Genomic DNA, 105,986 nt, shown 5'->3' with positions numbered 1-105,986 from the left:
TCGCAATCCACACCGAACCCGGAAGGCCCTCACTCGTTCAAGATCCCTCAGCCGAGACCTGCATCACCCGTCCACAACCTCCCTGGACAGAACACCTAGGCTGCTGCCGTGAACGTCATCCTCTTCGGCGCGACCGGCATGATCGGCCGGGGCGTCCTGCGCGAGTGCCTGCGCGACGACTCCGTCGTGAGCGTCCTGGCCGTCGGACGCACCCCGCTCGGCGTGAGCCACCCCAAACTGCGCGAGCGCGTCCAGGCGGACCCGTCCGACCTGGCCGCCGCGGGGGTCGACCCGGCCGCGTACGACGCCTGCTTCTTCTGCCTCGGGGTCTCCTCCGTCGGCATGAAGGAGGACGACTACCGGCGCGTCACCCACGACCTGACGCTCGCCGTGGCCCGGCCGCTGGCCGCCGCCAACCCGGGCATGACCTTCGTCTACGTCTCCGGCGAGGGCACGGACAGCACCGAGCGGGGCCGTTCCATGTGGGCCCGGGTCAAGGGGAAGACCGAGAACGACCTCCTGGAACTGCCCTTCCGTGCCTACATGTTCCGCCCCGGCATCGTCCAGCCGGTGCGCGGCGTGCCCTCCAAGACCAGGCTCTACCGCGTGCTCTACGCGGTCACCGCACCGCTGGTCCCGCTGCTGCGGCGGGTCGCGCCGAACCTCGTCATCACCTCCGACACCCTCGGCCGTGCCATGATCGCCGTCGCGACGCCCGGCACGGCGGTGCCCGGCCACGTCCTGCGCCCCGCCGACATCAACCGCCTGGGGGCTACCCCGACCAGGCAAAACTGAGTACCGGGCAGCCCCTCCCGCAGGTGAGAATGGGCCATCTCAATCCGGGAGGAACCCATGAGCCAGGAGACCCTGACTCTGCATGACCTGCTGCCCGCCCAGGCGCTGGCGGCCTCGATCGACGCCGGGTACGTGACCCGCAAGTCGCACCCCGAGCTGCCGCTGTCCATCTACACGTACACGAGGACGGCCCAGTACGAGCGCGTCTGGGACGAGGTCACCACGCGCTGCCGCGGACTCGTCGCCGACGACACCACCGGCGCGATCGTCGCCCTGCCGCTGCCGAAGTTCTTCAACGTCGGCGAGCACGAGGCGGGCATGCCGTACGCGCCCGCGCTCCCCGACGAGCCGTTCGAGGTGTACGACAAGGTCGACGGAAGCCTCGCGGTCGTCTTCCACTACGCGGGCCGCTGGCGGGTCGCCTCCAAGGGTTCCTTCATCAGCGCGCAGGCCACTTGGGCCCAGCGCCGGCTCGACGCCAAGGACACCGCGGCCCTGCGCCCGGGCACCACGTACCTCGCGGAGATCCTGTACCCGCAGAACCGCATCGTCGTCGACTACGGCGACCGCCGGGACCTCGTCCTCCTCGCCGCCTTCGGGCCGGACGGCACGGAGGTCCCGCTCGCCGAGGCCGCGCCGCACTGGGAGGGCATCGGCTCCGTCGTCACGGTGTGGCCCGCCATGCCGCTCGACGAGCTGATCGCGCTGACCGAGTCCAACACCCTGCCCGGGGGCGCCACCGCGACCGGCATGGACGCCGAGGGCTTCGTCCTGCGCTTCGCCTCCGGCGTGCGCGCCAAGGCCAAGCTGGCGGAGTACGTACGGCTGCACAAGGTGCTCACCGGCGTCACCGAGCGGGACGTCTGGCGCGGCCACGGCATCCAGCGCTTCGCCGGCCTGCCCGCCAAGCAGCTCGCCCAGGGCCTGAACTGCACGGTCGCCGAGATCGAGGCGTCGGGCGGAAAGCCGCTCGACGCGCTGCTGGAGCAGGTGCCCGACGAGTTCGACCACTGGGTGCGCGAGGTCATCGCACGCCTGGAGGAGCGGGCCGCGCGGCACGAGCGCGCGATCGACGAGGCCTTCGCGGGCCTGGCGCACCTGGCCGCCGACCGGGGCGCCTTCGCCCGCGCGGTGAAGGAGCTGGACGACCGCGCGGTCCGCCCGGCCATGTTCATGCGGCTGGACGGCCGGACGACCGAGCTCACGACCTGGCGCCAGGTGCGGCCGGAGACCGCCGATCCCTACATCAGCGACGAGGAGAACCGGACCGTGTCCGAGGAGGAGCGCGCACCCGCACCCGCACCCGCGTCGGCACCCGCGCCCGTGCCGACCGCGCCCGCGCCCACCGCACCCGCGCCCCCCGCACCCGCGTCCGCGCCGAAGGCGGCGCCGCGCGTCCCGGCGCCCGCCGTGGAGGAGGCCGCCGCGGACCCCGCGGCGCAGGAGCCCCCGCTGCCCGTCGTGCACCTCATGACCGGCCTGCCCGCCTCCGGCAAGACCACCGCGGCCCGTGCCCTCCAAGCGCGGTCCGGCGGCCGGATGCGGCGCGTCAACCTGGACGATCTGCGCGCCATGCTCGACCTGCCGGACCCCGGGCGGGGCCGGTCCTGGGCGCACGAGCAGACCGTGCTGGAGGTCCAGGACGCGGCCGTCCGCGCGGCCGTGGACGGCGGCTTCGACGTGGTCGTCGACAACACGCACCTGACGAAGCACATCCCGAAGCGACTCAAGGCGGCCGTCGGCGGTCTCGCGACCTTCGTCGTGCACGACTTCACCGACGTCCCGCTGGAGGAGTGCCTGCGCCGCGACGCGGCCCGCGAACGGCAGGTGGGCGAGGAGATCATCCGGATCCTGGCCGAGAAGCACGAGAAGGCCCGCAAGGGCGGCTGGCGGCTCACGGCCGAGTGGCTGAACGGGACGTCCGGCGCGATGGCCGTGCCGCCCGTGACCGCGTACGTCCCCGACCCTGCGCTGCCGTCGGCGGTGATGTGCGACATCGACGGCACGCTCGCGCTGACCGGCGACCGCGGACCGTACGACTTCTCGCGCTGCGAACTCGACCTGCTCAACGAATCGGTCCGGCACGCGCTGGACGCCTTCAAGCGGGCCGACGGCGACGTGATCGTGCTGCTGTCGGGGCGCGGCGAGGAGCACCGTCCGCAGACCGAGTCCTGGCTGCGGCGCCACCGGGTGCCGTACGACGAGCTGTGGATGCGGGCGGCGGGCGACCCGCGCCGCGACGACGTGGTGAAGGCGGAGCTGTTCGACGCCCACGTCCGTCACCGGTACGCGGTACGGGTCTCGCTCGACGACCGGGACCGGGTGGTCGCGGTCTGGCGCCGGATGGGCCTGCCCACCTGGCAGGTCAACTACGGGGACTTCTAGTCGTCATGGCGGGCGTGCTGATCGTGGACGGCGCGAACGTCGTCGGCTCGGTCCCGGACGGCTGGTGGCGGGACCGGCGGGGCGCGGCCGAGCGTCTGCGCGACCAGCTGGCCCGGCGCGGCGGGGACGAGGAGATCATCCTCGTCGTCGAAGGCGCCGCCCGCGGCGTCGAGTCCGTTCCCGGGGTACGCGTGGACGCGGCCCCCGGGAGCGGCGACGACCGGATCGTGGAACTGGCCGCGGCCCATGCGGACCGCGGCTGCGTCGTGGTCACGGCGGACCGGGAACTGCGCGAACGGGTCCGGGCGTACGGGGCGGAGTGCGTGGGACCCCGTACCGTACGCCCGGTGGACTGACCCGGGGTCAGTGGCAGTACCTCACCTCGGAGAGGTTCTTGACGTAGCGGGCGGAGACCCAGCGCTGCTTCCCGTATGCGGCGCGGTTCGGGGCTTCCATCCCGTCGTCCAGGTTCTCCTCGTCGTTCTCGTCGTACAGCCGGTACCAGATGCGGTTGCCGTCGACCTTCTCGCCGTACTTCTTGCACTCGATCTCGAGCTTGTTGTGCGGGTATACGTGGCCGAGGGCCCGCGACTGGGTGGTCGGCTTGCTGCGGACCTTCAGCGGGCCCTTGGAGACGACCTTGCCGATGGCGTGCTTGTAGTCCGGGTACGTGCCGGGCTGGCCGTCGCCGACGACGATCTCACGCGGCACGTTGTCACCGTCGTCCGCCACGGCGGCGCCCGCTCCGACCAGACCGAGAACCAGGCTTCCGGTGGCGAGAGCGAGGATGGTTCTGGTGGGCTTCAGCATGAGCCGGCTCCTCTATGAAGACGTCCGCCCGCCGCGCCGCGCGGCGCGGTGGCGGCAACCAGGCGGTTGCCAGGGACGACTATGACGAGAGTGGAGGCCGTAGCCCCGGTGGCTCACCGGCTTTTAGCCCGATATGACCAATCTGTCCTACCGGAGCGCGGCGGCCGTGCCCGCCCCCGAACGGGCACGGCCGCGCAGCGGGGCCCCGGGGGGACAGGGCCGGCACCGGCCGGTGGACCGGTGCACGCAAAAACTTACGGGCGGACCACTCCCGGCCGCGCCCATCCACGGGGTGAGACCGGCCTACCCCCTTGGGTGTCGACGCTGTACAACCAGGGGTGTACACAAGGGGGATTGACGTGCGCTTCGTCCAAGACACCGCCGGCGACGGAACCGCCGGCCAGGGGTTGATCGCCATGTCTGAACGGGCGACGATCCACCACGGCACGGTGACCGCCGGGCCCGCCCCCGAGGGCGGCTTCGAGACCGGCCTCCGGGTCCCCGCGCCGCGACCGGGAGGGGGTGAGGCGGATGCCGTCCGTACTCGTCGTCGATGACCAGTTCCTGATCCGATCCGGACTGACCGCGCTGCTGACCGCCGCCCCGGGCTACGAGGTCGTCGGCGAGGCCTGCGACGGCGAGGAGGCGGTCCGGCTCGCCGCCCAGACCCGGCCCGACGTCGTCCTCATGGACATCCGGATGCCCGGCACCGACGGGATCGCCGCCACCGAGCGGATCCTGGCCGGCCGCCAGGACCCCGCCGACGGCGGGCCCGAGGTGCTCGTGCTGACCACCTTCGACTCCGACGAGCACGTCTTCCGCGCGCTCCGCGTCGGCGCCAGCGGCTTCCTCGTCAAGGACACCCCGCCCGAGCGGCTGCTCGCCGCCATCGCCACCGTGCACGCCGGCGAGATGCTCTTCAGCCCCCGTGCCCTGCGCGGGCTGATCGAGGCCTACGCCGCCCCGGCCGCCCGCGCCCCGCACCCCGGCCTGGACACGCTGACCCCGCGCGAGCGCGAGGTGCTCGCCCTGGTCGGCGCCGGTCTGCCCAACGCCGAGATCGCCGTACGGCTCGTCCTCAGCCCGGCCACCGTCAAGACGCACGTCCACCGCTGCATGAGCAAGCTGGCCCTGTCCAGCCGCGCCCAGGCCGTGGTCGTGGCCCACGAGTTCGGCCTCGCCGCCCGAATGCGCTGACCGCGCGGCTCCCCGGATGCGGGCGGCGGCGGCCCGGGCGAGAGTGGGGCCATGGGTATCGAAGACTACGGCGGCGGGGCCGGCGCACATGAGACCGGCGTCCTCGTCGTCACGACCAACGACGTCCCCGGCTACCGGGTCGAGCAGGTCATCGGCGAGGTCTTCGGCCTCACCGTGCGCTCCCGCCACCTGGGCAGCCAGATCGGCGCGGGCCTGAAGTCGATGATCGGCGGCGAGCTGAAGGGCCTCACCAAGACCCTGGTGCAGACCCGCAACCAGGCCATGGAGCGGCTCATCGAGCAGGCGAAGGCGCGTGGCGCGAACGCCGTGCTCATGATGCGCTTCGACGTCACCGACGCCGCCGACGTCGGGACCGAGGTGTGCGCGTACGGGACGGCCGTGGTCCTGGCCCCCGCCTCCACCTGACTCCCGGGACACCCCTCCGGACACTCCACGCGCAGTTAAGTCCAGGACGGCGCTCCGCTTTGTCCATGGGCCTGCCCGGCCCCGGTCCGCAAGCTGTCAGGTCAGTGAGCGGACCGCCCGGGGCTGCGTGCCGAGCGGTCTTCCGCCAAGGAAGCGCCGACTCCCGGAGGTCCGATGCGCATCCCCCTGTGGCCGGCGGCCGCGGCGGCGGCCGGTCTGGTCGCCACCCTGCTCGTGGCCGCCCCCGCGCCCGCCGCCCCCGCCGTGGCCGCCGCACCCGTGACGATCACCTCGCCCGAGCTGGCCGTGAGCGTGGACCGCGGCTTCCCCCGGGTCATCGGCTACACCCGGCGCGCCACCGGGGACGTACTGCACGGCAACGAGGACCCGCTCAGCGCGATCGTGGTCAACGGGACCACCTACACCCCGGCCGTGACCTCGGTCCCCTCCGCCTCCGCCGTGGACTACGCGCTCGCCTTCTCCGGCGTGACCATCAGGGCCCGCATCCAGGTGGCCGGTTCGACCGTGGAGTTCAGGGTCACCGCGATCGAGGACACCGCCGCCCTGCGCGTACGCAGCCTCGCGATCCCCGACCACCACCTCGTCAGCGTCCGCAGCGACCAGCCGGGCGCCGCGCTCTCCACGGCCACCATGCACACCGCCACCACCGGCACCGGGGACACCTTCACCCCCGTCACCGCGAGCACCCCCGTCGACGCCGCCGCGACCACCGTGATGTACGGACTGGTCAACACCGGCAGGCTGGCCGCCGCCATCGACTCCAACTCCCTCTACGACACGCCCTCCGGCCCCACCGCCCGCGAGAACGGCCGGATCAGCAAGCGGATCACCGACAAGGGCGTCTACCGCCGCGCCGGACTGTGGAGCGGCGCCTGGCTCCACCGCCCGGCGGGTGCGGCCGACACCGACACCGAGCCGCTCCCGTACGCCCGTATCGCCGTCACCGCCGACCGCAACGCGGACTCCGTCGTGGACTGGCAGGACGCCGCCGTCGCCTACCGGGACATCTGGACCCCGCCCACCGGCTGGCAGGACACCGCCGACCGGGTCGTGCAGCGGATCCCCTTCAACTTCGCCTCCCAGGCCACCCATCCGTTCGCGCAGACCCTCGACGAGACCAAGCGGGTCGGCCTGGCCACCGACGGTCTCGGACAATTCGTCCTCCTCAAGGGCTACGCCTCCGAGGGGCACGACTCCGCGCACATGGACTACAAGGACATCGGCTCCGAACTGGGCGGCGCCGCCGGCCTGAACGCCCTGACCACCGCCGGTCACGCCTACAACGCCGACTTCGGCGTGCACGTCAACGCCACCGAGGAGTACCCGGTGTCGGCCACCTTCGACCCGGCCCACCAGAGCGGCGGACTCGGCTGGGACTGGCTCGACCAGTCCTACTACGTGGACACGAGGAAGGACGGCCAGTCCGGCGGGCGGCTGGGGCGCCTGCAGGACCTCAAAGCCGCCGCCCCCGGGCTCGACTTCCTCTACGTGGACGTCTGGTACGGCGACGGCTACGTCTCCCGCCGACTCCAGCGCGACATCGCCGGGCTCGGCCTCCAGCTGGCGACGGAGTTCCCCAACACCCTCACCGAGCAGTCCCTCTGGCACCACTGGGCGGCCGACGTCGACTACGGCGGCAGCGACCTGAAGGGCGTCAACTCCACCATCGCCCGCTTCATCGCCAACCACGCCAAGGACGACTGGATCGCCCGCGACCCGCTGCTCGGCGGCGCCGAGGTGACCGCGTACGAGGGCTGGCAGGGCAAGAAGGACTTCACCGCCTTCCTGAACACCACCTTCGCCGTCAACCTGCCGACCAAGTACCTCCAGGAGTCCCCGGTCGTGAAGCGGACCGCCGACACGGTCACCCTCGCGAACGGCACCACCGTCACCACCACCGGCAACAAGCGCCGGATCACCACGGCCGGCCGCACCGTCCTGTCCGGGGACGCCTACCTGCTGCCGCGCGACGGCAAGCTGTACCACTGGAACGACAAGGCGGGCTCCACCACCTGGACCCTGCCCGCAGGCTGGACCGCCCCCAAGCTCTACCGGCTCACCGACACCGGACGCCGACTGGTCGGCGACCTCGCCGTGAGCCAGGGCCAGGTCACCATCGACGCCGCCGCCCGCACCGCCTACGTGGTCACCGACGGCGCGGCGCCCGCACAGGCCGACCCGAAGTGGGGCGAGGGCACCCCGGTCAAGGACCCCTCCTTCTACGCGGGCGATCTGAGAGCCTGGACCGTCACCGGGACCGGCGCCGCCGTCGCCCGCAACGCCCAGGGCCAGAGCGAGCTCACCTTCGCCCCCGGCACCACCCCGGCTGTCTCCCAGCACCTCACCGGCCTTGCTCCCGGCACCTACGCCGCCTCCGTCTGGGTCTCCACCCCCGCGGGCCGGGCCACCACCCTCACCGTCACCCCGGCCGGCGGAGCCGCGGCCTCCGTGTACGCCGACTCCTCGCCGCTGACGAACAGCCTCGGCGGCAGCGAGAAGAACGGCACGAAGGCGCAGCGCATGAAGGTGCTGTTCGACGTTCCCGCCGGACAGTCCACCGCCACCCTCAAGCTGTCCGCGGGCGCCGGATCCGGCACCGGCACCGTCTACCTGGACGACGTCCGGGTGGTCCGCTCCGCCCGCGCCCCGCTCGGCGGCCACTTCTTCGCCGAGGACTTCGAGAACACCGACGCCGGCTGGGGCCCCTTCGCCTTCGGCGGCGCGGGCGGCTCCGCCACCGACCCGCGCACCCACATCGCCCAGCGCAACGCCCCGTACACACAGGCCGGCTGGAACGGCAAGCTCGTCGACGACGTGATCGGCGGCCGGAACTCCCTCAAGTCGCACGAGGAGCGGACCGGGCTCGTCTACCGCACCCTCCCGCAGACCCTGCGGCTCACCCAGGGCCGCTCGTACAAGGTGACCTTCTCCTACGAGAGCGGCTTCAGCGGCGACTACCGGTTCGTCACCGGGTCCGGGACCACCGAGACCGCCACCGCCCTGGACCAGGCCCGTACCCCCACCGTCTTCACCCGGACCTTCACCGCGGGCGCCGATGCCTGGATCGGCGTACGGAAGGTCACCCCGGAGAACTCCCACAACGAAGCCGACCTGACCCTCGACGACCTGACCGTGGACGACCTCGGAGCGCCCGGCGGCGGCGAACTCCTCGTCCCACAGGGGCAGATGAGCGTCAAGGCGGTCGACAGTCAGGAGACCGCCGGCGAGAACGGCGCCGCCGCCAACGTCCTCGACGGCGACTCCGCCACCCTCTGGCACACCAGGTGGTACGCCGCCACCGCACCGATGCCGCACGAGATCGCCCTCGACCTCGGCGCCGCCTACGACGTCGCCGCCCTCCACTACCTGCCCCGGCAGTCGCAGAGCAACGGACGCATCGCCGCCTACCAGGTGTTCACCTCCACCGACGGCACCACTCGGGGCACGGCCGCCGCCACCGGCACCTTCCCGGACACGACGGCGCAGCAGGACGTCACCTTCCCCCCGCGCACCGCCCGCTACGTCAGACTCAGGGCCACGAACGAGGTGGCCGGCCATCCGTGGACCTCGGTCGCGGAACTCAACATCGGCTACCGGCCATGACGAAGCGGCCCTGCCCCGGCCCCGCACTCAGTACGGTGGTTTCCCCGAGACGAAGGGCGGACCGATGAGTCAACGCAAGTCGGCGGCAGAGGTGTTCGACGCGCTGGGGGAGCGCTACGAGGACGTGTTCGGGCGGGTGCCCGGCCAGCTCGCTGCGCTCGACTGGCTCACCGCCCGGCTGCCCGGCGGGGCCCGTGTGCTGGACGTGGGAAGCGGTACCGGGCGGCCCACCGCCGAGGCGCTGGTCCGGGCCGGCTGCGAGGTGACCGGCATCGACGTCTCGGCGGCCATGGTCGCCCTGGCCCGCACCCGGGTCCCGGGAGCGCGCTTCGAACAGGCCGACGTGCGGACGTACACGCCCGAGCCGGGCGGGTTCGACGCCGTGTGCTCCTTCTTCCCCCTCCTGGTGATGGACCAGCCGGAGGTGGCCGGGGCACTGGACCGCATGGCCTCCTGGGTCGCGCCGGGCGGGTACTTCGTGATGGCCACCGTGCCCGGGGACATCCGGGGCCTGGACATCGAATGGATGGGCCACGAGGTGACGGTCAGCAGCCTGTCCACGGCGGACCACCTGGCCCGGCTCGCCGACCGTGGCCTGGAGGTCCTGTACCACCACACCGCGCCCTTCCAGCCCGCCGCCCCGCTGGCGGGCCCCGAGGAACACCTCTTCTGCTACGCGCGGCGGAGCCCGTGACGGGTCAGCGGACCGGCCCCCGGACCGACTGCTGGGCGCGGAAGCGTACGGGTGCCATGCCCACGCGGCGGCTGAACAGCCGGCTGAAGTAGGCCGGGTCCTGGTAACCGACCCGCCGGGCGATCCCGGCGACCGGCAGGTCGGTGCGGGCCAGCAGCTCCTTCGCCCGGCTCAGCCTGATGCCTAGGAGGTACTCCTTGACCCCCTCCCCGGTACTGCGCCGCACCGCCCGGCGCAGCTGCGGCAGCGGCATCCCGAGCCGGGCGGCGTGCTCGCTCACGGATATCGGCAACAGGGCGTCCCGCGCCAGCGCGTCCATCACGGCGTCCCCGTGCCGGGAGGTCTCGGCACGGGCGTAGCGCAGGGCCACGAGCAGCCCGTGCACGGCGGCCGCGGCCTCGACCTCCAGCAGCGGTCCGCCGCGCCGGGCGGCCCGGACGATCCCGTCGACCACGTGCTGCACCCCGGCCGTGCCGCCGAGCGGCACCAGCGGCCGGTCCGGGGTGACGTAGCCCAGGTCGGTGTACGCCGCCACGGCAGGCCCGGCGAAGTCCACGAAGCACTCGTCCCAGCCGGTCCGCGGATCGGGCCCGTAGTGGTGTTCCACTCCCGGCACCAGCCACAGCAGCGCGGGCGCGGCCACCGGCTGCGGCGGCCGGCCGCCGTGGCTGAACCAGCCACGGCCGCGGGTGACGACCACGGCGACGTGGTGGCCGAGGGCGCGCGGGCCGACCACCGGCAGCACGCCCTGCTGCACCCCCACCCCGAGGCAGACCAGGCCGAGTCTGCGGTGGTTGGCGGTGGGGGAGAAGTACCGCATCCAGCTGCTGTACGGGGGCGCGTGGCGAACGGGCGTCGGCATCTGCGGATTGTGATCCACGAGCCCGGGCGCCCTCAAGGGGACGCCGCCCCCCGGTCACCGCGGGGCGTGCGCACGGCCGGCCCGGGGACGCGGCCCGGGCGCAGACCCACGGCCAGCCCCACGACCACCACCAACAGGCCCAGCCACACCGCCGGTCCCGGGACCCCGCTGCCGGCGAGGACCCCGGCGCCGGCTGCGGCCACCGGCGCGACGCCGGTCAGCAGCCCGGCGCGGCCCGCGCCCACGGCCACGACGGTGCGGTACCAGAGCAGGAACGCCACCGCCGTCACCATGACGGCGAGGTACCCCGCCGCCGCCCACTGGGCCGTCCCGAGCGTCCCCAGGTCGGCGGGGCGCTCGAAGAGCACCGCGAGCCCCGCCAGCATCAGTGCCCCCAGCCACACCGCGTGCACGGACACCCCCCACGCGCCGTGCCGGCGCAGCACCGGGACGGCGAGGAGGGTGAACCCGGCCTCGCAGCCCAGCGCGAGCGCCGCCCAGCCCACCCCGGCGGCGTCCGTCCGGCCCGTTCCCTCGACCAGCACCGCCCCGGCCACCACCACCGGAGCCGCCACCAGCACCTGATGGCTGGGCCGCCGCCCCTCCAGGAACGGCCCGATCAGCCCCAGCAGGATCGGTACGGAGGCCACCGCGACGGCGATGACGGCCGGTTCGGCATGCGCCACCCCGCGCACGACGGCCACGTTGAACAGCACCAGCCCGGTCGCCGCGATCCCGGCCAGCCACAGCCACTCCCGGCCGCGCGGCCGCAGGACCGGCACCCGCGCCGCCCGGGCCAGCGCGACCAGCAACAGCGCGGCGGCGGCGTACCGGACGGCCTGCGTGGCGAACAGCGGGGCGTCGACGAGCGAGCGGGAGACGGTGACGCTGCTGCCGACGAGCGCCATGCCCGTGATGCCGGGGGCCAGATCCCGGAAGGAGGTGGAGGCCGCGGCGGAGGTCGGGGCGGAGGTGGAGGCGATCGAGGCGGAAGTTCTCTGCATGAGATCCAGCGTGGCCCCACAATGGACCCGTGAGCAGGTCCAATGAAGGCGTGATCCAGGGGTCCAAAACCAGGTCCACAACCGAGAGCTCCGAAACCGACGGGTCCGCGAGCCCGAGCGGCTCGGACTTCCTCCAGCTCGACCTCGGCCAGGCCCCGCCGGGCGGCCGCACCGACTGGCTGGCGGGCCGGCTCCGCGCCGCCATCGCCGACGGCACGCTGCCCGTCGGCAGCAGGCTCCCGGCCAGCCGCGTCCTCGCCGCCGAACTGCGCGTCTCCCGCGGTCTCGTCACCGAGGCCTACCAGCGCCTCGCGGAGACCGGCCAGGTCCGCGGCCGGGGCCGCGGCGGCACCGTGGTCGTCGCCGCCCCGCCCCCGGCGGCGGGGGCGACGCCCGCCCCGGACCGCGGCGGGCTGGTGGACGCGCTGCGCGCCGTGCCCTGCCGGATCGACCTCTCGCCCGGGGTCCCCGACCTCACGGCCTTCCCCCGTACGGCCTGGCTGCAGGCCGAGCGCCGGGTGCTCGCCGGCCTGACCCCGGCTGACTTCGGCTACGGCAACCCCCAGGGCGCGCCCGCCCTGCGCGCGGCGGTCGCCGGCTGGCTGGCCCGCAACCGCGGCTTCCGCGCCGACCCCGACGAGGTGGTGATCGTCGCGGGCGTGGCCCAGGCCCTGGCGCTTTTGGCGCAGGTCCTGCGCGAGGAGGGCGTGCACCGCGTCGCGGTGGAGGACCCCGGCTCGCTCGGGGCCCGGCAGCAGCTGGAGTACGGGCGGCTGGAGACCGTTCCCGTACGGGTGGACGAGGCCGGGCTCGACGTCGCCGGGCTCCGCGCGAGCGGGGCACGGGCCGTGCTGCTCACTCCGGCGCACCAGTTCCCGACCGGGGTGGTCCTCGACGGCGGGCGGCGCGGGGACCTGCTCGGCTGGGCGGCCGCCGGGGGCCTGGTCATCGAGGACGACTACGACGCCGAGCACCGCTACGACCGCGCACCCGTCCCCGCGCTGCGCGCCCTGCTGCCCGAGGCCGTCTGCTACGCCGGGAGCGTCTCCAAACTCCTCGCCCCCGCCCTGCGCCTGGGCTGGCTCCTGGTGCCACCGCGGCTGCGCGACGCGGTGACCGCCGCCAAGCGCTACGCCGACCTCGGCAACCCGGTCCTCGCCCAGCTGGTCCTCGCCCGGCTGATGGACTCGGGCGAGCTGGAGCGGCACCTGCGCCACGTCCGGCGCCGCCACCGCCGGCGCCGCGACGTCATGCTCCGGGCGCTCGCCGAGCACCTGCCGGGGGCCCGGGTGCACGGCGCGGCGGCCGGCCTGCACCTGATGGTCACCTTCGACGGCGCCGGCTTCGAGGACACGGCCCTGGCCTCGGCGGCGCTGACCCTGGGCGTCAAGGCCCATCCGCTGTCCTGGCACCGCGTCCGGCCGGGCCCGCCGGGCCTGATCCTCGGCTACGCGGCGGGCTCGGCCGGGGAGATCGAGGAGGGCGTCGCCACCCTGGGAGCCGCCCTGCGGGGCGGTTTGGGCGGCGGCCCGGGCGCGCTGCCGGAAACCGGCCGGAAAGTTTTTCCGGATCGGCGGCAACCTCCCGGGGGGTCGCGCGTCGTGCGGGGGTGAAGGGCGCAGTTCCGTGCCCTCGACCCGACCGTGGAGAACCACCTTGAAGAACCTGAAGCGTGTCCAGCGCGTCCCCCTGGCCGTCCGCCGGGCGGCCGTCACCGCTGCCGCGGCCGCAGTGGCCGTCTCCCTCGCCGGGCCGGCCTCCGCCGCGAGCGGGAGCTCGCCGGCGCCGGCTCCCTCGGTCAGCGTTCCGGCCGCCGCCTCTCCCAGCGAGGGCGGGGCCAAGCCGTCTCCCTCGGTCAGCACCCCGCCGAGCGCGGGTGCGGGCGCGAAGAGCGCGGCCCCCAGCGCCGCGCCCAGCGCCGCGCCCAGCGTCTCCGCGTCGAGCCCGGGGACGGCCGGTCCCCAGCCCAGCGCCTCCCCGTCCGAGCCCGGCCCCGCCGCCGCCGAGGGGGCGGCCGAGCTCGCGCATACTGGCTCCTCCGCGACCACCACGGCCCTGGGAGCGGGGGCCGCCGGTCTGGTCCTCGCCGGTGCGGCAGCCCTGTACGCCGTGCGGCGCCGCGCGAACTGAGGAATTCCGTGCTCCACCTCGCACCACCCGTCGGCCCCCTCACGCCCGGCTTCGGCCGGGCGTGGCGGGGCCTGTGGTCGTTGCTGCGCGGCGAGCGTGCCGCCCCGCCGGCCTCCCCGCGCCCGTACGGGCCCTCGTACGGCTCCTCGCACACGTACCGGCCCGCGGGCCACGGCGAGCCGCAGCCGCCCACCGTGACGGAGCTCTACTACGCGCACCGGCTGCGCATGGTCCGGCTGGCGGTGCTGCTCGTCGACGACCTGGCCACGGCCGAGGACGTGGTCCAGGACGCCTTCACGGCCCTGTACCGGCGTCACGGGGAGCAGATAGCCGAGGTCGACAACGCCCTCGGCTACCTGCGCACCGCGGTCGTCAACACCTCGCGCTCCGTCCTGCGCCGCCGGCGCACCGTACGGGCCTGGACCCCGCCACCGCCCGCCGACGTACCGTCCGCCGAGGACCACGTGGTCCTGGACGAGGCGCACCGCGAGGTCCTCGCCGCGCTCGGCCGGCTGACACCGCGCCGCCGGCAGGTCCTGGTGCTGCGGTACTGGGCGGACCTCAGCGAGGCGGAGATCGCTGCCACCCTCGGGATCAGCCGGGGAGCGGTCAAGTCCAATGCGAGCCGCGGCCTGGACGCGCTGGAACGGATTCTGGAGGGACGGATATGACGCGTGACGGCGAACGCTTCGCCGAACGGCCCGTCGAGCGGCGGCTGCGGCAGGCCCTCGACGCGCGCGCGGACAGCATCGACGTCCGCCGGCTGCGCCCCGCGGACCCGCCGGGACCGCAGGTGAGGCGGCTGCCCGTGGAGAGGCTGCGGCGGTTCGCGCTGCCCTTGGCGGGCCTGGCCGCGGCCGCTGCCGCCGGGATCGGCTACCTGCTGCTCCCCCCGGATCCCACCCCCGGCCCGACACCTCCCGCCACCCCGCCGAAGGTCACGGGCCCCGGCCCGTCCCGCCCGTCGCCGGAGCCCTCGCCGTCGCCCTCTCGGCGGTCCGCCGGGCCGGCCGCGCCGAGCCCGGACGTGGACGCGTCGGGGAGCCCGGGGACGTCGTCGCCCCCGGCCGTGTCCGTGAGCCCCAGCCCGTCGTCGCCCCCCGTGCCGAAGGACTCGGGGTCGGTGTGGCCGTCGGCGGTCCCCTCCATCACGCCGGGCCGGGCGGTGAGCTTCTCACCGCCGGCCACGGGAGGTCCGCGCTAGGAGAGTCGGTACGCGCCGGGTGTCAGCGGCGGAGGTTCTCCACGGCCGACACCAGCGGCGCGAGCTCCGGGTTGCGCGCGGCCTCGTCCAGGGCCTCGCGCAGCGCGGTGTCGTTCGTGGGCCGGGCCGCGGCCAGCAGGGCCAGGCCGGCCTGGCTCACGTCGGTGTAGATGCCCCGGCGGTCGGTGTCGCAGAGGTAGCGGTTCAGCAGGCCGCGGTCCTCCAGCCTGCTGACCAGGCGGGTCGTCGCGCTCTGGCTGAGCACCACCGAGTCGGCGACCTGGTGCATCCGCAGGTGCCCGCCCGGCCCGTTGTGCTGGCGGCTGAGGACGTCGAGCAGCGAGTACTCGCGCACGCTCAGGCCGTGCCCGGCCTGCAGGGCCCGTTCGATGTGCGACTCGATCCGCCCGTGCAGGAGGGAGAGGGCGCACCAGCCCTGGGAGAGGGCGGTGAGCCCGCTGTCCGTGGCCGTCATGGGCTTCCTCCGTCGAAGCGTGCGGTGCGAGCGGTGTGATCCCCAGGATAGGCCACGCCTGCAATAGCCCGCGCTTGCAAATATCCCGCGTCTGCAATTAATGTGGACGCACGTAAGCGGCGACCGCATCTGTCCTCGCGGACGGACCGCACCCCGCACCAGCGCTTCCCCCTCTCCCCTGAAGGGCACCTCCCCCATGCCTCTCGCACTCCTCGCCCTCGCCGTCGGGGCCTTCGGGATCGGCACCACCGAATTCGTGATCATGGGCCTGCTCCCCGAGGTCGCCGGCGAATACGGCGTCTCGATCCCCACCGCGGGCTTCCTGGTCACCGGCTACGCCCTCGGCGTCGTCCTCGGCGCCCCGCTCATGACCGTGCTCGGCACCCGCATCCCCCGCAAGCGCATGCTGATGCTCCTCATGGGCCTCTTCATCGCCGGCAACGTGCTCTCCGCACTCGCCCCCTCCTTCGGCGTCATGCTCACCGGCCGCGTCGTCGCCTCCCTCGCCCACGGCGCCTTCTTCGGCATCGGCGCGGTCGTGGCCGCCGAGCTCGTGGCCCCGGAGAAGAAGGCCGGAGCCATCGCCATGATGTTCACCGGCCTGACCGTGGCCAACGTGGTCGGCGTCCCGCTCGGCACCCTCGTCGGGCAGACCCTGGGCTGGCGCGTCACCTTCCTGATCGTCGCCGCGCTCGGCGTCGCAGGTCTGCTCGGCATCGCCCGCCTCGTGCCCGAACTTCCCCGGCCCGAGGGCGGGGTACGGATCCGCCGCGAGCTCGCCGCCTTCCGCAACGTCCAGGTGCTGCTCGCGATGGCGATGACCGTCCTCGGCTTCGGCGGCGTCTTCGCCGCGATCACCTACATCACCCCGATGATGACCAACGTCGCCGGCTTCGCCGACTCCTCCGTCACCTGGCTCCTCGTCCTCTTCGGCCTGGGCATGGTCGCCGGCAACCTCATCGGCGGCCGCTACGCCGACCGCGCGCTCATGCCGATGCTGTACGTGTCCCTCGGCGCGCTCGCCGTCACCCTGGCCGTCTTCACGCTCACCGCCCACACCAAGGCCGGCGCCGCCGTCACCGTGGTGCTGATCGGCGCCCTCGGCTTCGCGACCGTGCCGCCGCTCCAGAAGCGGGTCCTGGACCAGGCCGCCGGGGCGCCCACCCTCGCCTCCGCCGTCAACATCGGCGCCTTCAACCTCGGCAACGCCCTCGCCGCCTGGCTCGGCGGGCTCGTGATCGCCGCCGGCCTCGGCTGGACCGCCCCGAACTGGGTCGGCGCGGCGCTGGCCGCCTCCGCCCTGGCGCTGGCCCTCGCCTCCGGCGCACTGGAACGCCGTACGGCCGGACGCGCTGCGGCCGCCAGCGTCGGCGCCGGCCGGGTGGTCGCGTCCGCCGCGGCCCGCGAGGCGACCGCCGTCGCAGCCGCCCGCCACTGATCCGCCCCTGTTCCCCGCACCCACCCCCCGCAAGGAGAAACCGGCATGTCCACCACCACCCGCACCGCCGTCGCCGCCCTGACCACCGAGGACGCCGAGCTGCTCGTCGGCGTCGCCCAGTCCGCCGCCGAAGCGGCCGGGGCCACGGTCAGCGTCACCGTCCTCGACGCCGGCGGCCACCTGCTCGCCTTCCGCCGCGACGACCGGGCCGTGCTGATCTCCGGCGAGACCAGCACCCGCAAGGCCTACACCGCCCTCCAGCTGAACGCGCCCACCGCCGACCTCGTCGAAGCGGTCCGCCCCGGAGGCCCCTTCCACACGCTGCCCACGGCCCTGGACCGCCCCCTGCTGTTCATCGCGGGCGGCCTGCCCGTCCACCGCGACGGCCGGCTCGTCGGTGCGATAGGCGTCGGCGGCGGATCCCCCGAAGAGGACCACGCCTTCGCCGCCGCGGCGCTCGACGCCCTGGTCTGAGACGACGGGTCCGAGACCTCCGGGTCGCGCGCCCGTGTCCCCCGTGCCAGGTTGGGTACGGGGACACGGGTGCATGATGCGGAAACCAAGGCTTCACAGGAGGGTCCGGACCATCGCGACGGCAACGGCCGCCGCGCTGGTCACCCTCGCCGTGCCCGGCTGCTCGGCCGCCTCGGACGAGGCGCGCGCCCCCGCCTCCCCGGGCTCCTCCACGACGGCGGCCACCCCGACGGATGCCGCCCCGGTGCCGCCCGCCCCCACCCCGACGCCGTCCTACCCCCTGTCCACGGCCCCGCGCACCATCCCCGCCGTCCGCGAGCACGTGCCCGCCCGCGGCCCCGGCTGGAAGCCCGCCCCCGACGCCCGCGTGGTCGTCGCGCAGGGCGACGCCGCCGCCCTGTCGGACGAGGCCGAGCTGCTCGCCGGGGAACTGGGCCTCAAGTACGGCGACTCGGCGGCGCCGCGCGCCGGCGACGTGGAGCTCTCCCTGGAGGGCACGGGAAAGGCCGAGTCGTACACCCTCACCGTCAAGGACGGCACGGTCCGGATCAAGGGCCCCGACGAGGCCGGGGTCTTCTACGGGACCCGCACCCTCAAGCAGGCGGTGAAGAGCGCCGGTTCGGCCCCCGAGGGCACCGTGAACGACGCCCCGGCCAAGCCCCAGCGCGGCCTCAACCTCGACATAGCGCGCAAGCACTTCACCCCCGACTGGATAGAGGACCGGCTGCGCGAGATGGCCGACCTCAAACTCAACCAGCTCGGCCTGCACTTCTCCGACGACCAGGCCTTCCGCATCCAGTCCGACACCCACCCCGAGATCGTCTCGAATCCGCACCTCACCAAGGCGCAGGTTCGCGAGATAACGGCGCTCGCCGCCCGGCTGCACATCACGGTGGTCCCCGAGATTGACTCGCCCGGACACCTCGGCGCGGTGCTGCGCGCCCACCCCGACCTGCAACTGCGCGACGTACAGGGCAAGGCGGTCAAGGGTGCGGTGGACATATCCAACCCGGCGGCCGCGAAGCTCGTCGACGAACTGCTGCGCGAGTACCAGCCGCTGTTCCCCGGCGGAGCCTGGCACCTGGGGGCCGACGAGTACCAGGCGCTGGTCTACCGGGATCCGCAGGCCTCCTTCCCGCAGCTCGCCCGGGCGGCCCAGCAGCGGTACGGCCCCTCGGCGCGCGTGCAGGACCTGGCCACGGGCTGGCTGGGCGACCGCGCCGACACGGTCCGCCCGTCCGGCAAGGCGCTCAAGGCGTGGAACGACGGCTTCTTCGCGGGCGGGGTGACGAGCGCGGCCAAGGACATCCAGGTCGAGTACTGGACCGGCAAGGAGATCGGCGCCCGGCCGCCGCTGGAGTACCTGCGCGAGGGCCGCAAGCTGGTGAACCTCAACGACGAGTTCCTGTACTACGTGCTCGGCGAGCCGAACGAGTTCACCTACCCCACCGGCCGGCGGATCTACGAGGAGTGGACCCCGCTGGTCCTGCGCGGCACCACCCCCGTCCCGGCCTCGTACGGGAACCAGATCCTGGGCGGGCGCCTCGCCGTCTGGGCAGATCTGTCCGGCGCCCAGACCCAGGCCCAGGTGGCGGACGGCATCCGGCTGCCGCTGGCCGCGCTCTCGCAGAAGGTCTGGGACTCGCGCGCACCTCAGCTGCCGTGGTCCGGCTTCCAGGCCCTCGCCGACCGGCTCTGAGCGGGCACTCGGGTCCGCGCTCTGCAACAGTCCGACACCGGGCCGGTGACGAACGATTTTCGGCCATCGTTGCGGCCTGATCCCGGCACTACGTTGACGCTCCGCTTCGACGTGGCAGAGGGAGACGACATGAGAGCGGTGCGCAGCCGGAGACGGGCTCGCGGGCGGGCCGGACTGGTGGCCCTGACGGTGTGCGGGACGCCGGCGCTCACGGCCTGCCAGGGCGGTGCCGACGCGGCCCCGCAGGGCGCCGGCCCGGCCGGCGCGTCGGCCACGGCCACGCCCTCCGCCACGTCCTCCGCATCCGCCACCGCCCCGCGTCCACCCGACGCCGGACGGTGCGGCCGCCGTGACGGCGGCCGCGCCGGGGCTACCAGATGGAGTTGACCCACTCCGGGTGGTCGATGAACGGGTTGCGGTTGTGCTGGTAGGTGTCGAATATGACCTGGTTGCGGCGCTGCTCGAAGGCGTCCGGCGGGTCCATCTGGTTCCACTGCTTCAGCAGGCTGAGCCGGCCGAAGAGCGGCGCGGAGCCGTTGTTGACCTTGTCGTTCAGCTCCAGGTCGGCGAAGCCGTCGCCGCCGTCGTAGCGGACGGCCATGTAGAGCAGCATCCGGGCCACGTCGCCCTTGACCGCGTCGCGCGGCTCGAAGGAGTCGGCGTCGGTCAGGCTGCCGGGGGCCTCGCTGACGGGGCTGCCGCCCTTGTCGAAGTCCTTGTTGCCCCGGGTGCTGTTGACGGTCACGTCCTCCGGGCGCAGGTGGTGCAGGTCGGTGCCCGGGCCGGTGGCGGTGCCGAAGTCGCCGTGGCTCTTGGCCCAGACGTGCTCGCGGTTCCAGTCGTTGACCCCGCCGCCGTTCGACGACTTGGACTGGGAGCGGCCCGAGTAGACGAGGATGACGTTGTCGGGGTTCGCCGGATCCTGGTCGGTGACCTTCAGGGCGTTCCACACCCCGTCGTAGCTCACCTTGGACTGGCTCTTGATGATGTCGTGCAGGGCGGTCTTCAGCGCGGCCCCGGTCTTGCCCTGGGCGCTCGCGTAGTAGTCCGCGTACGGGTCCGAGGCGGCGGCCGCCGGGTTCGCGGGAGCGGTCGTGCGCTGCTGGCCGGCGGACGCGGCCGCCGGTACGGCGAACAGGGCGGCGGCGGCGAGGGCGGCCGCCCAGGGGGTCAGGCGCGAGATTCTCATCGGGTGGGGGGTACCTCTCCATACGCACCGTCCCCGCCTGGGGAATTGGCGGAGTGTCAGTGGCAGAGCGAGGGTCACATTGTCATGTGCCGAACAGGTGAAAACCATGTGTCGACAATGGGTGATCTTCGTGTGTGCCGGCTGTCCGCGGGGGGCAGGGTAGCGGTGGCCCCGGCCGGGGCCGGACCGACCACGACCAGCCCCATCGGGAGCAGCCCATGGCAGTGAAGATCCTCATCGTGACCGGCGACGCGGCCGAATCGCTGGAGGTCCTGTATCCGTACCAGCGCCTGCGCGAGGAGGGCTACGAGGTCCACATCGCGGCGCCGCAGGTGAAGAAACTGCGGTTCGTGGTCCACGACTTCGAGGAGGGCTTCGACACCTACACCGAGAAGCCCGGCTACACCTGGCCGGCCGATCTGGCCTTCAGGGACGTGGTCACGGAGGAATACGCGGCCCTGGTGGTCCCGGGCGGACGGGCGCCGGAGTACCTGCGCAACGATCCCGAGGTGAGGCGCATCCTGGCGGCCTTCGCCGAGTTCGACAAGCCGATCGCCCAGATCTGCCACGGGCCGCTCATCACGGCCGCGGCCGGGGGCCTGACCGGCCGCCGCGTGACCGCGTATCCGGCGCTGGAGCCGGACATGAAGGCGGCCGGGGCCGAGTTCGAGGACTCCGAGACCGTGGTCGACGGCACCCTGGTCTCGGCCCGGGCCTGGCCCGATCACTCGCGCTGGATGAGGGAGTTCCTGACCGTACTGCGCGGCAAGGCCCCGGTGGTCTGAGCACCGGGGCCGGGTCGGGGGCGGGGGAACGGCCCCGCCCCGGCCGTCGTCAGTTGACCGGGGTGATCGCCGGCGCCGGCTCGTACTTGTAGTTCGGGCCGAAGTTCTTCTTCACGGCCGTCTCCCAGGAGCCGTCCTGGACCATCTTCTTCAGCGCGTCGTTGATCTTGCGCTGGAGCTCCTTGTTGCCCTTCTTGACGCCGATGCCGTAGTTCTCGGTGCTGAGGCTCTGGCCCGTCAGCTTGAACTTGCCCTGGTTCTCCTTGCGGGCGGCGTAGCCGGCCAGGATGGCGTTGTCCGTGGTCATGGCGTCGACACGGCTCTCCTGGAGGGCGACGACGCAGTCCGAGTAGCCGCCGAGCTCCAGCAGGGCCGCCTTGGGGGCGAGGTTCTTCTTGAGGTTCTCGGCCGAGGTGGAGCCGGTCACCGAGCACATCGTCTTGCTGTTGAGGTCCTCGGCCTTGTTGATGGACGTGTCGTCGGCGCGGGTCATCAGGTCCTGGTGCGCGACGAAGTACGGGCCGGCGAAGTCGACCTTCTCCTTGCGCTTCTCGTTGATCGAGTAGCTCGCGACGACGAACTTCACCTCGTTGTACTGGAGGAGCAGCTCACGGTCGTTGCTGAGGACCTGCTTGAACTCGATCCGGTCCGCCTTGTAGCCGAGCTCCTTGGCCACGTAGGTCGCGACGTCCACGTCGAAGCCGGAGAAGGCGCCGCCGGTCTCCCGCATGCCGATGCCCGGCTGGTCGAACTTGATGCCGATGGAGAGGGTCCCCTGGTCCTCGTCCTCGCCGAAGACGCACCCGGAGGCGGTCAGCGCGATGGCGATCACTGCGGCGACCGCACCGGCCTGGGGAACCTTCATGCTGCACTCTTTCCTGGTGTAACGCGGAATGCGCCACCGGGATCGCCGGGGCATGTGGAACCGCGGAAACGTCGGTGACGTCGAGACGTGTGTACGAGGAAGCTAGGAAGCCCGCAGGCACAGCGTCACTAGATTTGAGCGAAACTTGAGGATAACGATCCGGTTCAGCCGCAGATCCTGCGGTTGAACCGGGCCGGTGCGGGAGAAAGGCACGGGCGTGGGAACAGGGTCCGTACGCGTGGACGGGAACACGCTGCTCCTGGGCGAAGGGGTACAGATCCGGTTCATCCGGACCCTGCGGGCGGCGTGATGCTGCCCGTGTACCTGCGCGAGGCGATGTGGCTCAGCTTCGGCGGGACCCGTGAGCCCGCCGCGCTCCACGGTCGGGGGACAGGTCACCGGCGAGGAGACCACCGGCGGCGTCCAGCTCCAGGCCTTCCCGCTCGGGGAGGCGGCGCCGGCCCGGTGGCGCCGGGGGCCGAGCGGGCGCGCCTCGCGCCGCCGCGGCCGGTCGGCGGGAGGGGCCACGGGGCTCCGCCCGCTCCCGGCTCCACCGGTTCGGCCGGTTCCTTCGCCGGCTGCGGCGGCCCGGTGCCCGCGCCGATGGCGGCGCAGCCGGGCGGCGCTCCCGGCGCGCCCCGTCCTGTGGGCAGGACGGGGCCGCCCGTGGCCCCGGGCCGGGCTGCCCTGGTTTGACGACGAGCCGGCAGCCGACCTGGCGCCGGGCGACGCCCTGAGCGGGGTCAAGCCGGCGGGGGAGTGGCTCGGCGACGACCACACCCGTGGGAGGACCGTCGCCGGGGCAGGCCAAGCCGCTCGGGAGCGCGCCGAGGCCGGGCAAACCCGTACAGGACGGCGATTGGTGACCGGCCGGGAACGTACGGTCCTTCGGGCCGCAGCGGGGGCCCGTGGGATCATGCGGGGGCAAGTCCTGGTGAACAAAGGGGGAGTTCGGTGACTGGTGTACGCAAGGGCCTGGCCAAGGTGGAGTTCGCGCTGCGGTGGGACCCCAGCCCCGCGGGCACGCCCGCGAGTGATCTCGACGTTGTCGCCGCGGTCTACGGCGCCGCGGACCTCCACGGCACGCCGGTCCAGCTGGTCCATTTCGGCAGCCGCTCGCCCGACGGCACCATCACCCTGAACCGGGACAGCCACACCGGCCAGGGCTTCGGCTTCGACGAGGTGATGACCTTCGAGCTGGACCGGATGGGGCCCGATCTGCGCCGGGTGGTGGTCGGCGTGGTCATCCAGAGCGGGAGCGCGGACGCGGGCGCCGGGGGCCGCGCGAAGACCTTCGCCGACATCGCCGGTACGGGGTTCCGGATCCGCGAGGGCCACACCGATCTCGCCCAGGGCGATTTCGCGTCCGTGCCCTCCGCCACCGCGGCCACCGTCGTCGAGTTCACCCGTGACGCCTCGGACGCCTGGTCGTTCGAGGTGCGGCCGCGCGGTTTCGACGCCGATCCGGAAGAGTTCGCCCGGCTCATGGGCGGCGCCCGCTGAACACGGCCGCCGGGGCGGTCGCGGTGCCGCGCAGACCGGGCGGCGGCCACTCCTCGAGTGAGTGGCCGCCGCCCGGTCCGGGTGGCGCGCTGCCGCCGTCCCCACGAGGCAGCGCGGGCGGGTCGCCGTCAGGTCATCGGGACGGCGGCCCGCCGGTTCAGGGGGTCCGTCCGGCCGGGGGCCGGGCGGGGTGGGAGGGTGCGAGGCCCAGGGACGGGAGCATGACCGCGTCGACGAACCGGACCAGGTAGTCGGCGTCCGCGTACCGCCCTTCCAGTACCGGCCGGATCCGGAGCACGCCCATCAGCTGGGCCGGCAGGAACTCCACGGCCGGGTGGTCGGCGGCGATCTCGCCGCGTGCGACGGCCCGCCGCACCATCACGTCGAACGCGGCGAGTTCGGGCTCGACCAGCGCCTCGCGCAGGGCGGCCTGGAGCTCCTCGTCATTGAGCACGGCGTGCCCGAGTGCCTGCGTCAGCCGGGTGTCCCGCCCGGAGGTGCCGGCCGCGATCCTGGCCGCCTCGCGCAGGTCGCCCGCCAGCGTGCCGGTGTCCACCGCGACCAGGGTGCCGTGACGGCCCGCGCGCAGGGCGGCGGCGACGAGCTGGGGCTTGGTCTTCCACTGCCGGTAGAGCGTGGACTTGCCGCAGCTGGCCCGGGCGGCGATGCCCTCCATGGTCAGCGCCTCGTAGCCGTGTTCGCGCAGCTGCTCCAGGACGGCGTCGTAGAACTCCTGCTCCCGCTCCGGGGTGATCTTGGAGCGGCGCGCGGGGGGCGGCGTCGACGTCATGGGGTGCGGCTCTCCTCGGGGGCTCCTCGGCGGCGGTTCCACTACGGAAGTGTACGGGAACGCGACCGTATCGGTACACCAGCGTATCGATACGCCAATGTATCGATACACTGGCGTGTCGCAGTGCGCGTAAACAGGAAGAGAGACCGGGGGATGACCTCCCACACCACACCTGCCGGGCCGGAGGCCGGGCCAGCCGGACCGAGAGCCGCGCGCCGTCGCCTCATACGCGAGCTGCTGCTCGTCGCGGGCTTCTTCACCGTCTACAAGGCCGGCCGGCTGCTCTCGACCGACCGCACCGGGGAAGCCTTCCGCAACGCGGAGCGAATATGGGACGCCGAGCGCGCGCTGCGCCTGCCCGGTGAAGGCGCGGTGCAGCGGCTGCTGCTCCACGGGGACGCCCTCGTGCACACCGCGAACACCTACTACGCGGTCGTCCACTTCCCCGCGACCGCGCTCTTCCTGATCTGGCTCTACGTCCGCCGCCCCGCGCACTACCTGTGGACCCGCCGGGTCCTGGCCGTGCTCACCGGAGCCGCCCTCGTCCTGCACCTCGCCTTCCCGCTCGCGCCCCCGCGGATGCTCGAAGCCGCACGGCTCATCGACACCGGGCAGGTCTACGGGCCCACCGTCTACCGGGCCGCGCCGGACGCCGACACCCTCGCCAACCAGTTCGCCGCGATGCCCTCGCTGCACTTCGGCTGGGCGCTGATGCTCGCGCTCGGCGTGATCGCCGCCACCCGCCCCCCGTCCCCGGCCGGGAGGGCCCCCTCGCGGTGGCGCCTGCTGTGGCTGCTGCACCCCCTGCTGACCCTGCTGGTGATCGTCGGCACGGCCAACCACTACTGGCTCGACGCGGTCGTGGCCGCCGCCCTGCTCGGGGTGGCCCTGCTGCTGGTCCCCCGGCCGCGCGCGGCCGGCCCCGGCACGTACCCGGGTACGGACTCGGACACCGACACGGACTCGGGTACGGATTCCGCTGCGGACGCCGCCGCGGGAGAGCTGCCGGACCGGCAGAGCGCCGCGGCCGCCGTAGGGGCAGGGCAATGAACGACACCGTCCTCGCCCTCGCGCTCTGCCTCGCCTCGGCCGTGGCCTACGCGGCCGGCGCCGTCGCCCAGGAGCGCCTCGCCCGCGCCGCCGTCGCGCGCAGCGCCAAGGCGCTGATGGGCTCCGGCGCCTGGTGGTGGTCGGCCGGGCTGAACGCGGCCGCCGCGCTCCTGCACGCGGCGGCCCTGCGGTACGGCCCCCTCACCCTGGTGCAGCCGCTCGGCGCGCTCACCCTGGTCGCCGCCGTCCCGCTGGGGGCGCGGCGGTCGGGACGCCGGGTGGCGGCCACCGAATGGCGGGGCACTCTGGCCACCGTCGCCGGGCTCGGCCTGCTCCTCCTCCCGGCCTCCGGGCCCGCCCCCGACGACACCCTCACCCTGGCCGAGGCGCTGGCCGTCTCCGGTGCGACGGCCGCCGTGATCCTCGCGCTGACCGCGTCCAAGGACCCGCGCTCGGGGCTGCGGCACGCGACGGCGTCCGGGCTGGCCTCCGCGGCGGCCTCCGCCCTGACCCAGACCGTGGCCGTGGCGGGCGGCCGCGGCGGGGCCCTGCTCAGCTTCCGGGTCGTCGCGGTGGCCCTGCTCGTCGTGTTCTTCGCCGTCGGCGGCATGCTCCTCTCGCAGCGGGCCTACCGCGGCGGCCTCGGCGCCCCGCTCGCCGTGGTGAACCTCGCCAACCCGCTCGCCGCGGCCGCCATCGGCATGGTCCTGCTCGGCGAGCGCCTCCAGGGCGGAGCGCCGGGCATGCTGCTGGCCGCGGCCGGAGCCCTGCTGGCGGCCCGCGGAGTGGTCCTGCTGACCCGGGCGCCCGCCGCCGGGGCGGCGCCCCCGCAGGCGGTTCCCACCGCCGCTCCGGCCGCCGCCGAGCCCGCCGTGCCGGCCGGCCGCGTGGCGGCCTGAGCCGGAGAGAACCGTTTCGGCCACGGCCGCGTCCTCCCTGGTGAACGTCCGGACCCGAGGAACGACCGGACGCGAGGGCACGACCACCGAACGACCGAACGACCGAACCACCGAAGCGGAGTGACTGGGCATGGGGATCGTCAGCTGGATCATCCTGGGACTGCTGGCCGGCGGCATCGCCAAGGTCCTGCTGCCCGGCCGGGACCCCGGCGGTCTGATCGGCACCACCCTCATCGGCGTCGCCGGCGCCTTCATCGGCGGCTGGCTCTCGGCGAAGGTCCTGGACAAGCCGATCCAGACGGAGTTCTTCGACCTGGCCACCTGGGGCTCCGCCATCGCGGGCTCGCTGGTCCTGCTCATCGGCTACCGGATCCTGTTCGGCAACTCCCGGGACTGACCCGGCTCCGCGCGCCGGCAGCCGCACCACGACCCGTCAGGTTCCGGCCGATGTCCGGCCCCGAGCCGGCCCCGGGCCGGACACGGCACCGCTCGCCGGGCCGGACGAAGGCCCCACTACCCTGGCCGGACCACGCGGTGTACGAGAACGAGCAGCGAGGAAACGGTACCGACATGAACGTCACCCCCGTCCCCACGGCCGACCTGTACGACGAGTACGGCGAATCCCTCGGCATCTGCACCACCGCGTTCCGCCAGTTCGGCGGCCGCCGCCTGTTCGCCGGTCCCGTACGGACCGTCCGTTGCCACGAGGACAACGCCCTGCTGCGCGCCCTCGTACACACGCCGGGAGAGGGCGCCGTGCTCGTCGTGGACGGCGGCGGCTCGCCCCGGACCGCCCTGGTCGGCGACCTCCTCGCCGGCGCGGCCGAGAGCAACGGCTGGGCGGGCCTGATCATCAACGGCTCGGTCCGCGACAGCGTAGCCCTCGGCGGCCTCGACCTCGGCATCAAGGCGCTGGGCACGGTCCCGCGCAAGAGCGGCAAGACCGGCGAGGGCGCGGTGGACGAGCCCGTCACCATCGGCGAGATCACCTTCAACCCCGGGGACACGGTCCACGCCGACGACGACGGCGTGGTCGTCCTGCGCGGCTGACGGCGAGATCAGGCCAGGGTCCGCGCACCGGCCCTGGCAGGGCCGGGCCGGCCCGCGTTTCACTCCGGGCCCATGAGACGACACAGGATCACCGGCCTGCTCGGCGCGATCGCGCTGCGGCGTGACCGCGGCCGACCCGCCGCCCGCGCACGGCGTGACCGCGGCCGACCCGCCGCCCGCGCACGGCGTGACCGCGGCCGACCCGCCGCCCGCCGAGTTCGGCACGGACTGGCACGACCCCCTCACCCCCGCCCCGCCCGTCACCCGGCCCGCGACCCGGTCCTGCGAGGTGACCCTCGCCGAGGCGCAGTTCCGCGACTTCACCCCGTACCAGGGCAGCTACGCGCCGCCCGCGGCCTGCGGCACCGGCCCCTGGGCGAAGGTGGTCCTGCGCCTCGACGGCAAGGTCAAGGGCCGCCAGTACGACCGGCTCGGCCACCTCTCCCTCGGCGGCGTCGAGATCCTGCGGACCTCCACCCCCCAGCCCTCGCCCGACGGGATCTCCTGGTCCGTGGAGAAGGACGTCACCCGCTACCGCGACACCCTCGCCCGCCCGCAGCCCGTCGAGATGCTCATCGGCAACGTCGTCGACGACACCTACACCGGCGTCATCGACGTCAAGGTGACCCTGACCTTCTACGCCGCGGAGGCCGGCGCCGCGGCCCCTGACACCCCCGACCGCGTCCTGCCCCTCACCTCCCCGTCGGTCACCACCCCGCGCAACACCGAGCGCCTCGTCGCCGAGGTGTACGCCACCGGCTCCGGCGGCGGCTGCGAGGAGTACTGGTACATGACCGCCCCGGACGCGGCCCCGTACTCCTGCAAGGCCGCCGACGGCCCCCACCGCGAGGTCCGCGTCTCCGTCGACGGGCAACTCGCCGGCATCGCCGCGCCCTTCCCCACCGTCTGGACCGGCGGCTGGTCCAACCCCTTCCTCTGGTACGTGACTCCGGGCCCGCGCGCCTTCGACGTCCAGCCGATCCGCTACGACCTCACCCCCTACGCCGCCCTGCTCAACGACGGCCGCCCGCACCGGATCGAGGTGTCCGTCGCCGGGGTGCCGGCCGGTCAGAGCGGCTGGAGCACCCCCACCAACCTGCTGCTGTGGCAGGACGAGGCCCGGCAGGTCGTCACCGGCGCCCTGACCCGGCACGAGCAGAGCGATCCGGCGGGCCACTCCCGCTGGACGCCCGCCGCGCCCGGCGGACAGCACCGCCTGGACACCGAGGGCCGCCACCGGCTGACCGTCGCCGGGCACCTGAACACCTCCCACGGCCGGGTGGCCACCACCGTCACCCGCACCGTGCACAGCACTTCCGTCCACCGCTGGACCGAGGGCGAGAACCTCGACGCCCTCGACGCCACCTGGACCGACGAGGAGAGCGTGACGCACGGGCCGACCACCACCCGGACCGCCCGCACCTACACGATGAACGGCGAGACCACTCTCGGCGCCGGTGACCGGCTGCGCACCGTCCTCTCGCTCGGCGACCGCGCGGACACGGTCACCCTGCGCGGCGGCCGGCCCGTCGACTCCTCCCGGCTCGACGACCAGTACACGGGTGACGCCACCTACACGGCGAACGTCCCTCGCGACCAGCGGCACGCGGTCGCGACCACCTCCGCCCGCTACCGGCTGTACGGGTCACAAGCGCCCGGCGGGTGCTACGACCGCACGGTGGACACCGTCCAGGGAACGCTCACGGTGGACCGCCGACGCTGCTGACGGTGGCGGCGCCTACGATGATCCGCCATGGACACGAGTGAGGCCGACAGACGGCTGATCGACGGGCGCTTCGAACTGGTCGCGCCCCTGGGCAGCGGCGGCATGGGTACCGTTTGGCGGGCGCGCGACATAGCCCTGCACCGAGAGGTCGCGCTCAAGGAAGTGCGCCCGCCCGACCCGGCGACCGCCGCCGCCCAGCCCGGCCTCGCGGACCAGCTGCGCGAACGCGCCGTCCGCGAGGCGCGCGCCCTCGCCCGCCTCGCCCACCCCCACGTCGTGACGATCCACCACATCGTCGAACCGGCGCCCGGCGCCGACGGGCACCCGTGGATCGTCATGGAGATGGTCAAGGGCGGCTCCTTGTACGACCGCCTGGAGTCCGGACCGATGCCGCCCGCGGAAGCGGTGCGGCTCGGCCTCGACGTCCTGTCCGCGCTGCGCGCCGCGCACGCGGAGGGCATCCTCCACCGTGACGTGAAGCCCGCCAACGTACTGCTGCGCCCCGACGGGTCGGCCGTCCTGACCGACTTCGGCATCGCCGCGCTGCACGACTCCACCGGGCTCACCGCGACCGGAGTGCTGATCGGCTCACCTGAGTACATCGCGCCCGAGCGTGTTCGCGGGGAGGAGGGGCTGGCCGCCTCGGACCTGTGGTCGCTCGGCATGCTCCTGTACGTGGCCGCCGAGGGAGCCAATCCGCTGCGCCGGGCCACCAGCCTGGCCACGGTCGTCGCCGTGCTCGACGAGCCGATCCCGGCGCCGGTGCGCTCCGGCCCGCTGGGGCCCGTACTGGAACGGCTGCTCGTAAGGGACCCGGCCGCGCGGCCCGACGGAGCGCAGCTGGAACAACTGCTCCGCGACGCGAGCGCCGCTCTCGGTTCCGGTACCGGCCCCGGGCCCGCCCTCCTGCCGCCGGTCGCCGCCCCGGTCGTGCCGAACCCGTACGGGCAGTTCGGTCCGTACGCGCCGGCCGGCGCACCGCACACCCCGCCGCCGTACACCTCCGGTGGATCGCCGTACGCCGCGGCCACGACGCCCGTTCCGGTGGCGTCCGCCCAGCGCAGGCGCCCGGCCCTGATCGGCGCCGCGATCACCGCGATCCTGGCGGCCGGCGTCGTCGGCTTCGTGCAGCTGCTGCCCGACGGGAACTCCGGCGGCGACGACGCGAAGGGCGGCGCCGCGACCCACCCGGCCGTCGCCATCTCCGCCACCCCGCCCGGGCGGGACGCGTCCTCGGCCCCGGCCCCCAAGGCGAGCGCGCAGAAGGCGGACGCCCCCCGGGGCAGCATGATGACGCCGGAGAACATCCGCACCGCCCTGGAGGCGTTCAAGAAGGAGACGGGGACGACCACCTTCGTCGACATGACGCTCTACGACGGCTACATCCTCGCTTCCATCCCCACCGCCGCCGGTGCCGAGACCGTCGACTCCTGGCAGTACCGGGACGGCGCGGCCTCGCGTACGGGCCCGGACGGCACGGTCGAGGAGGGGGAGCCGCTGATCGACATGGCCACGGTCAACTGGGATGCGCTGCCCGGCATGCTGGAGCAGTCCAAGAAGGACCTGAAGGTCGAGAAGCCGACCTCGCGCCACGTCATCGTCGACCCGTGGATGATGGACCAGGTCCCCTCCATCCGCACGTACCTCAGCGACGAGTACGGGCGCGGCGGCTACATCCTGTGGAAGACCGACGGCAGCCTCAGGAAGGTCACCGTCACCTGATCCCGCGTGCCCGTACAGGGCCGCACGGCGCCGAGCGAGGGCGCGCACGCACGCGCCCTTCCCTTCGTCCACGTGTACACCGAGGAGTTCGACCACCATGCCCAGCTGGCGCACCACCCTCACCGCGGCCGGGATCTCCGGGCCCCGGCTGCGGGACGACTACACGCACGCCGCCCGCCGGGTGCTCCGCCGAGAACCGGCCCCGTACCTCACGCTGCGGCTGCTCGCCGCGCCGCCGCTGGTGCCGTACCTGGCCGCGGGACTCGCCTTCATGAACCTGGTCGACGACGTGGCCGAGACCGGCACCCCGCAGCAGCGGGCCGAAGGACTCGCCGCGCTGGCCGGGCGGACCGAGGCGGCCCTGTCATCGGGAGACAGCACGGACCCCGTGCTGCGCGCCTACGCCCACGCGGTGGACTCCCGCGCCCTCCCCGCGCACTGGGTCTCCCGCTTCCTGGAGGGCGCCGCCACCGCCGAGGCCGCCTTCGACGGCTTCGCCGCCGAGGAGGACTTCCAGGACTATCTCGACGCCTACGCGTGGCCCGGTGTGCTGGTCTTCACCGGACTCCAGTACCGGGGCGGCCCCGACCCCGAACAGGCCGCCGGCTGGCGGCGGTTCGTCGACGCCGCCCAGCGCGTGGACTTCCTCACCGACCTCTGCGGGGACCTCGCGGACGGCCGGCTGTGCATCCCGCGCGAGCGGCTCGCGGAACACTCCGTGACCCGCGCCGACCTCGAACAGGCCCGTGACACCCCGGGCGTGCGCGCCCTCCTCGCCGGCGAGGGCCGGCGTGCGCGCACGGCCCTCGACGCCACCCACGGCATCCTCGACCTCGCCGAACCCGGACTGCGGCCCGTGATCGCGACGATGAGGGAGCTCATGGAGCACCAGCTGACCCGCGTGGAGCGGGCGGGCGTGGGCGCCCTGCGCCGGGACGTCGGCTACGGCCTGGCGGCGCCCCTGCGGATCCTCGTCCGCGCCGCCCGTCGGTCCGCGCCGTCCGTCACCGAGGCGGGGTCTAGTAGGGCCCGTTGACGTTGTCGATCGAGCCGTAGCGGGCTGCCGCGTAGTTGCAGGCGGCGGTGATGTTGGCGACCGGGTCGTAGGAGTTCAGCGAGGTGCCGGGCACGTGGTAGGCCTGGAAGGTCGGGTCGATGACCTGGAGCAGACCCTTGGACGGGATCCCGTTCTGGGCGTTGATGTCCCAGTTGTTGATCGCCATCGGATTGCCAGAGGACTCTCGCATCACATTGCGGTGAATTCCGTTGTAGCTGCCGGGAATTCCGTGCTTGGCCATGACGTCGAGGGACTCGCGGATCCACCCGTCGAGGTTGTTCGGGTACGCGCTGGCGGGCTTGGCGGCGGGCTTGGCGGCGGCCGCGAGGGTGGGCCGGGCGGCGGACCGGCTCGCACGGGCGGGCTCCGCCTCGGTGCCGAGCTTCAGTTTGATGCCGGGCCGGATGATCGACGGATTGTCGCCGATGACGATCCGGTTCGCCGCGTAGAGCTGCTGCCAGCCGCCGCTCACGGAATGGTCCGCGGCGATCTCCGAAAGGGTGTCGCCCGCGACCACGGAATACGTCGTGGCAGTGGCCGTGCCGGCTGCGGGGGCGGCGGTCTGAGCCGCGGGAGCCGTGGCCGTCGGCACCGCACCTGCGGTGGTCGCGCTGATCAGCGGCAGAGTGAGGGCCGCGCCACCGGTGCCGGCCAGGGCCAGCCTGCGGGTGATCGGGTGGTGCTTCGGCCGGCGGTGCTTACCCTTTGCAGGCATGGCGGAATTCCTCACGTGGGGGGACGGAAGAGCCCGGGCGGCGGCCTATTCGGCGAGCGGACCACCTGGAGTGAGGTGAAGGTAAGTGAGCCCTGAGGGCGGGAACAAGCCCCGAATTCCACCCATAGATCGACATCCCGCTATCGGCCCGTTAAATGACCATGAAGGCCCCTCGGTGAAATAGCCGATTCCCTTTCCAGAGAAAGGGAATCGGCCGTTCTGTGGAAATGATGTTGGCCTCTGCCGCGTGACTCACATCACGGGTCGGAACCCCTGTGCGCAATACGGTCAAGTACGGCCTGGATGCGCCTTATTCGGGCGGCAGGCGCCTAAGGTGTCGAATCGCCTATTGCGGACTCTTTCCGGCATCCGTCGCCTGCTGCGGCGGGCCGGCCGGAAGCTCGCCCAGCCGCTCCAGGGTGGCCGCCACCGCCGCCTCCGAGGCCGGCAGCAGCGGGAGCCGTACACCGGGGCTCGGAATGCGGCCCTGCGCGTGCAGCACGGCCTTGACGACCGCGGGATTGGGCTCCGCGAAGGCCGCCGCCGACATCCGGGCCAGCGCGTGCCCCAGCGGCCGCGCCCGGGCCACGTCGCCGGCCCGCCAGGCCGCCGCGAGCTCCACGAACCGCTCCGTCGCCAGGTGCGCCGAGGCGAGGATCCCGCCGGCCGCGCCCAGCGCCAGCAGCGGCGACAGGTACGCGTCGTCGCCCGCCAGCACCTCGAACCCGGCCGGCAGGTCCCCGAGCAGCGCCACCGCGTCCTGGTCGATGCCGCCGCCCGCGTACTTCATCCCGGCGACCCCGGAGAGGGACCCGAGGGCCCGCAGCGCGGCCGCTTCCAGCGGCTGCCCGGTGCGGTACGGGATGTGATAGACGATCAGCGGTACGGGGCTCACCTCCGCCAGCCGCGCGAAGTGCGCCAGCACCCCCGGCGCCGAAGGCCGTACGAACGCCGGCACGGTCACCAGCGCCGCCCGCGCCTGCGGCCACCGCCCCAGGCGGGCCAGCGAGGCCTCGGCGGCCCGGGTGCCGCTCGCCCCGGCGCCGACGGTCAGCATCGCCCCGCGCTCCCGGCAGACCTCGGCGCACACGCCGGTGACCAGATCGCGCTCCGCCTCGTCGAGGCAGGCCGCCTCCGCGGTCGTGCCGAGGGCGACGATCCCGGTGGCGCCCGCGTCGAGCACCTCGTGCGCGAGCGCCTCCAGGGCCCCGGCGGCCACGTCCCCGCCGGGGGTGAAGGGAGTGACCAGCGGTACGTGGATCCCGTGGAGCGAAAGGTCGCCGGAGGTCTGCGGTGCGATGCCCCGCGCCGTGTCCTGCGTCATGTGCTGTGCCGTGTCCTGTGCCATGCCGAAGAGCCTCACCCGCCCGGAGCGTCAAATCCAGTTCGCGTTCCTTATCGGAACCGTAAGCTGAGCCGATGCTCGATGTACGACGCCTGCGCCTGCTGCGCGAACTCGCCCGCCGCGGCACCATCGCCGCCGTGGCCGAGGCCCTCGCGTTCAGCCCTTCGGCGGTCTCCCAGCAGCTCAGCGTGCTGGAACGGGAGGCCGGCCTGCCCCTGCTGGAACGCACCGGCCGCCGGGTGCGGCTCACCCCGGCCGGGGAGAACCTGGTCCGGCACGCCGAGGCCGTCCTCGAACGGCTGGAGCAGGCCGAAGCCGACCTCGCCGAGGCGCGCGGCGGCCTGGCCGGAGCCCTGCGGATCGGCGCCTTCCCCACCGCCACCCGGGCCATCGTCCCGGCCGCGCTGGCCGCCCTCGCCCGGCGCCACCCCGCCCTGGAGCCGATGGTCTCCGAGACCGACCCGGCGGCGGTGGCGCACGCCTTGCGGGCGGGCGACCTGGACGTGGCCCTGGTCCACGAGTACGACTTCGTCCCCGCCTCGCAGGAGCCGGGCCTGGCCACCGAGCCGCTCTTCGTCGAGGCGATGTACCTGGCCGCGCCCGCCGGGGAGACCCCCGGGCCGGCCGAGGGGCCCGATCCGGGCGCGGCCCTGCGCGCACACGCGCGGGCGCCCTGGATCACCGCCACGCCCGGCACCCTCTGCCACGCCATGACCGTACGGGCCTGCGAGGCCGCGGGTTTCACGCCGCGGGTCCGCCACCAGGTCGACGAGTTCGCCACCGTGCTCGCGCTGGTCGCGGCCGGCCAGGGCGTGGCCCTCGTACCGCAGCTCGGGGTCACCGGCCCCGCGGATCCGGCCGTGCGCCTCACCCGGCTGCCCGTGCGGCGCCGTACCGCCCTCGCCTTCCGCAGCGGGGCCGGCGCCCATCCCGCCGTGGCCGCCTTCGGCGCGGCGCTCCGGGCCGCCGTACCGCCGGATCTGGTCGCGTCGCGCGCCGAAACGTGACACAACTCCCTTACCGCGTGCCGCCCGTGTACGTTCGTTGATCCATACCGATTCGATCAGAGCGGGGTACGACGTGACGCATCGCGTACGAGGGGTCATCGCCCGGAGCAAGGGCGCACCGGTGGAGACGACGACGATCCTCGTGCCCGACCCGGGACCCGGCGAGGCGCTCGTCAGGGTCCAGGCCTGCGGGGTCTGCCACACCGACCTGCACTACCGCGAGGGCGGGATCAACGACGAGTTCCCCTTCCTGCTCGGCCACGAGGCCGCCGGCATCGTCGAATCCGTCGGCCCGGACGTCACCTCCGTGGCCCCCGGCGACTTCGTGATCCTCAACTGGCGCGCGGTGTGCGGCACCTGTCGCGCCTGCAAGCGCGGGCGGCCCTGGTACTGCTTCGCCACGCACAACGCCACCCAGCGCATGACCCTGGAGGACGGCACCCCGCTCTCCCCGGCCCTCGGGATCGGTGCCTTCGCCGAGAAGACCCTGGTCGCGGCCGGCCAGTGCACCAAGGTGGACCCCGCCGCGGCCCCCGCCGCCGCCGGACTCCTCGGCTGCGGGGTGATGGCCGGCCTCGGCGCCGCCCTGAACACCGGCAATGTGGGCCGGGGCGACTCCGTCGCCGTCATCGGCTGCGGGGGAGTGGGCAACGCGGCGGTGGCCGGAGCCCGACTGGCGGGCGCCTCGAAGATCATCGCGGTGGACCTGGACGACCGGAAGCTGGAGTGGGCGCGCGGCCTGGGCGCCACCCACACCGTCAACGGCCGCACGGAGGACGTGGTCAAGGCCGTCCAGGGCCTCACCGAAGGCAATGGCGCGGACGTGGTCATCGACGCGGTGGGTCGCCCCGAGACCTACCGGCAGGCCTTCTACGCGCGCGACCTCGCCGGCACGGTGGTCCTGGTGGGCGTGCCGACGCCGGAGATGAAGCTCGAACTCCCGCTCCTCGACGTCTTCGGCCGCGGCGGCGCCCTCAAGTCCTCCTGGTACGGCGACTGTCTGCCGGAGCGCGACTTCCCGTTGCTCATCGACCTCTACCTGCAGGGCCGGCTCGACCTGGACGCCTTCGTCTCCGAGATGATCCCGCTCGACGGGGTCGAGGACGCCTTCGCCCGGATGGAACGCGGCGAGGTGCTGCGCTCGGTCGTCGAGTTCTGACACCGCCCACCGGCCCGGCCGGATGTGCCGGCCGGGCCGGGCCCGGCCGGGCCGGCAGGGCACCCCATAGACTCGGCTGACCGCCACCACCGCGCCCCGCCGCCACCCGGCCGGGGCGCGTGATTCCGCACCTCGCACCCCAGGGGGCCGCCCGTGACCATCGCCCACAGCTACCGCCAGCCCGGCACGGTCCTCACCGACCACCGGTTCACCGTCCCCCTGGACCATGCCCGCCCGGACGGGGAACGGATCGAGCTGTACGCCCGTGAGGTCGTCGCCACCGGCAAGGATCCCGAGACGCTGCCGTGGCTGCTGTACCTGGAGGGCGGTCCGGGCTTCGGCGCCCGCCGTTTCGTCGGCCGGCAGGCCTGGCTGGCGCGGGCCCTCAGCGAGTACCGGGTACTCCTGCTCGACCAGCGCGGAACCGGCCGCTCCACCCCGCTGAACCGGCAGACCCTGCCCCTGCGCGGCACCCCCGCCGAGCAGGCGGAGTACCTCGCCCACTTCCGCTCCGACTCCATCGTGCGCGACGCCGAGGCCATCCGCCCCGGCCTGACCGGCGGCGCGCCCTGGACGGTGCTGGGCCAGAGCTTCGGCGGCTTCTGCGCGACCCACTACCTCTCCACCGCGCCCGAGGGCCTCAGCGCCGCCCTGATCACCGGCGGCCTGCCCTCCCTCACGGCCACCGCCGACGAGGTGTACGAGGCCGCGTTCCCCCGGATCGAGCGCAAGAACCTGGCCCACTACGCCCGTTACCCGATGGACGTCGAGCGCGCCCGCCGGATCGCCGCCCACCTGACGGACCGGCCGGCCGAACTCCCCGGCGGCCACCGCCTCACCGTCGAGGCCTTCCAGTCCCTCGGCATCCTCCTCGGCGGCGGCGACGGCAGCCACCAGCTCCACTACCTGCTGGAGGACGCCTTCGTGCCGACCCCGGCCGGCCCGGCCCTCTCCGACGCCTTCCTGGAGGGCGCCCGCGCCCTGCTCTCCTTCGCCGGTCACCCCCTCTACGCGCTGGTCCACGAGGCGATCTACGCCCAGGACCCGGCGACGCCCACCGCCTGGGCCGCCGAACGGGTCCGCGCCGGACACCCCCGATTCGACGCGGCGAAGGCCCTCGCGGGCGACGAGCCGCTGCTGTTCACCGGCGAGACCATCCACCCCTGGCACTTCACCACGGACCCCTCCCTCGTCCCGCTGCGCGAGACCGCCGAACTGCTGGCCGCCCGTACCGGCTGGCAGCCGCTCTACGACCCGGCGCGCCTGGCGGCCAACGAGGTGCCGGTGGCGGCCGCCGTCTACCACGACGACATGTACGTGGACACCGCCGACTCCCTGGCCACGGCCCGCGCCGTACGCGGCCTGCGGACCTGGGTGACGGACGAGTTCGAGCACGACGGCGTCCGCGCGAGCGGCACCCGCGTCCTGGACCGCCTCCTCACCCTCGTACGCGACGACGCCTGAGTCAGCCGGGCTCCACGAAGGTGCGGGTCAAGTGCGCGGTGGCCAGCAGGGCGCCGCGCTCCCGGGCCCGCGCCAGCAGGGCCTCGCGCGAGGTCCGGGCGGTCTCCCTGTCGCGCTCGTGGGAGTACGGCACCGCCGGGTCGCCCGGCTGCACCGCGTGCACCAGCACGTCCCCGGTCACCACCACGGCCCGGGCCCCGGCGCCCGGTCCACCAGCACGGACTGGTGCCCAGGGGTGTGCCCGGGCGCCGGGAGCAGGGTGCTGCCGGGGGACATCCGGTGCCACGGCCTCCACGTCGGCCCGGTCGATCCCGGCCGACGCGAGCGCGTCCGGCAGCCGCCCCGGCACCGGCGCCCACGCGGCCCCGTCCGCCCCGGGAAAGGCGGGGGGGCGGGCTCGAAGAAGATCCCCGTGGCGTCGAGCAGTGCCACCACCTGCCCATGACGGTCCGTTCGCCTATTGTGCGAGACATGACCGAACAACCTGATCAGCAGCCCCCCTTGCAGCCCATGCCCACCGACTGGCAGCGCGCTCTCGCGGTGGTGGCCCACCCCGACGACCTGGAGTACGGGTGCGCGGCCGCCATCGCGGACTGGACGGACGGCGGACGGGAGGTCGCGTACCTGCTCGCCACGCGCGGCGAGGCGGGCATCGACAGCATCGCCCCCGCCGACTGCGGGCCGCTGCGGGAGGCGGAGCAGCGGGCCAGCGCCGCGGTCGTCGGCGTGTCCGAGGTGGAGTTCCTGGACTACCGCGACGGCGTCGTCGAGTACGGCCTCGATCTGCGCCGGGACATCGCCGCCGCCATCCGGCGGCACCGGCCCGAGCTGGTCGTCACCCTCAACCACCGTGACACGTGGGGCGGTGCGCAGGGCGGCGGCTTCTGGAACACCCCCGACCACAAGGCCGTCGGCCGGGCCGTCCTGGACGCGGCCGGGGACGCCGGCAACCGCTGGATCTTCCCCGAGCTCATCGAGCAGGGCCTGGAGCCGTGGAACGGCGTGCGGTGGGTCGCGGTGGCCGGATCCGCCACCCCGACGCACGCGGCGGACGCCGGTCCCGGGCTGGAGCGATCGGTGAAGTCCCTGCTGGAGCACAAGGCGTACATCGAGGTGCTCACCGACCAGGACCCGGAGGAGTACGTCCGCACCTTCCTCACCGGGAACGCCCAGCAGGCGGCGGCCCGCTTCGGCGGCCGTCCGGCCGTGCCCTTCGAGGTCTTCCCCCGCTGACCCGCCACCCCTAGTCTGACGGCTCGTCAGTTCGTCTGTTCGTCTGTTCGTCAGCCATCGGGCCGGGGGTGCGGGACACGGTGATCGACACCATCTCCACGGAGATCGCGGAGGGTGAGGAGCGGCTCCGGCTGGAGGTCGCCGACGGCCTCGCGGTCCTCACCCTGTGCCGGCCGGACAAGCTCAACGGCTGGAGCTGGGAGTCCACCCGCCAGCTCGGCCTGCTCGCGGACCGGATCCGCTTCGACGCGTCCGTCCGGGCGGTGCTCCTGCGGGCCGAGGGCCGGGCCTTCTGCGCGGGCATCGACGTGACCGCCCCCGGCGGTGGCATCACGGGCGGATCCGCCGCCGAGCGCACCCGGAACTACTACGAGGGCATCCGCTGGGTGCACGAGCGCTTCGCGGTCCTCGCCCGGCTTCCGCAGCCCGTGGTGGCCGCCGTCCAGGGCTACTGCCTCGGCTTCGGCTTCGAACTGGCCCTGATGGCCGACGTCCGGGTGGCGGCCGAGGACGCCGTCTTCGCCCTGCCCGAAGCCGGGTTGGGTGTGGCGGTGGACGCGGGCGGCGACCTCCGCATCGCCCGCGAGGCGGGCGCGGGCTGGGCCAAGTACCTGGCCCTGACCGGCCGCCGGATCGACGCGGCGACGGCGCAGCGCCTGAACCTGGTCCAACTGCTCGTCCCCGGCGAGGAACTGGAGCCGGCCTCCCGCGCCCTGGCCGGGGAGATCGCCGCGAACGCGCCCCTCGCCGTCCAGGGCATCAAGCGCGCGGTCGACGCGTACGCCGACGCGGCCCTGCCCGCGGCCCTCGACCGGGTGGCGATGACCGCGGCCCTCACCCTCACCTCGGACGACTGCCGCGAGGGTTACGGGGCCAAGGCGGGCCGCCGCCCCCCGCGCTTCAGTGGAGGCTGAGCACCGGCCGGGTCGAGAACTCCTCGTACATGCCCTCGCCCTCCGGCCCGTACACGAACTCCGCCATGTACGGGTTGCGGTTGGCGGTGGCCAGCGGCAGCCAGGCGAGCAGTTCGCCGTATCCACCACAGACGGCCTCGCCGCCGTCGCCGCCGTGGACCGCGGCCGGGTCCCCGCTCAGCTCCGTGCCGTAGCTGTCGTAGGCGATGTGCAGCCCGAAGGCGTTCGGTTCGTGGCGCACGCCGCCGCTGCCCCCGTAAGAGGGCTCGTCCAGGGGGCACTCGTTCCCCCAGCGGAACAGGGTCCCCGCCCCGGCCCCGCACGCGTGCTCCCACTCGTCGGCGCCGGGCATCCGCAGGCCGCGCGCCGCGAGGGCGCCCGGTATGCCGGCCGGGTGGTCGCTCAGGGCCTCGTCCTCCACGGCCATGAGCACGGTGGCCAGCGTCGCGGTGCGCGGCGGGCTGAGCACCTCGGCGAGATAGGACTTCAGGTCGGGGTGGCCGTACCCGTACCCCTCGTCCATGCTCTCCGCGTAGTCGGCGCTCTGTGCGGGCGTCGCCGTGAAGGCGTCCGCGTCGAAGCCCATCCGCACCGTCCCGCCGGGTATGAGGGCGAACTCCTGCCCCTCGCGCTCGATGCGGACGCGGTGCAGCGGCCCGCCCAGGTGCTCCACGGCGTCGAGCAGCACCACCCGGCCGCCCACCTGCGCGGCGGCCTCGTGCGCGAGGCGGCCGGCGGCGGCCGGGTCGAGCGAACGCCAGCGGTCAAGGGTCAGATCGGCGAGAGACATGATCCGATCCTCGCACCGGCCACTGACAATCGGCGTCGCTCAGGGGATGAACGGGCCGCGCCCCAGTTGCTCCCGCACCGGGACGACCGCCGGATTGACCACCGACCGGCGCTGCCAGTTCGCGCCGTCGACCACCAGCGTGTGGCCGGTGACGAAGCGGGCGTACGGCGAGGCCAGGAACGTGGCGGCCCAGCCTAGTTCGCGCGGGGCGCCGACGCGCAGCGCGGGCTGCCGGGCGTCCGTGGAGTCGGGCGCGGCCCGCTCCAGGCCGCCGCGGATGTCCTCGGTCATGTCGGCGTGCGGGAACAGCCCCGGCACCAGCCCGTTGATCCGGATGCCGTACGGGCCCCACTCGACGGCGAGCGTCTCCACCAGGTTCTTCACCCCGGCCTTGGCGGCGGCGCTGTGGGCGAAGCCGGGCCCGCCCGTCCAGGCGTACGAGGCACCGATGTTCACGATCGAACCGTGGGTGCCCGCGGCGAGGTGGCGGCGGCCGAACTCGCGGGTCACGAACCAGGTCCCGGTCAGGGTGATGTCGACCACCGCCCGCCAGGCGTTCGGCGACAGGTCCTCCGCGGGGGAGGGGAAGTTCGCGGCCGCGTTGTTGACCAGGACGTCCGGTGGCCCGAGGGCCGCCTCGGCCGCGTCGAACACCTCCGCGATCCGCTCGGGGTCCCGGATGTCGCAGACCGCGGCCGTCACCCGGCCCGCGCCGGGTACGGCCGCCAGCTCCTCCTGCGCCGCCTTGAGCTGCTCGGAGCGCCGGCCGGCGATCACCAGATCGGCTCCGAGCCGCGCGAACTCCGTGGCGATGGCCTTGCCCAGCCCGGTGCCGCCGCCGGTCACGAGGACCAGCTGCCCCGCGTACGTACCGGGGGGCAGGGCGGCGGCGCCGAGTGGCGGGGGCGCGGGCAGGCCGCGCGGGATCTCGTCCGTCATGGGGCATCGATAGCGCGCGGGCGCCGAGATCACCATGCCCCCGACAGGATCAGCTCCGCGGCGCGTACGCTTGCTTGCTCGCGCAGGTCCAGATCACGGCGCTGCTCGCCCCGGTCTCCCGGTCGCTGACGGTGCCGCCGACGCGGTCGTCGTCGGTGGCGGCGAAGGCGCGGGTGCGCGGCACGGCGCCCGGGGCGCCGGCCGGGAAGGGGAGCGCCAGCGGAGCACCCTTCCCGGGCCAGTAGACGGCCTGGAAGTAGTTGGGCCAGCTCTCCTCGAAGTTGGTGGCGGTGCCGACGGCCACGTTCGTGGTGGGACTGCTGCCCGAGAGCTCCAGGTCGTGGTAGCCGTTCAGCCGGCCCGGGTCGGCGGGCAGCGCGTCGTACGGCTTCTTCCAGACGGCCGGGGTCAGCTTCGGGTCGTTGCGGTAGTAGTAGTCCTCCAGGCCGACGACGCGGCCGCGGTCGTCGATGTCCCTGCCGATCGTGGAGTACGAGTAGTGGTAGCCGTTCCACACCTGGAGGCTGTAGGGCGGGTAGCCGCCGCCGGCCGGCCAGACGACCGGGAAGGTCTTGGTGACCATGATGTCGTTCTCGGCGTCGAAGTAGGAGCCGGTGGCCGTGCCGACGACGTCGCCCCGCTTGTTGATGCCGTTCAGCGAGGTGATCTTGGTGCCGGGGATCTCGCCCGCGGGAACCGGCAGTTCGCGCACGACCTCGCCGTTCACCCACTCCTTGGCGACGCCGTTGTCCACGGCGACGACCCGGCCCGACTCGTTGACGTCGACGCCGACGTCCTGCCACTCGGGCAGGGCCGTGGTCAGGGCCTCGGAGGTCGCGGCGCCCAGCTGGTGGGTGAAGGCGATGCTCGCCCTGTCCGCGTCGCGGGTGGCCGTGCCCACCATCAGCCCCTTGGCGCTGACGGCCTTGACGCTGCCCCGGTCGAAGCCGGCGGGCAGCGGAACGGCGTGGACCGTGTGCTCGGCGCCGGTCCAGTAGGCGGGCCGGGCGCCGCTCTCGCCGACCACGAGCCCGCCGGTGCCGAAGCCCGCCACCGTGCCCCCGCTCACCCCCGGGAGGGAGGGCAGCAGCTCGATGGCGGGGCTGCACGCGGCGGCGCCGGAGGCCGCGGAGGCCGGTCCGGCGGCGGTGATCAGCCCTGCGAGGACGGCGGCGGCCCCCGCCGCGGCCGTCACGCTTCTCATCCCGATTCTGTTCACGGTGCGAGTCCCCCCGATGGTGCGGGTCATATGCCCTGCGACAGCTGCCTGTTGACGATGTCGATCAATGTTGATCTACGGGACACATGCTGCACGACGAACGGGCCCCATGCACACGCCTTCGGAGGCGATGGGTTCACAGATGGGCAAGCGACCGCTTAGTATGCGCGCGGAGCGTGATTCCTCGACGGCGGCTGGAGGCCCCGGATGCAGGCATGGCGAGTACATACCCCCGGTGAGCCCCGCGAGGCCATGCGCCTCGAAGAGGTTCCCGAGCCGGTACCCGGCGAGGGCGAGGTGAGGCTCAGAGTGCTCGCGGCGAACGTCAACTTCCCCGACGCGCTGCTCGTCCGCGGCCAGTACCAGATCCGGCCCCCGCTGCCCTTCACCCCGGGCGTCGAGATCTGCGGCGAGACCGAGGACGGCCGCCGCGTCATCGCCAACCCGAGCCTGCCGCACGGCGGTTTCGCCGAGTACGTCACCGCGCCCGCGACCGCCCTGCTCCCGGCCCCGGACAGCCTCGACGACGCCGAGGCGGCCGCCCTGCACATCGGCTACCAGACCGGCTGGTTCGGCCTGCACCGCCGCGCCCGCCTGCAGAGCGGCGAGACCCTCCTCGTGCACGCGGCCGCCGGCGGGGTCGGCAGCGCCGCCGTCCAGCTCGGCAAGGCCGCCGGGGCCACCGTCATCGGGGTGGTCGGGGGCAAGGCCAAGGCGCGCACCGCCGAGGAGCTCGGCTGTGACCTGGTGATCGACCGCACGGCGGAGGACCTCGTCGCCCGCGTCAAGGAGTTCACCGGCGGGCGCGGCGCCGACGTCGTCTACGACCCGGTCGGCGGCGACTCCTACACCGCCTCCGCCAAATGCGTGGCCTTCGAGGGCCGCATCCTCGTCGTCGGCTTCGCCAGTGGCACCATCCCGGCCCCCGCCCTCAACCACGCACTGGTGAAGAACTACGCCATCCTCGGCCTGCACTGGGGGCTCTACGCCACCAAGGAGCCCGCCGCCATCCTCGCCTGCCACACCGAGCTCACCCGGCTCGCCGCCGAGGGCGCCGTGAAACCGCTGGTCAGCGAACGGGTCCCGCTCGCCGCGGCCGCCGACGCCGTGCAGCGCCTCGCCGACGGGACCACCACCGGCCGGCTGGTCGTCGTACCGGCGCAGGACGGAGACCCGCGATGACCGCCGCGGCCACCACCGCCGAGGGCCTGCGCGCCCGGGTACGGGACCTGCTCGCCGCCCACCCGCCCGCCGACACCGACCGCGCCGACTTCCTGCGCGCCCGCTTCGACGCCGGACTCGCCTGGGTCCACTACCCCGTGGGCCTCGGCGGCCTCGGCGCACCCCGTACCCTCCAGGCCGTCGTCGACGCCGAGCTGGAGGCCGCCGGCGCCCCCGACAACGACCCGCGCCGGATCGGCATCGGGCTCGGCATGGCCGCGCCGACGATCCTCGCGTACGGCACGGAGGAGCAGAAGAACCGCTTCCTGCGTCCCCTGTGGGTCGGCGAGGAGGTCTGGTGCCAGCTCTTCAGCGAGCCCGGCGCCGGATCCGACCTCGCCGCGCTCGGCACCCGCGCGGTCCGCGAGCAGGGCTCCGGCGACTGGATCGTGGACGGACAGAAGGTGTGGACCTCCAGTGCCCACACCGCCCGCTGGGCCATCCTGATCGCCCGCACCGACCCAGGACTCCCCAAGCACCAGGGCATCACCTACTTCCTCTGCGACATGCACGCCCCCGGCGTCGAGGTCCGGCCGCTGCGCCAGATCACCGGCGAGGCCGAGTTCAACGAGGTCTTCCTCACCGGCGTCCGCATCCCCGACACCCACCGCCTGGGCGCGGTGGGCGAGGGCTGGGCGGTCGCCCGCACCACCCTGATGAACGAACGCGTCTCCATCGGCGGCATGCGCATCCCGCGCGAGGGCGGCATGATCGCACCGGTCGTCACCGCCTGGCGCGAGCGTCCCGCACTGCGCACCCACGCCCTCCACCAGCGGCTGCTGGAACTGTGGGTCGAGGCCGAGGTCGCCCGCCTCACCGGGGAACGGCTGCGCCAGCAGCTCGCCGCCGGACAGCCAGGCCCCGAGGGATCGGGCATGAAGCTCACCTTCGCCCGGCTCAACCAGGAGATCAGCGGACTGGAGGTCGAACTCCTCGGCGAGGAGGGCCTGCTGTACGAGGACTGGACCATGCGCCGACCCGAACTGGTCGACTTCACCGGCCGCGACGCCGGCTACCGCTACCTGCGCGCCAAGGGCAACAGCATCGAGGGCGGCACCAGCGAGATCCTCCTCAACATCGTCGCCGAACGCGTCCTCGGCCTGCCCCCCGAGCCGCGCGACGACAAGGACATCGCGTGGAAGGACCTCTCCCGATGACAACGCAGCCGACGCCGACAACGCAGCCCACGCCGACCACGCCGACCGATCTGCTCTACTCCGGGACCGAGGAGGAGCTCCGCTCCGCCGTACGCGCCCTCCTCACCGACCGCTGCGACGCGAAGAGCGTCCTCGCCCGGGCCGAGACCGGCCGGCCGCACGACCCGGCGCTGTGGAACACGCTCGCCGTCGGGATCGGCGCCGCCGGGCTCCTCGTACCCGAGAAGCTCGGGGGACAGGGCGCGAGCCACCGCGAGGCGGCCGTGGTCCTGGAGGAGCTGGGCCGGGCCGTGGCGCCCGTCCCGTACCTGACGAGCGCCGTGCTCGCCACGGAGATCCTGCTCGGCTGCGACACCGCGGAGGCCACCCCGCTGCTGCGGGAGCTGGCCTCCGGACACAGGGTGTGCGTACCGGCCGTGCCGCTGACCCTCGCGCCCGGGGCGCCCCTGCCGCCCGCGGTCCGGGACTCCGGCGGCGGGGCGCTGACCGGCACCGTCACCTCCGTCGCGGACGCGGTGGCCGCCGACGTCCTGCTGGTCCTCGCCGACACGGGGCTGTACGCCGTCCCGGCGGCCTCCGCCGAGCTGACCCCGCAGGTCCCGCTGGACCTGACCCGCCCGCTCGCCACCGTCACCCTGCGGGCGGCCGCCGGCACCCGGCTCGCCGATCCCGCCACAGCCCGGGCGGCGGTGGCCGGAGCGCTGCTTTCCGGAGCCGGACTGCTCGCCTCCGAGCAGCTCGGGCTGGCCGAATGGTGCCTGACGGAGACCGTCGGGCACGTCCGTACCCGCCACCAGTTCAACCGGCCCGTCGGATCCTTCCAGGCCCTCAAGCACCGCCTCGCCCGGCTCTGGCTCGACGTGGCCTCCGCGCGCGCGGCGGCCAGGGCCGCGGCCGACGCCCTCGCCACCGAGGCCCCCGACGCGCCGCTCACGGTCGCCGTGGCCCAGGCCTACTGCTCGGGCGTGGCCGTCCGCGCCGCCGAGGAGTGCGTACAGCTGCACGGCGGCATCGGCATGACCTGGGAGCATCCGGCACACCTCTACCTCAAGCGGGCCAAGGCCGACTCCCTGGCCCTCGGCACGGCGGGCCACCACCGCGGCCTGGTCGCGGACTTCGCCGAACTCCCGGCGCCGTAGAAAGGTTCCCTGTTGGGGTCTTTGTCGTTTTTTGGACAGTCCCATGGGAATTCAGGTCATCGTCTTCCAAGGGCCTCCGTGACCGGGGCGGCGTTGCGCAGGCTGGAGCGTGTCCGCGTCCCGTCCGGGGCGCGGACACCGGGACACTCAGGGGGGAACAGATGGGGGTACGTGCGGTGAGGCGCGGATCGGCCGCCGTGGCGGCGGTCGCGGTGCTGGCCGTGGTGATGTCGGGAACAGCGGTGGGCGCCGAGCCGTGGCGGCCGAGGCCGGGGACCCTGTACATCTCCGACATCCGCCTCGGGGACGGCGTCGGGTGGTCGGCCCCGCCGGTCCAGCGGGGCTGGGGCTCGCGGTACAACTGCCTGCAGGACTGGTCCTGGCAGCCTCCCGAGGTCAACGTCTGGCACCGGGAGTTCTCCACCGCGGAGACCGCCTCCGCCCAGCAGAAGGTGGTGGTCTTCGCGACGGAGGCCGAGGCCGTCGAATTCGCGGACGCGGCCCGGCGCAACTTCGCCGACTGCCCGCGCCGCGAGAACGAGCGGCCCGGCATCACCGCGACGGGATCCGACCACGGCGTGGTGAACGTGGAGGAGGGTGCCACGCTCCAGGGCATGCACACCGTCGACGCCGCCGCCCAGGAGCGCCCCTACTTCAACTACCTGTGGGGCGTGGGCCGCGACGGGGACACCGTCACCCTCGTCGAGTGGTCGAGCTACTGGGGCGCCCCGCCGGTGGACGCATGGAAGAACGTCCTGCGCACCGCGGTGAACAAGCTGTACTGACCGGGGGAGGAGAGGGCGGCCGACCAGGTGCGGAACGGGACGCGCAACCAGTCGCGCCGACCCCGCCGCGGGAGGGTGCGAGGCCGAAGTGCGGGGGGACCGTACCTTCGGCCGAGGGCCGGTCCCGGCCGGACGGCCGATGCGGTGCCGGCGCCGGGTGCGGCACCCTCGACGGGTCGCCCGCGCAGAACCCGCCCGCCCGGTGAAGGAGGCGCCATGCTGCACGCTCTCCACCTCCTCGGCACAGCCGCCTTCGCCGTCTCCGGCGTGCTCGCCGCGCACCGCGCCCGGATGGACCCCTTCGGCGGGATGGTCCTGGCCTTCGCGGCCCCCATCTCCGGCGGCACCCTGCGCGACCTCGTCCTCGACCGGCACCCGCTCTACTGGACGCACGACCGGGTGCTGCTCGTCCTCATCGCCTCCGTGGCCGTCCTGACCATGGTCTCCCTGCGCCGCCGGAAGCTCCCGCACCGGGCCCTCATGGTCGTCGACGCCGTAGGGCTCGCCGTCGTCACCGTCATCGGTGCCCGCGCCGCCCTCGACGCCCAGGTCACCCCCGTCGCCGTGCTCATCCTCGCCGCCCTCACCGGCGTCACCGGTGAGGTCATCCGCGACGTGCTCGCGCGCGGGGAGTTCCCGCCCCTGCTGCTGCGCGAGGAGGTGTAGGCGACCGCCGCGCTCGTCGGCGCCGCCGCCTACCTCGGTCTGCACGGGCCGGGGTCCCGGACACGGTCAACACCGCCTTCTCCGCCGGCCTCGTGTTCACCCTGCGCAGGGCCGCGGTCTTCCGCGACCTCCACCTGCCCCGCCTGCAGCGCGTCCCCGGGTGATCCCTACGCTCACCGCATGACGAAGACCATCACCTCGCTCGACGCGGCCGGACTCCGCGCCCACCGCGACGAACTCGCCGCCCTCCTGCTCGCGGTGGTCGAGGGCGGCTCCTCCCTCGGCTTCCTCGCCGGCCTCGACCACGAGGGCGCCGCCGCCTGGTGGGACTCCCTACTGCCCGCCGTCGAGGACGGATCCCTCGCCCTGTGGGTCTCCCGCACCGGCGCCGACGGCCGCGTCGACGGCACCGTCAGCTGGTACCGGGAGTCCAAGCCCAACGGCCGCCACCGCGCCGAGCTGCGCAAGCTCATGGTCCACCCGGCCGCCCGCGGCCGGGGCACCGCCCGCGCGCTGCTCGCGGAGGCCGAGAGCGCGGCCGCCCGCGCCGGGGTGGTGCTGCTGTTCCTGGACACCGAGACCGGCAGCGGCGCCGAGCGCGTCTACCGCTCCGCGGGCTGGACGGAGGTCGGCACCATCCCCGACTACGCCACCGATCCGGCCGGCCGTCTGCACCCCACCACCCTCTTCTACAAGCGGCCCCGTAACGCTCACGGGTGACCTCGCCCGCCGCGCGGCGTTAGACCCGTAGTCGCCGGCCACCGAGCGAGGGAGAACCGTATGTCCGCTGCATCCGACGCCGTACCACCGACCCGCCGCACGGTCCTGCGTACGGCCTTCACCGCGGCCGTGCTCGCGGGTACGGCCGCGGCCCTGGCGCCCGTCCTGCGCGCCCGGCGCCCCCGGCAGACCCTCACCCCGGCGCCGCTCGCCGAGGAGGAGACGTACCGCGGCCGGCACATCGCCGTCGACGTGGCGGGGGTCCGCATCGACGGCCGCCCGCTGCACGTCATGCGGCGGGCGGACGGCAGCTACCTCAGCGGGATCAACCACTTCCAGTCCTATGAGACGCCGATGGAACTGGCCCGGGCCGCGGTCGACGAACTCGGCACGGCGCAGCTGGCGTTCGCGGCCGCCCCGCACCACGGCTGACACACCCACGGGAACGGGAGGAGCCCCGCATTGCACACCCGACAGAACCAGAAGAACCTGACCAGTGCCCAGAAGAAGCGGTTCACGGCGGCGGTGCTGGAGTTGAAACGCAACGGCACGTACGACGCGTTCGTGCGCACCCACGACAAGTACTTCGTGCCCGACCGCGACCGCAAGCTGCGCGTCGGGCACATGTCGCCCTCCTTCTTCCCCTGGCACCGGCTCTACCTGCTGGAGTTCGAGCGGAAGCTGCAGGAGATCGACGCGGGAGTGTCCATCCCGTACTGGGACTGGACGACCGACACCAGCCCGGTCTCCTCCCTCTGGGCCGACGACTTCCTCGGCGGCACAGGCCGGGCGAGCGACCGCAAGGTGATGACCGGCCCGTTCGCCTACGACAAGGGCAACTGGACGGTGACCGTGGGCATCACGGAGTCCGCCTTCCTCACCCGCAACCTCGGCCGGCCGCAGAACCCGATCAAACTGCCCACCGCGGCCGAACTGCAGTGGGCGATCGACGACCCGGTCTACGACACCGCTCCGTGGGACTCCACCGCCCGCGGGGGCGGCTTCCGCAACAAGCTGGAGGGCTGGGCCGCCCCCAAGAGCGAGCGCTGGCGCAACCACAACAAGGTCCACCAGTGGATCGGCGGCCACATGACGGGCGGCACGGCGCCCAACGACCCGGCCTTCTGGCTGCACCACGCCTTCGTGGACCTGATCTGGGACCGCTGGCAGCAGAAGCACCCCACGGCCGGCTACCTGCCCGCCACCCCCCTCGCCCGCGGCGACCTCCAGCAGGGCCGGGTGATCTCCCTCGACGAGCCGATGCCGCCGTGGAACATCCCCCCACGCGAGATCCTCGGCCACCAGAACCTCTACCGCTACGAGTGATACCCCAGGGGGCGGAACAAACCACGAAACAAACCACGGAACAACCGCGGAACGAACCGGGGGACGAAACAAGGGGGGCGACGCACGCACGGGAAGGGCCCCCGCCGATCCGGCGGGGGCCCTTCCGTCGATCAGGCGATCAGTGGCCGTAGCCCTCGCCCTCGCCCTCGGTGTGGTGGTCGTCGCCGTGGCCCGACGCGTTGACGCAGGTGTTGCCGAACGCGGGGTTCAGCAGGCCGATCACGTTCACGGTGTTGCCGCAGACGTTGATCGGGACGTGCACCGGAACCTGGAGCAGGTTGCCCGACAGGACACCGGGGGAGCCGACCGCCGCACCGTGCGCTCCGGCATCGGCGACGGCCAGACCGGCACCGGCGACCACGGCGCTACCGGTGACAGCGGTGATGGCGAATGCCTTCGCGATACGCGACATCAAGATCTCCTCGTGAGATGTGGGGCGCCGCAGAATCTGCGGCATTTGACATGGCATACAACGCAGGGGCGGCCGAGGGGTCACGGCCGTTGGGCCTACCCGGTGACGGGAAAACGCACCGAGGCGAAATAGGGCCGCACCTGGCTGACGTCGCCGGGCCGCAGCACTCCGATCACCCGGCCCGAGCAGCCCGGGTCCCGGTAGAGGGTCGCCGTGCCCCTGGTCCCGTTCGTGACCGCCCGGGCGCCACCGCCCTCCGCCTCGACGCAGCCCTTCGGCGCGGTGAGCCCGTGGACCTGGTCGTCCTGGCCGAGGTACTGGAAATCCGGCCCCGCCGCGGCCAGGGCCGGGCCGCCGAGGAGCATGGCGCCCGCGAGCAGCAGGGCGGGCACCGTGGTGTGGTGGATACGCAGGAATCGCATGCCCGTCCAACCTGGGCGGGCCCGGGCACGGTCACGCCTTGTCACCCGTTGGACGGCTGTGCGACCGTGCGCCCGGCACCAGGATTCAGGAGGACGGGATGAGCGCAGTGGGCGACGCCGGAGCCGCAGTCGGCGGCCGGCCGAGGGTCAGGACCGCGGCCGGCGTGGTCGAGGGCCGGACCGGGGCCGACGGGACCGCCGTCTTCCGCGGCATCCCGTACGCCGCCCCGCCCGTCGGTCCCCTCCGCTTCGCGGCGCCCCGGCCCCCGGCCGCCTGGGACGGCGTGCGCGACGCCTCCGCCTTCGGCCCCACCGCGCCCAAGGTGCCCTACCCGGACACGTTCGCGGCCCTGCTGCCCGACCCCGAGATCCCCGGGGACGACTGCCTCAGCGTGAACGTGTGGGCCCCCGATCCGGCGCCCGGGGCCCGGCTGCCCGTCATGGTGTGGATCCACGGCGGCGCGCACACCCGCGGCTCCTCGGCCGTCCCCGTGTACGACGGCTCGGCCTTCGCCCGCGACGGGGTCGTGCTCGTCTCGTGCAACTTCCGCCTCGGCGTCCTCGGCTACGGCCTCTTCCCCGACGCCCCCGCCAACCGCGGCCTGCTCGACCAGATCGCCGCCCTGGAATGGGTCCGCGACAACATCGAGGCCTTCGGCGGTGACCCCGCCCGCGTCACCCTCTTCGGCGAATCCGCCGGAGCCATCAGCATCGGCGCCCTCCTGGCCGCGCCGCGCGCCGCCGGGCTCTTCGCCCGGGCCGTTCTGCAGAGCGGAGCCCCCGAGGTCCTGCCGCGCGACAAGGTGCGCACCATGGTCCGGCGCATGGCCTCACTGCTCAAGGTGGACGCCACCGCCGAGGCCTTCACGGCCACCGCCCTGCCCACCCTGCTCGCCGCCCAGGCGGCCGTGCTGCGCCGCTCCGGCCCGCTCCTCGGCGGGCCCGCCTTCGGCCTGGTCGCCGATGCCGCCACGGTCCCCGGCGACCCCCTCGACGCCCTGGCCGGGTCCGCCGTCTCCGGCGACGTGCCCCTGCTCCTCGGATGGACCAGCGACGAGTACCGGCTCTGGCTCGCCCCCACCGGCGGGATGCGGCTGCTCGACCGGATGGGCCCGCTCGCCGTGGCGCTGGCCCGGGCCCGCGCCGGCAAGGAGCGGGCCGACGTACGGGCGCTGCGCACCGCCCGGCCCGGGGTGGGTCCGGCCGAGCTCGTCGGCCAGCTGCTCACCGACCGGCTGCTGCGCGACCCGCTGCGCAGGCTCGCCGGGGCGCGGCGGGCGGCCCCGAGCTATCTGTACGAGTTCGGCTGGCCCTCCGGCGTCCCGGGGCTCGGCGCCTGCCACGCCCTGGAGATCGGCTTCGTGTTCGACACGCTCGCGGCGCCGGAGGCCTCCTGGCTGGCCGGGCCGGACGCCCCGCAGGCGCTGGCCGACGAGATGCACGCGGCCTGGGTGCGGTTCGCGGTGACGGGCGACCCGGGCTGGGCGGCCTGGGACGGCAACGGCCCGCCGAAGCTGTTCGGCGGGCCGGAACTCGATCGTGCGGGGGCGCCGGTGGTTATTCGACGGGTCCTTCCATGACCTTGCTGATGTACTGGACCGGCCCCTCACCCATGTTGGGGACGTAGGTCTTGGCGTTGTGCTGGCCGCCCTTGATGACCCTCAACTCGGCGTGTACGGGCCCCTTGTTGCCGTAGGTGGCGATGAACTTCTGCACGTCCGGCAGGGTCTTCTTGTTGTTCTCGCTGTCGCCGACCTGGAAGGCCAGGTAGACGTCCGGACCCTTGCTGTCGATGAGCTGCTTCGCCAGCACCTCCGGGTTGTTCTCGGTCTTCTCCTTGTCGTGGCCCTTCCACAGGGAGGAGTCCGGGACGATGTCCGGGCCGGAGGCGATCACGGCCTTGAACTTGTCCGGGTGCTTCAGCACGGCCTTCAGACCCGCGAACCCGCCGGTCGAGGAACCCATGAACGCCCAGCCGTCTCGGGATTTGACGGTGCGGAAGTTCGCCTTCATCAGGTCCGGGACGTCCTCGGTCAGCCAGGTGCCCATCTTGGGCTGGCCGGGTATGTCGGAGCCGTCCCAGTAGATGCCCTTGTCGTCCGGCGCCGGGTTGAGGACCGGCATGGCCAGGATGAAGGGCTTGCTCTTCCCCTCGGCGTACCACTTGCTGATGCTGGTCTGCAGACCGAGGTCGGTGCCCATCCAGTAGTTGCTGGGGTAACCGGCACCGCCCGGCAGGGCGATCATGACCGGGAAGCCGCTCTTGGCGAACTTCGGGTCGTTGTACTCCTTGGGCGCCCAGACCCAGACCTTGCCCTTGAAGCCGGACTTCTTGCCGTCCAGCGTGGTGACGGCCACGTGGGTCCCGTCGGGCAGGGTCATCGAGTTCTTGAAGTCGGCGGCCGGACCCGTCGGCATCAGCATCTTGGAGTTCGCCGCCTGCTGCGGCGCCTCGGTCTTCTTGCCCCCGCCCGCGGACGGCTGCCCGAAGGACACGGCCGAGCCCTTGTCGGTGAAGGGGGGTATCTCGTAGTGGTTCATCACGAGCGCGGATATGCCCGCGAGCGCGAGGACGCTGGCGCCCGCGATCAGCCAGCGCCGGCCCCGGGACTTACGGCGCGGGGGCTCCGGCTGCTCCTGGTAGTCGTGGTGGTCCTGCGGCTCGTACTCGTACTGCGGCTGCTGCCCGTACGGAGGCTGCGGCCGGCCGGGGGGCTGCTGCTGCCCGCCCCCGGACCCGTACGACTGCTGTCCGTACGGCTGGCCGTACTGGTCGCCGTAGGGCGGCTGCGGGCCTTGCCCTTGCGGCCGGTACGGCTGGTACTGCTGCCCGTCGGGTGCGTACGACATGTGCGGTGGCTCTCCGGCTGGTGCTGCCCCAGAGGGGCGGGATGGTCTGGAAGCTGGATCCTTCCGTTCGAAGGATGAACGAAAGCATGTCAGGGTTCCGCATTTTTCCTTCTCTTGGGGTGCCCTGGGGGAGGTCATTGCCTGCTGTCCGTACGACACATGGAGTTCTCCCACCCGCCGCCGTACGTCCCTGGCTCATGCAGGGGCCGCTGGGTATGGTGCCCCCGCCCAAGCCCCCGGACCCCACCCCGCCCGGAGCCGCTCCATGACCTTCCAGCGTCGGATCCTGCTGTTCGCGACCGCGGTGCTCCTGCTCGCCGCCGTCGGCGTGCTCGCCGTCCTGCGGGCATCCTCCCGGGCCGAGGAGAATGACCACGCCCGGGCGGGCGGCCCGCGGATCTCGGCGGGCGCGGTCTCGCTGGCCCCGGGCGAGGGCGGCCGGCGGATCGTGTTCCGGAACATGGCCTGGGGCCCGCACCGCGACGAGCTCGCCACCGTCCCGGCCGGCGCGCCCGGTGGAGACCGCACCGCGTCCGGGGTGAGCTGCCTGCGCTTCCACGCGGCCGGCGGCACCGGGGTCTGCCTCCAGGCGGACCGGAGCGGGGTCCAGGACGGCTACAAGGCCGTGGTCCTCGACGCCCGCCTGAAAGTGGTGTCGGCGCATCCGCTGAACGGCGTCCCCACCCGTGCCCGGGTGTCGCCGGGCGGGCACCTCGCCGCCTGGACCGTCTTCGTCGGCGGGGACTCGTACGCCGGTACGAACTTCTCGACGCGGACCTCGGTGCTCGACCTGCGCACGGGCAGGCTCGACGCCACGCTGGAGGACTTCACGATCCTCAAGGACGGCAAGCCGTACCGCAGCGCCGACGTGAATCTCTGGGGAGTGACCTTCGCGGCCGACGAGCGGACCTTCTACGCGACGCTGGGGACGGGCGGCCGGACCCACCTGGTCCGCGGGGACGTGGGCGCGCGCACGGTGACCACCCTGCGCGAGAACGTCGAGTGCCCGTCGCTGTCACCCGACGGGACCCGGGTGGTGTTCAAGAAGCGGGTGCCGGGCCTGCCGGCCGAGGCGCCGTGGCGGCTGTACGCGCTGGAGCTGGCCTCGGGCGCGGAGACCGCGCTCGGTGAGGAGCGCAGCGTGGACGACCAGGTGGTGTGGACCGACGACCGGACCGTCGTCTACGCCCTGCCGGGGGACTTCGGCGCCGACCTGTACTCCGTACCGGCCGACGGGAGCGGGGCCCCCGCCCGGCTCATGGACTCGGCCCTCGCCCCGGCCTTCCTCGGATGAGGAGGCCGCGGCGAGGCCCGGGAACGCCCGCCCCCACGACCGGCCGGTGGCAGGCCGGGGCCGGGGCAGGACCGTTTTTCCGTTTGTCTGTTTCCGGCTAGGCCGGGACGAGCGTCTTGCGGCGCCGCTTGCGCTGCGCGCCGGCCGACAGCCTCAGCTCGATGATCGACCGCACGGCCGGCCACTCCTCGTCGAGGATCGAGTAGAAGGCGGTACTGCGGACGGCGCCGTCCAGTCCCCGCGAATGGGCCCGGCGGACCCCCTCGCAGGTGAAGCCGAGACGTTCCATCGCGGCTCGCGACCGGCCGTTGCGCGCATCGGCGCGCAGCGAGATGCGCCGCACACCCCAGGTCTCGAAGGCATGGCGGAGCATGAGCAGCTTCGCCTCGGTGTTGATGCCGGTTCCCTGGGCGGCGGGGGACAGCCAGGTATTGCCGATCTCGGCGGCATCGGGGATCGCCGTCGCCGGATCGCCGAACGGGACGCCCGGCACGGCGGGCCACACCAGTGGCCCCTGCCAGTAGTCGAGTTCCAGGAACCTGGTCGAACCGACGACACGCCCGTCAGTGGCTCTGACGATGGCGAAGGGGAGCGATCGACCCGCCGCCTGATCGGCGAGGGCACGGTCGATGTACTCGTGGGACGCCTGCACCCCATGGGGTACGGGGGTGAAGGCGTAAGTCGTACGATCCTCGGCCCCGGCCACGGCCAGAGCCTCGGTGTGGCGGGGGGCGAGGGGCTCGAGCCGCACGGTGCGGCCCGCGAGGTGTACGGGTACGGGCACGGAGCCTTCGGTCCTTCTGGGCGGTGGGGTGGTTGCACAGTCTGCGTCCATGACGTCGCCCCCCGTGCAAAACACGAGTGAAAGGCAACCGGCTGTCAGGTGAACGCGAGTGGCTCAATGTAGCCCCTTAATGTCCTCTCATGAACCCCCAATTTGGCAATGGCGTGACGCTGGTTTTCGAGGACTTGGGTCCCCGCGCCGGAGCGCCCGTAATCCTGATCCACGGACATCCCTTCAACCGCACGATGTGGGCCCCCCAGACGGCCGCGCTCACGGCCGCCGGATACCGTGTCATCACCCCTGACCTGCGGGGATACGGGGAAAGCCCGGTCGTGCCGGGCAAGGCCCTGCTCGCCGATCTCGCCGATGATCTCGCCTCCCTCCTCGCCCGCCTGGGCATCGAACAGGTGGTCGTCGGTGGTGTGTCCATGGGCGGTCAGATCGCGATGGAGCTCCGGCTGCGCCACCCGGGTCTGGTACGGGCCCTGGTGCTCTCCGACACCTCGCCGGTCCCGGAGACGGACGAGGGCGCGAAGCTGCGCCGGGAGACGGCCGAACGGCTGATCGCCGAGGGCATGCGACCGTACGCCGAGGAGGTCATGGACAAGATGCTGGCGCCCTACAACGTGACCGGCATGCCCGAGGCAGCCGCAGGGGTGAGCGCCATGATGTGCACGACCGACCCGCAGGGCGCGGCCGCCGCCCTGCGCGGCCGCGCCGAGCGCCCCGACTACCGGCCCGTGCTCGCCGAGACCGCCGAGCCCTGCCTGGTGGTGGTCGGCGCGGACGACGTCTACACCCCGGTCGCCGAGGCCGAGGCGCTGCACGCGCTGCTGCCGAACGCGGTGCTCACCGTCATCGAGGGAGCCGGTCACCTGCCCGGTGTGGAGCAGCCGGAGGCCTTCAACCGGGCGCTGCTGGAGTTCCTCGCCGGGCTCTGAGCCGGCCCCGCCCGGCCGCCCCGTACGCGGCCGGGCGGGGCCCCGCGCGGCCCCGCCCGGCCGTGGGACCCGCGGGCCGCGCCTGAGATCATTGCGGGCATGGACGACGTACTGGGGCGACTGGCCGCCGTGGGGCCCTTCTTCACCGTCCCGTACGGCGCGGAACCGCCCGGGCCCGGCTTCCGGCCGCTGACGGCGCTGTACGGGGAGCGGCTGGGGCCGTACGTGGCCGAGGTGGGCCGGCGGATCGGCAGCGGCCCCGGGCGGGTGGCCGCCTCGACCGCCCAGCTCGGGATCGCCTCCCGGCTGTGGTCGCTCGGGCTGGGCTGCGCGGCACTGGCCGGGCGGGTGCCCGACCTGGCCGCAGACCGGGTGTGGTGGCGGCTGCCGGACGCGGGCTCGCTGGAGCTGTGGCTGCCCGAGCCCGCGGACCTGCCGACCGAGACGCTCGGCGAGAGCGTCCTGGGGAACCTGGCCGTGCTCGACGCGGGCCTGCGGGAGCGGTTCGGGGTCTCGCAGAAGGTCCTGCGGGGGAACGCGGCGTCCGGGCTGGTCGGGGCGCTGCGGGTGCTGATCGACCGGGTGCCGGGCGCCGCGGCCGTGGAACTGGCGAGCGCCCTGCTGACCGAGGGCGGCGCCCTGGCGGGGACCGGCACCTTCATCCACGAGGAGGGCCTCGGAGTGGCCTTCGTACGGCGTAGCTGCTGCCTGTACTACCGGGTGCCCGGCGGCGGGCTCTGCGGGGACTGCGTGCTGCGGACCAGGTGAAACGGCGAAGGGCCGGCGGGGAGCACGTGCTCCCCGCCGGCCCGGTGCGCTGGCTGGCTACGGACTGACCGCCGGCTGACTAGAAGGTCAGGTTCCAGGAGTCGATCTTGCCGGTGTCGCCGCCGGCGTTGTCGTTCACACGGAGCTTCCAGGTGCCGTTCGCGACCTCGGAGGAGGCGTTGACGCTGAAGACCTGGCTGATGTTGTCCGTGCTGCCGCCGGCCCGGTTGTGGACCGTGTAGACGGTGCCGTCCGGAGCCACCAGGTCGACCTTGAGGTCACCGATGTAGGTGTGCACGATGTTCACGCCCACCTTGAGGGTGGCCGGCGCGTTGCCGGTCACCCCGCTGACGGTGATCGGGCTCTCCACGGTGGTGTTGTCGCCGATGGCGAAGTCACCGAGGTTCTCGAAGTACTTGCCGGGCGGCGGGGTGGAGCCGACCGCCTTGAGAGCGTCGACCTGGCCCTCGCCGAAGAAGCCGTTCTTCGCCGTGGTCCCCTTGCAGCGGCTGTCCGACGGGCAGGCGACGTCGTTGGCCTGGGTGGCCAGCTTGTCGCGCAGCTGCGCCGGGGTGATGCCCGGGTTGGTGCTGGCCAGCAGGGCCGCCACGCCGGTGACGTGCGGGGACGCCATCGACGTGCCGCTCATGCTGCCGTACTTGCCGCCCGGCAGGGTGCTGTAGATGCCGGTGACGTCGCCGCCGGGGGCCGTGACGTCGACGACGTTCAGGCCGTAGTTGGAGTACGAGGCCTTCGCGGTGGTGCCCATCGCCGAGACCGTGACCACGCCCGGGAGTTCGGTCGGGATGTCCAGGCAGGCGTTGGTGATGGTGCGGGTGACCGGCGTCGAGTCGTTCGGGGACTCGGTGTCGGTCGTCTTGTTGGCCAGGTCGATGTTGGAGTTGCCGGCCGCCGCGACCTGCAGCGAGCCCTTGCCCTCGGCGTACTCCTGGGCGCGCTTGACGCCCTCGATGATCGCGGCCTGGTCGGCGTTGTCCGGGCAGTTGAACTGCCACGGGTCCGTGTAGTAGCTGTTGTTGGTGACCTTGAAGCCGTGGTCACCGGCCCACATGAAGCCGCAGACCGTGTTCTCGGCGAAGAAGAGCGAGGAGCCGGGCTCGGCGATGCGCACCGAGGAGATCTTCACGCCCGGGGCCACGCCGATGACGCCCTTGCCGTTCTTGGCGGCAGCGACCGTACCGGCCACGTGCGTGCCGTGGGTGCCGACGTCCCGCCAGGCGCCCGAACGGGTGTCCGGCTTGCCGTAGGCGCAGGACGCGGAGTCCGCCGCGTTGAAGTTCGGCGCCAGGTCCTGGTGCTGGTCGTCCACACCGGTGTCCAGGATGCCGACCTTGACGGAGGCGGAGCCGGTGGTGACGGCCCAGGCCTGGTCGGCCTTGATCTGCGTCATGTCGGCGCGGACCGGCTCGCCCGAAGGCGTCGTGGACTGCGCCGGGTTGGCGGGCAGTGCCGGGTTGTAGGCGTCCGCGGGGACGTCCGAGGTGCGGGTGGCGCCGACCTGCTGGACGCCGCTGACACCGCGCATGGTGGTGGCGAAGGTGCCGGACGCGGAGTGGGCGACGATCACGCCGATCGCGTCGTAGTACTGGAACACCGTGCCGCCGTTGGCGGTGACGGCGGCACGCACCGCCGTGGTGTCACCGGGGGCGGTGATCACGAGGTAGGCACGGGTGCCGGCAACCCAGGTCGCACTCTGGGAAGTCGGGGCCGCGGCCTTGGGTGCCGCCGCCGCGGGGGCGGAGGCGGGGGAGCCGGAGGGAGAGACGGGGGCGGTGCCGGCGAGCGCGGCGGGTGCCCCGAACGCGAGTGCCGCGCCGAGCGTGGCGGCCAGCACGAGGGTACGTCGAGGTCGGCTGGATATGTGGGGTATCAATGCGTCCTCCGAAGACCCGGTGGTCAGGCCGGGTCGAACGAAACAAGTGGTGGACGCAAGATGTCATGCACGCGGCCGGTTACGGAAGTACCTTTTACAGCCGGGGGGTTCGGTTATCGGTGGCCGAATACCGACTATGGGTGCAAGTGCGGAGAATCCGGCGGGCCGGCCGGGCTGGGCACCGTGGGGGCGAGCCCTGCCCGGCCGGCCCGTGCGGGCGGACCGGCTAGACCGGTACGCCGTCCTTGGGGCCGTGCGACGGAGCCGGCATGGCGGTCGGCGCCGTGTCCGGCCCGGCCGGTTCCGTCCCGGGGTGCTGCGTCCCGGCCGGCTCCGCCGCGTGTACGTCGTCGACCAGCGTGGTCTCGTCGAACGGCAGCCGGCCCGCGAGGACTTCGGCGGCCCGCGCGTGGTCGAACTCCTTCGTCCACGTCCCGATGAGCACCGTCGCGACCGCGTTGCCCGCGAAGTTGGTCAGGGCCCGGGCCTCGCTCATGAACCGGTCGATGCCCACGATCAGGCCGACCCCGTCCACCAGTTCCGGCCGGTGCGACTGGAGTCCGCCGGCGAGGGTGGCCAGGCCCGCGCCGGTCACCCCGGCCGCGCCCTTCGAGGCGATGATCATGAACAGCAGCAGCGAGATCTGCTCGCCCAGGGCGAGCGGTTTGCCCATCGCCTCGGCGACGAACAGCGAGGACATCGTCAGATAGATCGCGGTCCCGTCCAGGTTGAAGGAGTACCCGGTCGGCACGGTGATCCCGGTGACCGGCCGCGACACCCCCAGGTGCTCCATCTTCGCGATCAGCCGCGGCAGCGCCGACTCCGACGAGGAGGTCGAGAGGATCAGCAGGAACTCCCGGCCCAGATAGCGCAGCAGCGCGAAGACGCTGACCCCCGTGCACACCCGCAGCAGGGTGCCCAGGACCACGAACACGAAGAGCAGACAGGTCGTGTAGAAGCCGATCATGATGACGGCGAGGGACTTCAGCGCGTCGATGCCGGTGGCCCCGACCACCGCCGCGATCGCCCCGAAGGCGCCCACCGGGGCCGCCCACATGATCATCGCGAGGATCCGGAACACCAGCTTCTGGATGTGTCCGATGCCCCGCAGCACCGGCTCTCCCGCCGCGCCCATCGCCTGCAGCGCGAACCCGCAGAGCAGCGCCACCAGCAGTGTCTGGAGCACCTCGCCCCCGGTGAAGGCGGACACCAGCGTGGTCGGGATGATCCCGAGCAGGAACTCCGGCGTGCTCTCGGCCCCGCCCGCCTTGGCCTGCGCCTCGCCCGCGCTGCGCGCCGCCTCGGTCAGGTGCAGCCCGCTGCCGGGCTCCAGCAGGTTGCCCACCAGCAGGCCGATGGCGAGCGCCACCGTGGACATGACCATGAAGTAGCCGAGGGCGAGACCGCCCACGGCGCCCACCTTGGCGGCCTTGCGGACGGACCCGATGCCCAGCACGATCGTGCAGAAGATCACCGGCGAGATCATCATCTTGATGAGGTTGACGAAGCCGGTGCCCAGTGGCTTGAGCTCCACGGCGACGCCGGGCGCGGCGAAGCCGACGGCGATGCCGAGCAGCACCGCGCCGATCACCGCGATGTAGAGATAGTGCGTTCTGTCGCGTCTGGCGGCCACGATGCCTCCCGGTGGTGATTGCGTTCGGGGAGACCATCGCCCAGGGCTGTGACCCCGGTCACCCTTGCGTTCATTGAGTTCACGACCCGGTGCACACTGAGCGCCATGTTCCGCTTCCCCCGACCCCCGCGCAGCCTCGCCGGCCAGCTCTTCGCCATGCAGGTCCTGCTGGTCGCGCTGGTCGTCGCGGGCTGCGCCGTCTACGCGTACGCCACCGCCCGGGGCCAGGCCGAGGAGGCCGCCCGGCGGCAGGCCGGCGCCGTGGCCCACGCGGTCGCCGACTCACCCTCCGTACGCGAGGCCGTACGGGGAGCGGCCCGCGGGAGCGATCCGTCGGTCGAGCTGCAGCCCTACGCCCAGAAGGTCCGCGCGGACTCCGGGGTGGACTTCGTGACGATCATGGCCCCCGACGGGCGGCGCTGGACCCACCCCGACCCGCGCCGGATCGGCGAGCCCTTCATGGGCAACACCGCTCCCGCGCTGCGCGGCGAGACCTTCAGCGAGACCTACACGGGCACCCTCGGCCCCTCCATCCGCGTCGTCACCCCGCTGGAGGACGACGGCCGGATCGTCGGCATGGTCAGCGCCGGGATCACCGTCCGCGCGATCAGCGACCGGCTCGGGGCGCAGCTCTCCGCGCTCGCCTGGGTCGCGGCCGCCGCCCTCGCCCTCGGCGGGGTCGGCACGTACGTCGTCAACGCGCGGCTGCGCCGCCACACTCATGGCATGAACGCGGCCGAGCTCAGCCGGATGTACGACTACCACCAGGCGGCCCTGCACGGGGTCCGCGAGGGGCTGCTCATGCTCGACGGGCAGCGCAGGATCACCCTGATCAACGACGCCGGGCGGGAACTGCTGGGCCTGCCCGGCGGCGAGATCACCGGCACCGGGGTCGCCGACCTCGGCCTGCCGGCCCCCCTCACCGGAGCCCTGCTCGCCGACCGGCCCCGGGTGGACGAGGTGCACCTGACCGCGGACCGGGTACTGGTCGTCAACAGCTCTCCGGTGGCGGGCGGCGGCCGCCGGGGCACCGTGGTCACCTTGCGGGACCACACGGAACTGCAGGTGCTGACCGGCGAGCTGGACCACGAGCGGGGTTTCACGCAGGCCCTGCGCTCCCAGGCCCACGAGGCGGCCAACCGGCTGCACACCGTGGTCTCCCTCATCGAACTCGGCCGCGCGGACGAGGCGGTCGACTTCGCGACCGCCGAACTGGAACTGGCCCAGGCCCTCACCGACGAGGTGGTCACCGCGGTCGGCGAGCCGGTGCTGGTGGCGCTGCTGCTGGGCAAGGCCGCGCAGGCGCACGAGCGGGGCGTGGAGCTGGTCGTCACCGCGGACAGCCGCAGCCTCGCGGACGGGGGTGGGCTGCCGCCGGCCCGTGACCTGGTCACGGTGCTGGGCAACCTCATCGACAACGCGGTCGACGCCGTGACCGCCGTACCGGGCGCACGGATCGCGGTGACGCTGCGGCCGGAACGGGACGAGCTGCTGCTGCGGGTCGCGGACAACGGACCCGGGCTGCCCGAGGGGGTGGACGTCTTCCGCCGGGGCTGGTCCGGCAAGGGCGAGGGGCGCGGCCTCGGTCTCGCCCTGGTCCAGCAGGTGGCCCAGCGCTACGGCGGCACGGTGACCGCCGCGCAGGGCCCGGGCGGCGGGGCGGAGTTCACGGTCCGGCTGCCGGTCCCGCAGGGGGCCGAGCCCGATCAGGCCGTGTCCCCGCGGGGCGCCGCGGCGGATCCGGCCGCGGGGGGCCCGCGGTGAGCGCGGGCGACGTACGCGTCCTGGTGGTCGAGGACGACCCGGTCGCCGCCGACGCGCACGCGCTCTACGTGGGCCGGGTGCCCGGCTTCAGCGCCGTGGGAGCCGTCCACTCCCTCGCCGAGGCCACCCGGGTCCTGGAGCGGACCCGCGTCGACCTGCTGCTGCTCGACCTCGGTCTGCCCGACGGGCACGGCCTGCGCTACGCACGCGGGCTGCGCGCCGCCGGACATCCCGTCGACGTGATCGTGGTGACCTCCGCACGGGACCTGGCCGTGGTGCGCGAGAGCGTCTCCCTCGGCGTGGTCCAGTACGTGCTGAAGCCGTTCGCCTTCCCCACGCTGCGCGAACGGCTCCTGCGCTACGCCGAGTTCCGCGCGACCGCGGGCGAGGCCGCCGGCCAGGACGACGTGGACCGGGCGATGGCCGCCCTGCGCGCACCCCGCCCGGCCGAGCTGCCCAAGGGGCTGAGCGCGCCGACCCTGGACCGGGTCGCCGCGCTGCTGCGGTCGGCGCCCGAGGGGCTGACCGCGGCGGGGGCGGCCGAGGCGGCCGGGATCTCCCGGATCACCGCACGCCGCTACCTGGAGCACCTGGTGGACACCGGCCGCGCGGACCGCACCCCCCGGTACGGCCAGGTCGGCCGCCCCGAACTGCACTACCGCTGGCTGGCGGCGGCCGGTTCGGTGTCGAAGGTGTAGAACTTCCGGTGGTCCAGCATGTCGGCCGGGGTCACGTCGTTCCACGGCCGCATCGTGTCGTTCAGGTCCACGACGTTCGCCGTGCCGGCGGCCGGCAGGTAGGTGGACTGCGGGTGGCGCGCCTGCCAGTCGGCCCACAGCTTGTCGATGAAGGCGTGGTGCATCCAGAACACCGGGTCGTTCGGGGAGACCCCGGTGGACATCTGGCCCCCGACCCACACGTGCACCCGGTTGTGCAGGTTGGCGCCGCGCCAACCTTCGAGGTGGTTGCGGAAGCCGCTGGACGAGCTGTTCCAGGGGGCCGCGTCGTACACCGGCATGGCGAGCACTGCGTCCACCTCGGCCTTGGTCGGCAGCTGGGCGACGCCTTCGCCGAGCGTGCGGCGCAGGTAGGCGCGGCCGTCCACCCGTACGTTCACGTTCCACTTGCCCGTGGAGTAGGCGAAGGGGCCGTCGAGGACCTGTCCGTCGCGGGCCCGTCCGGTGCCGCCGAGGAAGTCGGGGGCCCAGAGCGAGGAGCGGGAGGTGCGGTCCACGGTCCAGTCCCAGTAGGGAAGCGAGACGTTCGCGTCCACTTTCTGCAGCGCCGCCTCGAATTCCAGCAGGAACCGGCGGTGCCAGGGCAGGAACGAGGGGGAGCGGTGGCCGACCCGGTCTCCCGAGTCGGTGTCGCTCATGATGAAGCCGTTGTGGGTGGTGACGAAGCGGTCGTAGGTGCCGGTGCGCTTGAGCTCCAGCAGGGCCGAGGTGAAGGCGCGCTTCTCGTCGGCGGTCAGCGTGGCCTGGTTCTTGCGGACGGTCATGCCGCACCACCGAAGGGGGCGAGGGCGGAGCCCTGGAGGTCGCGCACGGCGGCGCGGGCGAGCAGGGTCGGGTCGGCGAACGTCTCGTAGTGGTTGATCACGCTGATCCAGGTTCCGTCGGCGTTGCGCATCACGTGCAGTTCGCGGCCGTCTATTCGTACGGTGGGCTGGCCGGGGGAGTGGTGGCCGCCGTGGTGGCCGCCCTCGCCCGGGGTGATCTGGATGCGGCGGCCCTTGTAGACCTCGTCGACCGTGCCCGGGGGTGTGGACGCGGTGGGGGTCGCGGAGGCGCTTGTGGCGACGCTCGCGGCTGCGGCGGTCAGGCCAAGCACGGTGAGTGCACCGGCAGTTGTACCCAAGGCCTGACGGCGGGTGATCTTGTTCATGGCAAGAGAGGTATCAGGGCCGGACGAACGGCGGACCGCTATCCGGACATGGGTGGATATGTTGCGCATAGAACAAGTTGGATGATCTTCCCGTCCGGACCGGCTCCTGGGGTCCGGACGGGAAGATCTGCGGAAGTGAGTCTACTGGACAGTAATTTCTTCGGACTGCCGGTGCTCGTATGTGGAGGGTCACACCGCAGAGTCGGCCGGAAGCGGAGCGTCATCCACCCTCCGCGTCGCTTCGGTCTCATCCCGGATTGAGAGATTTTGTCGCCTATAGTCCCGATATGGCTCTTCATGAGACGAAGGACGCACGCTCCTCTGACGCCGAGACGGACGTGTTCGCGTCCGCGCTGAGCGGCGAGGTCCTCCCCAAGTACCGGATGCCCGAGGAACACTCGCCCACCGAGGTCGTCTACGAACTGCTCCGCAACGAACTCCTCCTGGACGGCAACGCCGCCCAGAACCTGGCCACCTTCTGCACCACCTGGTCGGACGAGGGCGTCCACCGCCTGATGAACGACTGCCTCGACAAGAACATGATCGACAAGGACGAGTACCCGCAGACCGCCGAGATCGAGTCCCGCTGCGTCAACATCCTGGCCGACCTGTGGAACGCCCCCGCCGGCGCCACCGCCACCGGCTGCTCCACCACCGGCTCCAGCGAGGCCGCCATGCTCGGCGGCCTCGCCCTCAAATGGCGCTGGCGCGAACGCCGCCGCGCCGCGGGCCTCCCCACGGACCGCCCGAACCTCGTGTGCGGCCCCGTCCAGGTCTGCTGGGAGAAGTTCGCCCGCTACTTCGACGTCGAGCTGCGCCAGGTCCCCCTGGAGCCCGGCGCCAACGGCCTGGTGCCCCATCAGCTCGCCGCGTACGTCGACGAGAACACCATCGGCGTCGTCGCCATCCTGGGCGTCACCTACACCTGCGTCTACGAGCCCGTCGCCGAGATCGCCGCCGAACTCGACCGGATCCAGGCCGAGAGCGGCTGGGACGTCCCCATCCACGTGGATGGCGCCAGCGGCGGCTTCGTCGCGCCCTTCCTCCACCCCGACGTGGTCTGGGACTTCCGGCTGCCGCGCGTCGCCTCCGTGAACACCTCCGGCCACAAGTACGGGCTCACGCCCCTCGGAGTCGGCTGGATCGTCTGGCGCACCGCCGACCTGCTGCCCGCGGACCTCGTCTTCGACGTGGACTACCTCGGCGGCGACATGCCGACCTTCGCCCTGAACTTCTCCCGCCCCGGCGGCGAGATCATCGCCCAGTACTACCTCTTCCTGCGCCTGGGCCGGGGCGGCTACCGACGCGTCCAGCAGGCCTGCGCCCAGACCGCCCAGTACCTGGCCGGGGAGATCGCCGCGATGGGCCCCTTCACCCTCCTCTACAACGGCGAGGGCGGCCTGCCGGCCGTCTCGTACAAGCTCACCGACCCGGAGACGGCCGGCTTCACCCTCTACGACCTCTCCGACCGGCTGCGCATGAGGGGCTGGCAGGTGCCCTCGTACCCGCTGCCCGCCGACCGGGAGGACACGGTCATCCAGCGCGTCCTCGTCCGCCACGGCGTGACCCGGGACCAGATCGCCCTGCTCGTCGCCGACCTGCGCCGGTCCGTGGAGCACCTGACGGCCTCACCCCCGCCCGTACCCGGCAAGGCGCCCCGTTCCGGGTTCCACCACTAGCCGCCCCATGGCGGAGAGGCCGTCCGACGTATGGGCGGAGGGGCACGCCTACGAGCGGTACATGGGCCGGTGGAGCCGTCGGGTCGCCGAGGTGTTCGTGGCACGCCTCGGCGGCCGGAACGGTCTGCGGTGGCTGGACGTCGGCTGCGGCACCGGAGCGCTGACCCGGGCGGTGGCGGCCCGGTGCCGGCCGCGCGCCGTGGTGGGACTGGACCGGTCCCCCGGATTCCTGAGCGCGGCCCGGGCCGACGCGCCCGCGACGGCCCGCTTCGCCGTGGCCGACGCGTCGGCGCTGCCATTTCGCGACGCGGTGTTCGACGCGGCCGTCAGCGGGCTCGCCCTCAACTTCCTGGAACCACCCGGGCCCGCGGTCGCCGAAGCCGCCCGGGTCGTCCGCCCGGGCGGACTGGTCGCGGCGTACGTGTGGGACTACGCCGAGGGCATGGGCCTCCTGCGCCACTTCTGGGACGCCGCCGCCTCGGTCGATCCGGCGGCCTCCGCATGGGACGAGGGCCGACGGTTCCCGCTGTGCCGCCCGGGTCCGCTGCGCGCGCTCTGGAGCGGGGCGGGGCTGGTCGACGTGAGCGTCGCCTCCATCGAGGTGCCGACCGTCTTCAACGGTTTCGCGGACCTGTGGGAGCCCTTCCTGTCCGGCCAGGGACCGGCTCCCGGCTACGTCGCCACCCTCGCCCCCGCCGCCCGGGACCGGCTGCGCACCCGGCTCGCCGCGACCCTCCCCACCGGCCCGGACGGCTCGGTCCCCCTCGCCGCCCGCGCCTGGGCGGTCCGGGGCCGCCGCCCGTGAGACGCGGGTCACCCCGCACGGATGTCACATCAGGCGCCGGCCGCTTGTCCCCCGGGCATGGACGAGACGAAGAACGTGCTGCCGGCCGGTGCGGGGGCGGGTGTCCAACGCCAGGGCGAAGGCCGAGCCGGGATGGGCCCCGAGCCGCCCGGGCTGCGCCGAAGCCCTGCGCGCGCTCGCCGGCAGGTGAACCCCTCTTGATCGGGCAGGAGGCTGATGCCACGGTGTCGATCATGAATGATCACTTCGAGGAGCACCGGCGGCTGCTGTTCGCCGCCGCCTACCGCATGCTGGGCAGCGTCGCCGACGCCGAGGACATCGTGCAGGACGCCTGGCTCGCCTGGAACCGCACCGACCGGACGGCCGTCGAGCACCCACGGGCCTACCTGGTGCGCACCGTGACCAACCTGAGCCTGAACCGGCTGAAGTCGGCCCAGGCCGTCCGCGAGGCGTACGTCGGGCCGTGGCTCCCCGAACCCCTCCTCACCTCGCCCGACATCGCCGAGGAGGCCGAATTGACCGACACCGTCTCCATGGCGGTCCTGGTCGTACTGGAGACCCTGACCCCGACCGAGCGCGCGGTGTTCATGCTCCGCGAGGTGTTCGGGTACCCCTACGCCGAGATCGCGGAGGTCGTCGGCAAGTCCGAGGCGAACGTCCGCCAGTGCGCGCACCGCGCCCGCGAACACGTCCAGGCCCGGCGGCCCCGCTTCACCGCCGGCGCGGCCGAACAGCGGGAGATCGCCGAGAAGTTCCGCGCGGCCTGCGCGGGCGGCGACCTGGGCGAGGTGCTCGAACTCCTCGCCCCCGACGTCGTCAGCTGGGCGGACGGCGGCGGCGTCGTCACCGCCGCGCGCCGCCCGGTGCACGGCGCCGACCACGTCGCCCGCTGGTGGCTCGGCGTCCTGGCCAAACCCCAGGCCGCCGAGGGGGAGTTGTGCGTCGCCGAGATCAACGGCGAGCCCGGTCTCCTGCTCATCCTCGACGGCGTGAACATCGGCGCGATGACCTTCGAGGTCGTCGACGGCCGGATCACGGCGCTGCGCACCATCGTCAACCCGGAGAAGCTGCGCGGCCTCCAGCCGCGCCCCTGAACGGAGGCGGCGCCCCGCGGGGCGCCGCGCCCGAAGGCCTCGGGGCCGGAAAGGCTCGGCGCCCCAATGCCTCGGCGCCCCAAGGCCTCGGGCGCGAGAGCCGTGGCGTCGGTGGCCCGCGGGGTTACCGGGCTCCGAAGTTCTGCGTCCACCAAGGGCCGCCGGCACCCTGGTGGACGCCCACGCCGAGGTCCTTGAACGAGCAGTTGAGGATGTTCGCGCGGTGGCCCGGGCTCTTCATCCAGGAGTCCATGACCGACTGCGCGGTCTGCTGGCCCTTGGCGATGTTCTCGCCGTAGGTCGACCACCGGTAGCCGGCCGAGGTGGTCCGCTGCCCCGGGTCCGCGCCGTCAGGGTTGGTGTGCGAGAAGAAGTCCCGCGCCGCCATGTCGTCGGAGTGCCCCTGAGCCGCCGCACGCAGCTGCGGGTCCTCCTTGAGGGGGCCGCAGCCCGCGGCCGCCCGCTCGGTGTTCACCAGGGCGAGGACCTGCCCGGCCATCCCCGGCGGGGCCGGCGCCGGCTCGGGCGCCGAGGGGCGCGGGCTCGGCGAGGTGCTGCGGCTCTGTGTCGGACTCGGGCTCGCGGACGGGCTGGGCGAGGCGGAGGCCGACGGGGAGGGCGAAGGGGAAGCAGAGGGCGACGGAGAGGCCGGCTCCGAGGGGAGCGCGGACTCGGTCGCCGAGAGCGCCAGCGGGGCGGCCGGCGTGGCGCCGCCGTCCTTCGGCTGACCGGAACCGTGGAACCCCCCGAGGTACACCAGACCGCCGCCCGCGACACAGGCGGCGAGCACCGCACCGCCGATCACCCGGCGGCGGCCGCTGCGCCGGCGCTTGCGCAGCGCGCCCCGGCCACCGCCCGCACTGTCGACCGCAGTGAGCTGCGTCGCCGTGTCCGCGAAGCCCCCCTCGCCGCCGTCGGCGAAGGCAGCGGCCTCGGGGGCGAAGCCTGCCGCCCCGGCCGTCCGTATCCCTGCCAGCAGGGCCGCCGAGACCGGTACGAGGGCCAGCCCCGCCAGCAGTCCCTCGGCCGGAACCAGTCCGCTCCACAGACCGGAGCACCGTACGCACTCACGCGCGTGCCGGGCTATTCGCTTGCGCCACAGCGCCGAGGGCCGGCCGTCCCAGCCCGTCATCACGGCCCGCAGTTCCTCGCACGGCGGATTGGCCTCCAGCGCACGCACCACCACCCGTGCCGACTCCAGCTGGGCCTTCATCCGCTGGACGCGGACCGCCGTGTGCTGCGGGGACAGCTCCAGCGCGGAAGCCACCTCGGCCCGCGTCAGCTCGCCGGCGCACTCCAGCCACCACAGCGACAGCAGCGCGCGGTCCTCGGGCTCCAGCCAGCGCGTCGCCCGCGCCGCCTCGCGCCGCTGGCCCGCCAGGTTGAGGCGTACGACGGTCAGGTCGACGAAGTCGGCCCCCGGGTCGGCGATGTCGTAGGCCGCCTCCAGGGTGCTTTCGCCGAAGCCGCTCTGGCCGGCCTGCCAGTGCGCCCGCACCCGGTTCATCGCGATCGCCACCAGCCAGGACCGGAAGCTCTCGTCCGCGCGCAGGGCGCCCAGCCCGTCGAGCGCCCGCAGCATCGTGTCCTGCACCACGTCGTCCACGTCGCATGAGCCGTTGAGGGCCCGACCGACGATGTTGTAGACGAGCGGGAGGTGGGCGCTGACGAGCTCGTCCTGCGCGCGGGCGTCGCCCGCGCGGGCCGCTGCCACCAGCGCTGCCGTGTGCTGAGTACTCATGTGTTGTTCCCTGTCCGTACCGGCGGTCGATGATGCCCGATACATGGGAGACCGTCGACGGGGGCCCCGATAACACTTATCCCGAAAGTTTTCCGGGAAGCCGTTTCCCCGGCCTCCCGAGCGGGCCGTGCGGGCGAACGAGCGCGGAACCACATGGAAGCACGGACCCCGGCGGGAGGCGGCGCCGGGGCCGGGCGTGACGCGGCGCCGCCCTCGGGCCGGTCGGCCGAGGGCGGCGCTCGGTTCGGGTACGGCTCCGCTAGTTGAGGGCCACCTTGCAGGCGCTCACCGCGGTCCCGTTGGTCACGCTGCTCTTGGTCAGGCCGGTCACACACTTCTCGTGGTTGCCGGACTGTGCGTCGTAGCACGCCGTCCGGATGGCGGCCGAGGCTTCACCGCCCTGCAGTTCGCGTTCGACCTGGTTGATGCAGGCCGAGACGTCCGCGTGGGCGACGGGGGCCACGAGGGCCGCGCCACCGAGGGCGAAGGTCAGGCCGGTGAGGACACCTGCGATACGGGTCGACGTGCGCATGAAATGCACCTGCTCTCCGGCGATCGTCGCGCGCCCCGGGACCTGGTGCGTCGGGATCCGCGCGGGAACGGCGCCGAGCGCACGCGGTCGGTGTACGGCCACTGTGCCCGGGCCCCCGCACCGGACCGGCTCGGCAGAGCCTCCCCTTCCACCTTCGACGCTAGAGCAGCCCCCCGCGGCACGCACCCGCTGGGCCCGGGCCCGTCACAGCAGTGGAGACAGCGCCTCCGCGGCCGCGCGCAGGGCCGGCGCGTACGTCTCGATCTCCTCGCGGGAGACCAGGAACGTGACCGTGGTGACGCTGATCCCGCCGACAGGCCGTCCCGTCGGGCCCGGGATCGCGGCGCCGATGCAGCGGATGGTCGGCTCGTTCTCCTCGTCGTCCAGCGCGTGGCCCCGGGCGCGGACCGCCGCCAACTCCGCCTCCAGGGCACGCGCGGTGGTGAGCGTGTGCGGCGTCCGGCGCGGCAGTCCGGTGGCGGCGATCAGGTCCCGCACCTCCGCGGCGGGCAGGCGGGCCAGGATGCTCTTGCCGATCGCGGTCGAGTGCAGCGGCATGCGCATGCCGATCCGCGAGGCCGTCCGGAACGGCTGGTCGCCCTCCAGCTTGCGGATGTAGGTGATGGTCTCCCCGCTGTGCAGGGCGAGATGGACCGTCTGGCCGGTGGTGCGCTGGAGTTCGCCCAGGATGCGTCCGATGCTCGGCGGCTCCCCGCCGCCGACCAGGGCGGACAGTTCGCGCAGCCGCGGCCCGACCCCGTACCGGCTCTCGGCCTCCTGGCGTACGAAGCCCTGCTCGACCAGCGAGGCCAGGATGCGGAAGGTGCTCGACTTGGGCACCGCGGCCGCGCTCGCCACGTCGGTGAGCCGGTGCGGTCCGCCGGGGGCCGCGACCGCCTCCAGGACGCGCAGGGACTTCTCCAGCGCGGAACCGGCAGCGGAGGTCCGCCCGGCGCGCGGGCCGTCCGGGACTTCGTCCACATCCGTTGACACGGCAACTCCGGGGGTGGGTAGGGTCTAGACCAAAGGGTTCCGCTACACGATACGACGTTCCGCTACGTGGAACAACGGAGGTCATTTCCGTGTTCAGCCACCCGTACGAGGTGCTGGCGGGCCAGCGGCTGCTGCCGGTGCTGCGCGACGCCGACGCCGACGAGGCCGTCCGCCGCACCACCGCCCTGCTCGCCGCCGGCTGCCGCGCCGTCGAACTGACCACCTCCACCCCCGGCTGGGCCGAGGCCCTCACCCGCACCGCCCCCCTCGACGACGCGCACGGCCGACCCGCCCTCATCGGCGTGGGCACCGTCACTACCGCCTCCCAGGCCGGGACCGCCCTGGACGCGGGCGCCGCCTTCCTGATCTCCCCGTACCCGGCCCCCGAGGTCCGCGAGGTCGCCCGGCGCCGCCAAGCCGTCTTCATCGAGGGCGGGTTCACCCCCGGCGAGATCGCCGCCGCCGTCCGCGTCTCGGGCGCCGCCAAGATCTTCCCGGCCCACGTGGGCGGTCCGGGGTTCCTCCGCTCCCTCAAGGCGGTCCTGCCCGGGGCGGTGCTCATCCCGACCGGCGGGATCCGGCCCGCCCAGGTCCCCGACTGGCTGGCCGCGGGCGCGACGGCCGTCGGCATCGGCAACGGCCTGCCGGACGACCCGGGTGAACTGGCCGCCGTGTTCGCGGTCGTGGGTGCGGGAGCGGACGTGGCAGGGGAGCGCTGACCGTGCCCCGACGACCCGCCCCGGCCTACGACGTCCTCGTCCTCGGCGAGGTCCTCGTCGAGATCCACGCGGGCACCACCCTGCGCGAGGCCGCCGACGGCACCCCGGCCCGCATCTCCTACTCCGGTGACGCACTCAACGCGGCGGCCGCCGCCGCGGCGGCCGGGGCCCGGACCGCCCTGCTCGCGGTGGTCGGCGACGACGAGCTCAGCACCCCGCTGCTGCGCCGGGCCGCCGAACTCGGCGTGGACGTCGCCCACGTGCACCGCGCCCCGCACCCCAACGGCGCCTACCTGCTCTCCGCCGACACCGACGGCGACCGCGAGTTCGTCTACTGGCGCACCCGCAGCGCCGGTTCCACCCTCGCGCCCGCGCACGTCCACTCCTGGCGCGAACTGCTGACCCGCTGCGGGGCACTCATCACCAGCGGTATCACCGGCGCCCTGTCACCGAGCAGCCGGGGCGCCGTACTGGCCGCCGCACACCTCGTGCACGGGGCGGGCGGGTACCTCTCGTACGACCCCAACTTCCGCTCCCGGCTGACCGGCCGGGCCGAGGCCCGGGAGCTGCTCGCCCGGATCGCCCCGCTGACCGGGCTGCTCAAGACCTCCTGCCCGGCCGACGCGCAGGCCCTCGTCGACACCGCCGATCCGCGCACCGCCGCGGCCCGCTTCCGCGCGCTCGGGGCCCGTACGGTCGCGGTCACCGCCGGAGCGGACCGCCTGCTGCTGGACGACGGCACGCGGGCGGTTTACCACCCCGTGCCGGTGAACCCCGCGCCGGTGGACGCGACGGGCGCGGGCGACTGCTTCACCGGCACCGCCACCGCCCGGCTCGTCCTCGGCGACACCCTCGCGGACGCCGTGGCGTACGGCACGGCCGCGGCCTCCCTCTCGGTCTCCGGCCGTGGCGGCACCGGCCACGTCCCCGCCTTCACGGACACGGCAGCCCTGGCCGCCGCCCACCGCGCGGGCACATAGAGGAAGTCGGGCTCGGCGATCCAGCCGGCCGCCAGGACCAGCCGCGAGGCCCGGTGGACGGCCAGGAACCCGAACGGACGGTGGACGCGCACACGGCCCGGCGCACCCGCTACCTGGGCCGCGACGGCGGCGCGGAGCCGGTCCCGCGACGGCGGCAGTGACGGCCGCGGCCTCGAAGCCCTCGGCGTGCAACCTGGCCAGCGCGGACTGCCGGGCCGAACGATTCCCCGCGCGCCCGCTGGGAGCCTCGCCGTCCACCGTTCCTCCACCGGGAGTCCGGCCGCAGCCCACGGCCCGGTCGCCGTCCGCAGGCCTCGTACGTCGGCCAGTGCGGCCAGCAGCTCCCGGGCGGCCCCGCCTGCGGCCTCGCCGGGTATGCCCAGGGCGTGGGCCAGTTCGGGTGCGGGCCGGGCCGGCCGAGCCGTCCCGCCTGCGCGGCCCATCGCGTCGTCAGCCGGTTTCCGCCCGTACCGGCGGGTTCCTCATGCGGGGGAGCGTACGTGGAGGGGCGCCGCAGGGCCGGATCGATTTCCGCGGCCCGGCGGCGCCGGTCGGTGGCGCCGGCCCGTGGCGCCGGCCCGTGGGGTCGGCGGCAACCCGGGTTCAGTGCTCGCGCAGCCCTCTGTCCACGGCCGTCATCAGCTCGCCGTCGGCGGTGTCCGCGTCGAGCGACCAGAACATCGCGCCGCCCAGGCCGTGTTCGCGTACGTAGCCGGTCTTGGCGCGCAGCACCTGCGGGTCGTCGTACGTCCACAGGGTGGTGCCGTCGAACAGCCAGGCATGGCCACCGAGCCGGTCCCGGTGGACCTGGTAGGTGCCGGAGCCGGCCAGCGTCTTCAGCGCCTTGTAGTCCTCGTAACCGGCGGACCAGGTGGCCGGCGCCGGGCCCGTGGCGGGCTGCCCCATGCCGTCCCCTCCGCCGCTGACGCCGGTCCAGCCCTGCCCGTAGAACGGCATGCCCATCACCAGCTTGTGCGCGGGCGCGCCGCGCAGGCGCCAGGCGTCCACCGTGCCGTCGACGCTGAAGTCGCCCCGGGCGTAGAGCGCGGACTGCTGGGCGGTCTTCGGCTCGCCGGAGACGTGGAAGTCGTAGCCCTGCAGGGTCACGAAGTCGAGGTCGCGCATGATCCGGCGGACGTCGAAGCCCGCGTCGATCTTGGCGGGGGCGGTCGGGACGAAGGCGGTCAGCTCGTACTTCGTCTTCTTGCGCCGGCTCTTCGCGTACGCGTCGAGCTGGGTGCGGAACTCCTTGACGAGCTCGGTGAAGTTGCGCTTGTCCTCCGGCCGGAACGTGGTGTCGGCGTCGCCCGCGGAACCGGGCCACTCCCAGTCGAGGTCGATCCCGTCGAACACGCCGGCGGCCGCACCCGCACCGCCGCGGCTGCCGTCCTGCGGGAGGTTGCCCTTGATGTAGAGGTCGATGCAGGAGGCCACGAAGGCCTTGCGCGAGGCGGGGGTGAGGGCGGCGTCCGAGAAGTGGGTGGACCAGCTCCAACCGCCCAGCGAGATCAGCACCTTGAGGCCGGGGTGCTTGGCCTTGAGCTCGCGCAGCTGGTTGAAGTTGCCGGCGAGCGGCTGCTCCGGAGTGTCGGCGACCCCGTCGACGGAGTTCGCGGCGTCCAGCGGCCGGACGTAGTCGGCCCAGGCGTCGGCCTCGCCCGGCACGTTCCCCGTGAAGCACGTGCCTTGCGGGCTGACGTTGCCGAAGGCGTAGTTGATGTGGGTGAGCTTGCCGGCGGAGCCGTTCGCCTCGAGGTCCTGGACCTGGAAGTCCCGCCCGTAGACGCCCCACTGGGTGAAGTAGCCGACCTTCTTGTACGAGCGGGCGGGTCCGCTCGCCCCGCCGCCGCCGTCCGCACCGGCGGCGGGCGCGAAGGCGGTGAGCAGGGAGAGGGAACAGGCGGCGACGGCCAGTCTGCCGAGCATGCTGCGGCGCATGGGCTTCCTTTGCGGAGGCGGGGAACGGGCGTGAGCGCGTGCGCGGTGCATGCCGGAAACTATTGGTCTGGACCAGAGCGGTCAAGGGGGGCGGCCGAAACTCGCCCGCCGCCAGGCGGCGCAAGCCCTACGGGAGGCTCCACTGGCCGACGTCGTCGCCGAGGCCGGCGTTGAGGGCGAACTGGACCGCGACCGCGCCGGCGTCCTCGGGGAGCCGGAAGGTGATGAAGCCCTCCGTCGTGCCGCCGGGTTCGAGCGTGACGGTGTCGGGGAAGCTCGGGCCCGCCGTCGTGGGGACGTCGAGCCCGGTGAACCGCTGCCCGGTGGTGTCGAGGAGGTGCGCGGCCGGCGCGGGGGAATCCCGGTAGACGGCGGTACCGGTGTTCTCCAGCCGGAAGCGGACGGCGAGGAGCCGATCGGATCCGTCGGGGTCGGCCCCAGTCCCGCGCTCGGCCTCGGCCGTGGGGCCGACTGCCGGGCTCGCGGGGTCGACCACCTGCGTCAGCGTGACGTCGAGCCGCTGGCCGGGCTCGTTCCCCGCGAGGGAGATCGTCTCGCCGGAGCCGCCGGGGGCCGCGCCGAGCAGGGCGTTGGCGAGGAGGGCGAGCGCCACCAGGGCGCCGCGGAGGCGGCCGCGACGGCGCGTCGCAGGGCCCGGGCGGCGCGGGCGGCCCGTCTCCCGGCTCCGGGGCACGGACGAACCCCCCGTCGCACGGTTCACCCTGCTCACGATCCTCGCCGGCCGCGGCCCCCGCCACCCGCGCCGTCCCACTGCCCCGCCGCCCCGGGCCCGTAGGCTGGCCGCCACGCTCGGGAACGGCCGACGGACGGCCCGCGGACGGGCTGCGGAAGGCCTGCGGAAGTCCGGGAAATGGTGGCCCAGGGATGGCTCCGGAAGACCCCGGGGAAGGACGGTCCATGCAGTCCCTCGAATCCGGCGACCTGCTCGCCGTCGCCGTCACCGCCGCGATCCGGGGCGGCGACCTGCCGGACCTGCGGGACCTCCTGCACGCGCACCCGGGACTCGCCGCCACGCAGCTCGTCAAGCGCGGTGCCGCGGCCGGCGGGCACAGCCTGCTGCACATCGCCACCGACTGGCCCGGCCACTACCCCGACACGGCCGCGGTGATCCGTACGCTCGTCGAGGCCGGAGCCGACCCGGGGGCCCGCTTCGTCGGGGCGCACGCCGAGACCCCGCTGCGCTGGGCGGCGAGCAACGACGACGTGGCCGCCGTCGACGCCCTCGTCGCCGCGGGGGCCGATGTCAACGCCCCGGGCGCCGTCCTCGGCGGCGGTACCCCGCTCACGGACGCCTGCGGCTTCGGCCAGCGGCGGGCCGCGCGCCGGCTGCTCGTCCTCGGAGCCCGCCCCGACCTTCAGGACGCCGCCGCCCTCGGTCTGCTCGACGCGGTCGAGGAGTTCCTCGCAGCCGGCGCGTCCCCCGAGGGCGTCACCAGCGCCTTCTGGCAGGCCTGCCACGGCGGCCAGGTGTCCACGGCGCGCTGTCTGCTGTCCCACGGAGCGGACATCGACTGGATCGGCTACCACCGGCTCACCCCGCTCGACATCGCCCTGACGAGCGAGAACGCGGAACTGATCGACTGGCTGCGGAGCTCCGGCGCCCACACCGGCGAGCGACTCGCACCCGGTTGAGCGAGAAATACAGTGGATCTCCGGGTCGGGCCGTGCCAAGGTTGGTCCCACCGAAGGGGTGTAGCTCAGCTGGTCAGAGCGCCGGTCTCCAAAACCGAAGGCCGCAGGTTCGAATCCTGCCGCCCCTGCTGTCCAGTGCACGAAGCCGATGGTTTCTGCACCGGGAAAACGCCAGAGCCCCGCCGGGAGACCGGCGGGGCTCTCGTGCGGGGCGCTGAAGGGCAGGGCGTACTGGACTTCGACAGGCTGTACGAGGACGCTCTGGAGGTCACAGAACACATCCGGCGCCGGCTGGCCGTGGACAAGGTCGTACTGCTGGCGAGCTCCTTCGGTACGACTTTCGGACTCAGGCTGGCCCGCAGCCATCCCGAGCTCTTCTCGGCGTACATGGGCACGGACCAGAACATCCAGGAGGCGGGCCGGGACACCTCTGCCTACCGGGGCACGCTCGAGCGACTGCGGGCCGCGGGCAAGACCCAGGACGTGGCGAAGGTGGAGGTCATGGGGGCCGACCCGGGCCGCTGGAGTTCGGCTCAGCGTTCCACGTACGACAAGCTGTGCGCCAGCAGCGACCCGCTGAACCTGGACACCGTGAAGAAGGTGATCGTCGGTTCGCTGTGGCTGTCCCCTCTGTACTCGCTCGGCCGCATCAAGGCCTACTTCCAGGGCCAAGGCTTCTCCGCCCCCGTCACCGAGGGGACGGGGGCACTCGACGACTGGGCCGACGGCACCCGCTTCGAGCTGCCGTTCTTCATCTTCCAGGGCGCCCACGACGTCATCACCCCCGCGGCGCGGGCCCAGGCGTACTTCAACGCTGTCGAAGCCCCCGTCAAAGCGTTCGCGCTGATCGAGGACGCCAGTCACTTCGCGGCGCTCCGGCAGCCCGAACGGTTCCTGGAACTGCTCCTCACCCACGTCCGCCCCCTCGTCACCAGTGACAGCAAAGCGTCACTGTGAACCCTGATGGCCGCAGCCCTGTGGGTGGTGCCGCCCGGGGCCCTCGTTCCGGGCGGCCGTTCCCGCGTCCACCTGCACCGAGGTGGTCGATGGCCCCCGTCAGTACGTGGGGCAGAGATTGGTCTGTACGGCGGCGAGGATGAATGCGGCCTTGGTGGGGCCGAAGCCGTCCGGGTGGTTGGGGCCGATGAAACGCCTGTTGGTGGACTCGACGCGCTTGGTCGGGTCCTTCTCGTCCTTCATGGACTGGCACTGATTCAGGCCCCGGGAGATGGCTTTGTCGTCCTGGCCGTTGACGATCTCGGGGTCGATCTTGTTGAGCGCCGCGAGGTAGATGGCGCGCTGCTCGGGGGCGGGGCTGGGCGGGATGCCGGCGGCGGAGGCTGCGGAACTGGGGGCCTCAGGAGCCGCGCTTTGCCGGGCAGCGGGTGATGAGGCGGTCGGCCTGCCCTCGTCGCTCATGCCTGCGTGGTCCGCGTCCGCGTCCGCGCAGCCGGTGAGCGCGAGGCATGCGGCGGCGAGGAGGGTGACGGTGTGGTGTGTGCGCATCGCGCCACTCTGCCCGGACGCCGACTGCCATGGAGCGGCCGTGACAGGTCTGTGACGCGAGAGCCCCGCACGGTGGCGGGGCTGTCGGAGGTTTGTCTGGGTACGGGCCTAAGGGCGGTGTTGGACCTTGGCTGACACGGGGCCGTACGGGCCGTTCGGGCCTGCCGAAGACCCGGAACCGAGCGCCGGTTCGAATCCTCCCGGAGGGCCCACCCCGCTCGGCGTGCCGGACTCCGCGCGGCCGCGCAGGCTGGATGCATGGCCCAGTAAACGAAAGCCACCGGACCCATGGTGCGGGGAGGCGAGCCGGATGTGGGAGCGCTCGGATCGTAAGGAAGAACGGCACTGGGGCGTGCCGCCGCGGCCGCCGGACCACCTGCTTCCTCCCGGGGACGGCCGTCCCGTCGACGCGGCTCGGCGGACGGCGATCCTCGACTGGACGGTGAGCCAGTACGTCGCGACCGGCTGGCGGGTGGAGTCCCGCTCCCCGACGCAGGCGGTCCTCGTGCGCGGGCAGCCGGTGAACCATGTGCTCCACGCCATCCTGACCGTGTTCACCTGCCTGCTCTGGGGCATCGTGTGGATCGCGCTGGTGGTCGGAAACCGGGTCGAACGGGTGGCACTCACCGTGGAGGACGACGGGCAGCTGCAGGTCGTGCAAGGCCCTGGGTGATCCGGGGCCCCGGATCGCCGACTAAATTCTCCCGAATGGGGAGCACACGGGGGACCGGGGACGAGTGGGCCGGGCTGGAGTACGGGACAGCCGCCGCGGAACGGGCCCGTGAGGCCCTGGCGTGGAACCGTGCCGTGCCCGATCGGATCCTCGTGCGGCTCCTGGACACGACCCGGGGCCACCTGCTCTGGCGCCGCGACCTGCCCGAAGCCGTCCTGGACGCCGCCGTGGACCACCCCGAGTGGACGGTGCGCGCCCGGCTCGCGGAGACCCGGGTCCAGTGGGGGATGTCGGCCGAGCGCTGGTCCCGGCTGCTGCTGGCGGAAGGGGTCGGGCGACGGCGGTACGCCCTCCTCACGGTCGCGGTGGCGGCCGGGGCCCGGCTCACGGACGAGGCGTACGCGGTGCTCGCCGGGGACCCGTCCGGCGCGGTCCGGGAAGCCCTCCTCGAACTGCCCTCCGTACCCTCCGCCCTGGCGGTGGCCCTGACCGCCGACCCGCTGCCCGCCGTCCGCTCGGCGGCCTGCCACGCGGCCTGGCCGCACCTCGGTTCCGAGGCCCGGGCCGGGCTGAGCGCGGACCCGGTCGAGCGGGTACGGCTGGCAGCCGTGGTGGCCCGGCACGAGGAGGAGCCGATCACCGAGGCGGACTTCGAGGCCGTGAACGCCGCCCATGACATCGCCGGGCTCCGGCTGGACCGGGACCTCGCCGCACGTCTCTGCGCCGGCGCGGACCCGAAGCAGCGCAAGCGCCTCGCCGAAAACCCCTACCTGGACCCCGACCTGGTCGAGCTCCTCGCCGCCGACCCGGAGGGCGACGTACGCCTCGCGGTGTCCCTGCGGCCCGAGCTGACGGAGGAGCGGCGGGCCGCCGTGGACGTGGACATCGACCCGCGGCGGATGCGGCATCCGGTCCCGTGGGTGGTCGCGCTGCACGAGGACGAGGAGGCCGTGCGCCGCCTCGCGGCCTCCGGCCACGTACTGCTGCGCAGCAGCGTCGCCACGGCCCGGCGGCTCCCGCCGGACGTGGTGGAACGGCTGGCCCGGGACGAGGACCGGGTCGTACGCCTCTTCCTCGCCGAGCGCTGCGACGACGCGCCGGCGGACATGCTGCTGGAGGTGTGGCAGTGGTGGAACGGCAGCCTCTCCACCCCCGACCGGCCCTACGGGCACCCGAACTTCCCGCGGCGCTACCTGCTCCGCCACGCCGAGGACCCCCATCCGCGGCTGCGGCAACTGGCCCTCGACGACCCGGATTCGACGCCCGGGCTGGTGGAACGGTTCAGCCGGGACGCGGACGCGGAGGTCCGCGTGCGCGCCGCGGCCGACCCCAGGCTGTCGGCGGACTCGGCCGTACGGATGCTCGACGACCCGGACGGTGACGTACGGGCGACGGCCGCCCGGCATCCACGGCTGCCCGTGTCGGTCCTCATCGGGCTGCTCGGCGACGAGGAGACGGCGGGGGCGGCGGCGCTGAACCCCGCCCTGCCGGTGGCGGTCATGGACCGCATGACCCCCGCATGACCGCCACCGGTTCACGAGGTGGACCGGTGGCTCAGCCGTCGGTGCCCGGCTCCTGGTAGCCGTACGGGCGCGTGATGATCTCCATCCCGTGCCCCGCGGGGTCCGTGAAGTAGACGCCGCGGCCCCCGTCGTTGTGGTTGATCTCGCCGGGGTGCTTGCCGTACGGATCCGCGAAGTACGGGACGCCCGCGGTCCGGATCTTCTCGAACGCCACGTCGAACTCCTCCTCGGAGAGGAGGAACGCGTAGTGCTGCGGGGTGATGGACTCGGCCGGGATGGTCGCGAAGTCCAAGGTGACGCCGTTGGCGGTCTCGACGGGGATGAAAGGTCCCCACTCCTCCCCGACCTCAAGGCCGAGGACGTCCGCCAGGAATTCGGCGGACTCCCGGTTGTCACGGGAGTGGATGATCGTGTGGTTCAGTTGCACAGACATGAGTGAATGCCTCCGAAAGGCACATCACGGGCGCCTCCATGCCTCACCCAGCCGGTGACCGACACGCGATGCCGTGATCACGATCCTAGGCGCCCCGTCCGCGCGAAGTCCACCCCACCCCTCCGTCCCGGAACGCACCGGTGTCACGAACCCCCGTACACCGCCTTGACGTTGTCCTGTGCCGGATGCGACCGGCCCGCCGGGCCCTCGGCGAGCACCCGCAGGAGGTTCTCCGTCACCCGGGTGGTCAGCGCCCCGGACCGCGCGTCCAGCCCGTGGTTCCTCCCGCTGCGGCCGTCGCCCGTCGCGTCCAGGGCCTCCACCCACCGCATCGTGCCGGTCGCGAACACGCCCGCCCCGCTCGCCACCGTGTAGTACGCCGTGTCCTGGTGGCTGGGGCGGCCCTCGCACACCACGGGTGAGTGGGCCAGTATCTCGATCGGCCGCGGCGTCGGGAAACCGGTGTTGACCTTGTCGTACTCCACCCCGACCAGGTGCTCGAAGCGATCGCCGGCCCGCGCGCCGGTGCCCTCGAACAGCCAGTGGCCCGGGTTGGTCACTACGTACGGGGCGTCCACCGGATAGCCGTCGTAGATCACGCCGAGCAACGAGCTCTCCGGGTCCGCGCCGGGCGCCGAACGGAAGTCCACCGTCGCCGGATGGCCCCGCTTGAACCCCGGGTCCTGGTCGTAGGAGGACTTGTAGCAGACCAGCGTCCGGTCCGGCCCCAGGTCGGAGGCCTCCAGTCGGATCCGGCGGAAGCAGCAGTTCGCTCCCAGGACCGCGATGTTGGTGCCGGCGTCGCGGGCGGCAGTGAAGTGGGCCCGCTGATCCGGGGACCAGTATTCGTCGTGCCCGAGCGAGAGCACCGCGGCCGCACCCTCCAGCAGCCGCTTCTCCCGTGCCACGTCGGTCGTGGTCGCGTACGCCAGGGGTATGCCGAGCCGCTCGGCCAGCGCGATCAGGGGAGCCTCGTACACCAGGAACAGGCCCGCGCCGTCGTCGTACTCGTACGGCCGGTCGAAGGTCACGGCGAGCGAGCGCGAGGCGTAGCCGCCGCTGGGGCCGTCGTAGCTGCCGTAGCCGCCCCACCGGTTGTACGCCTGCCAGGTGGCCACCGCGTTGACCACGACCGTACGCCCGGCCGTCGCCGCAGACCGGACGGTCATGGGTACGAAGCGCTGCCCCTCGCCGCCCTGAGCGTCGAGCCGCAGCAGGTAGCAGCCCTCCGGCCAGTCCTTGGTCTCGACCGTGGTGGTACGGGCCCAGCGCGTGCGGACCATCCGCGTGCCCGGGTCCACCGTGTGCTCCGGCTGGCGCGCCCCCGGGAGGGCCTCGGAGCGCCACACCAGCCGGGCCCGGGCCCCGCCGTACCAGCCCATCCGGTAGGCGGAGACGGTGAACCGCGGCGCGGTGGTCGACACGTGCAGACCGAAGGACTCGCCGGGCAGCACACTGACCTTGTCCGCGAAGCCCTCGATGGCCCGCGCCGGCCCCGCCTTGGTGACCGGCCAGTCGGCGTGGCCCTGCTTCGCGTTCTCGGCCTTGACGTCGAAACCCTGCGCACTCGCCCCCGAGGGCTTCCCGCCCGGCGCCGCCGACCCGCCGGCCCCGCCCAGCCGGTCGGCGCCGTCGTCCCCGCCCCCGCAGCCTGCCACGGCGCCGAGCCCGGCAGCCGTGGCCGCCGCCGTCGCGATCGCGAGGAACCGCCGCCTGCCTGCGCCTTCGCCGTCACCGGCCGGTCCGGCTATGTGCTCCTGGTCCATGGTGGGCACGTTATGTCACCCTTGAGACCGCAACCTCACCACCCCCTCACCACTTCCTCCGACCCTCCTGATCTACGCTGACCTCAAGTCATTTCGGGCATCAACTGACCCTGGGGGAAAGCGATATGACGTACAGCGGCGCACATGGACTGGGTACCGTCCGGCAGCTGTGGCAACTGCTCGAACCCGTACACGCCATCGTCTACTTCGCCCCCGAGGCCTACGACGAGGCCGGCGCGCTCGGCTACGCCACCGACGACAGGTGGCCGATGTACTTCGCCTTCCGGGCCGCCCCGCTCGGCCCCGCCGAACCGGAACTCGTGAACGCCCTCTTCTTCAGCTTCAGCCCGCGGATGGTGGAGCGGTACGTCGGGCAGTCCTGGCACACCGCCCCGCCGGCCCGGGTGCTCGCGGCCCGCGCCGTCGCTGCGGACCGCTCCCTGCGGGCCCTCCTCGGCGAGCGGACCGCCTCCCCGGACCTGGCCGAGGCGGCGATGCTCGCCCAACGCGCCGCCGAGGCCGCCGCCACGGCCGGCCGCCCGCTGGCCGCCGCCAACGCCGCCCTGCCCTGGCCCGACGTACCGCACGCCGTGCTCTGGCACGCGGCGACGATCCTGCGCGAGCACCGCGGGGACGGCCACCTCGCCGCCCTCCAGGCCCACCACCTCGACGCGGTCGAGTCGCTGGTCCTGCACTCCGGTGCGGGCGCCGCCCCGGCCGAGTGGTTCGAGAGCCGCCAGTGGTCCGCCGACGAGTGGAATGCCGCCCGCGACCGGCTCGCCGGCCGGAACCTGCTGGCCGAGGACGGCACGGCCACCGGAGCCGGACTGGCACTGCGCACCGCCGTCGAGAAGCTCACCGACGAACTCGCCTCGGCCCCCTGGTCGGCGCTGACCCCGCAGGAAACGGCCCGGCTCGCTGAACTCCTCCTCCCGCCGGTCCTCGACATCGTCGGCGCCGGCCTCCTCCCGACCCAGAGCACCCTGGGCATCGGCATGAAGTACGACTACGAGGGCTGACCCGCCGCTCACTCAGTCCACGTGCTCGCGGTAGCGCTCGATCACCTCCCGCAGCACCTCGGTACCGTCCCGGGCCCACAGCCCCGGACTGAAGATCTCCACCTCCACCGGGCCCCGGTAGCCGGCCGTGTCGGCCAGGTGCCGGAAGCCCCGAAGGTCTATGGATCCGTCGCCGAGCTGTCCGCGCCCCCACAGCACGCCCTCGGGCAGCGGGGTCACCCAGTCGGCCACCTGGACGGACACGATGCGCCCGGACCCGCCGGCCCGGAGCAGGTCGGCGGGCAGCCGCTCGTCCCACCACAGGTGATACGAGTCGGCCACCACCCCCACCTGCTCCGCCGGGAACTGCTCGGCGATGTCCAGGGCCTGGCCGAGGGTGGAGACCACACAGCGGTCCGAGGCGAACATCGGATGCAGCGCCTCGATCCCCAGCCGTACCCCGTGCCCGCCGGCCCACGGCGCCAACTCGCCCAGGATCTCCGCTATCCGTCCACGCGCCCCGACCAGGTCCCGATCGCCCGAGGGCAGCCCGCCCGAGACCAGGACCAGCGTGTCGGCGCCCAGCTCGGCGGCCTCCTCCACCGCCCTGCGGTTGTCGTCCAGCGCGGCCGCCCGGCCGGCCGGATCCGCCGCGGTGAAGAACCCACCGCGGCAGAGCGAGCTCACACGCAGCCCCGCCCCGGCGACCAGCTTCGCCGTCTCCCGCACCCCGAACCCTTGGACGGGTCCCCGCCAGAGCCCGACGGCCCCCACTCCGGCCGCCACGCACCCGGCGACCAGTTCGGGCACGGACCACTGGCGGACCGTCTCCTGATTGAGGCTGAACCGCTCCGGCGCCGCGCTCATGACGACACCCCGTACACGGCGAGCAGCCGGCGCATCCGGTCCTCCGCGAGCTCGGAATCGGGGAACAGTCCCAGACCGTCGGCCAGTTCGTACGCCGTCGCCAGGTGGGGGAGGGAGCGGGCCGACTGCAGCCCGCCCACCATCGTGAAGTGGTCCTGGTACCCGGCCAGCCAGGCCAGCAGCACCACCCCCGTCTTGTAGAAACGGGTCGGCGGGGCGAAGAGATGTCTCGACAGGGAGACCGTCGGGTCCAGCAACTCACCGAAGCCGTCGATATCGCCCCGGTCGAGCGCGATCGCGGCCCGGGCGGCGATCGGGGCTATCGGGTCGAAAATCCCCAGCAGCGCGTCGCTGGCCAGCTCCCCGTCCCCGGCGATCAGTTCGGGGTAGTGGTAGTCATCGCCGGTGTAGCAGCGCACGCCGGCCGGCAGCCGGCGCCGGATGTCCACCTCCCGCTCCGCGTCCAGCAGCGAGACCTTGATCCCCTCCACCTTCTCGGGACAATCGGCGATGATCTTCAGAAAGACGTCCGTGGCCGCGTCGAGATCCGCGTGACCCCAGTAGCCGGCCAGCGCCGGGTCGAACATGGGCCCCAGCCAGTGCAGCACCACCGGCCGTACGCTCTGCCGGAGCAGGCCGCCGTACACCTCCAGATAGTCCTCGGGGGCACGCGCCGGCGCGGCCAGGGCCCGCGAGGCCATCAGGACGGCCCCCGCCCCGCACGCCTCGATGTGCGCGAGCTGTTCCTCGTACGCCGCGGCGATCTCGTTGAGGGAGTACGTGCGGCCATCCGTAAGCTGGTCCGTGCCCGCGCCGCAGACGATCCGGCCGCCCACCGCCCGGGCCTCGGCCGCCGACCGGCGGATGAGCTCCGCCGCCGTCGGCCAGTCCAGGCCCATGCCGCGCTGCGCGGTGTCCATGGCCTCGGCCACCCCGAGCCCTTGCGCCCACAGGCGGCGCCGGAAGGCCAGCGTGGCCTCCCAGTCGACCGCCGGCCCGGCTTCGGCCGACGCGGCGAGCGGATCGGCGACCACGTGAGCGGCCGCGTAGAAGGTGCGGCTGCGGGCCGGGCCGCAGGTGAGTGGGGGATACGGATCGGGGTTCGGCCGGTGCACGCGGAACCCGCCGTCGGCCGAGGGGAGTCGGATGCTCACAGCGCCACCTCCGGCACCGGCAGCCGCCGGCCCTCGGCCGAGGAGCGCAGGCCCAGCTCGGCGAGCTGTACTCCGCGCGCACCGGCCAGCAGGTCCCACCACCAGGTCTCGTCGAGGACGACATGCCGTAGGAAGAGCTCCCACTGGGCCTTGAAGCCGTTGTCGGCGGGACTGTTGTCCGGCACCTCCTGCCACTGGGAGCGGAAGGTCTCGGTCTGCGGCAGATCGGGATTCCACACCGGCTTCGGCGTTGCCCCGCGGTGCTGGATCCGGCAACCGCGCAGCCCGGCGACGGCCGACCCGTGTGTGCCGTCCACCTGGAACTCCACCAGTTCGTCCCGGTGGACCCGGACCGCCCAGGACGAATTGATCTGGGCGACCGCACCGCCTTCCAGTTCGAAAATCCCGTACGCGGCGTCGTCTGCCGTGGCCTCATAGGGCTTGCCCGCCTCGTCCCAGCGACGGCCGATGTGCGTGCGGGTGAGGGCCTGCACCGTGCGCACCCGGCCGAAGAGCTCGTGGAGCAGGTACTCCCAGTGCGGGAACATGTCGGCGACGATGCCTCCGCCCTCCTCCGCGCGATAGTTCCACGACGGCCGCTGCGCGGTCTGCCAGTCGCCCTCGAAGACCCAGTACCCGAACTCTCCGCGCACGGACAGGATCTCGCCGAAGAATCCGCTCTCGATCAGCCGCCTCAGCTTGAGCAGCCCCGGCAGGAACAGCTTGTCCTGCACCACGCCGTGTTTGATCCCGGCAGCCGTAGCCAGCCGGGCCAGTTCGAGCGAGGCCTCGAAGGTCAGGGCCGTCGGCTTCTCGCAGTAGACGTGCTTGCCCGCCGCTATGGCCTGGCGGACCGCCGCCTCGCGGGCGCCGGTGACCTGTGCGTCGAAGTAGATCTCGACCTCCGGATCGGCCAGCACGGCCGCGAGATCCGTGCTGATGTGCTCCAGGCCGTGCCGCTCGGCGATGGCCCGCAGGGCGGATTCCCGGCGCCCCACGAGAACCGGCTCCGGCCAGAGCGCCGTTCCGTCGCCGAGATCGAGACCGCCCTGCTCGCGCAGGGTGAGCAGCGCACGGACCAGATGCTGCCGGTACCCCATGCGCCCAGTGACGCCGTTCATCGCGATCTTGATCGTCCTGCGCTCCATGGTTCCCCCTCCATCGATAGAAAGCGCTTTCTCTTCGATCAGGCTAGGGCGGCGGAAGCTGGCCGCGCAACACTCGATCGAGTGATGGAAAGCGCTTTCTGAAACGGGGAGTATGGAGATGCAGACACCGGATGAGACGATGACCCGGGTCCTGAAGGAGAGGTGCAGCATGGCGGTGACTCTGGCCGAGGTCGCGGCGCAGGCGGGCGTATCGCCCGCCACGGTCTCGCGCGTGCTGAACGGCGGATACCCGGTGGCCGGCTCCACCCGAACCCGGGTCGAGCGCGCAGTCGAAGAGCTCGGGTACATCGCCAACGGCCCCGCCCGCGCGCTGGCGGCCGCCACCTCCGACCTCGTCGGCGTCCTCGTCCACGACGTCGCCGACAGCTTCTTCGGGATCCTCGCCGGCTCCCTGCAAGGAGCCCTGGCGACCACCGGCCAAACGGGAGGCCGCCGGCTCGCCGTCGTCTGCAACACCGAAGGCGACCCCGCGGCCGAACTGTCCTACCTGACCCTGCTGGAGGGGCAGCGCGCCGGCGGGATCGTCCTCACCGGCGGCGCCGTCGAGGACCCCGAGCACGCCGATGCACTCGCCGCCCGCATCGCGCGGATGGCCGCAGGCGGCGCCCCCGTCGTCCTGTGCGGTCGGCCTCCGCTGCCCGTCCCCGCCGGACTGCCCGTCACCACCGTGATGTTCGACGACCACGGCGGTGCCTTCCGCCTCGCCGAGCACCTGCTGACACTCGGTCACCGGCGCATCGCCTACGTCGCGGGCCCCCAGGGGCTGAGCACCACCCGCGAGCGGCTCGCCGGACACCGCGCCGCCCTGCTGCGACACGACCCCGACCTCCCCGAAGCCTGTGCTGCTCTCACCTTGCACGCCGCCTTCGAACGATCCGCCGGCTACGACGCCGCCAGGGAACTGCTCCGCCGCGGGGCACCCTTCACCGCCGTCGCGGCCGCCAACGACACCATCGCCGCCGGAGTCGCCGCCGCCCTGCGCGAGGAGGGGATACGGATCCCCGAGGACGTGTCCGTCGCCGGATTCGACGACCTGCCCTTCTGTGCGGACACCGCCCCCGCGCTCACCACCGTCCGGGTGCCCCTGCGCGAGGCGGGCGTGCTCGCCGCCCAGCTGGTCACCGGCCGCCGACCGCAGCCACCGGGCGGGATCACCACGCTGCCCACCGAGCTGATGGTGCGCGCCTCCACCGCGCCGCCGCCGACCGAGGGGAGCCGTCCGTGAAGTACGCCTTCTCCACGCTCGGCCTGCCCGGCGCGCCGCTCGACTGCAGCGCGGCCCTCGCGGCCTCCCACGGCTTCGACGGCCTCGAACTGCGCGCCCATCCAGAGGAACCCCTGCACCCCGACAGCCCGGCCACCGAGCGGGCTGCCGGACTGCGGACCCTCACCGCCGCAGGCGTCACAGCCCTCGCGGTCGCGGGCTACGCCAGGGTCGCCGCCCCCGGCGCGGACGAGCCGGTCCTCACCGAACTGCGCGGCCTCATCCAGCTCGCCGCCGATCTGGAGGCCCCGTACGTCCGCGTCTTTCCGGGGGGCGCCGACCTGCCCGAGGCGGCCGCTGACGCCCACGCCGTGCGCCGCCTGCTCGCCGCGGCGCCGTTCGCCGAGCGGCACGGCGTGCGGATCCTGCTGGAGACCCACGACTCCCATCGCACCGCCGCCGCAGCCGCCCGGGTGCTCGACCGCGTCGCGCACCCGGGCGTCGGCGCCGTCTGGGACATCCTGCACACCTGGCTCGCCGGCGAACCCCCGGCCCGGTCCCGGCAGGCCCTGGCCGCGCACCTGGGCTACGTACAAGTGAAGGACGTACGGTCAGCGCAGGACCTCACCCCGACGGGTCTCGGCACCGGGGTGCTCCCCCTCCCCGAAGCGGTGGCCGCCGCACCGGCGGACGGCTGGCTCTGCTGGGAGTACGAGAAACGCTGGTACCCGGACGCCGCCGACCTGCCCGCACAGCTCGCGTGCGGCCGGGGGTATCTGCAGAGCCTGGTGGCGAGGGCCCGGTAGACAGTCGGACGGTTGGTTCTGGAGGGCCGCAGACCTGTGACTTCGTGTCGTAATTGGCCGGTTGGCGGTCTCGTTGGCCGGTGTAGGCGTCGGAGCTGCTGGTGGCGCTGGATTTCCAGGGCGGGGTGGAGAGGCGAGGGTGATCAGGAGGCGGCATCGGCGAGGATCGCGCGACGGGCGTTGATCGCGGCGGCGAGCAGGCTCTCGTCCAGCATTGTCTCGCCGTCCCGTGTGGAGTCGTTGACCGGTAGACGGGTACGCCGGTCGATCAGTGCCGTCAGCGATGGCAGCGCGGGTATCGCGTGTCGGCCCATGCGTGCCAGGCCTTCCGAGTAGTAGTCGCCAATCCCGTAGTCACCGAGGTGCGGTGTCATGAGAGCGAGAACGCGGGGCACAGCCGTGGGGCCGGCGTGTCGCAGCCACAGTGGAGCGCAGAGCGCCTGTACGCGTCCAGGCCGTTTGAAGGTGAGGTTGTACAGCTGGGCAGCCTGCCGGAAGGTCAGCGGACCCGCGTCCAGCAAGGCCCCGAAGATCTCAGGGGCGCGGTGAAGTCGCCCGGTGTCCACGGGCTTGGCTTGAAGGATCGCGGCGGCGGTGGTGCTGTCGTACGACGGCGTCGGACTGCCGGAAGGCCGACGGGCCCGGGGATACGGAGTGAAGGGGACCTCGGCGACCAGCGCGCCATGTGTGTGCATCGCTGCCTCAGAGAGGGAGGCGGTGGTGAGAGCTTTGGCCATGGCTGAGCTGATGCCTCGTCCGCAGTGACGGACGAGCAGGGGCAGGAGTTCGACAGGGGCCGCCCGCCAGTCATGACAAGCCTCCCGGGCCAATTCGGCGCCGATGTCCCGGGTGGCGGGATCGCAGAGGAGCCGCGTCACCAGGGCGTAGACGTGACGCTCGCGCCCCAGCCCGTACAGGACCCGACCCCAGCGCCACCCGACGCCGTCCAAGTGGTGTGAGGCCTCCGGGGCATCGGCGAGCAGAGCCCTGTCGAGAGAGAGCCACTGCGGCGGAGGGGCGACGCTCAGGGTCTCCAGCCGGGCAAGGAAGCGGACAGAGGCCAAGGAGTCGTCTTGCAGGTGCGCGACGGAGCCGCGGAGCCACTCGGCCAGGGCAGTACGCACCACGGGCTCGGTGAGTTCACCGAGAGCCCTGAGCGCAACCTCGTTGCTTCCGGCGTGCACGACGAGATGAGCGGCCCGGCGCCGTACCTCTTCATCAGGGTCGGTGAGTCGGGCGAGCGCGGCCTCGGCGGCATCAGGCCAAGGGTGCGTGGCCCCGGCGGAAGACAGGAGGTCCATGACCTCACGACGTACGAACGCGTCGTCGGCTCGGGAGAGCTGAAGCAGCCGGACGGACACGGGGCCGGTGCGGTCGGCGCGTATGGCGTCGAGGACCGCGATGCGGGCAGGGTGGGCGGCAATCGTGGCCTGTCCCGCAGACAAGGCCTCGTCCAGCCACTTCATCGGAGGGGGCGGTGGCCGCCCTTCCGTGCAGAGAATTCGATCATGCGGCCGATCATGTCACGCGCAACAACAGCTGGGCCACGGCATTTGCCCTGTGCGGCAGGACACGTCGGGGTGTCGCCGTGACCTGCGTCAATGCCGGAGTGCGTGCCGGGGCCCGTTCGTTGAGTCGGCGCCCCAAGGCCGAGCAGGCCGGTCGGCACTGGGCGCGAACCGGCACCCGCAGAACAAGTCGCCTTCGGCGCCCCGGGTTCGAGCGCGCTGATGAAGGTCGATTCCGTCATGGGCACCCGCGACCGCAGAGGACACCCGGCTACCGCTTCTTGACCTGGCCGGGCCACGTCGCGGGCCGGGGTGCGTGGCTGTCTTCGGCGGTGCCCAGGGGGTAGGGAATTGTGAATAGGGTGACCCCATGTCTGTCACGTTGAGCTCCGCGAAGGCTGCTGCCGCACTCCGTACGTCGGCACGAGTTTCCGCCCAGTTGCTGGTGGTCCTGGTCATGGCGGCGGCGGCCCTGTGGATTCTGAGCCGAATGTGGTCGGTCGTCTGGCCGCTCATAGTCGCCCTGTTCCTCACCACCCTGACCTGGCCCCTGGCCGACTTCCTACGCCGGCGCGGGTGGCGGCCAGCCCTTGCCGCCTCCACGGTGACCGTGCTGTTCCTCCTCCTGGCCGCAGGCATCGCGGCGCTGATCGCCGTGCCCGTGGCCTCCCAGGCGGGCGAACTGGTCGACGGCGTGTCCGAGGGCATCCAACGACTGCGCGAGTGGGCGTCCGGGCCGCCGCTGAACATCGGCGACGAGCAGATCACCGGCGCCTCCGACGCCGCGATCGACCGCCTCCAGAACAGCGTCGGCAGCGCGGTCTCCACCGTCGTCACGGGCGTGAGCACCGTCTTCAACGGCCTGGTCACCGCCGTCCTGGCGCTCTTCCTGATGTTCTTCTTCCTCAAGGACGGCCCCCGCTTCCTGCCGTGGCTCACCCGCCAACTCCCCGGCCGGCTCGCCACCGACATCCCGGTCGTGGCCGCGCGCAGCTGGCAGACCCTGGGCTCGTTCGTCCGGTCCCAGGCCTTCGTCGGCCTCCTCGACGCCGTGTTCATCGGCCTGGGCCTGTGGATCGTAGGCGTACCCCTCGTGCTGCCGCTGGCAGTTCTGACCTTCGTCTCCGCATTCGTGCCGATCGTGGGAGCCCTGTTCGCCGGCCTGGTGGCAGTGCTCATCGCGCTGGTGTCGAACGGCCTGACGGACGCGCTGATCGTTCTGGCCATCATCATCGCGGTGCAGCAGCTCGAAGGAAACGTGTTCCAGCCCATGATCCAGAGCCGCAGTCTCGGCCTCCACGCAGCGGTGGTCCTGCTGGCAGTGACGCTGGGCGGCAGCCTGGCCGGCGTCGTGGGCAGCCTGCTGGCCGTACCGGCGGCCGCGCTCGTCGCCGTCGTCTGGAACTACCTGCGCGACCAGCTCAGCGCACCACCGCACGAGCCGGACGCCGACGAACCGCTTCCCACTGCTCCCGCACCCTCATAGGGCGGGGAGAGCGGTCTGGTGTCAGCGGCGGCTGTTGCGGTCCGGCCACGGCATGCCCCGACCACGTTCTCACTGTCCTGCGCCGGCATCCCGATCTGGCGAGGCTGGCTGCAGGATCCTTCGCTTTTGATCTCGACAGGGCCGAGCACGTGGAAGAGGTCCGTCTGGCGAGCGGAGCGCCGCTGAGGGCCGTGGCGGGCGACGACACCGGCGGAACCTACTTCACATGTGCCGACAGGGCTGTGCTGTACGCGAGCTCCGAGAGCGAAGCGGGCCTCATCTCGACCGGGCAACCGATGTCGACGACGAGGCGCTGGAGGAGGTATTCGAGCGGTCCGAAGACGAGATCCGGGGCTCCTACGGCCCGGAGCTGGACGCTGACCGCGGCAGGCTGCTCAGCGCGTTGGGTCTGCGCCAGCTCCCGCGACGGGAACTGCAGCGGAGGCTTCGGGAATCCCTCCTGCGGACCGAGCCGGAGTTCCTTGCTGGTGAACGCGGACGAAGGCCGCGCGTACGAATTGCTGGACCGTCCTCTGCGCCCGCCGCTCTGGCAGGCGGTCCTCGCTCCGGGCCGGGCTGATCTGGTCCGGATGCGGGCGGACCGCAACTGCTGGGAGCGATTGCGAGCGATCCCGTACGGCGGGCCACCGTCCTGCGCGCGGCCCAGTACGACGGCAGCCGGGGGACCTGCAGCTCCTGCGCGTACTCCTGCGCAGGAAGTCCGCAGCGGCCCCACCGAAGAGCTCAGCCTCGCCGCCGTCCTGGTTGCCCTGTACGGCCATACGGAGGACCACACTCTGCTGCAGTCCCTGCGGGCGGCCCGACCCCGTTGTCCGCTTCCTGCTCGGCGGGTTCCCCACAGGCGGGCGATGCCGTCCACGTCTCCCTCCAGTGCCACAAACTCATGCTCAACGAGCCACGCCGGCACCTCTCGAAGTCGCGTGACAGGAACATGCAGTTCGCCGGCCCAGTGGGCGAACTCAAACAGGACCGGCCGGCCGCCCTCCAGCCGGCCGGACAGGATGTCCAGCACGTCGCGGGTGGTCCCGTCATCGCCACGGCGCTTTTTCCCGTCGGCCCGGGCCTGAATGCGGCGAAGGAAGCCGGCGGCCCTCACCGCCGGTCCCACCATGACACCGAAGTCGCACGTACAGCTGCTCATGCCTACACAACTCCTCGCCCACGGCGCGGACCTGCCTGCGGTGGGAAACCCGCGTGGCCGGACGTGTCTCGGTCATCGCCGGGCCCGTTTCCAGTGGAAACGGCCGCGCTCGCCTTTGCCGTGCGGCTGGTCAAGGGTGGGGGATGAGCTCGGGCATGAGGAGGCCGCAGTCCTCGGCCACCTCACTGCGTCAGGAATCCGGCTATGGCCGGCGTGGCCGTGCTCCGCCTGGTGGGCCGCTCGGACGCGGTCCAGGAGAGCGGTGAGCGCTGGAGGCTCGAACGTGGCCCGGCGGCCTTCGGTGAGCTCGTGGACCAAGGCACTGAGGCCGGCGCAGGCGCCTTCACCCACAGGGGCGGTGTCCCTTCGCTGGTCGTGGGCACGGTCGCGGGCGTCGCGGTGTTGTGGGCCGAGCCGCTCGTGCACCGCCGCCGGTACGCCGCGGCGCTCATGGAGGGCCCGGCCGTTCGACTGGGCGGCGTCCGCGAGCCCCGGGGTCCGTCCGCGGGAAGCTGACGTGCCGATGCCCTTATGGCTGCCGGGGGTTCGCCGGGTGGCTGCCATACTGCACGGCCCGCGTTCTGCGTACCGCGGCCGGGCGGGGAGGAAGAGGGCTGCGGCCGACGGGCTGGCGAACTGCGCGGTGGGCGCTGCCTGCACGGCCGGCGTGGTGGCATGCGGTGTTCTCCTCGCGGTTCGGGGAAGCGGGGGGTGTGCGAAGAGCAGGAGCACAGGCTCTGAACCAGTGGGAGCGCTCCCACTGTGCCCATGGGACGACACGGCGTCAAGGTGCGTGAAGAGTCGAAGCCATTCGCCGGAGAAGTTCGTCAACTCCTCTATTGCTTGACGCCAGTAGCCGCTACGGTCTGGCCAACCAGTGGGAGCGGTTCCATCAGTCGGCGCGCCGTCAGGGCGTGCCCTCGCTGCAAGGAGTCGCTCATGCGCCACCCCCCACGTCTGTCCGTGCTGTTCACCGGGGCAGCCCTTGTGATGGCGAGCGGAGCGTTCGCGGTCACGGGTACGGCCTCGGGAGCCGCGGCCGCCCCTCTGTGCACGGTGGAGTACTCAGTCGCCGGCCAGTGGGCCGGCGGATTCCAGGGTGCGGTCACCGTCACCAACAACGGTTCCGCGCTGAACGGCTGGAGCCTCGGCTTCGCCTTCCCGGCAGGGCAGGGCGTCACCCAGGGCTGGGGCGCGAAGTGGTCCCAGACCGGGGCGGCCGTCACGGCCGGGAACGAGAGCTGGAACGCCGATCTCGGCACCGGCGCGAAGGTCACGGCCGGCTTCATCGCCTCGTGGTCGGGCGCCAACACGGCGCCCACCATCTTCACCCTCGACGGAACGCCCTGCGCCACGGGCCCCGGGCCGGATCCGACCCCCACCACACCGCCCTCACCGACCGTCCCGACGCCGACACCCACCGGTCCGGCCGATCCCCCCGGCCCCGTCACAGGGGCACCCGAACTGACCGTCACCGGCAACCGCCTCACCGACCAGCGCGGCGCCACCCGCCGCCTCCTCGGCGTCAACCGCTCCGGAGGCGAGTTCATGTGCGTCCAGGGCCACGGCATCTTCGACGGTCCCGTCGACGACGCCTCGGTGCGCGCCATCGCCGACTGGAAGGCCAATACCGTCCGCATCCCCCTCAACGAGGAGTGCTGGCTCGGCCTCGACAACATCAGGCCCGAGTACCGGGGCTCGAACTACGTCGACGCCGTCAAGGGCCTGGTCGGCCGGGTCCTCGCGCGGGGCATGACCCCCGTGGTCGAACTGCACTGGACGTACGGCCAGTACACCGGCAACTCCTCGGGCTGCGCCGACGTCCACGCCTCCTGCCAGAAGCCGATGCCGGACGCCCGGTACAGCCCGGCGTTCTGGACCTCGGTGGCGAACGCCTTCAAGAGCGACCGGCGGATCGTCTTCGACCTGTTCAACGAGCCGTACCCCGACCGGGCGACCCCCACCACCGGGCAGGCGTGGACCTGCTGGCGCGACGGTGGCACGTGCCCGGGAATCGGCTACGAGGTGGCCGGCATGCAGGACCTCGTGGACTCCGTCCGGGCGACCGGCGCCCGCAATCTCGTCCTGGTCCCCGGCATCGCGTACTCCAACGACCTGAGCCAGTGGCTCACCCAGTCCCCCACCGACCCGACGGGCAATCTCGCCGCGGCCTGGCACGTCTACAACTTCAACACCTGTTCCAGCGAGGCTTGTTGGGACTCGTCACTCGCTCCGGTCGCCGCCCGGGTCCCCCTGGTGGCGGGCGAGATCGGTGAGAACACCTGCGGACACGCGTTCATCGACCGCGTCATGGCCTGGTTCGACGCCCGCGCCCTCTCGTATCTCGGCTGGACCTGGAACACCTGGAACTGCTCCTCGGGACCGGCCCTGATCACCTCGTACGACGGCACACCCACCGGATTCGGCACCGGGCTGCGCGACCACCTGCGCGCCCAGAACTGAAAGGTACCCGCCACATGAGCCGCACGACGCCCCGTACAACGCCCCGCGCGACCCACCGCACGACCAGCCGCACCGCCCTGCTCGCGGCCCTCGGTCTGGTCACGGCCGCCGGCGCCACCGCCACCGTCTTCGGCACCTCCGCCGGTGCCGCCACCGCCGGCTGCAAGGTCGAGTACCAGATCACGAACCAGTGGAACAACGGGTTCGGCGCCAACGTCGTCGTCACCAACACCGGTGACCCGGTCGCCGCCTGGACCCTGGAGTGGTCCTACGCGAACGGACAGCAGGTCACCCAGGGCTGGAACACGAGCATCACCCAGTCCGGCGGGGCCGTGACCGCCAAGAACGTCTCCTACAACGGGTCCCTGGCCACGGGTGGTTCGACGTCCTTCGGCTTCAACGGCTCGCACAGCGGCACCAACGCCGTCCCGGCCGCCTTCAAGCTCAACGGTGTCACCTGTAACGGGGCCACCGAGCCGACCACCCCGCCCACGACTCCTCCGACGACGCCGCCCACCACCCCGCCGCCGTCCGGCACCAAGGCGGACAACCCGTACGCGGGCGCCAAGGTGTACGTGAACCCCGAGTGGTCGGGCAAGGCCGCCGCCGAGCCGGGCGGCAGCAAGGTGTCGAACCAGCCCACCGGAGTCTGGCTGGACCGCACCGCCGCCATCGCGGGCACGGGCGGCGCCATGGGCCTGCGCGGCCACCTCGACGCGGCCCTCGCCCAGAAGGGCAGTGGCGAGCTCGTCGTCCAGCTGGTCATCTACAACCTGCCGGGACGCGACTGCGCCGCTCTCGCGTCCAACGGCGAACTGGGCCCGACCGAGATCGGCCGCTACAAGACCGAGTACATCGACCCCATCGCCGCGATCCTCGCCGACCCCAAGTACGCCGGACTCAGGATCGTCACCACCGTCGAGATCGACTCCCTCCCCAACCTCGTCACCAACGTCTCCGGCCGCCCTACAGCCACCCCCAACTGCGACGTGATGAAGGCGAACGGCAACTACATCACGGGCGTGGGCTACGCCCTGAACAAGCTCGGCTCGATCGCCAACGTCTACAACTACGTGGACGCCGGCCACCACGGCTGGCTCGGCTGGGACGACAACTTCGGCGCCTCGGCCGAGCTGTTCAAGCAGGCCGCCACCGCCGAGGGATCCACGCTCTCCAAGGTCCACGGCTTCATCGTCAACACCGCCAACTACAGCGCGCTCAAGGAAGACCACTTCAAGATCGAGGACTCCGTGGCCGGGGTGTCCGTACGCCAGTCGAAGTGGGTCGACTGGAACCGGTACACGGACGAGCTGTCGTACGCCCAGGCCATGCGCGCCAAGCTGGTCTCCCTCGGATTCGACGCGAACCTCGGCATGCTGATCGACACCTCCCGCAACGGGTGGGGCGGCGCGGCCCGGCCCACCGCCCCGGGTGCGACGACCGACGTCAACACCTATGTGAACGGCGGCCGCTACGACCGGCGCATCCACCTCGGAAACTGGTGCAACCAGTCCGGCGCCGGACTCGGCGAACGGCCGCAGGCCGCTCCGGCCGCGGGCATCGACGCCTACGTCTGGATGAAGCCGCCGGGCGAGTCCGACGGCTCCAGCAAGGAGGTCCCGAACGACGAGGGCAAGGGCTTCGACCGGATGTGCGACCCGACGTACACCGGCAACGCCCGCAACGGCAACAGCATGTCGGGTGCCCTCCCGAACGCGCCCCTGTCCGGCCGGTGGTTCTCGGCCCAGTTCCAGGAGCTCCTGAAGAACGCCCACCCGGCTCTGTGACGCACCGCCCGTGAGAGCGGGGAGCCGTACCGAACCTCCGGGTTCCGTACGGCTCCCCCCGGCATGCCCTCAGGAGGAGTCCCGCACGATCAGTTCGGTCGGGAGGCTCCGGTGCGGCTCCATCGGCCCCACGGAACCGGCCCCGGACGTGTCCGTGATCTTCTCGAGCAGCATCCGGGTCATCGGGCGGCCCATCTCCTCGACCGGCTGGCGCACGCTCGTCAGGGGCGGATCCATCAGACGGGCCACCACGGAGTCGTCCACCCCGACGAGGGCGACGTCCTCGGGCACCCGCCGCCCGGCCTCGCGGAGCACGCCGAGCGTGCCGGCCGCCATCACGTCCGAGGCGGCGAGGACCGCTTCAAGGCCTGGGCTGCGTTCCAGGAGCTCGCGCATCGCCAGCCCTGCCGCCGTCCTCGGTGAAATCGCCGGTCGCCACGAGCGCCGGGTCGGGCGCGAGCCCGCCCTCGGCGAGGCCCGCGAAGTAGCCGCCCAGACGCGCACGGGCCATGCCGTTCAAAGTGCACGTCCTCTGTCCCGTCTTCAGCGCACGACCCGGTCTGCAGCTTCTCGGGTGATGTCCGCGTAGAGGCGGAAGAGGGCTGGGCGGGCTTCGCCGCCTTCTCGTTCGTGCAGGACCGCCCAGCACCGGGCGATGAGCTCCCTGGCCTGGGTGCCAGGCCAGGGCTGGGGCAGGAGCTGAGGCGGCAACAGCGGGTCGGGCTCCATGGCGCGGGTGAGTTCGGCGGCAAGTTCGACCGCGATGGTGAGGAGTGCGGACGGGGAGAGTCCGGCAGGGCCGGTGAGCCGGGCGAGGCGGGGCCGGGCGATGCGGCTGAGGCGGTGGTAGCGGTCGGCGATCTCGTGCAGGGACCACAGGCGGCGGGCGAGTTCGACAGGCTCTCGGGTGTCGCCCTTGCGCAGGTCGGTCGTGGTGAGAAGGGTGAGCGCACCATGGGCGCCGAGGCGGTGGGCCGCTTCTTCGACGTACGGTTCCCAGGCGTTGGCGCAGACGTACAGTCCGCCCTGCAGCGGGGCGCCGCCGAGGTGGACGAGCGTCTCACGCAGGGCGTCCCGGGCCGTGCGCGCCGATTCGGGCACCGCGAAGGCGGCCAGGTGCCAGACACCGTCCCAGGGAGCGAGCCCGGCGTCTTGCTGGAACGCGTGCCGGAGGAAGTCCGCGTTGGGAGCCAGGGCACGCGTGGTGTCCGCGGTCGCGTGCAGCTCCGCCTTGCGGCCACGGCCCTCGTGGGTGAACCGGCCCTCGGCCACGAGGCGTTTGATGCACAGCCGCACCTGCTGGTCGCTCATGCCCAGGGTGTTGGCGACGGTGTACAGCTCGTCCGCGCCGACGGTGCCGTCCTCGCGGATCAGCGCGTGGACGAGCATGCGGGTGGGGACCTCGACGTGGTCCGCCTCGGTGCTCACAGTTCTCTCGCCCCTCTCGTTCCGACGGCGCGACGCATGGTGGTCACCGCGCCGAACCCCAGCAGCCCGCGCAGGTAGGGGGTGCGCGCGGTCCGCACGGCCGTGAAGCCGCGCCGCTCGTACAGGGCCCTGGCGTGCGGATTGATGTCGATCACATCCAGTCTGATCTCCCGGCAGTGCTGCTCCGCCGCGACGGCGGCCACTTCCTCGATGAGCAGGCTCCCGACGCCACGCCCGCGTATGCCCGGGTCCACGGCGATGCCGTCCATGACGAGCTGTCCGGGGGCCGGGTGGCGTTCGAACAGGGCGAGGAGCAGGAGTCTGGGCAGCCCCCGCAAGTGTCCGTACACGCGCAGCACGGCGGAGGCCGATCCCCCGGTGAGGGCGCGGCCGCCAAGCTGGTAGCCGGCGAGGCCGACGAGCTGCCCGTCGAGGAGCGCGCACACCGCACGATCGGCGTTCAGGTGCGAGGCGATGAAGGGCACCGCCTTGTCCGGCGGGTTCAGCGCGGGGCCGAGTTTACGGCCGAAAGCCTCCCAGTACAGCTCGGCCGCCCGCCGCTCGGCGCCGGCCGGAAGGCCCCGCTGGACCGTGACCGGTCCAGTACCGGTGTCCGTCGTGTCCAGTCCCATACCGTGCCCTCTTTTCTCACTGCAACCCGAAACTCAAAGCTATCATTTCAACGACGATCGTGCGTGTACTGATAGTTTCAGTTCGCTCACTCGAACAGAGGCGGTCAGATCCCATGTATCCAAAGATCCAGCCCCGACGGCGCGGGCTCCGCATGGCCGTGTGGTCACTCGTCACGACCCTGGTCGTGGCCGCCGGTCTCGTCGGCGTGGCGCTGTGGCAGAACTCCTACGCCATGGACGAGCAGCGGGTATCAATCCGCTACGGCGGCCACACCCTCAACGGGGTACTGGCCACCCCCAAGGACGGCCGCAAACGCCACGGCCTGGTCGTGTACGTCCACGGCGACGGCCCCGTCGACGCCACCCACGACGACGGCTACAGGCCCATGTGGGAAGCGAACGCCAAGGCCGGCTACGCCTCCCTGTCCTGGGACAAACCCGGCGTCGCGGGCGCGCCCGGGAACTGGCTCGGCCAGTCCATGGACGACCGGGCCGACGAGGCAGCCGCCGCCATCGCCTGGGCGCGCGCCCGCCCGGACATCGACGGCGACCGGATCGGGCTCTGGGGCGCCAGCCAGGCGGGCTGGGTCCTGCCGAAGGTCGCCGCCAAGACGTCCGTGAGCTTCGTCATCGCCGTCTCACCCGCGATCAACTGGCTCCAGCAGGGCCGCTACAACCTCCTCGCCGAGCTGCGCGCCGACGGCGCGTCAGCAGGCCGTACCAACGCGGCGATCGCCAAGAGCGACACCACCCGACGGCTGCTGGAACGCCACGCGACCTTCGAGGAGTACGTCAAGGCCATGGGCGGCGACGCGGACGGCCTGACCGCCGATCGCTGGGGCTTCATCTCCAAGAACTACACCGCGGACGCCACGCAAGACCTTCGCGCCCTGCGCGGCGTACCGGTGCTGCTGGCCCTCGCGGGTCATGACATCAACGTAGACACCGCCGACACGGAGCGCGTCTACCGCGATGTGCTGGACGCAGGCGGTGCATTGACGGCCAAGTACTATCCGGACGCGACCCATTCACTTCTCAAGGAGTCCATCGAGCAGTCAGACCTCAAGATCACGCTCACTGCGCTCTTCTCGCCCCGCTCGCTCTTCGCGGACGGATTCCTGGACGGCCAACGACAGTTCCTCAAGGATCTCGTCCGAGGCAGCAATGCCACTCCGTGACAGTCCAGCAAGATCGGCCATGACGCGTGGTGCACGTTCGCGTGTACCGTCCGGTGCACTTTGAAGCGTACGCCGACAGGTGCCCTCGACCATCGAGCCGCGCAGGTAGTTTGCCAAGCGCCGGACGTGTTCTCGTTTCGATAATCGCTGCACCGATGTCCCCCGAGGCCGTGATGGTTGCCGGGCACCCACGTCCGGGGGTTCAGAAACAGGTTGTTCAGACAGTCGGGGACGCGATGTAGTCGTGGCGTTGGTGGCCCCGCCCGTCGCCGTGCCAGTCCAGGAACAGCACCGAGTCGCCGAGCGCGGCCGCGCCGGCCCGGTGGCTGATGGTCGCGATCCGGTAGGTGCCAGTGCGTGCCCGGCTGGACGTGCTGTCCTCCAGCCGCGCCTCCAGCCGGGGAAACGCGCTCGGCCACCACGGGGTCGGTGCCCTCGCGGGATTGCTTGATCTGCACCCGCAGCTTGGCCCCGTCGAAAATCGTCGGGTCATCCACGAGGTGGAAGCTGGCCCCATCCCAGCGCACTTCGGCGTACGCATAAACGGTGCCCCCGGACCGGGCCGCGCACCTCCGCACCGTCACCTTCCAGTTGTCCGGCCACGGCCCGTCATAGCTCGTGTCGTCAATGTCCTTCGTGCTGCTGGCGCACTTGTACGCCGGGGCCGCCGTGGCGGAGGGAACGGCCGGAGCCGCCACCGCCACCACGGCCACCGCCGCGCGCTTGATGGTGCTCATGCCCGGTCAATGCCGGGACCGCAGAAGCGACACGGCCCTGCCCCGAAACCGCCTCGGACGGGCGACCCCCGGCGCCCGGGCGTCGATCGCACGTCCGCTCAGCTGGAAGCGGGTACCGCTCCGGTCCAGGCGAGGACGTCGTCACGGCGGTAGTCCTCGCCCAGAATGGCCAGCATGTCCGCCAGCCGGCCCGCGAGGTCGGCAGCCCTCTCCGGGGACTCTTTGCGGAGCAGCGCGGCCCACACGGCCGCCCACATCTCCCGGTACGCCTCGGATCCGAGGCGTACAGCGGCTGCCGGGGCGGGGGCGTGCGTGTCAGTACGGGCCGGGGCGCCGGTCGCCGGCGCCCTCGTTCTCCTCTATGCGCAACCCGTCAGCCGCAGCGTCCGCCTCACCATCGACGACTTCATCGACGACGAGACCGTCGTCACCGTCCGGCTGGGAGACCCGCTGTCCCCGCTGCCCGAGCCCGTCGCCGACCTGATGCGGGCCTACGTGCACTCTCGCCAGCACCTGCCCTACGCCAGCAGCAGGAGTTCACAGTGGCTCTTCCCCGGCCGTCAGCCCGGACAGCCGATGAACCCGGTCAGCCTGCAAGTCCACCTGCGGAAGATCGGCGTCCCACCGCACCGCAGCAGGGCCTCCGCGATCCGTCAGCTCGTCCTCCAAGCCCCGGCCCCCGTCATCGCGAAAGCACTCGGCTACCACGACAAGACCGCCACCCGCCTGGTCACCGAGGCCGGCGGAATCTGGAGCCGATACGCCCCGGTGACCACACACGGTGAGTTGTCGCTCCACTCCAGCTGGCATGCCTCGTCACTCGGGAAAAGTGAAGCCCAGTTCGCGCAGGCGGGGCAGGCAGGCTTCCAGGCACTGCTCCACCGACGCAGCATCGGTACGCACGAGGATGTCGTCACGCAACGGGGCGCCACTGGCCACGAACGTCCAGGGCTTCCGCCTCTCTGCCATCCGCTCAGCATCAGCCTTGAACAGTACGGTTATGCCCTGCTCGGCCAGCGCCTCCATGATCGCGACAATGTCCACCGGTGACCCCTCCAGAAGTGGCTCAAACACACCACGGTGACCCTATCCGTCCGAGCGCCGGACAGTTCGACGTGGTGCTGTGCCACAACCTCCTTCAGTACGTGGACGACGTGCCCGGCACCCTCGCCACGGCCCTTGCACCTCTGAAGCCCGGTGGCCTGTTCTCGGCGATGGCGATCAACCGGCATTCTGCGGCCTTGAACATCACCGTTCGCGAGATGGACCCGGCCGCCGCGGCGGCTGCGCTCGACACTGACCAGGTCCGAACCCAGATGTTCAACTCAGCCCTGACGCTGTACACGGCCGAGGAGATCATCCCGTCCTGCACAGCCTCGGCTGTCAGGACGTGCAGCACTACGGCATCCGCAGCTTCTGCGACTACATCACCGACGACGCACGAAAGTACGACCCGGCGTTCTACGCCGACCTCGAACGACTGGAACTCGCTACCACCGCGCGCCCGCCCTACATGCACACCGCTCGGCTCTTCCAACTGACGGCGCGGAAAAGAGACAGCTGACCGCGCCTCTGGTGGCGGGCGCGTAGGCCACGCCCGCCACCAGTCCTGCTACTCCTCCGCAGCGTCCGGGTCGCGCAACGGCCGCAGGCCCCGGGTGAATCCGGCGGGGAGAAGGAGTAGCGGCCCAGCATGTTGATGTGGTGGCGGACGAAGGGCGAGAGGCGGGCCACGTCCTCGTCGCGGACATCGAAGCCGTCGTTGCGGAGCTGGGTGACGGCGGCGTCCATGTAACGGGTGCTGAAGAGCACCCGGGCGTTGAGGACGAGTCCCAGCGCACCAATCTGGTCTTCCATGCCGTCCTGGTAGAGCTGCCCGTACTTGCCGTGGAAGATCTTCCGCGCCAGTGCGTGGCGGCCTTCCTGGAGGTTGGCCTGCAGTTTGAGGGGTGTGACCGAGATACGCGTCAGAGGGGCAACGGGATGATCTTGAAGCCCTGAGCCCGGCCCCCGTTTTTCAGAGGGACGCGCGCGCTGTTCTGCCAGCGGCAGAACACCGGCCGGACCGGGCTCGATGATCACTACAGTCCAGTCTCATGACGACGATTTCGACGCGCACGGTCGAGTACCCGGCGGACGGTTCGACGATGACCGGGCACCTCGCTCTCCCGGCCGGTGTCGACCGCCGGCCCGCGGTGCTGCTCGGACCAGAGGGCATGGGGCTCAGCGACGTCGAGCGCCGCCGGGCCGACGCTCTCGCCGAGCTGGGATATATAGCGCTGGCCTTCGACCTTCACGGCGGGCGCTATTTGGGCGACCCCGAGGAGATGCTGGCCCGTTGCATACCGCTGCTCGCTGATCCCGACCGGATGCGGGGCATCGGCCATGCGGCGCTCGACGTGCTGCGGACCGAACCGCGGACCGACCCCGACCGGATCGCCGCCGTCGGCTACGGCACCGGGGGCGCCGTCGCGCTGGAACTCGGGCGCGGCGGCGTCAACCTGCGCGCGATCGGGACAGTCAACGCAACTACCACGGGCCGGCCGGGCGAGGCGGCGCGCATTCGCTGCCCGGTGTGGGCCGGGGTCGGGTCGGAAGACCCGATCATGCCGCCCGTGCAATGGAACGCGTTCACCGCTGAGATGCAGGCCGCGGGCGTCGACTGGCGCCTCGCGGTCTACGGCGGCGCCTTGCACGCCTTCCACCACCCGCCGGTCGACCACCCCGCGGTCCCCGGCGTCGGCTACCACCCACAGCACGCACAGCGAGCCTGGCGCGACGTCGTCGACCTGCTCGCCGAGTGCCTGCCCGTGACGGAGGCTCTGGGGGCATGATCCAGGCAGACAGCCTGGCGCCAGGCCTGGTCCGCGTCGGGCACTGACAGTCCCCTCCCCGCAAGTCCGCACAGCAGAACCACATTCGGGCGGATGCTCGATCGCGGAGACGCGTTCGCAACTGCCGCAGTAATTACCGCAGTTACTGCGACGGAGCCCCTGCCGTGATCGTCGCGACCTGCGGCGATCCGTTCCGGCCGCCAGGGCGAGGTGTACGCATTTACGGCCTCGGGGAACATTGGTACAGCGGTTCCACGAGCGTGGATTCGGAGGCACCGTTCAGACGGTCCGCCGATACGTCGCGACGCTCCGGGACGGCACTGCCATTCCCGCACCAGCACCGATTCCATGCCTACGCGCGATCACATCCTGGATCATGCGTCGCCGTAAGTCGTTGAGCAAAAACGACGAGGTCCGGCTCAACGACGTCTGTCCGGCCTGCCCGGACATCGCACGCGCCCGCGAGATCGCGCAACGGTTCACCGCCCTGGTACGCGACCGCACAGGCCATCTGCTGCCCGACTGGATCAGCGACGCGGAGCGTGACGCGCCTCAGCCGATCCGAGGGTTCGCCCGGTTCATGAAGTTTGACATCGACGCCGTCACCGTGGGCCTGACCTTGCAGTACAGCTCCGGCGTCGTAGAAGGGGCACGTCAACCGCATCAAGACGATCGAGCGGCAGATGTACGGCCGAGCCTCGTTCCACGTCCTGAGAGCCCGCATCCTCATCGAGCCGTAGTCATCACGGACCTGCGGGCACAGCCAAAATTCGGGATCGGAATCAGGGGTGCCGGGCATGTGTAGATCGCAGCCAGGACAGTGTCCCGGAGCCAATGCCGAGACACTCTGGGCCTGTGGTCAGATGCGCGCGGACGCCGAATGTCGGGTGGCGCGTCCTCCCGTGGACCCTTACCTGTTCCCGTTTAGCGGCACGTGACGGAACCAGCGCCTCTCTGTCCGGGGTTCGTAACGGATCCGCCGCCGCCGGAGGTGGTGCGCGGCCACAGGGGCATGCTGACCAGCATGATCGAAAACAATGGGGGGACGACCGGGGGGTCGCGGAAGCGGCTCGCGGTCGTCGGCGGCACGATCGCGCTGGTGACGATTCTGACCGGGGCCGGGCTGTTGCTCGGCCCCGTTGCGAACGCCGTCAACGCGGCCCGCGCGTACGACGCCGCGACGCCGTGCGGACAGAGGCAGACGCGGGACTGTCTGACCGTGGCTCCCGCGACCGTGGTGGGACCCTGGACCGAAGAAACCCACCTCCGGCACGCCGACATCATCTTCGCCACGGCCGACGGGTCCCGCCAGGTGCTCGCCCTCGACCGCAAATACGAAGGGGACCTCTTCCCGGCGGGGGCACGCGTCCGACTGATCAGCTGGCACGGTGAGGTACGCGACGTCGAATACGGAAGCGGCCGAAGCGCCGGCACCTCACCCACCACCGACAACCCCCACCTTGCTCACCAGGTGCCGCTGGCCTGGGCCATGGGCATGATCCCGTTCGGCCTGGGACTGCTGTGGCTGGTGGTGTGGTCCGCCTTCTTCTCCGCACACTCCCGCCGCAGTACCCCCTGGCAGGTCATGGTTCCGCTCCTCGGGACGACGGCGATCGCGTTGGCAGGGTCGACCACGGCCGTACTCGCCGACGAAGTTGCCGTAACCCTGCGCTGGACCGCCATTGCCGCCGCGATGACAGTGCCGGTCACCGTGGCCTTCCATCTGTGGGCGGTAGCTCGGGGCGACACGGTCGCGGTCGAGCCGCGCCGCGACGGGCGGGAGCACGTCTTCCAGGCGTGGCTGCTCGGTGACCGCAGTGGACCTGACGGCATGCCCGCCCACAGCCACCTCGTGGTGGGGCCGGGGGTGCTCGCCTTCACCAACGAACCCACCGGCGCCTTCCGGCGCGCCCCGTTGCCCGCCGGGCTGGTGCTGGAGCGGGTCCGACGCCTGTTGACGTCCAACCCCGACGCCATGGCCCTACACGGCGATGCCGGTCGCGGGTGCCTGGTAGCCCAGTGCCGGGACGGGGAGCGTGAGGTGCTCATAGCCGTGCACCGCAGAAACATGCCGTGGCTGGTCGGCGCGCTGCCGCAGACCGAGCCTGCCAGCGCCGACTAGGCACTGTCTTCAAAGAGTTCTGATGGGGGATCATGTGTCGCATGGTGCGTCGTCATGAGCTGTCGGATCTGGAGTGGGAAGCGTTGTCCGCGCT

Annotated in this window: 102 protein-coding genes, 1 tRNA gene and 1 pseudogene; 64 read left to right on the top strand and 40 right to left on the bottom strand. The window is 72.8% G+C overall.

Going from position 1 to position 105,986, the window contains the following annotated elements; genetic code table 11:
• The first annotated feature begins 108 nt into the window (after nucleotides 1–108).
• Genes IF88_RS0130310 through IF88_RS0130295 form a run of 3 tightly spaced genes read left to right on the top strand, consistent with a single transcriptional unit; the run spans nucleotide 109 to nucleotide 3,536 of the window.
• The gene (locus IF88_RS0130310; RefSeq protein ID WP_030719529.1) at nucleotides 109–795 is read left to right on the top strand and encodes an epimerase; all 687 of its coding nucleotides are present in this window, start codon (nucleotides 109–111) and stop codon (nucleotides 793–795) included.
• A 57-nt stretch (nucleotides 796–852) separates the two neighbouring features.
• Nucleotides 853–3,180 (top strand): AAA family ATPase, encoded by a 2,328-nt coding sequence (locus IF88_RS48410; RefSeq protein WP_234323747.1) that lies wholly within the window; start codon nucleotides 853–855, stop codon nucleotides 3,178–3,180.
• A 5-nt stretch (nucleotides 3,181–3,185) separates the two neighbouring features.
• Nucleotides 3,186–3,536 (top strand): hypothetical protein, encoded by a 351-nt coding sequence (locus IF88_RS0130295; RefSeq protein WP_030719526.1) that lies wholly within the window; start codon nucleotides 3,186–3,188, stop codon nucleotides 3,534–3,536.
• Between the two features lie 7 nt (nucleotides 3,537–3,543).
• Here the strand turns inward: IF88_RS0130295 and IF88_RS0130290 are convergent, their stop codons facing one another.
• Nucleotides 3,544–3,990 carry an SH3 domain-containing protein gene (locus tag IF88_RS0130290; protein WP_030719523.1) on the bottom strand — a complete coding sequence of 149 codons (447 nt, stop codon included), beginning with the start codon at nucleotides 3,988–3,990 and terminating at the stop codon, nucleotides 3,544–3,546.
• Between the two features lie 531 nt (nucleotides 3,991–4,521).
• Between IF88_RS0130290 and IF88_RS0130285 the strand changes: the two genes are divergently transcribed.
• The 4 genes from IF88_RS0130285 to IF88_RS0130270 all read left to right on the top strand — a co-directional run bounded on the left by IF88_RS0130285 (nucleotide 4,522) and on the right by IF88_RS0130270 (nucleotide 9,931).
• The gene (locus IF88_RS0130285; protein ID WP_030719521.1) at nucleotides 4,522–5,187 is read left to right on the top strand and encodes a response regulator; all 666 of its coding nucleotides are present in this window, start codon (nucleotides 4,522–4,524) and stop codon (nucleotides 5,185–5,187) included.
• A gap of 51 nt (nucleotides 5,188–5,238) precedes the next feature.
• Complete coding sequence (locus tag IF88_RS0130280) at nucleotides 5,239–5,613, top strand: YbjQ family protein (RefSeq protein ID WP_030719519.1); 375 nt, start codon at nucleotides 5,239–5,241, stop codon at nucleotides 5,611–5,613.
• Nucleotides 5,614–5,787: 174 nt separating this feature from the next.
• Complete coding sequence (locus tag IF88_RS0130275; RefSeq protein ID WP_051837810.1) at nucleotides 5,788–9,237, top strand: endo-alpha-N-acetylgalactosaminidase family protein; 3,450 nt, start codon at nucleotides 5,788–5,790, stop codon at nucleotides 9,235–9,237.
• Between the two features lie 64 nt (nucleotides 9,238–9,301).
• The gene (locus tag IF88_RS0130270; RefSeq protein ID WP_030719515.1) at nucleotides 9,302–9,931 is read left to right on the top strand and encodes a class I SAM-dependent methyltransferase; all 630 of its coding nucleotides are present in this window, start codon (nucleotides 9,302–9,304) and stop codon (nucleotides 9,929–9,931) included.
• A gap of 4 nt (nucleotides 9,932–9,935) precedes the next feature.
• On the opposite strand, the gene IF88_RS0130265 is transcribed toward IF88_RS0130270, so the two are convergent.
• The gene (locus IF88_RS0130265) at nucleotides 9,936–10,793 is read right to left on the bottom strand and encodes a helix-turn-helix domain-containing protein (RefSeq protein ID WP_051837807.1); all 858 of its coding nucleotides are present in this window, start codon (nucleotides 10,791–10,793) and stop codon (nucleotides 9,936–9,938) included.
• A 32-nt stretch (nucleotides 10,794–10,825) separates the two neighbouring features.
• On the bottom strand, nucleotides 10,826–11,797 hold the full coding sequence (locus IF88_RS0130260) for an EamA family transporter (RefSeq protein WP_078893233.1): 972 nt from the start codon (nucleotides 11,795–11,797) through the stop codon (nucleotides 10,826–10,828).
• A 29-nt stretch (nucleotides 11,798–11,826) separates the two neighbouring features.
• On the opposite strand from IF88_RS0130260, the gene IF88_RS0130255 reads away from it, so the two are divergent.
• Genes IF88_RS0130255 through IF88_RS0130245 form a run of 3 tightly spaced genes read left to right on the top strand, consistent with a single transcriptional unit; the run spans nucleotide 11,827 to nucleotide 14,598 of the window.
• Nucleotides 11,827–13,410: a PLP-dependent aminotransferase family protein gene (locus tag IF88_RS0130255; RefSeq protein ID WP_078893232.1), complete on the top strand. Its 1,584-nt coding sequence runs from the start codon at nucleotides 11,827–11,829 to the stop codon at nucleotides 13,408–13,410.
• A 43-nt stretch (nucleotides 13,411–13,453) separates the two neighbouring features.
• Nucleotides 13,454–13,927 (top strand): LAETG motif-containing sortase-dependent surface protein, encoded by a 474-nt coding sequence (locus IF88_RS49165; RefSeq protein WP_051837806.1) that lies wholly within the window; start codon nucleotides 13,454–13,456, stop codon nucleotides 13,925–13,927.
• An 8-nt stretch (nucleotides 13,928–13,935) separates the two neighbouring features.
• The gene (locus IF88_RS0130245; protein WP_234323746.1) at nucleotides 13,936–14,598 is read left to right on the top strand and encodes an RNA polymerase sigma factor; all 663 of its coding nucleotides are present in this window, start codon (nucleotides 13,936–13,938) and stop codon (nucleotides 14,596–14,598) included.
• A 205-nt stretch (nucleotides 14,599–14,803) separates the two neighbouring features.
• Here the strand turns inward: IF88_RS0130245 and IF88_RS41075 are convergent, their stop codons facing one another.
• Both IF88_RS41075 and IF88_RS0130235 read right to left on the bottom strand, forming a co-directional pair.
• Nucleotides 14,804–15,115, bottom strand: coding sequence for a hypothetical protein (locus IF88_RS41075; RefSeq protein WP_030719501.1), 312 nt, complete (start codon nucleotides 15,113–15,115; stop codon nucleotides 14,804–14,806).
• Nucleotides 15,116–15,153: 38 nt separating this feature from the next.
• The gene (locus IF88_RS0130235; RefSeq protein WP_030719499.1) at nucleotides 15,154–15,606 is read right to left on the bottom strand and encodes a MarR family winged helix-turn-helix transcriptional regulator; all 453 of its coding nucleotides are present in this window, start codon (nucleotides 15,604–15,606) and stop codon (nucleotides 15,154–15,156) included.
• 196 nt (nucleotides 15,607–15,802) lie between these two features.
• Between IF88_RS0130235 and IF88_RS0130230 the strand changes: the two genes are divergently transcribed.
• The 3 genes from IF88_RS0130230 (at nucleotide 15,803) to IF88_RS0130220 (ending at nucleotide 19,217) form a co-directional block, all read left to right on the top strand.
• Nucleotides 15,803–17,044, top strand: coding sequence for an MFS transporter (locus IF88_RS0130230; RefSeq protein WP_030719497.1), 1,242 nt, complete (start codon nucleotides 15,803–15,805; stop codon nucleotides 17,042–17,044).
• A 45-nt stretch (nucleotides 17,045–17,089) separates the two neighbouring features.
• Nucleotides 17,090–17,518 (top strand): GlcG/HbpS family heme-binding protein, encoded by a 429-nt coding sequence (locus IF88_RS0130225; RefSeq protein WP_030719495.1) that lies wholly within the window; start codon nucleotides 17,090–17,092, stop codon nucleotides 17,516–17,518.
• A gap of 76 nt (nucleotides 17,519–17,594) precedes the next feature.
• Nucleotides 17,595–19,217: a beta-N-acetylhexosaminidase gene (locus IF88_RS0130220; RefSeq protein ID WP_030719494.1), complete on the top strand. Its 1,623-nt coding sequence runs from the start codon at nucleotides 17,595–17,597 to the stop codon at nucleotides 19,215–19,217.
• A gap of 370 nt (nucleotides 19,218–19,587) precedes the next feature.
• Here the strand turns inward: IF88_RS0130220 and IF88_RS0130215 are convergent, their stop codons facing one another.
• Nucleotides 19,588–20,406, bottom strand: coding sequence for an endonuclease I family protein (locus IF88_RS0130215; RefSeq protein WP_030719492.1), 819 nt, complete (start codon nucleotides 20,404–20,406; stop codon nucleotides 19,588–19,590).
• Between the two features lie 218 nt (nucleotides 20,407–20,624).
• On the opposite strand from IF88_RS0130215, the gene IF88_RS0130210 reads away from it, so the two are divergent.
• Entirely contained in the window at nucleotides 20,625–21,191 is a 567-nt protein-coding gene (locus tag IF88_RS0130210) for a DJ-1/PfpI family protein (RefSeq protein WP_030719490.1), read from the top strand.
• 49 nt (nucleotides 21,192–21,240) lie between these two features.
• Here IF88_RS0130210 and IF88_RS0130205 read toward each other — a convergent pair whose 3' ends face one another.
• The gene (locus tag IF88_RS0130205) at nucleotides 21,241–22,056 is read right to left on the bottom strand and encodes a glutamate ABC transporter substrate-binding protein (protein WP_030719488.1); all 816 of its coding nucleotides are present in this window, start codon (nucleotides 22,054–22,056) and stop codon (nucleotides 21,241–21,243) included.
• Between the two features lie 954 nt (nucleotides 22,057–23,010).
• On the opposite strand from IF88_RS0130205, the gene IF88_RS0130200 reads away from it, so the two are divergent.
• Nucleotides 23,011–23,559, top strand: a complete 549-nt coding sequence (locus IF88_RS0130200; RefSeq protein WP_030719479.1) for a TerD family protein — start codon at nucleotides 23,011–23,013, stop codon at nucleotides 23,557–23,559.
• A gap of 157 nt (nucleotides 23,560–23,716) precedes the next feature.
• Here IF88_RS0130200 and IF88_RS0130195 read toward each other — a convergent pair whose 3' ends face one another.
• The gene (locus IF88_RS0130195) at nucleotides 23,717–24,349 is read right to left on the bottom strand and encodes a TetR/AcrR family transcriptional regulator (protein ID WP_051837804.1); all 633 of its coding nucleotides are present in this window, start codon (nucleotides 24,347–24,349) and stop codon (nucleotides 23,717–23,719) included.
• A 153-nt stretch (nucleotides 24,350–24,502) separates the two neighbouring features.
• On the opposite strand from IF88_RS0130195, the gene IF88_RS0130190 reads away from it, so the two are divergent.
• The 7 genes from IF88_RS0130190 (at nucleotide 24,503) to IF88_RS0130160 (ending at nucleotide 31,832) form a co-directional block, all read left to right on the top strand.
• Nucleotides 24,503–25,399: a phosphatase PAP2 family protein gene (locus tag IF88_RS0130190; RefSeq protein WP_078893230.1), complete on the top strand. Its 897-nt coding sequence runs from the start codon at nucleotides 24,503–24,505 to the stop codon at nucleotides 25,397–25,399.
• Nucleotides 25,396–26,298 (top strand): DMT family transporter, encoded by a 903-nt coding sequence (locus IF88_RS0130185; RefSeq protein ID WP_051837803.1) that lies wholly within the window; start codon nucleotides 25,396–25,398, stop codon nucleotides 26,296–26,298. The genes IF88_RS0130190 and IF88_RS0130185 overlap by 4 nt, the downstream gene beginning before the upstream one ends.
• A gap of 130 nt (nucleotides 26,299–26,428) precedes the next feature.
• On the top strand, nucleotides 26,429–26,695 hold the full coding sequence (locus IF88_RS0130180; RefSeq protein ID WP_030390536.1) for a GlsB/YeaQ/YmgE family stress response membrane protein: 267 nt from the start codon (nucleotides 26,429–26,431) through the stop codon (nucleotides 26,693–26,695).
• A gap of 173 nt (nucleotides 26,696–26,868) precedes the next feature.
• Nucleotides 26,869–27,348 (top strand): ribonuclease E activity regulator RraA, encoded by a 480-nt coding sequence (gene rraA, locus IF88_RS0130175; protein WP_030719467.1) that lies wholly within the window; start codon nucleotides 26,869–26,871, stop codon nucleotides 27,346–27,348.
• Between the two features lie 154 nt (nucleotides 27,349–27,502).
• Nucleotides 27,503–29,074, top strand: coding sequence for a peptide-N4-asparagine amidase (locus IF88_RS0130170; RefSeq protein ID WP_051837818.1), 1,572 nt, complete (start codon nucleotides 27,503–27,505; stop codon nucleotides 29,072–29,074).
• 27 nt (nucleotides 29,075–29,101) lie between these two features.
• The gene (locus IF88_RS0130165; RefSeq protein WP_030719461.1) at nucleotides 29,102–30,796 is read left to right on the top strand and encodes a serine/threonine-protein kinase; all 1,695 of its coding nucleotides are present in this window, start codon (nucleotides 29,102–29,104) and stop codon (nucleotides 30,794–30,796) included.
• 97 nt (nucleotides 30,797–30,893) lie between these two features.
• Entirely contained in the window at nucleotides 30,894–31,832 is a 939-nt protein-coding gene (locus IF88_RS0130160) for a phytoene/squalene synthase family protein (protein ID WP_051837800.1), read from the top strand.
• Here the strand turns inward: IF88_RS0130160 and IF88_RS0130155 are convergent.
• Together IF88_RS0130155 and IF88_RS0130150 are read right to left on the bottom strand one after the other, a co-directional pair.
• Nucleotides 31,816–32,568, bottom strand: coding sequence for a LysM peptidoglycan-binding domain-containing protein (locus IF88_RS0130155; RefSeq protein ID WP_030719453.1), 753 nt, complete (start codon nucleotides 32,566–32,568; stop codon nucleotides 31,816–31,818). The two genes, IF88_RS0130160 and IF88_RS0130155, sit on opposite strands and share 17 nt — an antisense overlap.
• A gap of 346 nt (nucleotides 32,569–32,914) precedes the next feature.
• The gene (locus tag IF88_RS0130150; protein WP_051837816.1) at nucleotides 32,915–33,892 is read right to left on the bottom strand and encodes a dihydrodipicolinate synthase family protein; all 978 of its coding nucleotides are present in this window, start codon (nucleotides 33,890–33,892) and stop codon (nucleotides 32,915–32,917) included.
• Nucleotides 33,893–33,987: 95 nt separating this feature from the next.
• Between IF88_RS0130150 and IF88_RS0130145 the strand changes: the two genes are divergently transcribed.
• The 3 genes from IF88_RS0130145 to IF88_RS0130135 all read left to right on the top strand — a co-directional run bounded on the left by IF88_RS0130145 (nucleotide 33,988) and on the right by IF88_RS0130135 (nucleotide 37,543).
• Nucleotides 33,988–34,920, top strand: coding sequence for a LysR family transcriptional regulator (locus IF88_RS0130145; protein ID WP_030719445.1), 933 nt, complete (start codon nucleotides 33,988–33,990; stop codon nucleotides 34,918–34,920).
• Between the two features lie 73 nt (nucleotides 34,921–34,993).
• On the top strand, nucleotides 34,994–36,079 hold the full coding sequence (locus tag IF88_RS0130140) for an S-(hydroxymethyl)mycothiol dehydrogenase (RefSeq protein ID WP_030719441.1): 1,086 nt from the start codon (nucleotides 34,994–34,996) through the stop codon (nucleotides 36,077–36,079).
• Nucleotides 36,080–36,238: 159 nt separating this feature from the next.
• On the top strand, nucleotides 36,239–37,543 hold the full coding sequence (locus IF88_RS0130135; protein ID WP_030719435.1) for an alpha/beta fold hydrolase: 1,305 nt from the start codon (nucleotides 36,239–36,241) through the stop codon (nucleotides 37,541–37,543).
• A gap of 1 nt (nucleotide 37,544) precedes the next feature.
• On the opposite strand, the gene IF88_RS48390 is transcribed toward IF88_RS0130135, so the two are convergent.
• Nucleotides 37,545–37,730 carry a hypothetical protein gene (locus IF88_RS48390; RefSeq protein ID WP_030719432.1) on the bottom strand — a complete coding sequence of 62 codons (186 nt, stop codon included), beginning with the start codon at nucleotides 37,728–37,730 and terminating at the stop codon, nucleotides 37,545–37,547.
• 284 nt (nucleotides 37,731–38,014) lie between these two features.
• Between IF88_RS48390 and IF88_RS0130125 the strand changes: the two genes are divergently transcribed.
• Both IF88_RS0130125 and IF88_RS0130120 read left to right on the top strand, forming a co-directional pair.
• The gene (locus IF88_RS0130125; RefSeq protein ID WP_030719430.1) at nucleotides 38,015–38,776 is read left to right on the top strand and encodes a PIG-L deacetylase family protein; all 762 of its coding nucleotides are present in this window, start codon (nucleotides 38,015–38,017) and stop codon (nucleotides 38,774–38,776) included.
• 80 nt (nucleotides 38,777–38,856) lie between these two features.
• Nucleotides 38,857–39,690, top strand: coding sequence for an enoyl-CoA hydratase/isomerase family protein (locus IF88_RS0130120; RefSeq protein ID WP_030719428.1), 834 nt, complete (start codon nucleotides 38,857–38,859; stop codon nucleotides 39,688–39,690).
• Here IF88_RS0130120 and IF88_RS0130115 read toward each other — a convergent pair.
• The 3 genes from IF88_RS0130115 to IF88_RS0130105 are packed head-to-tail and all read right to left on the bottom strand — an operon-like array spanning nucleotide 39,677 to nucleotide 42,623.
• Nucleotides 39,677–40,480 (bottom strand): hypothetical protein, encoded by an 804-nt coding sequence (locus IF88_RS0130115; protein ID WP_030719426.1) that lies wholly within the window; start codon nucleotides 40,478–40,480, stop codon nucleotides 39,677–39,679. The two genes, IF88_RS0130120 and IF88_RS0130115, sit on opposite strands and share 14 nt — an antisense overlap.
• A gap of 39 nt (nucleotides 40,481–40,519) precedes the next feature.
• Entirely contained in the window at nucleotides 40,520–41,419 is a 900-nt protein-coding gene (locus tag IF88_RS0130110; RefSeq protein WP_030719424.1) for an SDR family oxidoreductase, read from the bottom strand.
• Nucleotides 41,420–41,468: 49 nt separating this feature from the next.
• Nucleotides 41,469–42,623, bottom strand: a complete 1,155-nt coding sequence (locus IF88_RS0130105) for a hypothetical protein (RefSeq protein WP_158754661.1) — start codon at nucleotides 42,621–42,623, stop codon at nucleotides 41,469–41,471.
• Between the two features lie 222 nt (nucleotides 42,624–42,845).
• On the opposite strand from IF88_RS0130105, the gene IF88_RS0130100 reads away from it, so the two are divergent.
• The 8 genes from IF88_RS0130100 (at nucleotide 42,846) to IF88_RS0130065 (ending at nucleotide 49,652) form a co-directional block, all read left to right on the top strand.
• Nucleotides 42,846–43,820 carry an NADPH:quinone oxidoreductase family protein gene (locus IF88_RS0130100; RefSeq protein WP_030719419.1) on the top strand — a complete coding sequence of 325 codons (975 nt, stop codon included), beginning with the start codon at nucleotides 42,846–42,848 and terminating at the stop codon, nucleotides 43,818–43,820.
• On the top strand, nucleotides 43,817–45,016 hold the full coding sequence (locus IF88_RS0130095) for an acyl-CoA dehydrogenase family protein (RefSeq protein ID WP_030719417.1): 1,200 nt from the start codon (nucleotides 43,817–43,819) through the stop codon (nucleotides 45,014–45,016). Before IF88_RS0130100 ends, IF88_RS0130095 begins: the two co-directional genes overlap by 4 nt.
• Nucleotides 45,013–46,155 carry an acyl-CoA dehydrogenase family protein gene (locus IF88_RS0130090; RefSeq protein ID WP_030719414.1) on the top strand — a complete coding sequence of 381 codons (1,143 nt, stop codon included), beginning with the start codon at nucleotides 45,013–45,015 and terminating at the stop codon, nucleotides 46,153–46,155. The genes IF88_RS0130095 and IF88_RS0130090 overlap by 4 nt, the downstream gene beginning before the upstream one ends.
• Nucleotides 46,156–46,331: 176 nt before the next feature.
• Complete coding sequence (locus IF88_RS42455; RefSeq protein ID WP_158754659.1) at nucleotides 46,332–46,940, top strand: hypothetical protein; 609 nt, start codon at nucleotides 46,332–46,334, stop codon at nucleotides 46,938–46,940.
• A gap of 216 nt (nucleotides 46,941–47,156) precedes the next feature.
• Nucleotides 47,157–47,606, top strand: coding sequence for a trimeric intracellular cation channel family protein (locus tag IF88_RS41070; protein ID WP_234323745.1), 450 nt, complete (start codon nucleotides 47,157–47,159; stop codon nucleotides 47,604–47,606).
• 180 nt (nucleotides 47,607–47,786) lie between these two features.
• Nucleotides 47,787–48,326 (top strand): GNAT family N-acetyltransferase, encoded by a 540-nt coding sequence (locus IF88_RS0130075; RefSeq protein ID WP_030719408.1) that lies wholly within the window; start codon nucleotides 47,787–47,789, stop codon nucleotides 48,324–48,326.
• Between the two features lie 60 nt (nucleotides 48,327–48,386).
• The gene (locus tag IF88_RS0130070; RefSeq protein WP_030719406.1) at nucleotides 48,387–48,758 is read left to right on the top strand and encodes a tyrosinase family oxidase copper chaperone; all 372 of its coding nucleotides are present in this window, start codon (nucleotides 48,387–48,389) and stop codon (nucleotides 48,756–48,758) included.
• Between the two features lie 30 nt (nucleotides 48,759–48,788).
• Entirely contained in the window at nucleotides 48,789–49,652 is an 864-nt protein-coding gene (locus IF88_RS0130065; RefSeq protein ID WP_030719402.1) for a tyrosinase family protein, read from the top strand.
• 139 nt (nucleotides 49,653–49,791) lie between these two features.
• Here IF88_RS0130065 and IF88_RS0130060 read toward each other — a convergent pair whose 3' ends face one another.
• A complete protein-coding gene (locus IF88_RS0130060) occupies nucleotides 49,792–50,085 on the bottom strand; it encodes a chaplin (protein ID WP_030719399.1) in 294 nt (97 codons plus the stop codon).
• A 95-nt stretch (nucleotides 50,086–50,180) separates the two neighbouring features.
• On the bottom strand, nucleotides 50,181–50,507 hold the full coding sequence (locus IF88_RS45795) for a hypothetical protein (RefSeq protein ID WP_030719396.1): 327 nt from the start codon (nucleotides 50,505–50,507) through the stop codon (nucleotides 50,181–50,183).
• 98 nt (nucleotides 50,508–50,605) lie between these two features.
• On the opposite strand from IF88_RS45795, the gene IF88_RS0130050 reads away from it, so the two are divergent.
• Nucleotides 50,606–52,087, top strand: a complete 1,482-nt coding sequence (locus IF88_RS0130050) for a carboxylesterase/lipase family protein (RefSeq protein ID WP_051837796.1) — start codon at nucleotides 50,606–50,608, stop codon at nucleotides 52,085–52,087.
• Here IF88_RS0130050 and IF88_RS0130045 read toward each other — a convergent pair.
• Nucleotides 52,065–53,357, bottom strand: a complete 1,293-nt coding sequence (locus tag IF88_RS0130045) for an alpha/beta hydrolase (protein ID WP_078893228.1) — start codon at nucleotides 53,355–53,357, stop codon at nucleotides 52,065–52,067. The two genes, IF88_RS0130050 and IF88_RS0130045, sit on opposite strands and share 23 nt — an antisense overlap.
• A 265-nt stretch (nucleotides 53,358–53,622) precedes the next feature.
• On the opposite strand from IF88_RS0130045, the gene IF88_RS0130040 reads away from it, so the two are divergent.
• Nucleotides 53,623–54,651: a TolB family protein gene (locus tag IF88_RS0130040; RefSeq protein WP_030719389.1), complete on the top strand. Its 1,029-nt coding sequence runs from the start codon at nucleotides 53,623–53,625 to the stop codon at nucleotides 54,649–54,651.
• 97 nt (nucleotides 54,652–54,748) lie between these two features.
• On the opposite strand, the gene IF88_RS0130035 is transcribed toward IF88_RS0130040, so the two are convergent.
• Complete coding sequence (locus tag IF88_RS0130035; protein ID WP_030719388.1) at nucleotides 54,749–55,435, bottom strand: GNAT family N-acetyltransferase; 687 nt, start codon at nucleotides 55,433–55,435, stop codon at nucleotides 54,749–54,751.
• A gap of 140 nt (nucleotides 55,436–55,575) precedes the next feature.
• Between IF88_RS0130035 and IF88_RS0130030 the strand changes: the two genes are divergently transcribed.
• Together IF88_RS0130030 and IF88_RS0130025 are read left to right on the top strand one after the other, a co-directional pair.
• Nucleotides 55,576–56,376 (top strand): alpha/beta fold hydrolase, encoded by an 801-nt coding sequence (locus tag IF88_RS0130030; protein ID WP_030719385.1) that lies wholly within the window; start codon nucleotides 55,576–55,578, stop codon nucleotides 56,374–56,376.
• Nucleotides 56,377–56,475: 99 nt separating this feature from the next.
• Nucleotides 56,476–57,144: a (2Fe-2S)-binding protein gene (locus IF88_RS0130025; RefSeq protein ID WP_030719375.1), complete on the top strand. Its 669-nt coding sequence runs from the start codon at nucleotides 56,476–56,478 to the stop codon at nucleotides 57,142–57,144.
• A gap of 79 nt (nucleotides 57,145–57,223) precedes the next feature.
• Here the strand turns inward: IF88_RS0130025 and IF88_RS0130020 are convergent, their stop codons facing one another.
• Complete coding sequence (locus IF88_RS0130020) at nucleotides 57,224–58,999, bottom strand: S8 family serine peptidase (protein ID WP_030719372.1); 1,776 nt, start codon at nucleotides 58,997–58,999, stop codon at nucleotides 57,224–57,226.
• 265 nt (nucleotides 59,000–59,264) lie between these two features.
• The gene (locus tag IF88_RS0130015) at nucleotides 59,265–60,671 is read right to left on the bottom strand and encodes a cation:dicarboxylate symporter family transporter (protein ID WP_051837795.1); all 1,407 of its coding nucleotides are present in this window, start codon (nucleotides 60,669–60,671) and stop codon (nucleotides 59,265–59,267) included.
• A gap of 156 nt (nucleotides 60,672–60,827) precedes the next feature.
• Here IF88_RS0130015 and IF88_RS0130010 point away from each other — a divergent pair, with 156 nt between their 5' ends.
• Both IF88_RS0130010 and IF88_RS0130005 read left to right on the top strand, forming a co-directional pair.
• The gene (locus tag IF88_RS0130010) at nucleotides 60,828–62,435 is read left to right on the top strand and encodes a sensor histidine kinase (RefSeq protein WP_078893234.1); all 1,608 of its coding nucleotides are present in this window, start codon (nucleotides 60,828–60,830) and stop codon (nucleotides 62,433–62,435) included.
• Nucleotides 62,432–63,133: a response regulator gene (locus IF88_RS0130005; protein WP_030719363.1), complete on the top strand. Its 702-nt coding sequence runs from the start codon at nucleotides 62,432–62,434 to the stop codon at nucleotides 63,131–63,133. The genes IF88_RS0130010 and IF88_RS0130005 overlap by 4 nt, the downstream gene beginning before the upstream one ends.
• On the opposite strand, the gene melC2 is transcribed toward IF88_RS0130005, so the two are convergent.
• On the bottom strand, nucleotides 63,091–63,936 hold the full coding sequence (gene melC2, locus IF88_RS0130000) for a tyrosinase MelC2 (RefSeq protein ID WP_030719360.1): 846 nt from the start codon (nucleotides 63,934–63,936) through the stop codon (nucleotides 63,091–63,093). The two genes, IF88_RS0130005 and melC2, sit on opposite strands and share 43 nt — an antisense overlap.
• Nucleotides 63,933–64,322, bottom strand: coding sequence for an apotyrosinase chaperone MelC1 (melC1, locus tag IF88_RS0129995; RefSeq protein ID WP_030719357.1), 390 nt, complete (start codon nucleotides 64,320–64,322; stop codon nucleotides 63,933–63,935). Before melC1 ends, melC2 begins: the two co-directional genes overlap by 4 nt.
• Before the next feature lie 287 nt (nucleotides 64,323–64,609).
• Between melC1 and IF88_RS0129990 the strand changes: the two genes are divergently transcribed.
• From IF88_RS0129990 to IF88_RS0129980, 3 genes are all read left to right on the top strand, one after another.
• Nucleotides 64,610–66,001: a glutamate decarboxylase gene (locus tag IF88_RS0129990; protein WP_030719354.1), complete on the top strand. Its 1,392-nt coding sequence runs from the start codon at nucleotides 64,610–64,612 to the stop codon at nucleotides 65,999–66,001.
• Nucleotides 66,002–66,008: 7 nt separating this feature from the next.
• Entirely contained in the window at nucleotides 66,009–66,806 is a 798-nt protein-coding gene (locus IF88_RS0129985; RefSeq protein WP_030719352.1) for a class I SAM-dependent methyltransferase, read from the top strand.
• A gap of 233 nt (nucleotides 66,807–67,039) precedes the next feature.
• Nucleotides 67,040–67,900 carry an RNA polymerase sigma-70 factor gene (locus tag IF88_RS0129980; protein ID WP_030719348.1) on the top strand — a complete coding sequence of 287 codons (861 nt, stop codon included), beginning with the start codon at nucleotides 67,040–67,042 and terminating at the stop codon, nucleotides 67,898–67,900.
• A 124-nt stretch (nucleotides 67,901–68,024) separates the two neighbouring features.
• On the opposite strand, the gene IF88_RS0129975 is transcribed toward IF88_RS0129980, so the two are convergent.
• The 3 genes from IF88_RS0129975 to IF88_RS0129965 all read right to left on the bottom strand — a co-directional run bounded on the left by IF88_RS0129975 (nucleotide 68,025) and on the right by IF88_RS0129965 (nucleotide 71,166).
• The gene (locus tag IF88_RS0129975) at nucleotides 68,025–69,641 is read right to left on the bottom strand and encodes a sigma-70 family RNA polymerase sigma factor (protein ID WP_030719345.1); all 1,617 of its coding nucleotides are present in this window, start codon (nucleotides 69,639–69,641) and stop codon (nucleotides 68,025–68,027) included.
• Nucleotides 69,642–69,900: 259 nt separating this feature from the next.
• Nucleotides 69,901–70,173, bottom strand: a complete 273-nt coding sequence (locus IF88_RS0129970) for a hypothetical protein (protein ID WP_030719342.1) — start codon at nucleotides 70,171–70,173, stop codon at nucleotides 69,901–69,903.
• Nucleotides 70,174–70,377: 204 nt separating this feature from the next.
• On the bottom strand, nucleotides 70,378–71,166 hold the full coding sequence (locus IF88_RS0129965; protein ID WP_078893227.1) for an IclR family transcriptional regulator: 789 nt from the start codon (nucleotides 71,164–71,166) through the stop codon (nucleotides 70,378–70,380).
• Nucleotides 71,167–71,255: 89 nt separating this feature from the next.
• Here IF88_RS0129965 and IF88_RS0129960 point away from each other — a divergent pair, with 89 nt between their 5' ends.
• The gene (locus IF88_RS0129960) at nucleotides 71,256–71,885 is read left to right on the top strand and encodes a bifunctional 4-hydroxy-2-oxoglutarate aldolase/2-dehydro-3-deoxy-phosphogluconate aldolase (RefSeq protein ID WP_234323744.1); all 630 of its coding nucleotides are present in this window, start codon (nucleotides 71,256–71,258) and stop codon (nucleotides 71,883–71,885) included.
• A 2-nt stretch (nucleotides 71,886–71,887) separates the two neighbouring features.
• Entirely contained in the window at nucleotides 71,888–72,865 is a 978-nt protein-coding gene (locus IF88_RS0129955) for a PfkB family carbohydrate kinase (RefSeq protein ID WP_030719335.1), read from the top strand.
• Nucleotides 72,866–73,468: 603 nt separating this feature from the next.
• Here IF88_RS0129955 and IF88_RS0129945 read toward each other — a convergent pair.
• Together IF88_RS0129945 and IF88_RS0129940 are read right to left on the bottom strand one after the other, a co-directional pair.
• The gene (locus tag IF88_RS0129945; RefSeq protein WP_030719332.1) at nucleotides 73,469–74,803 is read right to left on the bottom strand and encodes a glycoside hydrolase family 18 protein; all 1,335 of its coding nucleotides are present in this window, start codon (nucleotides 74,801–74,803) and stop codon (nucleotides 73,469–73,471) included.
• A gap of 127 nt (nucleotides 74,804–74,930) precedes the next feature.
• Nucleotides 74,931–75,524: a hypothetical protein gene (locus tag IF88_RS0129940; protein WP_158754656.1), complete on the bottom strand. Its 594-nt coding sequence runs from the start codon at nucleotides 75,522–75,524 to the stop codon at nucleotides 74,931–74,933.
• A gap of 197 nt (nucleotides 75,525–75,721) precedes the next feature.
• On the opposite strand from IF88_RS0129940, the gene IF88_RS0129935 reads away from it, so the two are divergent.
• The 3 genes from IF88_RS0129935 (at nucleotide 75,722) to IF88_RS0129925 (ending at nucleotide 77,413) form a co-directional block, all read left to right on the top strand.
• Nucleotides 75,722–76,456 (top strand): ankyrin repeat domain-containing protein, encoded by a 735-nt coding sequence (locus IF88_RS0129935; RefSeq protein WP_030719328.1) that lies wholly within the window; start codon nucleotides 75,722–75,724, stop codon nucleotides 76,454–76,456.
• A 54-nt stretch (nucleotides 76,457–76,510) separates the two neighbouring features.
• Nucleotides 76,511–76,584: transfer RNA gene (locus tag IF88_RS0129930), tRNA-Trp, on the top strand.
• Nucleotides 76,585–76,660: 76 nt separating this feature from the next.
• Nucleotides 76,661–77,413: an alpha/beta fold hydrolase gene (locus tag IF88_RS0129925; protein WP_078893226.1), complete on the top strand. Its 753-nt coding sequence runs from the start codon at nucleotides 76,661–76,663 to the stop codon at nucleotides 77,411–77,413.
• A gap of 99 nt (nucleotides 77,414–77,512) precedes the next feature.
• On the opposite strand, the gene IF88_RS0129920 is transcribed toward IF88_RS0129925, so the two are convergent.
• Nucleotides 77,513–77,962 carry a DUF732 domain-containing protein gene (locus tag IF88_RS0129920; protein ID WP_030719324.1) on the bottom strand — a complete coding sequence of 150 codons (450 nt, stop codon included), beginning with the start codon at nucleotides 77,960–77,962 and terminating at the stop codon, nucleotides 77,513–77,515.
• Between the two features lie 310 nt (nucleotides 77,963–78,272).
• On the opposite strand from IF88_RS0129920, the gene IF88_RS0129915 reads away from it, so the two are divergent.
• Together IF88_RS0129915 and IF88_RS0129910 are read left to right on the top strand one after the other, a co-directional pair.
• Nucleotides 78,273–78,635 carry a hypothetical protein gene (locus IF88_RS0129915; protein ID WP_051837792.1) on the top strand — a complete coding sequence of 121 codons (363 nt, stop codon included), beginning with the start codon at nucleotides 78,273–78,275 and terminating at the stop codon, nucleotides 78,633–78,635.
• A 35-nt stretch (nucleotides 78,636–78,670) separates the two neighbouring features.
• Complete coding sequence (locus tag IF88_RS0129910) at nucleotides 78,671–80,158, top strand: hypothetical protein (RefSeq protein WP_051837790.1); 1,488 nt, start codon at nucleotides 78,671–78,673, stop codon at nucleotides 80,156–80,158.
• Between the two features lie 31 nt (nucleotides 80,159–80,189).
• Here the strand turns inward: IF88_RS0129910 and IF88_RS0129905 are convergent, their stop codons facing one another.
• Nucleotides 80,190–80,591, bottom strand: a complete 402-nt coding sequence (locus IF88_RS0129905) for a VOC family protein (protein ID WP_030719316.1) — start codon at nucleotides 80,589–80,591, stop codon at nucleotides 80,190–80,192.
• A gap of 143 nt (nucleotides 80,592–80,734) precedes the next feature.
• A complete protein-coding gene (locus IF88_RS0129900) occupies nucleotides 80,735–82,357 on the bottom strand; it encodes a N,N-dimethylformamidase beta subunit family domain-containing protein (RefSeq protein WP_030719312.1) in 1,623 nt (540 codons plus the stop codon).
• A 125-nt stretch (nucleotides 82,358–82,482) separates the two neighbouring features.
• On the opposite strand from IF88_RS0129900, the gene IF88_RS0129895 reads away from it, so the two are divergent.
• Nucleotides 82,483–83,376, top strand: a complete 894-nt coding sequence (locus tag IF88_RS0129895; RefSeq protein ID WP_030719309.1) for an SCO6745 family protein — start codon at nucleotides 82,483–82,485, stop codon at nucleotides 83,374–83,376.
• A 12-nt stretch (nucleotides 83,377–83,388) separates the two neighbouring features.
• Here IF88_RS0129895 and IF88_RS0129890 read toward each other — a convergent pair whose 3' ends face one another.
• From IF88_RS0129890 to IF88_RS0129880, 3 genes are read right to left on the bottom strand one after another with little or no spacing between them, the layout of a single operon-like run.
• Nucleotides 83,389–84,222, bottom strand: a complete 834-nt coding sequence (locus IF88_RS0129890) for a sugar phosphate isomerase/epimerase family protein (RefSeq protein ID WP_030719306.1) — start codon at nucleotides 84,220–84,222, stop codon at nucleotides 83,389–83,391.
• The gene (locus IF88_RS0129885) at nucleotides 84,219–85,376 is read right to left on the bottom strand and encodes a dihydrodipicolinate synthase family protein (protein WP_030719304.1); all 1,158 of its coding nucleotides are present in this window, start codon (nucleotides 85,374–85,376) and stop codon (nucleotides 84,219–84,221) included. Before IF88_RS0129885 ends, IF88_RS0129890 begins: the two co-directional genes overlap by 4 nt.
• The gene (locus IF88_RS0129880) at nucleotides 85,373–86,524 is read right to left on the bottom strand and encodes a Gfo/Idh/MocA family protein (RefSeq protein WP_030719302.1); all 1,152 of its coding nucleotides are present in this window, start codon (nucleotides 86,522–86,524) and stop codon (nucleotides 85,373–85,375) included. The genes IF88_RS0129885 and IF88_RS0129880 overlap by 4 nt, the downstream gene beginning before the upstream one ends.
• A 169-nt stretch (nucleotides 86,525–86,693) precedes the next feature.
• Between IF88_RS0129880 and IF88_RS0129875 the strand changes: the two genes are divergently transcribed.
• Nucleotides 86,694–87,770: a LacI family DNA-binding transcriptional regulator gene (locus tag IF88_RS0129875; protein WP_030719300.1), complete on the top strand. Its 1,077-nt coding sequence runs from the start codon at nucleotides 86,694–86,696 to the stop codon at nucleotides 87,768–87,770.
• Entirely contained in the window at nucleotides 87,767–88,555 is a 789-nt protein-coding gene (locus tag IF88_RS0129870) for a sugar phosphate isomerase/epimerase family protein (RefSeq protein WP_030719298.1), read from the top strand. Before IF88_RS0129875 ends, IF88_RS0129870 begins: the two co-directional genes overlap by 4 nt.
• 143 nt (nucleotides 88,556–88,698) lie before the next feature.
• Here IF88_RS0129870 and IF88_RS0129865 read toward each other — a convergent pair whose 3' ends face one another.
• Nucleotides 88,699–90,000, bottom strand: a complete 1,302-nt coding sequence (locus IF88_RS0129865) for a hypothetical protein (protein WP_158754654.1) — start codon at nucleotides 89,998–90,000, stop codon at nucleotides 88,699–88,701.
• 433 nt (nucleotides 90,001–90,433) lie between these two features.
• On the opposite strand from IF88_RS0129865, the gene IF88_RS0129860 reads away from it, so the two are divergent.
• From IF88_RS0129860 to IF88_RS0129840, 4 genes are all read left to right on the top strand, one after another.
• Nucleotides 90,434–91,549, top strand: coding sequence for an AI-2E family transporter (locus IF88_RS0129860; RefSeq protein WP_030719290.1), 1,116 nt, complete (start codon nucleotides 90,434–90,436; stop codon nucleotides 91,547–91,549).
• Between the two features lie 1,366 nt (nucleotides 91,550–92,915).
• Nucleotides 92,916–93,227 (top strand): hypothetical protein, encoded by a 312-nt coding sequence (locus tag IF88_RS0129850; protein WP_030719286.1) that lies wholly within the window; start codon nucleotides 92,916–92,918, stop codon nucleotides 93,225–93,227.
• Between the two features lie 423 nt (nucleotides 93,228–93,650).
• Nucleotides 93,651–95,174, top strand: a complete 1,524-nt coding sequence (locus IF88_RS0129845; RefSeq protein ID WP_030719284.1) for a cellulase family glycosylhydrolase — start codon at nucleotides 93,651–93,653, stop codon at nucleotides 95,172–95,174.
• Between the two features lie 14 nt (nucleotides 95,175–95,188).
• Nucleotides 95,189–96,961, top strand: a complete 1,773-nt coding sequence (locus tag IF88_RS0129840) for a glycoside hydrolase family 6 protein (RefSeq protein ID WP_030719282.1) — start codon at nucleotides 95,189–95,191, stop codon at nucleotides 96,959–96,961.
• Between the two features lie 69 nt (nucleotides 96,962–97,030).
• On the opposite strand, the gene IF88_RS41065 is transcribed toward IF88_RS0129840, so the two are convergent.
• Genes IF88_RS41065 through IF88_RS0129825 form a run of 4 tightly spaced genes read right to left on the bottom strand, consistent with a single transcriptional unit; the run spans nucleotide 97,031 to nucleotide 99,021 of the window.
• Nucleotides 97,031–97,387, bottom strand: coding sequence for a substrate-binding domain-containing protein (locus IF88_RS41065; protein WP_420711010.1), 357 nt, complete (start codon nucleotides 97,385–97,387; stop codon nucleotides 97,031–97,033).
• The gene (locus tag IF88_RS49680; RefSeq protein WP_420711011.1) at nucleotides 97,323–97,472 is read right to left on the bottom strand and encodes a hypothetical protein; all 150 of its coding nucleotides are present in this window, start codon (nucleotides 97,470–97,472) and stop codon (nucleotides 97,323–97,325) included. Before IF88_RS49680 ends, IF88_RS41065 begins: the two co-directional genes overlap by 65 nt.
• Nucleotides 97,473–97,504: 32 nt before the next feature.
• Entirely contained in the window at nucleotides 97,505–98,350 is an 846-nt protein-coding gene (locus IF88_RS0129830; RefSeq protein WP_051837812.1) for a PaaX family transcriptional regulator C-terminal domain-containing protein, read from the bottom strand.
• 35 nt (nucleotides 98,351–98,385) lie between these two features.
• Complete coding sequence (locus IF88_RS0129825; RefSeq protein ID WP_030719278.1) at nucleotides 98,386–99,021, bottom strand: GNAT family N-acetyltransferase; 636 nt, start codon at nucleotides 99,019–99,021, stop codon at nucleotides 98,386–98,388.
• A gap of 113 nt (nucleotides 99,022–99,134) precedes the next feature.
• Here IF88_RS0129825 and IF88_RS0129820 point away from each other — a divergent pair, with 113 nt between their 5' ends.
• Nucleotides 99,135–100,199, top strand: coding sequence for an alpha/beta hydrolase family protein (locus IF88_RS0129820; protein ID WP_030719277.1), 1,065 nt, complete (start codon nucleotides 99,135–99,137; stop codon nucleotides 100,197–100,199).
• 835 nt (nucleotides 100,200–101,034) lie between these two features.
• Here IF88_RS0129820 and IF88_RS46805 read toward each other — a convergent pair.
• Nucleotides 101,035–101,193 (bottom strand): hypothetical protein, encoded by a 159-nt coding sequence (locus tag IF88_RS46805; RefSeq protein WP_158754652.1) that lies wholly within the window; start codon nucleotides 101,191–101,193, stop codon nucleotides 101,035–101,037.
• A 55-nt stretch (nucleotides 101,194–101,248) separates the two neighbouring features.
• Between IF88_RS46805 and IF88_RS46800 the strand changes: the two genes are divergently transcribed.
• Nucleotides 101,249–101,986 (top strand): site-specific integrase, encoded by a 738-nt coding sequence (locus tag IF88_RS46800; protein WP_051837788.1) that lies wholly within the window; start codon nucleotides 101,249–101,251, stop codon nucleotides 101,984–101,986.
• Nucleotides 101,983–102,477 carry a class I SAM-dependent methyltransferase gene (locus IF88_RS44300; RefSeq protein ID WP_234323743.1) on the top strand — a complete coding sequence of 165 codons (495 nt, stop codon included), beginning with the start codon at nucleotides 101,983–101,985 and terminating at the stop codon, nucleotides 102,475–102,477. Before IF88_RS46800 ends, IF88_RS44300 begins: the two co-directional genes overlap by 4 nt.
• A 71-nt stretch (nucleotides 102,478–102,548) precedes the next feature.
• Here IF88_RS44300 and IF88_RS44295 read toward each other — a convergent pair.
• Nucleotides 102,549–102,877, bottom strand: a pseudogene (locus IF88_RS44295) (Tn3 family transposase); the annotation flags it as partial.
• Between the two features lie 155 nt (nucleotides 102,878–103,032).
• Between IF88_RS44295 and IF88_RS0129795 the strand changes: the two are divergent.
• From IF88_RS0129795 to IF88_RS0129790, 3 genes are all read left to right on the top strand, one after another.
• Nucleotides 103,033–103,770 (top strand): dienelactone hydrolase family protein, encoded by a 738-nt coding sequence (locus IF88_RS0129795; protein ID WP_030719273.1) that lies wholly within the window; start codon nucleotides 103,033–103,035, stop codon nucleotides 103,768–103,770.
• Between the two features lie 376 nt (nucleotides 103,771–104,146).
• Nucleotides 104,147–104,575 (top strand): hypothetical protein, encoded by a 429-nt coding sequence (locus tag IF88_RS45790; protein ID WP_107050660.1) that lies wholly within the window; start codon nucleotides 104,147–104,149, stop codon nucleotides 104,573–104,575.
• A gap of 219 nt (nucleotides 104,576–104,794) precedes the next feature.
• Nucleotides 104,795–105,892, top strand: coding sequence for a hypothetical protein (locus IF88_RS0129790; protein WP_158754650.1), 1,098 nt, complete (start codon nucleotides 104,795–104,797; stop codon nucleotides 105,890–105,892).
• The last annotated feature ends 94 nt before the right edge of the window (nucleotides 105,893–105,986 follow it).

It is taken from the genome of Streptomyces sp. NRRL F-2580, from assembly GCF_000720115.1.
In the GTDB taxonomy this organism is placed as follows: Bacteria; Actinomycetota; Actinomycetes; order Streptomycetales; family Streptomycetaceae; genus Streptomyces.
Note: the sequence above shows the minus strand (reverse complement) of the source record. Positions and strands in the feature narration are given on the sequence as shown.

Excerpts from the sequence above, each read along its gene's own strand:
- melC1 (WP_030719357.1), bottom strand. The coding sequence starts at position 64,322 with ATGAACAAGATCACCCGCCGTCAGGCCTTGGGTACAACTGCCGGTGCA.
- IF88_RS0129790 (WP_158754650.1), top strand. The coding sequence starts at position 104,795 with ATGATCGAAAACAATGGGGGGACGACCGGGGGGTCGCGGAAGCGGCTC.
- IF88_RS0129850 (WP_030719286.1), top strand. The coding sequence starts at position 92,916 with ATGGCCGGCGTGGCCGTGCTCCGCCTGGTGGGCCGCTCGGACGCGGTC.
- IF88_RS0130290 (WP_030719523.1), bottom strand. The coding sequence starts at position 3,990 with ATGCTGAAGCCCACCAGAACCATCCTCGCTCTCGCCACCGGAAGCCTG.
- IF88_RS0130230 (WP_030719497.1), top strand. The coding sequence starts at position 15,803 with ATGCCTCTCGCACTCCTCGCCCTCGCCGTCGGGGCCTTCGGGATCGGC.
- IF88_RS0129945 (WP_030719332.1), bottom strand. The coding sequence starts at position 74,803 with ATGCGCCGCAGCATGCTCGGCAGACTGGCCGTCGCCGCCTGTTCCCTC.
- IF88_RS0130025 (WP_030719375.1), top strand. The coding sequence starts at position 56,476 with ATGGACGACGTACTGGGGCGACTGGCCGCCGTGGGGCCCTTCTTCACC.
- IF88_RS0129985 (WP_030719352.1), top strand. The coding sequence starts at position 66,009 with ATGGCGGAGAGGCCGTCCGACGTATGGGCGGAGGGGCACGCCTACGAG.
- IF88_RS0129880 (WP_030719302.1), bottom strand. The coding sequence starts at position 86,524 with ATGGAGCGCAGGACGATCAAGATCGCGATGAACGGCGTCACTGGGCGC.
- IF88_RS0129840 (WP_030719282.1), top strand. The coding sequence starts at position 95,189 with ATGAGCCGCACGACGCCCCGTACAACGCCCCGCGCGACCCACCGCACG.
- IF88_RS0130195 (WP_051837804.1), bottom strand. The coding sequence starts at position 24,349 with ATGACGTCGACGCCGCCCCCCGCGCGCCGCTCCAAGATCACCCCGGAG.
- IF88_RS0129975 (WP_030719345.1), bottom strand. The coding sequence starts at position 69,641 with ATGAGTACTCAGCACACGGCAGCGCTGGTGGCAGCGGCCCGCGCGGGC.
- IF88_RS0130125 (WP_030719430.1), top strand. The coding sequence starts at position 38,015 with ATGACCGAACAACCTGATCAGCAGCCCCCCTTGCAGCCCATGCCCACC.
- IF88_RS0129795 (WP_030719273.1), top strand. The coding sequence starts at position 103,033 with ATGACGACGATTTCGACGCGCACGGTCGAGTACCCGGCGGACGGTTCG.
- IF88_RS0130030 (WP_030719385.1), top strand. The coding sequence starts at position 55,576 with ATGAACCCCCAATTTGGCAATGGCGTGACGCTGGTTTTCGAGGACTTG.
- IF88_RS0130075 (WP_030719408.1), top strand. The coding sequence starts at position 47,787 with ATGACGAAGACCATCACCTCGCTCGACGCGGCCGGACTCCGCGCCCAC.
- IF88_RS0129970 (WP_030719342.1), bottom strand. The coding sequence starts at position 70,173 with ATGCGCACGTCGACCCGTATCGCAGGTGTCCTCACCGGCCTGACCTTC.
- IF88_RS0130105 (WP_158754661.1), bottom strand. The coding sequence starts at position 42,623 with ATGAGAAGCGTGACGGCCGCGGCGGGGGCCGCCGCCGTCCTCGCAGGG.
- IF88_RS0130010 (WP_078893234.1), top strand. The coding sequence starts at position 60,828 with ATGCAGGTCCTGCTGGTCGCGCTGGTCGTCGCGGGCTGCGCCGTCTAC.
- IF88_RS0129935 (WP_030719328.1), top strand. The coding sequence starts at position 75,722 with ATGCAGTCCCTCGAATCCGGCGACCTGCTCGCCGTCGCCGTCACCGCC.
- IF88_RS0130235 (WP_030719499.1), bottom strand. The coding sequence starts at position 15,606 with ATGACGGCCACGGACAGCGGGCTCACCGCCCTCTCCCAGGGCTGGTGC.
- IF88_RS0129845 (WP_030719284.1), top strand. The coding sequence starts at position 93,651 with ATGCGCCACCCCCCACGTCTGTCCGTGCTGTTCACCGGGGCAGCCCTT.
- IF88_RS0129905 (WP_030719316.1), bottom strand. The coding sequence starts at position 80,591 with ATGTCTGTGCAACTGAACCACACGATCATCCACTCCCGTGACAACCGG.
- IF88_RS0129895 (WP_030719309.1), top strand. The coding sequence starts at position 82,483 with ATGACGTACAGCGGCGCACATGGACTGGGTACCGTCCGGCAGCTGTGG.
- IF88_RS0129830 (WP_051837812.1), bottom strand. The coding sequence starts at position 98,350 with ATGCTCGTCCACGCGCTGATCCGCGAGGACGGCACCGTCGGCGCGGAC.
- IF88_RS0130070 (WP_030719406.1), top strand. The coding sequence starts at position 48,387 with ATGTCCGCTGCATCCGACGCCGTACCACCGACCCGCCGCACGGTCCTG.
- IF88_RS0130285 (WP_030719521.1), top strand. The coding sequence starts at position 4,522 with ATGCCGTCCGTACTCGTCGTCGATGACCAGTTCCTGATCCGATCCGGA.
- IF88_RS0130100 (WP_030719419.1), top strand. The coding sequence starts at position 42,846 with ATGCAGGCATGGCGAGTACATACCCCCGGTGAGCCCCGCGAGGCCATG.
- IF88_RS0130095 (WP_030719417.1), top strand. The coding sequence starts at position 43,817 with ATGACCGCCGCGGCCACCACCGCCGAGGGCCTGCGCGCCCGGGTACGG.
- IF88_RS0130045 (WP_078893228.1), bottom strand. The coding sequence starts at position 53,357 with ATGTCGTACGCACCCGACGGGCAGCAGTACCAGCCGTACCGGCCGCAA.
- IF88_RS0130215 (WP_030719492.1), bottom strand. The coding sequence starts at position 20,406 with ATGAGAATCTCGCGCCTGACCCCCTGGGCGGCCGCCCTCGCCGCCGCC.
- IF88_RS0129900 (WP_030719312.1), bottom strand. The coding sequence starts at position 82,357 with ATGGACCAGGAGCACATAGCCGGACCGGCCGGTGACGGCGAAGGCGCA.
- IF88_RS48410 (WP_234323747.1), top strand. The coding sequence starts at position 853 with ATGAGCCAGGAGACCCTGACTCTGCATGACCTGCTGCCCGCCCAGGCG.
- IF88_RS0130280 (WP_030719519.1), top strand. The coding sequence starts at position 5,239 with ATGGGTATCGAAGACTACGGCGGCGGGGCCGGCGCACATGAGACCGGC.
- IF88_RS0130150 (WP_051837816.1), bottom strand. The coding sequence starts at position 33,892 with ATGACGCAGGACACGGCGCGGGGCATCGCACCGCAGACCTCCGGCGAC.
- IF88_RS0130270 (WP_030719515.1), top strand. The coding sequence starts at position 9,302 with ATGAGTCAACGCAAGTCGGCGGCAGAGGTGTTCGACGCGCTGGGGGAG.
- IF88_RS0130060 (WP_030719399.1), bottom strand. The coding sequence starts at position 50,085 with ATGTCGCGTATCGCGAAGGCATTCGCCATCACCGCTGTCACCGGTAGC.
- IF88_RS0130040 (WP_030719389.1), top strand. The coding sequence starts at position 53,623 with ATGACCTTCCAGCGTCGGATCCTGCTGTTCGCGACCGCGGTGCTCCTG.
- IF88_RS41070 (WP_234323745.1), top strand. The coding sequence starts at position 47,157 with ATGCTGCACGCTCTCCACCTCCTCGGCACAGCCGCCTTCGCCGTCTCC.
- IF88_RS0130190 (WP_078893230.1), top strand. The coding sequence starts at position 24,503 with ATGACCTCCCACACCACACCTGCCGGGCCGGAGGCCGGGCCAGCCGGA.
- IF88_RS0130165 (WP_030719461.1), top strand. The coding sequence starts at position 29,102 with ATGGACACGAGTGAGGCCGACAGACGGCTGATCGACGGGCGCTTCGAA.
- IF88_RS0130110 (WP_030719424.1), bottom strand. The coding sequence starts at position 41,419 with ATGACGGACGAGATCCCGCGCGGCCTGCCCGCGCCCCCGCCACTCGGC.
- IF88_RS0129820 (WP_030719277.1), top strand. The coding sequence starts at position 99,135 with ATGTATCCAAAGATCCAGCCCCGACGGCGCGGGCTCCGCATGGCCGTG.
- IF88_RS0129860 (WP_030719290.1), top strand. The coding sequence starts at position 90,434 with ATGTCTGTCACGTTGAGCTCCGCGAAGGCTGCTGCCGCACTCCGTACG.
- IF88_RS0130220 (WP_030719494.1), top strand. The coding sequence starts at position 17,595 with ATGCGGAAACCAAGGCTTCACAGGAGGGTCCGGACCATCGCGACGGCA.
- IF88_RS46805 (WP_158754652.1), bottom strand. The coding sequence starts at position 101,193 with ATGTGGGCGGCCGTGTGGGCCGCGCTGCTCCGCAAAGAGTCCCCGGAG.
- IF88_RS0129980 (WP_030719348.1), top strand. The coding sequence starts at position 67,040 with ATGAATGATCACTTCGAGGAGCACCGGCGGCTGCTGTTCGCCGCCGCC.
- IF88_RS0130185 (WP_051837803.1), top strand. The coding sequence starts at position 25,396 with ATGAACGACACCGTCCTCGCCCTCGCGCTCTGCCTCGCCTCGGCCGTG.
- IF88_RS0129915 (WP_051837792.1), top strand. The coding sequence starts at position 78,273 with ATGTGGGAGCGCTCGGATCGTAAGGAAGAACGGCACTGGGGCGTGCCG.
- IF88_RS0130145 (WP_030719445.1), top strand. The coding sequence starts at position 33,988 with ATGCTCGATGTACGACGCCTGCGCCTGCTGCGCGAACTCGCCCGCCGC.
- rraA (WP_030719467.1), top strand. The coding sequence starts at position 26,869 with ATGAACGTCACCCCCGTCCCCACGGCCGACCTGTACGACGAGTACGGC.
- IF88_RS45790 (WP_107050660.1), top strand. The coding sequence starts at position 104,147 with ATGCGTCGCCGTAAGTCGTTGAGCAAAAACGACGAGGTCCGGCTCAAC.
- IF88_RS0129910 (WP_051837790.1), top strand. The coding sequence starts at position 78,671 with ATGGGGAGCACACGGGGGACCGGGGACGAGTGGGCCGGGCTGGAGTAC.
- IF88_RS0130225 (WP_030719495.1), top strand. The coding sequence starts at position 17,090 with ATGTCCACCACCACCCGCACCGCCGTCGCCGCCCTGACCACCGAGGAC.
- IF88_RS0130155 (WP_030719453.1), bottom strand. The coding sequence starts at position 32,568 with ATGCCTGCAAAGGGTAAGCACCGCCGGCCGAAGCACCACCCGATCACC.
- IF88_RS0130160 (WP_051837800.1), top strand. The coding sequence starts at position 30,894 with ATGCCCAGCTGGCGCACCACCCTCACCGCGGCCGGGATCTCCGGGCCC.
- IF88_RS0130260 (WP_078893233.1), bottom strand. The coding sequence starts at position 11,797 with ATGCAGAGAACTTCCGCCTCGATCGCCTCCACCTCCGCCCCGACCTCC.
- IF88_RS0130050 (WP_051837796.1), top strand. The coding sequence starts at position 50,606 with ATGAGCGCAGTGGGCGACGCCGGAGCCGCAGTCGGCGGCCGGCCGAGG.
- IF88_RS0130090 (WP_030719414.1), top strand. The coding sequence starts at position 45,013 with ATGACAACGCAGCCGACGCCGACAACGCAGCCCACGCCGACCACGCCG.
- IF88_RS0129825 (WP_030719278.1), bottom strand. The coding sequence starts at position 99,021 with ATGGGACTGGACACGACGGACACCGGTACTGGACCGGTCACGGTCCAG.
- IF88_RS0129875 (WP_030719300.1), top strand. The coding sequence starts at position 86,694 with ATGGCGGTGACTCTGGCCGAGGTCGCGGCGCAGGCGGGCGTATCGCCC.
- IF88_RS49680 (WP_420711011.1), bottom strand. The coding sequence starts at position 97,472 with ATGGCCCGTGCGCGTCTGGGCGGCTACTTCGCGGGCCTCGCCGAGGGC.
- IF88_RS0130210 (WP_030719490.1), top strand. The coding sequence starts at position 20,625 with ATGGCAGTGAAGATCCTCATCGTGACCGGCGACGCGGCCGAATCGCTG.
- IF88_RS0129990 (WP_030719354.1), top strand. The coding sequence starts at position 64,610 with ATGGCTCTTCATGAGACGAAGGACGCACGCTCCTCTGACGCCGAGACG.
- IF88_RS0130295 (WP_030719526.1), top strand. The coding sequence starts at position 3,186 with ATGGCGGGCGTGCTGATCGTGGACGGCGCGAACGTCGTCGGCTCGGTC.
- IF88_RS0130205 (WP_030719488.1), bottom strand. The coding sequence starts at position 22,056 with ATGAAGGTTCCCCAGGCCGGTGCGGTCGCCGCAGTGATCGCCATCGCG.
- IF88_RS0130180 (WP_030390536.1), top strand. The coding sequence starts at position 26,429 with ATGGGGATCGTCAGCTGGATCATCCTGGGACTGCTGGCCGGCGGCATC.
- melC2 (WP_030719360.1), bottom strand. The coding sequence starts at position 63,936 with ATGACCGTCCGCAAGAACCAGGCCACGCTGACCGCCGACGAGAAGCGC.
- IF88_RS0130115 (WP_030719426.1), bottom strand. The coding sequence starts at position 40,480 with ATGTCTCTCGCCGATCTGACCCTTGACCGCTGGCGTTCGCTCGACCCG.
- IF88_RS0129920 (WP_030719324.1), bottom strand. The coding sequence starts at position 77,962 with ATGCGCACACACCACACCGTCACCCTCCTCGCCGCCGCATGCCTCGCG.
- IF88_RS0130265 (WP_051837807.1), bottom strand. The coding sequence starts at position 10,793 with ATGCCGACGCCCGTTCGCCACGCGCCCCCGTACAGCAGCTGGATGCGG.
- IF88_RS0130275 (WP_051837810.1), top strand. The coding sequence starts at position 5,788 with ATGCGCATCCCCCTGTGGCCGGCGGCCGCGGCGGCGGCCGGTCTGGTC.
- IF88_RS0129890 (WP_030719306.1), bottom strand. The coding sequence starts at position 84,222 with ATGAGCGCGGCGCCGGAGCGGTTCAGCCTCAATCAGGAGACGGTCCGC.
- IF88_RS45795 (WP_030719396.1), bottom strand. The coding sequence starts at position 50,507 with ATGCGATTCCTGCGTATCCACCACACCACGGTGCCCGCCCTGCTGCTC.